Origin of the sequence: Vitreimonas flagellata, from assembly GCF_004634425.1 — a bacterium.
Lineage (GTDB): Bacteria > Pseudomonadota > Alphaproteobacteria > Caulobacterales > Aquidulcibacteraceae > Vitreimonas > Vitreimonas flagellata.
This window is the reverse complement of the sequence record NZ_SBJL01000005.1, coordinates 1-115343: the sequence shown is the minus strand read 5'-3', so window position 1 is coordinate 115343 and position 115343 is coordinate 1. Positions and strand designations below refer to the sequence as shown.

The window sequence follows — 115343 nt, the reverse complement described above, 5'->3', positions numbered from 1 at the left end:
ACGCGCCTGACCGAAACCGCCAAGCGCGCCAGCGCCGAAGCCGTGCTCGCCGCCAATGAGACGGCGACCGCGGTGCGTGAAACGACGCGCAGCGCCGTGTTCGAAGCCAAGCGCGCAGCCCAACTCATCCGCGCCGAAAATCAGGCGATGCAAGACGCCGCCGCCGAAACTCTGGCCAAGCTTGCAGAGGCCGCTGAGTCCGCACGCGCCGCTTCGAACGAAAGCCAAGCCGCGGCTGAACGCTACACGGCGAAGATCGAACAGCGCCTCATGTCGCTGGCCGCCACCGCTGGCGCCAAGCGCGCGCCTGCTACGCCTGCGCCAGCCCCGCGCGTTGAGCGCAGCATCGAGCGCGAGATCGAACGTCCGGTTGAACGCTCGCTCGCACGCACCTTGGACCGCGTCGCCGCGGAAGAGCCGGAATTCTCTACGCTGCACGCCGCCGCGAGCGCCGCTGTCACGCGTTCGTCGCGCCCACGCGTCGAGCCGCGCGATGAACAGCCCACGCAGCCGCGCCGCGTGTTCAAAGGCTTCGGCGGTTGGGGCAATTTCATGCCGCCGCGCGAAGACGCGCCGAAGGCCGCCAACGAAGGGCGCGATGCGTTCGACCTCGCGGATTTCGGCACACTGGCCAACAATCCGGACGCGTCGCTGAAGCACAGCGCGCTTGATCTGGTGGCTGAAGCCGGCGTCGATCTCGACAACGTGCTCGACCCGCGCGACCTCGACATGATCGCGCAACGCTCACGCGATGGCGCTTCGGCCCGTCGCCGCGCGGTCGAGAATGTGGCTCCGGTTGCGGTCAGCCGTATCGCGCGTCAGCTCCAACGCGATCTCGACGCCCGTGCAATGGCCGCGGAATTCCGCGCCCGCCCGGACCTCGCCAAGAGCGACAACAAAGGCGAAGGCTCGGACCTCGTCCGCGCTTACCTGCTGATCGACGCCGCACTCGCCTCGTAATCAGTTCGCCGCTGGCTGCTGCGTCGCCTGATCGGCTGACGCAGCTTCCGCCGCGAACACGCCAATGCGCGCGGCGCCTTCGCGGGCGGCGCGCGCAAGCGCTTGAGTGGCGATGCTGGAGGAGCGATCCGACACTGGCGCTTCCGCTTCGATCACGCGTTGCGCGATGATGCGCCGGCCCGGCGAGGCGACAATGCGCACATCCGCCACGAAGCGCGCCTGCATACTATCTTCGCGCACTTCGAAATCGAGCACGTCCCAGCGCACTTCGTAGTGCGCCCGGCCCTCACCCGCGCGCGTCGCCGCGCTGAAAGCGCCCTGACGCGCCAGGGTATGGATCAGCATGTTCTGCAGCGCGAATTCCGAACGCGCCGACCATTGCGTTTGCGCGACATAGGCCAATTCGTCGCCGGTGCGCCAGATAACGTCCGTACCCATGATGGTGCGCTCGCCCGTCGGCTGCGCCACGGCGATCGTCGCGTCGATACGCTGCGAGAGCGGCGCGACATCAGCGGCCTCCAGCACGAACACGCGCGGCGGCGGCGGCGGCTCAGGCAGCAGCGAAATGCACCCACCCAGCACCAGCGGCAAAAGAAAGATCGACGCGCGCATCATGGACGCAGCTCCACGCTTGGCCGCGGCGATTGCGGCGTAAGGACTGAAGGGTTCTCTTCAAGATTGTTGGCGACGCGCGAGATGCCGGCCGCGGCGCGGCGAATTTCTTCAGCCGCATTGGTGAGTTCCGGCAATGTCTCGCCCGACGCGGTCTGCGCCGCTTCATTCACCGACGTCATGACCTGATCAAGCTCGGCCATATCGCTGCGCAATTGGCGCGACAGCGCCGCGATTTCACGCGCGGCTTCGCCAGATTGCGTCACGACCGAATTGCGATCGGCCAATTGCTCGGACACGGTTTCGAGATTCCGCACAATGCGTGTCACGCGCGCGATGTTCTCATCCGTCAGCAGATCGCGCACGGCCGCCATCGCTTCGCTGGCGCGGAGCGCAATGTCCTCCGATCGCGCGACCAGAATATCAATCTGGCTGCCGCGCCCCTGGATGCGCGGCGGCGGCGCGCCGAAACCTTGTGGGCGTAGCAATTCCGCATCCGCGCTACCGGCCGAGAGTTGGATCAAAGTCACGCCCGTCAAACCAATCGGCTCAAGTTGAGCGGAGGTATCCGTCTTCACTGGCACGTCGGTGGAGACACGCACGCGCGCGATCACGCGGTTCGTGTTATCCGGGTCGATGCGCAGCGAATCCACTTCGCCGACCTTGATGCCGTTGAAGCGCACTTCGCCGCCTTCGGTGAGGCCGCGCACCGGATCATCGAACACGACGTCGAACTCGTTGTAGCCGCGCCTAAACTCGCTCGATGAGATCCACATCGCGAAGAACATGATCAGCAATGCGCCAACAATGGTCGCGGCCCCGATCAGGATGTAATTGGCCTTCGTTTCCATGCCTCTACCCTCCCGCACTGACGCCGGCATGCGCCGCCCGTCCACGCGGTCCAGAGAAATATTCCTTCACCCAACCTTGGGCGTTCGCTGTGATTTCCGGGATCGTGCCGATCGCGGCGACTTTGCCGCCGTAAAGCACCGCCACCCGATCGCAGATCGCGTAGAGCGTATCGAGATCGTGCGTGACCAAGAACACGGTGAGCCCGAGGGAGCGCGCGAGGTCTTGCGTCATGCGATCGAAGTTTTCAGCGGAGATCGGATCGAGCCCCGCCGTCGGCTCATCCAAGAACAGCAATTCCGGATCGAGCGCCAGCGCCCGCGCCACAGCCGCACGCTTGCGCATGCCGCCGGAGATTTGCGCCGGTTTTTTGTGATGCGCGCTGGAATCGAGCCCAGCCATCGAGAGCTTCAGCGCCGCGATTTCGTTGCGCAGCTTCGACGAAATCTTGTGCGCGTGCTCGCGCAAGGGTGCGGCCACGTTCTCCAGCACTGTCAGATTTGAAAACAACGCGCCGTCCTGGAACATCACGCCCAAGCGCGGCTCGATGCCTTGCGCTTCGTGATAGGGAAAGCTGATCTCGCCCTCTGTCGGTCGATCAAGCCCCGTGATCTCACGCAGCAGCACCGACTTGCCGCAACCGGACGGGCCAACGACGCCGAGAATTTCGCCACGGCGCACGTCGAGGTCCAGCCCGTTGTGCACGGTCTGGCGCCCGAAGCGGGTGACGAGTCCCCGTACGCGGATGGCGATGTCCTCGCTCACCAATCCATCTCCAGGAAAAAGAGCGCGAACAACGCATCGAGCAGGATGACCATGAAAATCGCCTGCACTACAGACGTCGTCACGCGCTTGCCAAGCGAACCAACGTCGCCGCCGACGGAGAGCCCCTGCTTGCAGGCGATCACCGCCAACACGATCGCAAACACAGGCGATTTCACCATGCCGACCCAGAAGTGCTGCGACGGCACCACTTCGGAAATGCGCGCAAAAAACATCGCCGGGCTCACGCCGAGCGCGGACCAGCACACAAGCAAGCCGCCAAAAATGCCCGCCATCGTCGCCGCGAACGTCAAGATCGGCGTCATGATCAGCATGGCGATCACCCGCGGCGCGACCAGCGCATCCATGGGATCGAGCGCCATGACGCGCATCGCGTCGATCTCCTGGCGCATCTTCATCGCGCCAATCTCAGCGGTAAACGCGCTATTGGTGCGGCCCGCCAGAATGATCGCGGTGATGACGACGCCGAATTCGCGCATCATCGAGAACGCGACCAACTCAACAGTGAACACCGAGGCGCCGAAATCGCCAAGAATGCGCGCGCCCAAATAGGCGACGACCAGGCCGATAAAGAACGACAGCATCACCACGATCGGCAACGCGTTGAGGCCGGCGACCTCCATGACGTGCACCAGGGATGTCCAGCGAATGCGGCGCGGTTCAACGATCTGGCGACCGAGCACCACGAGCGTTTCGCCGAAGAAGCTCACCGTCTCTATGATCTCCTCGCCAATCGCGGCCATGCCCCGACCGACGATTTCGAGAAAGCCCTTGAGCCCTTCGGGATGCTCGGGTGCGGTGAGTTCGCCGCCGTAAGATTTACGCGCCGTCGCCAAAAGTCTCTGCGCGTTTACGTGTTGGCCGCGAATGGCGATACGTGCGGTGTCGCCAGCGGCGCTCTCGCGGAAGGTGCGATCGATCAGATAGGCGCCAGCGACGTCGAAGCGGCCAAGCGCGCTCACATCAACCACCGCGCCAGATTTTAATCTTTCAGTAAGCGCGCGCAGGTCCGCTTCCGCGCTGGCGATGGTGTCCACCGTCCAATCGCCGCTCAGCGCCAGCACAGGCGCGCGGTCATCCTCGCGGAAATCAAAAGTGGCCGCTGCGGCCATACGAAATGCGTCCCTCGAAAGCTTTCTGCTCGCCGAACGATAAGGGCTAACAGAAAATATAAGGCAAAGAAGCCGAAGGCGCTTTGAGGGCGAGGGTTCCCTCAAGACGCGAAATTAGGCCGCAAACTAGCCTTGTGTGGCGTTTTTGACGCGCGGCGCGGGGTTGAGGAGAAGGAGCGCCAGCGCTCCGCCGGCCAGTACGATGAGCGCCATCGCCCAATAGCCCCGCGCGCCTACCGCATCGTAGAGGACGCCCGAAAGCAGCGTCGAGGCGCCGATCAGGATGCCGCCGGAGAGCGCCGCGTAGAGCGTCTGCGCCATCGCCGCCTGCGCCTCGGGCGTGTCGCGATGGAGCAAGCGCATGACGCCCACATGTGCCGCGGCAAAGCTCAGCGCATGCAACGCTTGCAACGGCCACAGCGCCCAACCGGTCGGCGCAAAGCCCATGGCGATCCAGCGCAACACGCCCCCGCCCGCACCGGCGATGATCATCGTCTCGGGCGAGAAGCGTCGCTCGAAGAAGCCAAGCGTCCAGAGAAACGCGACTTCGACCGCGACGCCAATTGCCCACAAGAAGCCGATCGTTTCCGCTGACACGCCCTGCCCGCGCCAAACGATCACGGAGAAGCCGTAATAGAAAGCGTGGCCGCTCTGAATGAGACCGCAGGCGAAGATGAGGATCAAGAAGCGCCGCGTCCGCAGCAGCTCAATCAACGCCTTGAAGCGATCGGACGAGGCGACGATCTGATGCGACGATGGGTCGGGTAGCAGTGCGGTCCAGGATGACACGACCACGGCCGCGAGGCCCGCGAGCACCCATATGACAATCGCGCCAACGCCAAACTGTGCGACGACAAAACCACCGGCGACGTTCGCAAAGATGAATGCGACCGAACCAATGCCCCGCGCCACGCCATAATTCATCTTGCCGCTCGCCGTCGCGCGCAGCGTCGCCGCTTCAATCAGCGGCACCAAAGCCTGCACGAGCGAGAGCGCCAGAAAACCCAGCGCCAGCAATTGCCAGAAGCCGTCCGCCAACAGAAAGAACGCCGCGTAGGCCGCGATCGCGGCAATCGCCATCAGCCGAAATGGCGTGCGGCGGTCGGCGACACCATCCGCCCAGAACGCAATCGCGGGCCCTGTGAAAATCCGCGCCAGCTGCGCCAGCGACAGCACAGCGCCGATCTCAGCGCCCGAAAGCCCACGCTCCACTTCCAGCCAGCGCGGCAGGAACACCAAAGTCACGCCCGTGGTGGCAAACAGGCACGACATCACCAATGTCACCCGCGCGGCGCGGGAGCTGAAAATGGAGGCGGTCTCGGCGCTCACGCGGGCGGCATCGATTCTTCTGGAGGTGCGCGCAAGCGGTAGCATTGCATGCGCGCGCACTAAAGAGACGAACGCGCAGCCTTATGTCGCTGGCTGCGCTTGCGATCCGGCGCTTTGGCACGTAACCAAACGTCATGTACGGCCAAACGCCCCCGCCGCGGCGCGACCTCTATCCGCCGCTCGAAGCCGCCAAGAGCGAAATGCTCAAGGTCTCGGACATTCACACGATTTACGTAGAAGAGAGCGGCAATCCGAAGGGCTTGCCCGCGATCGCACTGCATGGCGGTCCCGGCGGCGGGCTTTCGCCGGAAATGCGCCGCTTCTTCGACCCCAAGCGCTATCGCATCGTGATGATGGATCAGCGCGGCTGCGGCCGCTCTATGCCGCACGCGGAGCTGCGCGAAAACACGACGTGGGACCTGGTCGCAGACATGGAACGCGTGCGCGAACGCTACGGCATCGACAAATGGCTCGTCTTCGGCGGCTCGTGGGGCTCAACGCTAGCGCTCGCGTATGCGGCCCAGCACCCTGAACGCGTCGCTGGCCTCGTGCTGCGCGGCATCTTTCTGCTGCGCAAAAGCGAGATTGATTGGTTCTACCAGCAAGGCGCCAGCAACATCTTCCCGGACGCGTTCGATCGCTATGTCAGCGTCATTCCAGAAGTCGAGCGCGGCGACCTGCTGCAGGCCTTCCACAAACGCCTCACCTCGCCTGATTGGGAAACGCGTGTCAAAGCCGCGCGCGCCTGGTCGCGCTGGGAGGGCGAGACGATCTCGTTCGCAGGTCCAAGCGCGCTGCCCTCGCGCTTCAACGAAGATCGCTTCGTCGAAGCCTTCGCGCGCATCGAAAACCATTATTTCGTCAATGACGGCTTCTTCGAACGTGATGGCTGGCTGCTTGAGCAGGCGGCGACACGCTTGCGCCACATCCCTTGCCGCATCGCCCACGGCCGCTACGATATGTGCACGCCGGTGAGCAATGCGTGGGATTTGAAGAAGGCCTGGCCCGAAGCCGAACTCGAGATCATCGCCGACGCCGGCCACTCCTCGCTTGAGCCCGGCATCGTGGATTCGCTCATTCGCGCAACGGATTGGATGATTGATAAGGGCAGTTGGCAGTAGGCAATGGGCGATGGGTCGAAAGCGTCCTATTGCCTACCGCCCAATGCCCACTGCCTCAGATCACCAGAGCCAGCCACGCGCGCCGTGCTGATCGCGGTGGAGGTCGACGCTGAGCACAATCGCGAAGCCCGCCAGCAGCGTCATCATCGCCGTGCCGCCGAACGAGAGCAGCGGCAGCGGAATGCCCACGACCGGCACCAAGCCGATCACCATCGCCGTGTTGATAAAGACGTAGCACGCCAATGTCGCCGCCACGCCGCCGGCGGCCAGCTTCCCGAACAGCGAGCGCGCTCGCATGGCGACTTGCATCGTGAGCCCCAGCAACGCAGCAAAAAGCCCGAGCACCAGCATGCCACCCACTAAGCCAAACTCTTCCACGATCATCGTGAAGATGAAGTCGGTGTGCTTTTCCGGCAGGAAGTCCAATTGGCTCTGCGTGCCTTGCAGATAACCGCGTCCGAACAGGCCAGCTGAGCCAATCGCGATTTTCGATTGCAGTACGTGATAGCCGGCGCCGAGCGGGTCGTCCGTGATACCCAAGAACACGTTCACGCGCTCGCGCTGATACTCGTGCAAGATCGAGGTGTAGGCGAAAATAGCGCCGCCCACCGCCACGATGGCGCCGGCCGCAATAATCCGCCAAAGCAAGCCGCCGAGGAACATGATGCACACGCCAGCGAACAGGATCATCAGCGCCGTGCCCAAATCCGGCTGGTGCATCACGAGCGCGACGGGCGCGGCGATCATCAAGAATGGCGGGATCACCCAAAGCACGGTGCCCGTGCGGCGCGCATCGAGCTGGTGATAATAGCGCGCCAAAGCCAGCACGATGCCGATCTTCATCAGCTCCGACGGCTGCAGTGATAGCGGCCCGATATCGAGCCAACGCTGCGCACCCATGCGCGTGGCGCCGAACAATTCCACGCCGATCAGCAACAGCAACGCGCCAGCATAAAGCGGATAGGCAATCGCCAGAAAGAACCGCGTGTCGAGAATGGCGGCGGCGACAATCACCGCTGTCATCATCACGGCGAAGCGAATACCGTGCGACAGCGGCATATCCGTCCATGCGCCAGACGACACTGAGAAGTGCATCAACACGCCGATGAAGGCGAGCGCGCAAAGGATCGTGATGATCCCCCAATTCAGCTTGGCGAAACGATCGAAGATCGTGTTCGGCCCGCCGCCGGACAACACATTCGCGGTCGTCATGCGTTCCTCGACAGGTTTTCTTCGAGCTGCGCCAAGCGCGCCGAGGGCCTGCGCGAAGGATCGCGCAGCAGCGTCGCCCTCATCACCTCCTTCGCGATCGGGCCGGCCACGGCCGAGCCTGCCCCGCCGTGCTCGACCACGACCGCGCACGCGTAACGCGGCTCATGCCAAGGCCCAAAGCAACAGAAGAGCGCGTGATCGCGATACCTCCATTCGATCGTCGAATAATGGCGTCCGCGATTGTTGCCGAGCGCGCGCACCTGCGCGGTGCCAGTCTTGCCTGCAATCTGCACCGGCTGCCATGCGCTGTTCTCCGGCGTCTTCATCACCGCCGCGCCCGTTTCCGGATGGCGCACCAATTCAAGATTGCCGGCGCGCAAGGCCGTGCCGCCCGGCTCGTTACAAACGCCGTACATGCCGTCGCGCACCCGCGCGAGGTATTCCGCCTCAACGCCGCTCATATGCGGCGGTTGCGGCGGCTCGCGCACGCCTGGCGCTTCGCGCACCAGGCGCGGCTCAACGGCCAATCCGTTATTGCCCAAGCGCGCCGCCATCACCGCGAGCTGCAACGGCGTCACGCCCATCGCGCCTTGGCCAATGCCGTAATTGAGCGTCAGACCGCCGGTCCAGCCTTCGTTGCGGTTTTCGCGCCACCACGTCGGATCCGGGATGAGGCCGCTACGAACATTCGGCACGCTCACATCAAAGTGTTGGCCCAAGCCGAACTGGCGCGAAACGGCGGCGATGCGCTCTGGCCCTGCCTGCAAAGCGGCCTGATAGAAGTATACGTCGCACGACCACTTGATCGCGTTGTGCAGATTCACGCGTCCATGCCCGCCGCGCGCCCAGCAATGGAAGGTGCGACCGCCATAGGGATAGGCGCCCGAACAGCTTACCGACCAATCGTCTGAGATGCCTGCTTGCTTGGCTGCAATGCCGACGATCATCTTGAAGGTCGAGCCCGGCGGATAAACCCCGGTCACAACCTTATCAAAGAGTGGCTTCTTCTCATTGAGATTGTAGCCGTCGAAATCGGCTTGGCCGATGCCGTTCACGAATAGGTTCGGATCGAAGCCAGGCGCGGACGCCATCACCAACAGATCGCCGGTATAAATATCCATCACGATCGCGGCGCCGGAATGTTCGCCGAAATTCTGCATCGCCGTGCGCTGCAGCTCGTGATCGATCGTGAGCACCACGCCAGAGCCGCGCACCGGTTCCTTGCGCTCCTCGACGTCCTCGCCCATCTCAACGCCGCGCGCGTTGACGATCACCTTGCGCCAGCCCGCTTCGCCGTGAAGCGTCTGCTCCATCGTCGCCTCGAGCCCAGCTTTGCCGACGCGCACGTGCGGATTGCGCAGATAGGTGGCGCGGCGCTCGCCTTCGGGCGAGCCGTCTTCCAAGACACGATCAATGTCCCGCTGCGTCGGCTTCTGCACGTAACCGATCGGGTGGCCATAAACGATGTCGTACGGATAGGCGCGCACATCAACAGAGTTCGCGATCACGCCGCGCAATTCCGGCAGGCGAACATTGATCGCGTTGAACTGTTCCCAATTGAGCCCTTCGAGGATCGGCACCGGCTCATAACGCTGGCCGCCACGCACCTTGATCACCGCGCGTCGCGCCCATTCGGCGCTTTGGCCGAGGATCTGGCCAACACGGCCAACCACGTCTTCGAGATCTTCCACCTCGGAGCGTAGGATCGCGACTTGGTAATCCTTGCTGGTCTGCGCCAACACGACGCCGAAGCGATCGTAGATCACGCCTCGCGGCGGCGCGATAATGCGCGTGTCGAAGCGATTTTCATCAGCGGCGGCGGAATATTCCCGGCTGATCAGGTTCGTCGCCTGCAGCTGCGCCATGCGGAAAAGGATCGCGCCGAGCACGCCCGCGCCCACGAACGAGAGTAACGCCGCGCGGCGCGAGAAAATCACGTTCACGTCGCGCTTCGGCAACGTCGAGCCGACAGTCTTGCCGCGCTTACTCATCGACGGCCTCCCGGCTGCATACGCGGCGCGCCCGTCGCACTCATGTAGAGCGGGCGCACCAACGGAAACAGGATTGCCGTAATCACGGCGGTTTCGGCGTACATCGCCACCGACACGTTACGCCCCAGCGCGAGCGGCGCAACCAGCCAAGCCACACCAATTGTGAAAAGCGCCGTGGCGATAAAGCCGCCCCACAGCGACACCAAATTCGGCGCCGACATCGCCGCCGACGCGATGCGGCCAATCAGATAGGCCGAGAGATAAATCGCGACGAACAAGCCATACGGGCCACCCGCGAGTTGATCGTGCACGAGGCCGAGCACGGTCAGCGTCAGCGGCGCACGCCACCCGCTCTCGTCTTCCGCAGCCCAACCATAAGCCGCCCACAACACGGCGAGCGGAAACGGTGGCTGCGCAAAGAGTGGCCCGAGCGGCAACGCCGGCAGGATCACGCTCGCCACCGCGAGGACGAAGCCCCAAGCGCGCAACACGCCTCGGCTGGGCGCGCGGAAGAGGCTCACTCCGTCGGCCCCGTTTGTTGCGGCGGCTGTTCAGGCGCCGGCTGCGCAGGCGAAGGCGCTGGCGCGGGTTCGGTGCGTTGCGGCGCGGGCGTTGCAGGGCGTTGCGCCGGCGGTGTTTGCGTGGCTACCGGACGCGGCGCGGCGGGTTGAGGCAACGTGCTGGGCGCAGCAGGCGCGGGCGCCATCGTCTCGCGGCCGATCACGGCGACAGATGACGTCGCATTGAGCGGCGGGCCTTCATCGCCGGGCGCGGGTGTCTCTTCAGGTGCGGCCACGCCAACGAACGGGATCAGACGCACGAAATCGATCGGCTGTTGTGCAGCGGCGAGCGCAACACGCCACGAGCCATCCCCCTGCTGGCGCGCCACGCCAACGGAAATCCCGCGTGGATACAAACCGCCATCGCCAGACGTGATAATCCGCTCACCTTCGCGGAGACTTTGCGCGCCGACGATGAATTCAAGTCGCGGCGCCTGCAGCTGGTAGGGATAGAGCACCAATTCCGGCGGTCGCGTCGCTTGGCCTGCGAGCACGGCCCGCACCCGCGACGCTTCACCCATCACCGGAATGCGCGAATTGTAATCATCAAGCATCAGCACGCGCGACGAGCGCTGGCCGACCGAGACCACACGGCCGATCAAGCCATTCTCGTTCAGCGCGATGTAGCCCGAACGCACGCCGTGGTCAGAGCCGGCGTTCGCGACAAGTGTCCGGGTAAACGGCCCACCGCTATCGAGCACCAATTGCGCGGCGATCGAATTTTCGATGTCCGCGCCCTGGCCGAAGGAATCTTCGGGCATGCGCAGCAAGGCTTCGTAGCGCGCATTGCGTTCGGCCAATCGCTCCGCCAATTCGCGCCAGGCCAGCAGCTCACGGTTTTCGCGTTCGAGTTCTTCAACGCGGTCGTTGGCGCTCCACATGCCGCCGACGCGATCGAAGAAAGTCTCGCCCGCACGCGCAGGGCCCGTCGCCACACGACCAGCGGCGGCTGCGCCATCGTCCACGACTTGCTGCGCGCCGCCCTCGCCAGGCGTAATGCCGCGCTGCACGGCGACCAGGATCACCGCGCCCACGCCGAGCGCAATCGCCAACAAGACGCCCGCGGGGATGCGCCGCCCGCCGCCCGCACGTCGCACACTGCTTCTGCGTCTAGCCACGAATGGACGCCCTTTGCTTCAGCGCGCGAGCTTAGACTTCTTCGGTGAGGAGTCGGCGCGCTTCAGACGAGTTTATGGTTTCCAGCGCGATTCCGCAGCCTTTGACCACACAGCGCAGCGGATCGTCCGCAACCGAAACGCGGATCGAGATACGTTCCTGCAAAACCGTGTCGAGATTGCGGAGCAACGCGCCGCCGCCGGTCAGCATCAGGCCGTGATCGTAGATGTCCGCAGCCAATTCCGGCGGCATTTGCTCGAACGCTTGGCGCACCGCATCGACGATCCGTGTCACGGGTTCCGCAAGCGCATCGGCCACCATCGCTTCAGTGACCGTGATTTCCTTCGGCACGCCCGAGAGGTTGTCGCGCCCCTTGATCGGCATCGACATGCCTTGGCCGTGATCCGGCGCCTTGGCGGTACCGATTTCCTTCTTGATGCGCTCGGCGGTCGAGTCGCCGATCATCAGATTTTCCTGGCGACGCAGATATTGGATGATCGCTTCATCCATCTTGTCGCCCGCTTCGCGCAGCGAGCGCGACCAGACGAGGCCGCCCAACGAAAGCACGGCGATTTCTGTCGTGCCGCCGCCGATATCGACGACCATGCAGCCCGACGGATCGTCGATCTGCAGGCCTGCGCCCAACGCGGCCGCCACAGGCTCTTCAATCAGCTTCACGCGGCGCGCGCCTGAGGCCTGCGCGCTTTCCAGAATGGTGCGGCGCTCAACCGGCGTCGCGCCCGTCGGCACGCAGATCACGATCTGGGGCGAGATCAGCGCCGGACGCGGCAGCACCTTGCGGATGAATTGCTTGATCATTTCTTCGGCCACGTCGAAATCGGCGATAACGCCGTCGCGCAGCGGACGAATGACTTCCATGTTCCGGTGGGTTTTGCCGAGCATGGTTTTGGCTTCGGAGCCAACCGCGTAAACGACCTTACGGCCGCCTTCGTTGACGTACGCCACCACCGACGGCTCGTCCAAAACGATGCCGCGGCCCTTCACGTGGATCAGCGTGTTCGCGGTCCCGAGATCGATCGCCAAATCTGGCGCAACAAGACCGAACATATTGCCGAGCATGCCTATGAAACCCTCGCCGCTGAGTACCCGCCGAATCGGCCCTGAACAGGACTTAATGCGGCAAGCTTAACAATCTTGAGACGGCGGCAACCGTGTGGCTGCAGTGAGGGCGATGGGGCGCAATGCGCGTGGAACATTCGCATGCTCCTGCGTCCTGCCGCCGAACCGCCCCCGTCGCCGACGGATTGCACTTGCCGCGATGTTTAAGTCCGATGCAAGGGGCGCGCCGCGCGTCATCTCTTCGCCATGTTGATTGCGGCAAAGACACACCTGCCCGCCGGACTGGCGCGCGCGCTTGCGGCGACCGTTACGGCGCCAGATTATTTGGCTAAGGGATGTCGAGGCCCGGCGGGGATTTGCTTGATCATCAAGACGTTAAGATTGCTGGCCGCGGCTTTGTTCGTGGCCTTTGCGGTACCGGCGGCGGCGCAAACCAGCGTTGATGAAGCCGAACGCGGCATCGTGCGCGTCGTCGTCATCCTGCAAACCAGCGAAGGCCGGATGCTTTACGGCTCCGGATCGGGCTTCGTGGTCGGGCCAAATCTGGTTGTCACCAATGCGCACGTGGTCGCTCCGGCGCGTCAACGCGCCGAATATGGCGTCGCCATCGTGCCGCCAGAGGGCGACGGGCTCATTCCCGCGACGATTATCCGGTACTCACCGCTTTCTGAATTGGCGCTGCTCGAATTCCGCGGCGGCCCGGATTTGCCCGCGCTGACGATATCCACAGTTGAACCGCATCCTGGCGATGGCGTCGTCGCCCTCGGCTACCCGGATGTGGATTACCAGGGCACGACCGGCTCGGACCTGCTGCGCCCCTCGCCGCCCTCGCGCACCTCCGGTCAAATCGCCTCGCTCCGCGACCGCGCGCCCACTGGCGACGAAATCCCGACCATCAACCACCAGGCCGTCATTTCCTCCGGCTCCTCCGGCGGCCCGCTTTTGGACGATTGCGGTCGCGTCATCGGCGTCAATTCCTGGCACGTCTCAGGACAGGACACGCGCGAGACCCGCGGCGTCTCCACCCGCGCCAACCAATTGCTCCAATTCCTGGACGAAGCCGGCGTCACGCCGACTTTGAGCGATGAACGCTGCCTCTCCTTTACCGAGCGGATCGAGGCCGAGCGCGCGCAGACGATCCAGGCGTTGCAAACCCAGAACGAAGAGCTCGCCTCCAAGCTCGAAACCGCCGACCGGCTGACGCGCATCGCCGTCGTTATCCTGATCGGCGGCACGCTGGCGCTGTTCGTGGCCGTCTGCGTGCTGGGCGCGTTCGTGCTCTCCACCCGCCGCCGCAACGGTCATGCGGCCGCAGCTCACCCGGATCAGCCCCAAATCCACCATGAGCCCGAGCCCTTCGAAGCCCCGCACCGCAAACGTCACGGCGTGCTGGCCATCATGGGCGCGGCGGCTGTCGCGGTGATCTTGATCGTCGCGGTCGGCATCGCGCTTCTGCGCATGGGCGGCGAAGGCCAAAGCGCGCAAGTGGCGATCGCACCTGAATTCACAGGCTCCATCGTCTGCACGCTCGATCGCGCCGCCAGCACCGGCGCGCAGGGCGTGTCGGACATGAGCTTCACCGCTAGCGGCAATCTCTGCGTCAACGAACGCACGCTCTACGCCCCGCTCGATAACGGCGCCCGCTATCGCCGCGCTATCGTGCTCGGCGAAGCGCGCGCGTTGGATGTGCTGACGATCAATCCAAGCAACGGCGAATTCCATCGCGAGCGTTACCCGCTCGATGACGCCGCCTTCGCCGCCGCCAACGAAGCGGTCTCAAGCTCGGTCGTCGGCCGCGGCTGCCAAGGCGATCCCCAAGCTGTCGCCACACGCAACGAAACGCTGATGCAATTCGCCCAAGGCGAACCCAGCCAACGCCTCATCTGGCGCTGCCAAGCGCGGAATTAGGCCCCGCGCCACTCTTATTGTGTCGGCGCGGCCGCTTCCGGATACGCGACGCGCCAGATGATGTTGCCGGCGTCGTCGGCCACCAATAGCGCGCCGGTTTGATCCATCGCGACGCCGACTGGCCGGCCCTGCGCTTGGCCGCGTGCATTAAGGAAGCCCGTCAAGAAATCTTCCGCGTCGCCGTTCGGGCGCCCGTTCGCGAACGGCACGAACGCGACGCGATAGCCCACCGGCTCGCTCCGATTCCACGAACCGTGCTGACCGATAAACGCGCCATTCCAATAGCGCTCCGGGAAGCCGTCGAAATGATAGAAGAACAGACCAAGCGACGCCGTATGTGCGCCCAGCGCATAATCCGGCGCGATCGGCTCGCGCAGGCGCACGTTCGGTGGAATCTCGACGCGCTCGTCGCGGTTCGCGCCCCAATAATAATAGGGCCAACCATAAAACGCGCCGTCCTGCACGCTCGTCATGTAATCCGGCACGAGATTGTCGCCGAGCATGTCGCGTTCATTCACCGCGACCCAAAGCGCGTTCGCATCGCCGCCGCTCCAGCCCATGCCGACCGGATTGCGCAAACCTGACGCAAAGATGCGCGCATCCGACCCATCCGGATTCATCTCCCAAATCGCAGCGCGGCCCTCTTCGATCTCCATGCCTTGATCGGCGATATTGCTGACCGATCCCACTGAGACATAAATCTTCGAGCCGTCTTCGCGCGCGATCAGATTGCGCGTCCAATGGCCGTTGGCGCCTTCATTGTAGGGCAACTCAAGCACCACCTCGCCGGCGCCTTCGACGCGCGTTGCGCCCTCGGCGTATGGAAAGCGCACCACGGCATCGGTGTTACCGACATAGAAATAGCCGCCGACCAGAACCATGCCGAACGGCTGGTTCAAATTCTCCGCGAACACGTGGCGCTCATCGACATCGCCATCCTTGTCGCTGTCGCGCAGCAGCGTAATGCGATCGGCGCTGACATCCGGCGCGCCGCCACGCCGCATCATCATGTTCGCGATCCAGCCTTCAATCCCGCCGCCACGTGACGGCGTCGAAGAGCTCTCCGCCACCAGCACATCGCCATTCGGCAGCGTGTAAATCCAGCGCGGATGCGCAAGGTCTTCGGCGTAACGCGTAACGACGAACCCATCCGGCGCAGTGGGCGAAGCGCCATCCGGCCAGCCCACGGCGCGCGGCACGTTGATCGTCGGCAAGCCCCCGCCCGCCGGCGCCGGCAATTGCGGATCAGGACCATACACCACATCGGCCGGCGGGGCGGGCTGTGCGCAAGCGGCGAGCGTAAAGGCGAGTGCGGCGAGAAGCTTTTTCATGCCGCGCAATCTAGAGCGTTTCCGGACGAGGTCGAGCGCGCACAGAAGGCAGACAGGCGTCTAGTCGCCGTTCTGCGGCCGCAGCCATTTGCGCACAACAACCGCCACAACGATCCAAAGCGCAATCGCCACCGCGCCCGCGATCGCGGCCGAACCCCATTCGCCTTCGAGCGCATCCATGATGCCGTCGCCTGCGAACGCGACGATCGCTGTCTTCGGCAACACACCCAGCGCCAGGCCGCCAATGAACGCCCAGAAGCCCACGCGCGCTGCGCCAAAGGCCATGTTCACCACCACGAACGGCGCGGTGGGCACAAAGCGCACGATCAGGCTGGCGAGAAACCCGTTCTTGCCCATAAAGCGCGTGAAGCGTCCCCCGGTCGCGCCGCCGAAGCGCTTCTGCGTGGCGCGGCTCGCAAAACGCCCCGTGTAATAGGTTGTGGCGCCCGAGATGATCGTCGCGATCCAAGACCACCAGAACCCCTCTTCCGGCCCGAACGCAACGACGCAGGCGCCGATCAACACAATCTGCGGCGCACCGACATAAGCGGTCAGCACAAACACGAGGATCGTAACCGGCAAACCCCAATGCGTGCGCCGCGCTTCGCCCAGCGTTCCGTCGATAAACGCCTCGATCTCGGCCCCGTAATAGAGCCGGCCCACGATCAGCATGATCGCCACCACGACCACCATGCCGATTGACATCGCCACCGCCCGCCAAGCGCGCGCGTCCATGTTGTTCACAAAATCAGAGAACTTGGCGGCCAAACCCTGCGGCGGCGCCTCGGGCTCAATCTGATCTTCTCGACGCTCGGTCATCGGCCCCGCCTCTCGCCTGCCGACGCGGCGGGGTCAAGCGCCCGCGCTCAGGCGGCGCGGCGCTTCAACAAGGCGCCCATGGCGTCGGCACGCACTGCGGCCGCCCGCCGCTTCGGCTTGGCGACCTCGGCTTGCGGAATCTCCACGTCATTCATGCGCGGTTTCAAGGACTTGATCAGGTCCTCTTCGACTCGGCGGCGATCCACTTCATCACGGATCGGGCCGAGCACGTAGCGTTCGGTGGCGCCGTAATACCAATAGGCCCGGCCCCATTTTTCGTGGCCAAGCAGGCGCGAGCGCAGGTCAGCCGCTTTGCCCACGTACAACGCCTCCAAGAAAAACACCCAGCGGCGGCGGACAAAAACATAAATCCCGCCAACGCCCTCCGGCGGCAGGCCCGTCTTGGTCAGCACGCACTTGAAGCGATAGCGTTGGCCGCTTTTGCCACGCCAGGAATGTGCGCCGAACAGAAACATAGGGCCTCTCCTTGAGAAGCCCGGACGCTCGGCCCCGAATCGTAAACGCGCGATTAACCGATTGCGGCCGCCCGGCGCCATTGCGCCGGCGCAAAACCAGGGCCCACGACCTCTGCTAGCGCCGCCAAGCCGCGCTTGAGAGCGCCGGCTTTCGGAGGCAAACACATGCGCATGGCCCTCGACGCGCTCCCCACCCTCAATATGCACGACCGCCGCGCCAACCCGGAGGCGTTCGCCAAGGCCATGGGCGAGAGCTACGCGCAATTCGGCTTCGCCGTGGTGCGTGATCATGGGCTCGATCCCGCCATGATCGAGCGCGCGCTCGCGGCCACCAAAGCCTTCTTCGCGCTGCCCGAGGATGTGAAGCGCCGCTACCAGGTCAAAGGCGGCGGCGGCCAACGCGGTTACGTGCCGTTCGGCACTGAAGCCGCCAAGGGCGCCGACAAAGTCGATCTCAAAGAATTCTGGCACGTCGGTCGCGAACTGCCCGCTGGCCATCGCTATCGCGCCGAGATGCCGGACAATCTCTGGCCCGCGGAAATCGAAAGCTTCGAGCGTGACGTCTACACGCTCTACGCAGCGCTCGACAAACTCGGCCTCGAATTGCTCGGCTCCATCGCAACCTTCCTCAAGCTGCCGGAGAATTTCTTCGAAGGCCCGGTGAAGGACGGCAATTCAATTCTGCGCCTGTTGCACTACCCGCCGACGCCGCCAAACCCCGAAGGCATTCGGGCCGAAGCGCACGAAGACATCAACGTCATCACGCTGCTGCTCGGCGCCGAGGAAGCTGGCCTGCAATTGCTGACGCGCGAAGGCCAATGGCTCGACGTCGCGCCGCCCGAAGGCGCGATCGTGGTCAACATCGGCGACATGCTGCAGCGCCTCACCAATCACGTGCTGCCATCGACGTCGCACCGCGTCCGCAATCCAAGCGCGGAGCGTTCGCATCTGCCGCGCTATTCGATCCCGTTCTTCCTGCACTTCGCACCGGACTATCTGATCGAGACGCTCCCGAGCTGCATCACGCCCGACAATCCGAACCGTTACCCCACGCCCATCACCGCCCAAGGCTTCCTCATGGAACGCTTGCGCGAAATTCGCTTGGCGTAACGTCAGAACTAGCGGCCACGCGGCGCGCATGACACGCTGACCGCAAGCGCTCGCAAAGGGCGCGATGGGGGAATCATGAAACTCGTGCTTCGCATTGTGCTCGGCCTTGCTGGCTTGGTCTTCGTCGTCATGGGCTTGGCGTTCTGGGCCAATCCCGCAACCCCGGCCGCACGTCTCGGCATCGAAGCTGCGGGCGCGCTGGGCACATCGTCGCTACGCGCGGACATGGCGGCGTTCTTCGGCGTCGCGGGCGGGCTGACGCTACTGGCCGCTGTGCGCGCCAACGCGCGCCTGCTCACCGCGCCGCTGCTGATGATCGCCATCGCCCTCACCGGCCGCATCATCACCGTGATCGTCGACGGCTACACGCCCGAGATGATGCAGCCGATGGTGATCGAAGCCGTGCTGCTTGCGTTGTTGGCGGCCGGCCGGCGCTCGATCTGAAGATCACTTCTTCCGGTGCTTACCCTTGGACGCCGGCTTGTTTGAGTTTGGCCGGCGCTCGTCACCGCCTTTGCGGTGCGGCTTAGGCTCTCGCCGTTGCTGCTCGGCGTGCTTTGGCCGATCCGATCGTTGGGGCCGCTCACTGCGCTCAGCGCGTTGTGGGCGTTCCACCCGTTCGGACCGCTCCGCGCGCTTGGGCCGCTCTGTGTACGGCGTCTCGATCTGCGGCGGCGCATCGACGCGACGCGCACTAATGCCCTTCTCGATGTTTCCGGCACGCCCGATGCGCTCGAAGAAGCCATCGATGCTCGCGCCGCTGATCTCAACGAACGTCTCGTTCTGCTGGATGCGGATCGTGCCGAGTTCGCGCTTATTGATGCCGCCGGCTTTGCACAGCATCGGGATCAGCCAACGCGGCTCGGCGCGATGCGCGCGCCCCACCGAAAGCGAAATCCAAGAGCCGCTGACAAAATTGCTGTTCGCTTCTCTGCGCGCCGGACGGCGCTCACCGCGCTCCGCCCCCTCATTCCACGGCGGCGCCGGCGCCAAATCTTCGGGTGCTGCTTGGCCTTTTCGATAGAGCCGCACGAAGGCCGCCGCGATCTGCTCCGGCGCATGACGCGCCACCAATTCGCGCACTATGCTGGCCTCCGCGCCCTGCACCGCCTCTTGCAGCAGCTCATCGCCTAGCAAACGCTCATCATCGCGCTTTTTGATGTCGTCAGCCGACGGCGGTTCACCCCATTTCGCATTAATCTGCGCTTCGCGCAGCAAGCGCTCGGTGCGGCGGCGCGCTGAATACGGCACGATCAGCACGCTCGTGCCTTTGCGGCCCGCGCGCCCGGTACGCCCGCTTCGATGCAGCAAAGCTTCCGTATTCTTCGGCAAATCCGCGTGGATCACCAATTCCAGATCCGGCAGGTCGATGCCACGCGCGGCCACATCCGTGGCGATACACACCTGCGCACGGTGATCGCGCATCGCTTGCAAAGCATGCGTCCGCGCCGATTGGCTGAGTTCGCCCGAGAGCGCCACCATCGAGAAACCGCGATTTGCGAAGCGGCTCTCCAACCGCGTCACCGCCGCGCGGGTGCTGCAGAACACGATCGCGTTCGTAGCGTCGTAATAGCGGAGCACGTTAAAGATCGCGTTTTCGCTCTCGTGGCTCGCGGTCATCAGCGCGCGATATTCGATATCGACGTGCTGCTTCTTTTCGCCGACCGTGTTCACGCGCTCAGCCGCGTGCATGTATTTCTGCGCGAGATTTTCGATCGGACGCGGCATCGTCGCCGAGAACATCAACGTCCGGCGCTGCTCTGGCGCCGCGTCCAAAATGAATTCCAATTCTTCGCGGAAGCCGAGATTGAGCATCTCGTCCGCTTCGTCGAGCACGATGGCGCGGAGGCCAAACATCTCCAGCGAGCCGCGCCGAATGTGATCGACCAAACGACCCGGCGTGCCGACGACAATATGCGCGCCTTGGTTCAGCGCGCGGCGCTCCTCGCGCGTATCCATACCGCCCACGCACGACGCGATGCGCCCGCCCGCTTCAGCGTAAAGCCATTCGAGCTCACGCCGCACCTGCATCGCCAATTCGCGCGTCGGCGCGATGATCAACGCCAGCGGCGAACCGGCCGGTCCAAACTTATCCTGTCCTTGCAGCAAGTCCGCCGCGAGGTTCAACCCGAACGCCACCGTCTTGCCCGAGCCGGTTTGCGCCGAGACGATGAGGTCCGCGGCCTGCAGATGTGGAGCGAGGACGGCGTCCTGCACTGGCGTGAGGGTTTCATAGCCACGCTTGGCTATGGCCCGCGCGAGCGCGGGTGCGACGTTCTGGATAGTAGGCATCGCGAGGCTCTAGGCGATCTCGCCTGATAAAGCGATGCCTCGTGGTGCGGTTTCGCGGTTAATCCGCCCGCTTAAGTCAGCGCGCGAGCAGCGTTCGCAAGAAATCCGCGTCGGACCAGCCATTCCGCTCCCGCCTGCGCTGGCGCAGCGCTTGGAGAATGCCTGTCGCCTGACGCGCGATGACGAGATCGAGCCCTGGCAACAAATAAAGCCGCTGATCGCCCGCGCCTGCCGCCATGACGATGCCGCCTACGCTCTCCGCCATCGCCGTCTCAATGCTGATGCCGCCCGCACGACGCCCCGGCGGCACAAGCCCCTCGCGCAGCAGCCACCACGAAAGGCCATAGCCCGGATTGGCGCGCGAGCCGATGAAGCATTGCGCTAAAGCGTGCGCATCCACACGCCCCTCGCCGTCGCGCAACACGAACCGGCCAAACCGCGCCCAATCGCGCGCGGTGAGCCCTGCGCCCGACGGCAGATGCGGCATGCCATCCGCGCCGCGCCGCCAATGCGTCGGATTGATCCCAAGCGGATCGAACACGCGGCGCTGCAGATAGGCGAGCGGATCGCCATTGGTCTTGCGCCGCATGATCTCGCCGAAGATTTGAAACGGCGTCGGCCCATAGGCGAAGCGCTCACCCGGCGCCGCCACAGCACGCTGCGCGATGGCGTCGGCAAAAGTCGGCGGTCGCGCGATCGGTCCGCCTTCGATGCCGCTGGTGAGCGAAAGCAAATGCCGGATCGTGATCGCACGCCGTTCATCGCCGCGCCATTCGCGCAAAGTGTCCGCCGCGAACTCATCCCAGTCCAGCAACCGGTCCTGCACGGCGGCCGCCGCCATCACGCCAGTGAAACTCTTCGTCCCGCTCGCGAGCTCCCAGCCGCGCGCCGCCCCGCCGCCACTGGGATAATCTTCAAAGACGATGCGCCCGCCCTGCATCACCAGCAGCGAAACGCCGCGCCGCTCGGCTGAATACGCCGCCGCCGCGCCAAAATTGAATGTGGTCTGCGCTAGCGCGGCCGGGGCCACGCACAGCGCGCCGGCGCCAATCAGGAAATGTCTGCGATCCATGCGCCTCTAACGCTGCGCCCGGCACATTCCGTCGCTCAGGCGGCGCGCATTTCCTCGGCGCGCTTCTGCTCGGTGACGTCCTGATACATGCCGACGACGCCCCAGATATGCCCCTCAGCGTCGCGCAGCGGAAATTTGTTCGTCTCAAGCCAACGCACCGCCGAATTGACGTGCGTCAAGCGCTCGATGATGCGGAGCTTGGGTTGGCCGGTGAAGATCACGTCCGCATCGTCGTCGCGGAAAGCTGCGGCCTGTTGCGGCTCGAAGAAATAATAATCCGACTTACCGATGAACTCAGCCGGATCGGCGATGCCCGCATCATCGGCGAACAATTGGTTGCAGCCCAGGAACCGCGACTCGCGATCCTTCCAGAATATCCGGATCGGCAGCGCATCCAGGATTTGGACAAGCACTTCGGGGGGGAGAGCGTTGATCATGCGCGAGAGCGTGCGCCCGACATGGCTTAAATGGCGCTAATGCAACTGCAGTTTGCAGCTCTGCTTCACGGCCTATGCCGTTAGCCCGACACCGCCGCCGCGAGCGCTTCCATGCGCAGGCGCTCATGCAGACGCTTCTGCTCGGTGATGTGCTGATACATGCCGACAAGACCAATCACGGCGCCATTCGCGTCGCGCAGCGGCAGCTTGTGCGTGCGCACCCAACGCACCTGCCCGTCTGGCATGGTAAGTTGCTCTTCGATCGTCTTCGAGACGCCGGTGAGCATCACTTCAGCATCGTTGTAGCGATAGATTTCGGCTTGATCGAACGGGAAGAGATAGAAATCCGTCTTGCCGACAAAACTGCGCGGATCGGGAATACCGGCGTCATCGGCGAAAAGCTGATTACAGCCCAAATAACGCGACTCGCGATCCTTCCAGAAAATCCGGACGGGTAGCGCTTCCAGCATGCGCTGAAGCACATCGAAAGGCAGCGAACTGATCATGTCTAGACTCGCACAGCCTGACTGGACGTCACTTACAATGACCTAACAGCGCTGTACGGAGCCACTCTGCCTTACGGCCTATGCATTCGGATAGAGCCGGTTGAAAGCGTCGATTAAGATTTGCCTATCCCTCGGCTGGCCTTCTACGCGAGTGGCCTGGGGCGTGAACGGATAAAGCGGATCGCACTCGACCCAAATGTGCGACGCCGGCATGAACCAGGACGTGTCATCCAACGTCCCCGCGCAGATAAAAACAAACTGCGGCGCCGACAATCCTTCGTGCCACAGCCGCGTGCCGCACGCCGCGCAGCGCACGATATCGACCTCACGTCCGCTCTTCGCGCATTTGCGCCAGCGCGCGAGTTCGCCCGCTTCGTGCGTGAACGCGGCGCTGTCTGCGATGAGCATCTGAATGTGCGACCCGCCCGAGAGCTTCTTGCAATCACTGCAATGGCACGCGTTCGCAGCTAAAGGCCGCGCATTATAGCTATAACGCGCAGCGCCGCAGAGGCAGCTGCCCTTGTGCGGCGGGTTGGGAAGCGGCGGACGTGTCATGCGGCCTCGAATTTCGCGCCCGTCATGCGCTCACTTAAAGTCCAGAGTTTATCCGCAAGCACGGGATCAATCGCCCAAGGCCGCACGCCGGCAAAGCTTGGATCGTCCGGCGCCACCGCGACCGCGATATCGCAATCTTCGCAATAGACGCCGCCCTTGTCCTCAAGCTGCGCATTCGTCGCGCACCACACGCTCGTGGCGGCACCCTGGCTCGGCGTCTTGAAGCGCTCATTGACATTGCCGTGCTCGTCGATCCAGCCCATCGCGCGCTTCTCTTCTTCCGGCATGAAGCGCTGCAGATCCGTCATGATGCCGCCCGGATGCACCGCAAACGCACGCACGCCATGCGCTGCGCCGCGTTGATCCAGCCCAATCGCAAACAGCGCGTTCGCCGATTTCGCACGGCCATACGACACCCATTTATTATACTCAGTCCGCTCGAAATTCGGATCGTCCATATCGACCGGCGAAATCCGGTGCCCGATCGACGACAGCGACACCACCCGCGCATTGCCCGCCGCTTTGAGCGCCGGCCAGAGCCGCGCCGTCAGCTGAAAATGCCCCAGATGATTGGTCGCGAACTGCGCTTCGTAGCCGCGCGCATCACGCATCAAGGGTGAGGCCATAATCGCGGCGTTGTTGATCAGAATATCGAGCTTCTTGGTGCGCGAGAGAAATCCGCCCGCGAACGCATCGATGCTCGCCGGATCAGCCAGATCGAGCGCGGCTTGTTCGACATTGGCGATGCCAACGAGCGCCTTTTGCGCCTTCTCAGGCGTCCGCGCCGGCACGATCACGATCGCGCCTGCACCGGCGAGCGCTTTCGTCGTCTCCAAGCCGAGCCCCGAATAGCCACCCGTGACGATCGCGACCTTGCCCGTCAGATCACGCCCGCCAATCGCGTCACGCGCCTCCGTGCGCATCCCATAGCCAGACTTGATCGGCTCTTGTTTCGTCATCGCGCGTCTCCCTGCTTCCCAAAACGCTACCGCATGCCACCGCCCCATTCACGCGAAATCGGAACCTCCGCCGCGCCGCCGCGTTACCCGCGAACTGAATTTTGAGGAGGCTTTTATGCGTAAGCTTATTGTGGCCGCGGGCGCCGCACTTCTGATTTCGGCGTGCGGCACGCAATTGGGCGACCGTATGGCGTCGGGCGCGGCGATCGGCGCGGGCACAGGCGCCGTGTTTGGCGGCGTCGGCGCTATTCCGGGCGCGATCGTCGGCGCAGGCGTCGGCGCGGTGACCCCTCCGGACAAGGTCAATCTCGGCGAGCCGGTATGGAACGACGACGGCGCGCGTAAATAAACAAGGCGAATTGGCGCCGGCCTCGCGTTTTTGGCGGGAAAGCTGGCGTTGGAACCCCAACCGAACTAGTCCGAACGGGCGGCGCTTCACGGCGTCGCCCGTTTTCATGTTGAGGAGATGCACATGAATAAGATGGTTTTGGCTGCGGCGGCGACTTTGGCGTTGGCCGGCTGCGGCACGCAAATGGGCGACCGCATCGCCTCCGGCGCCGCCATTGGCGGCGGCGTTGGCGTCGTCGCCGGCGGCGTCGGCGTGGTGCCGGGCGCGATCGTGGGTGCGGCCGTCGGCGCATTTGCACCGCCTGAAAATGTGAACCTCGGCGAGCCGGTTTGGAACGACGATTGATTGCGCGACGCGCGGCGCGGGCCTAAAGGCTCGCGCCCATGGGCGCCCGTCTGTGCTGCGGGAGTGCCTCGAAGGACGAGATATGGCCACGTTGGAATTCACCCGTCGCTACGCGATGGCGCATCGCCTGTTGGCGACCAAGAGCGCGAAATGCGCGATCCCGCACGGGCACAATGAGTTTGTCACTGTGCGGCTCGAACCTGAGCAGCGCTTCCATTTCTCCGATACGAACTCGGTGGCGCCGTTTGAAGCGGTGAAGAAGCGTTGGCATCAATGGATCGATGAGCACGTCGATCACGCTTTGCATCTGGGCGAAGCCGATCCGCTGATCGGCTATTTCCGCGACAATGAACGCGAACGCCTGTCGCAGATTATGACCTTCCAAGGCGATCCCACCACCGAAGCGCTCGCTGCTTGTTTCTGGCTGAAACTCTCCGCCTTCATCGCCGACGACAAATTGCCGTTCGTGCTGCGCCAAGTGCGCATCGAAGAAACCCCGACCAACACCGTGATCATCGATCACCAAAACTTCGACCCGCGCACATGCGGCCTCCGCGCCGGCGCCTGGCCCTGGCGCGCCGACGTGAGCATCAACGATTTTTGAGCTAGGGGCGCCGGCTTCCAGCCGGCAACAACAACAACGCGTCCCCCGACACATAAAACTCTGTCATTCCGGCCGGAGGCGCGTCAGCGCCGTAGAGCCGGAACCCAGGGCAACATGCTCGTCGTTTGCCCTGGGTGCCGGATCGCGCTCCGCACGTCCGGAATGACGGAGGATGTATGATGGCCGCGCATAAATCCGCCGACTCGCACGTGTTTGACGAGACGCGTCAACCACATCCACACAAGCGCGCCCGCGCTCAATCCAACACCCCGCATCCACACGCATACTCCAACACATGGAGTACACACTCACTCGCCCCATCCCTGATATCTGGATCGCCGCGCGCGCTATGTTCGATCGCTTGCGCCGCGCGACCCATTACAAACAATGGCCTTAAGCGCTCGAAGCTTTGGTGCGGAAACTCGTGCTGCTCGAAGCCTTGGCGCTCGCGTCGCCGCTGCCGAAGCCGCGCCCGATCCAGTTGCCGCTGATCTACACGAAAATAAACCTGTCCGAACCGCCGCGCGAACGCAGCACCGAGCGCAGCTACGCCTTCCGTCTAGGGCCGCGTGCGAGGCCACATCCCGCACGCATTCGTCTGCTCGGCAAACCACAATCGCGCCAGGAGCTTGAGCGCGACAGACTCTACCAAGCGCCACTCGAACGCTTGAAACAAGCGCGCGCCAATCGCCTACCGCCGGCGCAACGCGTGATCCGCCGTGTAAATGCACTGAGCCGCGTGCTCGAAAAGCCGTTGCCCTACGCCAAGCGCTTGGCACGCAAACTGCGCAAAGCGCCGAAGAAGTTTCTCGCCACGATCGCCCTCAAGCGCCAACCGCGCTCGCCCTATATCGACCAGCGCATGCAGCGCGACGCGGAAATGCACGTCTGGCCCGCAGCACGCGCGGCGTATGAAGCGCGCTTTCCACAAACTCAAACGGATACGTGCTAACTCCATCGTCATTCCGGGACGGCCGCAGGCTGAACCCGGAACCCAGGGGCAAACCCACTGCCGCGCCCGCTGGGTCCCGGATCACGCTGCGCGTGTCCGGGATGAAGGTGTAAAACCTTAAAACGCGCGTTCGGCTGAACGGCGCGTGCGCACGCTTCGCACCACGCACCACTCGGCTATACGATCCCCCGACTCATCCCGGAGCGCCCATGCCGTCTTTCCTGACATCACCCCAGATCGCACCGATCCTCATGCTGATCGCGTCGAACGTGTTCATGACGTTCGCTTGGTACGGGCACCTCAAGTTCAAATCGACGCCGCTCCTGATCGCCATCGTCGCAGCTTGGGGCATCGCGTTTATCGAATATTGCCTCGCGGTGCCGGCCAACCGCATTGGCAGCGCATTCTATTCAACGGCCGAACTCAAGACCATGCAGGAAGTCATCACGCTCGTGGTCTTCATCGGCTTCTCGACGCTTTTCCTGCGCGAGCAACTCAGCTGGAACCATCTACTCGGCTTCGCGCTCATCGCCGCCGGCGCGGCCGTCGTCTTTCTCGGCAAGGGACCAGCCTAAGACAAAACCCACACCACCCACGGCGCGCCGATCGCGGCGGCTAACAGCACCTCAAACAAGACACTAAAGCGGTTGAACGGCGTGTCCGCGCCATCGCGCCAGATCGCGATCAGCCGACCAAGCGCCGCCCCGCCCCAACCCGCGCTCAACACCGCGACCGCGCCGATCGCAGCGACGCCGATCATCGGCACGCCTTGCCACAGATAGAAAACAACGAACCCTAAGCCGACGAGATGCAGCCCGAGAAACACGCCGCCAAAGGTTGCGCGAAACTCGGCGAAGCCGCCGCCTTGGTCATCGGCCTGCAGGCGCACCAAGCGCGACGCCCATTTCGGATCGATCAGGCCGCGGCCGCCGAGATACACGCCGATCGCCAGCGCCAAAGCGCTGACGATCCACGCGATGTCGATCAACGCATGCCCGGAAGGCTCACGCCTTCGTCCTTCTTACGCTTGCCGGTCCAGCCGTACTTGGCGAGTTCGTTCAGCGCGATGGTGCGCGCGTGCACTTCGTCCGGACCGTCGGCCAGACGCAGCGTACGAATGCCGGCGTACGATTTGGCCAGACCGAAATCTTGGCACACGCCCGCGCCGCCATGCGCCTGGATCGCGTCGTCGATAATCTTCAGCGCCATTCGGGGTGCGGCGACCTTGATCATGGCGATCTCGTTCTTCGCCACTTTGTTGCCGACCGTATCCATCATTTGCGCCGCCTTGAGGCAGAGCAGACGCGTCATCTCGATATCGATGCGCGCGTCAGCAATGCGCTCTTCCCACACCGAGTGCTCGGCGATCGTCTTGCCGAACGCGACGCGCGAGGTGACGCGCTTGCAGAGCGCTTCGAGCGCCGCTTCGGCCGCGCCGATCGTGCGCATGCAATGGTGGATGCGGCCCGGGCCCAGACGGCCTTGCGCGATCTCGAAACCACGGCCTTCACCCAACAGCAAATTCTCTTGCGGGACGCGGACGTCCTTAAGTTCGATTTCCATGTGGCCGTGCGGCGCGTCGTCATAACCGAACACGTGGAGCGGCCGGATGATATTAATCCCCTTCGCGTCGAGCGGCACCAGGATCTGGCTCTGCTGGCTGTGCTTGGGATTTTCCGGATTGGTCTTGCCCATCAGGATCGCGATCTTGCAGCGCGGATCGCCTGCGCCCGACGACCACCATTTGCGGCCGTTGATCACATAATCATTGCCGTCGCGCTTGATCTCGCACTGGATGTTCGTCGCGTCGGACGAGGCCACCGCGGGCTCCGTCATCAAGAAGGCCGAACGGATTTCACCGTTCATGAGCGGGCGCAGATATTGCTCCTTCTGTTCGCGCGTGCCGTAACGCTCGAACACTTCCATGTTGCCGGTATCCGGCGCTGAGCAATTGAACACTTCGGACGCAAAGCCGACGCGGCCCATGATTTCTGCGAGCGGCGCGTATTCGAGATTGGTCAGACGCGGGCCTTCGAACTCGAAGCTGTCATCCACATGCGCATGCCCGCTCGACGGCGGCATGAACATATTCCACAGCCCTTGCGCCTTGGCCTTCGCCTTCAGCTCTTCCAGCACCGGGATGACCTTCCAGCGGCTGCCTTCCTTCTGCTGCGCTTCGTAGATCGGCACGGCCGGATAGACATGGTCGTCCATGAATTTCTCGACCCGGTCGATCCAGGACTTGGTCTTGTCGGAATGTTCGAAATGCATGGGCTTCCTCCGGCGTCTCACTCTGGCGGCGCTATCCCCGCCACGCTAAAGCCGTGCGCTTTGGGGGGCAATCGCGCGATGGACCTTGCCGCTGCGACACTGACACTCGGCCGCGTCCGGCTCGAACCCTTCACCGAGGACCACCGCGCCGGGCTCGCGACCATCGCCGCAGCCGAGCCCGCGCTTTTCCGGCACATGCCGTTCGCGGTCGTGCGCGATGGCTACAGCGCCTGGTTCGACCTCCTTCGCGCCGATCAGGCGGCCGGCCGCTCGATCCCGCACGCCATCTTCCTAGACGATGCTTATGTCGGCCAGTCCTGCTTCCTCAACATCCGCCGCCGCGACGCGGGCGTCGAAATCGGCTCGACCTGGTACGTCGCCGCCGCACATCGCGGCATCGTCAACCCGTCCGCGAAACTGCTTCTCATGAACCATGCCTTCACCAGCGGCGCCGAGCGCATTGAGTTGAAGACGGATGCGTTGAACGAACAATCGCGCGCCGCGATCCTCAAACTCGGCGCCAAGTTCGAAGGCATCCATCGCCGTCACATGCGCCGCGCCGACGGCAGCCTTCGCGATACAGCTTGGTATTCTGTGCTTCGCGACGAATGGCCTGCGGTGAAAACCGGCTTGGAAGCGCGCTTGGCATGAGCGCACTCACGACCGTCGTCCTGCTCGCGGTCGTCCTGATCACCGCCACGATCTCCGGCGTGTTCGGCATGGCGGGCGGGCTCATGCTCATGGGCGCGTTGACGCTAGCGATGCCGGTCGCAGCCGCGATGGTCACGCACGGCGCGGTGCAATTCGTATCCAACAGCTGGCGCGCCGTGCTACAAAGGCGGCACATCGCCTGGCCGATCATCCTCTTCTACGGATTGGGCTCAGCGATTGCGGCGGGCTTGCTCGCGCTGGTGACGTACGAGCCAACAAAAGCGTGGGTGTATCTGTTGCTCGGCCTCGTGCCGGGCTTGGCGTGGCTGCCGAAGGGACGCTTCAATCTCGACGCCGCCAAACCTTCGCATGCGATCGCATGCGGCTTGTCCGTCACCGGGCTCAATGTGCTCGCCGGCGTATCGGGCCCATTGCTCGATGTTTTCTTTGTGCGCACAGCGCTGACGCGTCACGCCATCGTCGCCACCAAGGCCGCAACGCAAGCGTTCAGCCACACCGTGAAGATGATTTTCTACGGCGCGCCGATGTTGGGCGCTTTGCAAACAAGTGGCCTGCCTGCGTGGCACTTCTTCGTTATTGCGGCGCCACTCGCCATGCTCGGCGCTTATCTCGGCGGCAAAGTGTTGGATCGCTTGAGCGACGTGAATTTTCTCAAATACACGCGTTGGATCGTGACCATTCTGGGGCTGATCTATCTCGCGCAAGCGGTTTGCCTGTTCGCGCAATATTGAGCGATCGCGCATACGCCGCTCACATCATCGTGTGGAGTTCCACAATCGCGGAACCGCAGACGCGCTTTGTCATTTGATAATGCAGCTACGGAGAAGACCCATCAAAGGTCGCGCGCGGGGGCGGCGAATTAATGCGCTGGCTCGACCATCGTTCCAGGACGCGCATGACAGATTACAACCGCCTTATTGGACGCCTTGAAACCATTGCTGGATTGAATGACGACGACAAAGCCGCCCTGCGCCGCCTCCCATTGCGCAAGCGTGCATTCGATGAAAACCGTGATTTGGTTTCACAAGGCGACAAGCCAACAGAATGCTGCGTCATTCTGCAAGGACTTGCTGCGCGCTACAAAATGGTGAGCGGCGGCCGGCGCCAAATCATCTCGCTACATTTCGCCGGCGATCTGCCCGACCTGCAGAGCCTCTATCTCGATCGCATGGATCATGGCCTTTACGCGCTGACGCCGGTACGCGCGGCCTTTGTGCCGCACGAAGCTGTGCGCACGCTCATCCGCAACAATGATCGCATCAACGACATCCTGATCCGCTATGCGCTGATCGACGCCGCGATCTTTCGCCAATGGATCGCCAATATTGGCCGCCGCACCGCTTACGAGCGCATCGCCCATGTGTTTTGCGAAGTCTATGTGCGCATGCGCGCTTTGGCGCTCACTGAAGAAGGCAGCCTGCACTTGCCTATGACGCAAGCCGAGCTGGGCGACGCGACGGGTCTCTCCCCCGTTCACGTCAACCGTGTGTTGCAGCGTATGCGCAAGGACGGCCTCATCGTCTCACGCGGCGACATACATGCCGTCGCCAATTGGGAACGATTGCGCCACGCTGCGGATTTCAACGATGATTATCTGCACCTGCGCCACCCACGGACCGCATGATTATTGAATTCCAGCCCGTTGAGCTGCTCCACGAGCATGATGCCGTGGGACGGCTTGTGCTGGTCGATGGCAAGCTGGCGGGCGTGCTGGCGCAACTCTCCGATGCGCACGGCGCAGCCGCGGGAAAATGGTTCCTGGAATGCAGCTTTGGCGCGCCTGGCTGCTGCGATGCGGAGTTCGACGATTTAGACGCGGCGCGGCTTTGGTTTGAAGAATCCCTCGCGGCTAACAAAGGTTAGTGCGCGCCCGTTGGTCTCATTGCACCCTCGTTTCGGCGAGGGCTAATGCCAAGAGAAGATCGACCTCATTGGCTGATTTGGGCCTGCGTCGGCGCCTGCTGGGCGCTGGGCCTTGTGGCCATGCTCAGCCAATGCGCGCCGCCTTATTGATCGTCGCCTGCTTCGATGTCCAAGAGATCGCCCGGTTTGCGTTCTAGCGCGTTGCAAAGCTTCGCCAACGTATCGAAGCGCACGCCCTTCACCTTGCCGGTGCCCAGAAGCGAGAGGTTGGCCTCGGTGATGCCGATACGCTCAGCCAGATCCTTGGCCTTGATCTTCCGCCGCGCGATCATCACATCGAGCGTGACAACGATGCGCATCAGACGATGTGATCGTTTTCGGATTTCAGCGCTGCAGCCGCCGCGTCGAGCGCGGCGCCGATCATCAGCACGAACGACGCAAAAGCCATCATGGCGATGTCGAACATATCGGCGCGCCACGTCAATGCGGGTCGGCCGAGCAGCGCGGCCAGAAGAGGTCCGATAAGCGCCTTCACAAAGAAGGCCGACAAGGCAAGAAGCCCAGCGACTTGGAAGGCTGTGCTGGCCTTCGCCGAAACAAAGCGTGCTTCTTGAAACTCGGCGAACACCGGGCGAAGAGCAATCACCGCAGCCGCCGCCATGATCGCTGGCGCGCAGCTCAAAAGCTTGATCGAAAGCGCCGCGGGCGCGCCGAGCGCCGCCGCCCAGGGCGCAGGCTCAAACGCCGTCAGGTAAAGATCGCCGATCAGCGGCAAACCGATCGCTGCGATGAGCATCGGCGTCAGCATTTCGCTGAGAAAGCGCATCTGCACCGCATGCTTACGTGCCGTCGCCACACGTTGCACCTCATCCGGCATCACAAAACCATCCAAACGCCAGCGTGATCGCCAGGTAGAAAGATATTATTGTTTTACAATAATTTCTTAACAAGACTCCAAAAGACGCATGCACAACCATCCGCGTCCGAAACAAGGTTTTTACAGTGCGCTCTGGCCGCAAACCATTTTCGAACCAATGACTTACGGCTTCCCCACGCCCCGCCGTTAAGACTCGATCAACCACGTTTCCCGTCCCATGCTCACTGAGAGATTCGGGACGGCAAATAATGCCCATCATTACGCACGTGCTGCTCTATGCCGGCTACGCGATGATATCGTTCGCGACCGGCGCGGCGCTGATGCAAATCGGCGGCGAACCACTTGGTTCGTCCTTGCTTGGCGGCATCGCGCTGTTCAGTGCGTGCGCGGTCACGCATGCGGGCATTTCATCGAGTGCTGCGGCCAACCGCATCGGCGGCGCCGAGAAGCGCTTGAAGGCCGACAGCGAGCGCATCCGCTCTGCCCAACGCGAAATCGTCGCCGATATCGACGCGATCCAGACGCGTATGGACAGTCTTGAAGCGCAGATCGCTTTCGCGCCGCCGCCGCAACAGCCACAGCTTGAGACGTCGTATCCGCAGAGCGCCGGCATGCCGCTTGAGCTGAAGCTGATCGACCAGATCGTCGACAAGCTCGGCGCCGCGATGGACGCGCGCCTGCAAGGCATCCAATCCGGCGCCGTCGCCCCACTCAATCCGAACGCGCCGCGCGGGCCCATGGATCTGGTGCGCGAGGCGCTGCTGGAAAACCGTGTCGAATTGCACTTGCAGCCGATCGTGCAGCTGCCACAGCGCAAAACCGCGTTCTACGAAGGCTTCACCCGCCTGAAAGATGCGAACGGCCGCCTCATCCTGCCGCAAGAATTCATCCCCGCCGCCGAGCAAGCGGGCCTGATGACGACGATCGATAACGTGCTGCTCTTCCGCTGCGTGCAGATCGTGCGCAAGCTGATGAAGCAGGATCGCCGCATCGGCATCTTCTGCAATCTGACGCCGAGCGCGCTCGCCGATGAATTGTTCTTCCCGCAATTCCTCGACTTCATGCGCGAGAACCGTGACCTCGCCGGCAGCGTCATCTTCGAAATCCCGCAGGACTCTTACGAGAACCGCACCTCGATCGAAGCACGCGCGATGTCGAAGCTGGTCGATCTCGGCTTCCGCTTCTCGATCGACAAAGTCACCAACGCCGCTCTCGATCTGCCGGACCTTGAGCGCGCGGGCGTGCGCTACGTGAAGATGGCCGGCCGCACGATGGTGGAGCAGATCGTCCGTGGCGGCGTGCGCCCGCGCTCGGCCATCACGCGCGAGATTGCCGCCATCGACATCTCGGCCGTCTTCCAGCGCTACGGCATCGATCTCATCGCCGAGCGGATCGAGAACGAGGACAGCGTTCTTGAAGTGCTCGACCTCGACGTGCCCTACGGCCAAGGCCACCTTTTTGGCGCGCCGCGCGCCATCAAAGAGAGCCTGATGGAAGAAACCGCCCCGCCGCGCGATTTCCTACTGAAGCAAAACGGCCGTGTCGCCTAGAGAACAGCGACTGGTGGGTAGCGATTAGACGCGGCGCTCACGGCTAGCGTCGCTATTCGCTATTCGCTATTCGCTCTCTATGACACGAACCATCGCCATCACCGGCGGTTCCGGCGCCGGCAAGACGACCATCGCCCGCGCGCTGGCTCGCCAATTGGGCGCAGGCGCCGTGGTGATCGCGGAAGACGATTATTACCGCTGCGCCTCGACCATCCCGAACTTCGACGCCGCGACCCACAATTTCGACGCCCCCTCCGCCAAGGAGCACGGCCTCCTGCGTGAACACCTCGAACTCGCCAAAAGCGGCGTCGCGTTCGACAAGCCGATCTACGATCTCGTCACCCATCGCCGCAAACCTGAGGTCGAGCGTATCGTTCACGCCGACACCATCATCGTCGAAGGCATTCTGTTGCTGGCGGCGCCCGAACTGGTGCCGATGTTCGATCTCAAAGTGTTCGTGAACGCTGATGAATCCGTGCGCCTTGCGCGGCGCATGATCCGCGACGTGGAGCAACGCGGGCGCACACCACGCTCGGTCATGTCGCAATTCTTTATGACGGTGCGGCCCATGCACGAGACCTATATCGAGCCGCAGCGCAATCACGCCGACATCATCCTGCAATGCCCCTATGATGCGGGGCCTGAGCACGCAGAGCAGAATGCATCGCGCATCGCCGAGACCTTCATTTGATGCAGATGCTCCAATCGCTCGACGCCGTACTCGACAAGTACGACGCGCTGTTCTGCGACGTGTGGGGCGTGCTGCACAACGGCCGCCGCCTCTACCCCCACGCCGCCGCCGCACTCCAGCGCGCACGCCACGCCGGCAAAATGGTCACGTTGCTGACCAACGTACCGAAGCCGCGCGGGCCAATTCCCGGCCAGCTTGATCGCATGGGCTGCCCGCGCGACGCTTGGGATATGATCGTCACCTCCGGCGACGCGACACGCTTCGAACTCGGCGCCCGCGCGCCAGGCCCCGTGTTCAAGATTGGCCCCGAAGAATTCGATCGCCCGCTGTGGGAAGGCCTTGGCCTGCAAACCACGACGCTCGATCAGGCCCGCTTCGTCGCCATTTCCGGTCTCAATCGCGAAGATGAAACGCCAGCCGATTACGCAGATATTTTGAAGCAGGCCCGCGCGCGCGATCTCGAACTGATCTGCGCCAATCCGGACATCGTCGTGCGCGTCGGCGATCACCTCGTCTGGTGCGCGGGCGCGATCGCGCGCGACTATACCGCGATCGGCGGCCGCGTAATCATGGCCGGCAAGCCGTATGCGCCGATCTACGACCTCGCCATGCGCGAACTCGAAGCGCACGCCGGCCGCGCCATCGACAAGTCCCGCATCCTCTGCATCGGCGACGGCGCACCGACAGATGTCGCCGGCGCAAACGCCCAAGGCCTCGATTGCCTCTTCATCGCATCCGGCATGCACGGCGAAGCGCTCTTCACCGATGGCGCGCTCGATCCCTCGAAAGTGGAAGCCGCACTGGCCCACGAAGGCGTGCGCGCAAATTACGTGATGCCGGAACTGGCTTAGTACGTCCGCACGCCGAGGTCTTCGAATGCGCGCGCGATGTGCGGTTCGAAATCGCGGGCGCGGTTCATGTCGTCGCGGCCTTCATTGTCGCCGCCACGCCGACGCGCCACGCCGCGTCCGAACAATGCGTTCGGATTGCCGGGCTCGACTTCAAGCACGGCGTCATACGAAGCTTGGGCGGCCTCCCATTCACCGGCGCGCAATTGTAGCAGGCCGCGGCAGAGCTGCGCTTCCACGTTACGCGGATCAGCTTCGGCGGCGGCATCAGCGTCCGAGCGCGCGCGCCCAAGATTGCCGTCGCGCATCAGCACGTTGGCCCAGCATCGGCCGGCCATCGCTGTCGTCAGCTGCGGGTTGGCGCTGAGCGCGGCGTTGTAATCCTCGATCGCGCCCGCGTAATCGAGCGCGTTTTGTTTGATCAGCCCACGGCTGGCGAGGGCCGGCGCGTAGCGGCGGTCAGCGGCGATGGCCGCGTCATAAGCGGCGCTCGCCGCATCGGAATCGCCGCGCAAGCGGGCGATCTCGCCCACGAAAAAATGCGCATCGGCGGCGTATTCGCCACTCGTCAGTAGGCGTTGCACAAGCGGCTCGGCGGCGTCCAATTGGCCGGACGCAATCATGATCGACGCGCGGCCCTTGAGCGCCAGCGCGTTGGCTTCATCAATGGCCAGAGCGGCGTTGTAGTCGCGCAGCGCGTCGGTGACGTCGCCCGCCTCTTGCGTCGCCTCTCCACGCCGCGACAGCGCCAAGCCGCGCTCGGCGTCTTCGAGCGAACCGGAATTGATCAGCGCGCCGCACGCCTCGATCCGCGCTTCGGCCTCCGCGCCCGCATCGGCGCACGCCGCGCGCGCTTCGGCCAGCGGATCAGGCGGGGTCCGTTCGCATGCGGTCAGCGCCAGCAACACCAGAGCGCTCGCGCCCCAAACCCAGCTCTTCGCCATGCGGCCTCCTCCAACGTCAGCCTAGACCGGCCGCTCCGCCCGCGCCTAGGATAGCGCCCACATAACAGGGAGTAAGCGCGTGGCCAATTTGTTCGATCTGACCGGCAAGACCGCGATCATTACCGGCTCATCGCGCGGCATCGGCAAAGCCATCGCCCATCGCCTTGCCGAGCATGGCGCCAACGTGGTCGTGTCCTCCCGCAAGCTCGACGCCTGCCAGGAAGCGGCGGACGAAATCAACAAGCTGGTGGGCCGCACCGCCGCCATCGCGGTCGCCGCCAATATCGCCGTGAAAGAGGCGCTGCAGAATCTGGTCGATGAAACCAACAAGGCGTTCGGCAAGGTCGATATCGTTGTCTGCAACGCGGCCACCAACCCCTATTTCGGGCCGATGGCGGGCATCACCGATGAGCAATTCACCAAGGTGCTGCAGAACAACATCATCTCGAACCACTGGCTGATCCAGATGTGCGCGCCGCAAATGCGCAAGCGCAAGGATGGTTCGGTGATCATCATTTCATCGATCGGCGGCCTCAAAGGCTCGCCCATTATCGGCGCCTACGACATCTCGAAGGCCGCAGACATGCAGCTCGCGCGCAATCTCGCGGCCGAGTTCGGCGAGGACAATGTGCGCGTGAACACGATCGCGCCGGGGCTTGTGAAAACCGATTTCGCCAAAGCGCTTTGGGAGAACCCGGACATTCTGGCGAAATGGACAGGCGCCTCAGCGTTGAAGCGCATCGGCGAGCCGGACGACATCGCCGGCATGGCTGTGCTGCTCGCGTCGAAAGCGGGTTCGTTCGCGACAGGTCAGACTTACATTTTGGATGGCGGTCAAACCGCGATTTAGAACGCGCCGAACACCGGCACGAGTTTCGTCTTCAGCGATTGCGCATTGAAGGGCTTCAAGATGTAGCCGTTCGCGGCGCGGCGTTCAGCTTCCGAGCCTTCGCTGGGATCGTTGGCGACCATCACGAACGGCGTTTGCTTGGTGCGGTCGTCGGCGCGCACGCGCTGCAACAGCTCCATGCCCGTCATCGGCGCCATGGTGGAATCGGAGATGACCAGCGCGTAGTTCTTCTGGCTCATCTTGGTGAGGGCGGTACGACCGTCCGACGCTTCGTCGATGTTGGTGAAGCCGAGCTGGCGCAACAAATTGCGCATGATGCGGATCATGGTGTTGTAATCATCCACGATCAGGATCGGCGCTGTCATCGACACGGACATAATCATACCCCTCAGAGGGCGCTTGTGTTTTGTCCGGGGGTCGCGCCCGCCGCCGGCTCAGGGTGCGATGACCCGGCGGCGGAGCGTCCCGGCGTTTTTTGCGCCGTAGTGAAATGATAGATAGCAAAGAGCCAAAAATTTTCGGTAAAACAGCGCTTAAGTATGAATGAACGCGCGCGCTTTTCGCGCCGAAGGAAGCAACACTTTGGAAACGCACGCCGCTGCATCTGGTCGCGAACGCAAGACTTTGTGAACTAAATGCGCCGCCACGCCCCTTTGGACTCTCTCCCCGACGACGCGCGCGGCGCAGCGATCGCGCTCGGCAATTTCGACGGCGTGCATCGTGGCCACCAAGCCGTGATCGCCTCCGCGCGTGCGCACAGCGCGCATTTGGGTGTCGCACTCTTCTGCCCGCACCCGCGCCGCTTCTTCCAACCCGACGCGCCGCCATTTCGTTTACAAAGTGATGCACAACGCGCCCGCGCACTCGCGACGCTCGGCGTAAAGGATTTGTTTGAGATTGGCTTCGACGCGGATCTGGCCAAGCGCAGCGACGAGGACTTCGCGCGCGAGATCCTGCATCAGCGCCTCTGCGTCCGTCATGTCAGCGTTGGCGCGGACTACCGCTTCGGCCGCGGCCGCATGGGCGATGCAGCGCGGCTGCGTGAGCTTGGCGCGCGCTATGGCTTTAGCGTCGATGCCGTTGAAGCCGTGAAGGGCGACGGAGAGCGCTATTCCTCGACAGCCGCACGCGCTGCGCTTGCGGCTGGTGATATGGATAAGGCCGCCGGGATCCTTTCGCGTCCCTGGGCGATCGAAGGCGTCGTGCAACGCGGCTTCCAGCGTGGTCGCGGCTTTGGCTTTGCGACCGCCAATGTGCCGCTGGGCGATTACGCGCGGCCGCGTCTGGGCATTTATGCGGTGCGTATCATTATCGATGGCGTATCACTACCGGGCGTCGCGAGTATTGGCGTGAACCCCACGGTCGGCGCGTTGCCCGAGCCCTTGCTTGAAGCGCACGTCTTCGATTTCGATGCGGAGCTTTACGGCAAGACGATCGAAGTCGAGATGATCGCCTTCCTGCGCGATGAGGCGCACTTCGCCGACGTCGAAGCGCTCAAAACACAAATGGCGGATGACGCCGCAAAAGCGCGCGCGCTCTTGGCTTAAGCGCTGATTTGTTCGGCCGCAGGACGCGCCGGGATCTTCACTTCGGCTTCGCCTTCAAGCACCACGGTATCGCCCACGCGGCACTCGCAGCGCAGCTTGGCGCGGCGGCCCTTCTCGACCAATTCCACGACTTCGACGCTCGCGACCACCGTGTCGCCGATCTTCACCGGCGCCAGGAAACGCAGCGTCTGCGAAATATAGATCGCGCCCGGCCCCGGCATACGCGTGCCGATCACAGCTGAGATCAGGCTCGCCGTATAAAGGCCATGCGCGATGCGGCCGCCGAACGGCGTCTTGGCGGCGAAATGCTCGCTCAAATGGATCGGATTGCGATCGCCTGACAGCTCGGCAAAGCCGACCACGTCCGAAGCGCGGACATGCTTGGAATAATCCTCGCGCATGCCGACGCTGAGGTCTTCGAAATAGAGCGATTGAGTCGAGGCCAGGGTCATGGGGCCGGGAGCTTATGCTGCAACGCACAAAGCACAATCCCCCTCGCCCTAAAGCAACGGACTTCAAATTCGCCTCAGCCGGATGGCGAACTCGGAGGGAATTTAAAGTCCATAAGTTGCTTTAGAACTTTTGATTCAAAAGCGTCTTTGGAGACTTAAATGCGACACGGCGGTCGATCCAAAATATGGGTCGCATTTAAGTGTCGACGCCTTTGCGGCGGACTTTGAAGAAGTCCTTCAGGAGCTTGGCCCCGGCTTCGGCTTCCACCCCGGCCGTGACGGCCGGCTTCCAATGGCAGGTCGGCTGGTCGAACACGCGCGCCCCGTGCGCCACGCCGCCGCCCTTGGGGTCGGAGGCCCCATAAACCAGTCGATTGATCCGGGCGTTGGAGATGGCCCCCGCGCACATCGCGCAGGGCTCCAGGGTCACATAGAGGGTCAGGCCGGGCTTGAGCCGGTAATTCTGAAGTGCCGCCGCCGCCTGGCGGAGCGCGATGATCTCGGCATGTGCGGTGGGGTCGTGCGTGGCGATCGGCGCATTCGCACCCTCGGCGATCACTTCCCCCGCACCATCGACAATCACGCAGCCGATCGGCGCCTCGTCCGCCTCAGCGGCCGCGGCCGCCAGCGCCAAGGCCCGCGCCATATGCGCCTCGTCGCTCATGCGCGGCGCAGATCCAGCAGATCGGCCACCACCGGCCCGGAGGCCAGCGTCTCGAACGTGCCCTCCACGATCGCCTCGCGATACATGCGCCGCGCCTCGTCGTCGGAATGGTCCATGCGCGTTTCCATCGCCTTCTTCCAACTCGCCTCGTCGGGCCATTGGGCGTAGGCGATATACACGCCTTCGCCTGCCGCGTGCAGGCGCGAGCCCCAGCCGCCGAACTCGGCTGCAATGCGCTCCGTCCCGCGTCGCCAACCGGCCTCGAATTGCGCCTCCAGCCCTGGTACGACGCGCCAACGATAGATCACAGCGAACATGGCGACCTCCTCAGAACGATTTAGCGACGGCGAACGCATAGCCAAGTTCTTGGCGCGTGCTGGCGTGTGCTCGCGCCGCGATGCCGAACGGCTGATCGCGGACGGGCGCGTCAAGGTAAACGGCAAGGTGCTGGATACCCCCGCCTTCAAGGTGAGCGAGAAGGACAAGGTCCAGGTCGATGGCCGGCCCATTGGCGCGGCCGCGCCAACGCGGGTGTGGCGCTATCACAAGCCCACCGGCCTTGTGACCACGCACCGCGATCCCGCTGGCCGGCCGACGGTGTTCGAGCACCTACCGCCTGAGCTGCCGCGCGTGATCTCGGTCGGCCGGCTCGACCTCACGTCCGAAGGCTTGCTGCTACTGACCAATGACGGCGAACTCGCGCGTAAGCTGGAGCTGCCCTCAAACGGCTGGGTGCGCCGCTATCGCGCGCGCGCCTATGGACGCGTGACGCAGGAAGAGCTGGACTATCTGAGAGACGGCGTCACTGTTGAAGGCGTGCGCTACGGCGCGATTGACGCGAAGCTTGAGCGCGGCGCTGGCGCGAACGCTTGGATCAGCGTGGCCATTACCGAAGGCAAGAACCGCGAAGTCCGCCGCGTGCTCGACGCCATCGGCCTCAAAGTGAACCGACTTATCCGCGTGAGCTACGGGCCGTTCCAATTGGGCACGATGGAACCCGGCGCGGTCGAAGAAATTCCCGCCAAAGTCCTGCGCGAACAGCTGGGGCAAAAGCGCGGCGAATAATTTCGGAGCAATGTCGGGATCGCGGCCCATCATTCGTCCTCTGGGCAAAGCAGCGGAGAAAGCCATGCGTGTCGTCGTATTCGTCAAAGCCACCGCCGATAGTGAGGCGGGCGCCATGCCGTCGCTCGAACTCGTCGAGGCGATGGGCCGCTACAATGAATTGCTCATTGAAGCCGGCATCATGAAGGGTGGCGACGGGTTGCAGCCCTCTTCATTCGGCAAACGCGTTCTGTTCGATGGCGACAGCCGCACCGTCACCGACGGGCCGTTCGCTGAGACCAAGGAAATCGTCGCCGGCTATTGGCTTTGGGAAGTCAAAGACATGGACGAGGCGCTCGCTTGGGTGAAGCGCTGCCCAAATCCGATGCCGACCAAAAGCGAGATCGAAATCCGCCCCGTGATCGATTTCGAAGAGACGTTCGCGCCTGTGCTCACGCCGGAAACCCGCGCGCTGCACGAAAGCAATCGCGAAAAACTTGGCGATCAGTGACCGCCGCCGAGGAAGCTCGGGATCGCGGGGATGAACGCGGGGAAGAAATTATGCCCGTCTTCCCAAACCATGCGCGTGCCGGCGAAGACGATGATCACGATGCCGAGCACGGCGATCCAGCGATGCTTGTTGATGATGCGCGCGATCACTGAAGCCGCAACACCCATCAGCACGACGGAGAGGATCAAGCCGAACGCCATCACGTAAGGGCTGTGCTTCGAGACAGCAGCGACCGCGAGCACGTTGTCGAGCGACATCGAAACGTCGGCGATGATGATCGTGAGCAGCGCGCTGCCGAACGTTTTCGGCGCCTTGCCGCCTGACGCCACCGCTTCGGCGACATGCTCACCGGCCACCGGATCGCCGACCATAACGGGCTCGTGCGCCTTCAGGTCCGACCACATGCGCCAAGCCACCCAGAACAGCAGCAAGCCGCCGACGAAGAGCAGGCCCGGGATGGCCAAGAGCTGAATCGTAATGCCAGCGAAGATGATGCGCAGCACCAGCGCCAGAACGACACCCCAAAAGATCGCGCGGCGCTGTTGTTCGTGTGGGAGCGCGGCGGCCGCGAGGCCAACGGCCACGGCGTTGTCGCCTGCCAGGGCCAGATCGATCAGGATGACTTGAAACAGCGCCGCGAGATCGGATGCGTCGAAAACCACGGCAGCTTTACTCCAGTCCCAGGCCCCGGATCAGGGGTGGCCCTTGTTCACGAAGCCTGCCGCGTGCGTCAAGCGCTTGGCGACAGCCGTCAAGCGCGACATATGGCGTTCGCCGCCGGCTTTGGTAGGGAAACGCATGCGCATCGTCGGGGGACAATTCAAAGGCCGCGCCATCGAAGCGCCCGGCGGCCGCGACACACGGCCGACCGGCGACCGTGCGCGGGAGGCTGTTTTCAACATCTTGGCCCATGCGGACTGGTCGCCCGGCGTCGACGGCCGGCGGGTGCTTGATCTATTTGCCGGCTCCGGTGCGCTTGGCCTTGAAGCGATGTCGCGCGGGGCTGCGTTTGCGCTCTTCGTGGAAAACGAAGCTGGCGCCCGCGGCGCGATCCGCGACAACATCGAAGCCCTCGGCCTCTTCGGCGCGACGCGCATCCATCGCCGCGACGCCACCGATCTGGGCGCCAAGCCCGCAGGCCTCGGCGATCCGTTCGATCTCGTCTTCCTGGATCCGCCCTACCACAAGGGTTTAGGTGAACGGACGTTGGCGAAACTCGGCGAAGGCGGCTGGATCAGCGCCGATGCGCTGATCGTGTTTGAGTGCGCGTCGGACGAGGCGCCAGTGTTGCCGGGCTACGAGATTCTGGACGAGCGCGAGTATGGCGCGGCGAAGGTGCTGTTTTTAAAGCGCGCTTAAACTGCTCACCCGCCACCGGCCGCCGCGCGGCCGGCATCTTTGGTTGGCCGAAATCGCTTTGCGATTTCGGTGGGGGAGCTGTCACGCGCAGCGTGACTGAGGGGGCGACACCGCGCAACGTCTGACGGACTTTCCCCCTTCGGCTCGCTTCGCTCGCCACTTCCCGCGCATGCGGGGAAGATTTACGGCGTCGGCGCGGGCGTTGGCGTGACCACACGTTGGCGCTGGATCACCTCCGGGCGCACGCGCAGTGTCGGCGCCAGTTGCACGTCCGACCGCAGCTGCGTGCGGAATTCCGCCTGGCAACGATCGAGGATTTCCTGATCGGGTGCGGCCACATCGTGCTCCTGCTGCGCTTGGCGCAAGCGTTCGCATGCTTCACGCGTCCGGCCAGAGCGATCGAGCGCGATAACGAGCTGTTGCGCGTCCGCCTGGATTACTTGCTGCGCCGGCGCATTCTCGGGCGCGGCGTCGGCCACTTGTTCACGCAGCGTGTAAGCTTGCGCGAAGCGCGCGCTGGCAGACGTCCAATCACCGCGTTCGCTCGCGATCGCGCCAAGTTCTGAGACGACCTGCGCACGCACGGCCGGCGCTTCGAGATTTTGCGCCGCCGTTTGCAATTGTTGCTCGGCCTCCGCCGTGCGGCCCTCGTTCGCGGCGACCACAGCTTCCGACACTTGCACCGCAGCCGCGGCTTCCGCGCCGCGATTCAAGCGGCTGTAGGAACGCGACAGCATGCGCCAGACATCCGTGTTGCGCGGATTGAGGTTGGTGGCAATCTCCAGCGCGCGCTGGCCGAGCGGGTTGTCGTTGGCCTCGCCGACCGAACCGCACAGCAGGAAGATTTCGTCACGCAGCGGATCGTCCGGATTGTTCTGCGCGTAATTCCATAGCGTTTGCATCGCCGCGGCTTGCGTTTGCGGTTGCGACATTTGCGCGGCGGCCAGACGCACTTGCGCGTCGGGGTGGCGCGCGACGGCAAGGAACGCTTGGCGATAGGTCTCGCGTGCGGTGGCGTCGAACTCGGCTTCAGACACGGAGGCGAGTTCCACTCCACCATCCGCCGTGCGCGTTTCCGCGCCGGCTGACGGCGCCGACGCCGGGGATTCCTCGCTTAGCGCAGCGCTTTGCGTTTCGCCAAGCGCGCCGGATTCCAGAATTTGCGCGAGTTGGATCGCCTGCTCCGGCGTGAGTTGACCTTCGGCCAACAAGCGCAGCAATTCGGCGCGTAGATCGGCTTGGGTCACTTCAGGTTCGGGCGGGCTGATAAGGTAGCGGCCGCCGACGGCGATACCGATCACCAGCGCAATCACGGTGAGCACGGAAACAAGCCGAATGCGCGCGCCGAGTTTGCGGCGGCGACGTTCGATGGCGCTGCCGTCGACATCGCGGCCCGACAGCTTCGCCTTCAGCACCTCCTCCAATAGCTGCATCTGCGGTGCGTTGGCGCCGCCATTCCAGCGCGTGAAATCTTCCGCTTGAAACGCGCCGAAGCCGAGCGGCAATTGCACTGGATCGAGAAGCACGGGAACGAGGCGGCCTTCATCCCGCGCGCGGCCGGCTTCATCGCGCACGAAGGTCGAAGCCGAAGACGATTGCGTCCAGACGACGATGACGGCCTTTGCGCTCTTCAATTCCTTTTCGATAACGGCGGTGTAGTCCTGGCCCGCCGCGAGCGAGCGATCCCACCACACATTGAAGCCGCGCGATTGCAGCGCTTCCGCCAGCGGGCGGACCCGATTGCGGTCTTCGCTCGCGTAGGAAATGAAGACATCCGCCATCGCCCGCGCCCCTTAAGCCTTCTGCACAAAGTCGTCCCTGTGCACCCTATTAGGCGCAGAACGACGCGACGTGAAGATGACGCCGGTCACGTGAATGGGGAATGAGGGAAGATTCACAGGAAAAACAAGCGGTTGTGCGCAGGCGCTCAATTCGAAGCGGTCAGCATGTCGCGAAGCTCGGGCGCCATCACGCGATCGAGCGCGAGCGAATTGATGACACGGCTCTGGCGCAATCGTCCTGCGCTTAGGAACACCACAAATTCTGCTCCGACAGCGCCATCGACCGCATCGCCGCCGCCAAAAGGCCCGCAACTGGTTAGACCAACGTGGCGCACGCTGAAGCTTGGGCGCCCGCGCGCTTGGCCCTTCAGCCAGCGCTCCACGCGCAAGTGCGCGCGCGGTGATTGCCCATACACTTCGCCATATTCGTTGCGCAGCGGCACAGCCTCTTCCCTGCGCACTACGCGGGCGATAACGACCGATGAAGCCTCTTCCCAGGTCTGACGTTGAAACGCGATCAGCCGTGCTTGGCGGTCCGCTTCCTCCTGCGCACGACGCGCTTCGACCCGCTGCTGGAACACCTCCGCAGTCTCACCGACGAACGGCGCGTCCTGCACCGGCGGAAGGATCGAACACGCTTCGGCTTCACCACAGAACAGAGTGGCGGCGGCAATCACCACAATCGAATAGCGCAACATCAAAGGGCCCCTCCCAGTGAAGGAAGGAGCGCACAGCTTGCAGATGTGCGCAAGCCTTAGCGCTCGATGAACAGCGCCGCAGGGTGCTCCAGCAGGCCCTTTACGCGTTGGATGAAGGCGGCGGCGTCATAGCCGTCGACCACGCGGTGATCGAAGGACGAGCTCAAATTCATCATCTTGCGGACGACGATCTGGCCGTTCTTCACCACCGGACGCTCCACCAGCTTGTTCACGCCGATGATCGCGACTTCCGGGTGATTGATCACCGGCGTCGTGACGATGCCGCCCAGCGCGCCGAGCGAGGTGATGGTGATGGTCGAACCGGAGAGTTCGTCCTTGCCGGCGCTGTTGTTGCGCACGGCCGCCGCGAGACGCGAAACCTCTGTCGCAGAATCCCAGACGTCGCGCGCTTCCGCGTGACGCACGACCGGCACGATCAGGCCGTTATCGGTCTGCGTGGCGATGCCGATGTCGACATTGTCGTGGCGATAGACCACGCCCTGCTCGTCATCGTAACGCGCGTTGATCTGCGGGAAATCCGGCAATGCCAGCACAAGCGCGCGCATCAGGAACGGCAGCATGGTCAGCTTCGGCTGATCGTTGCGCTTGGTCGCGTTCAAATGCGCGCGAAGCTCTTCGAGCTCGGTGAGGTCGGCTTCTTCGACGTAGGCAAAGTGCGGAATGCGGCGCTTGGCGTCCTGCATCTTCTCTGCGATCTTGCGGCGAAGGCCGATGACCTTCACAGGCTCAACGCCATTCTTCACGGCAAGCGCCGACGATGCGCCGCCGCGCGCGCCAGTCGCCGGCACAAGCACCGCGTCCAGATCTTCATGCGTCACGCGACCATCCGGACCCGTGCCGCGAATTTGGCCGAGATCGACGCCAAGCTTCTGCGCGCGCGCACGCACCGCTGGCGACGCCAGCACGTTGCCCCACTCGCGCACCGACGGCTCGCGCGGCTCTGGCCGCGCGACGGCTTGCGCGGGCTTCGGCGCTGGTTGCGGCGATTTGCCGACCGGCGTGGACGCCGTCGGCGCCGAGGGCTTCGCGCCCATCGCCGCTTGCACCGCTTCTTCACTCCACACAGCGCCCGCCGGCGCCTTGATGCGCGGCTTGGGTTCGCTCGCCGCAGCTTGGGGCGCTGCGTTGCTAACTGCTCCCCCGTTTACGGGGGAGCTGTCGCGAAGCGACTGAGGGGGCGCTGCGCTGACGGCAGGCGGACTTGCCCTCTCCGCTTCGCTTCGCTCAGCTCCTCCCCCGCTCGCGGGGGAGGAGTTTGCAGCATCCGTTTCGAACACCACGATCGCCGAACCAACAGCGGCCATGTCACCCGGCTCGCCATTGATCTCGACGATTTTGCCGCTCACAGGCGCGGTCATCTCCACCGTCGCCTTGTCCGTCATCACATCTACGAGCGGCGCGTCTTCCTTGACCATGTCGCCCACGCGCACGTGCCACGCGACGATCTCGGCCTCAGCCGTGCCTTCGCCCACGTCCGGCAGCTTGAATACGTACTGGCCCATAACCCTTACGCCTCCATCGCGCGGCGCATGGCTTTGATGATGCGCGGCGGGGTTGGGAAATACTCCCATTCGAGCGCGTGCGGATAGGGCGTGTCAAAGCCCGTGACGCGTTCGATGGGCGCTTCGAGGTGATAGAAGCAATGTTCCTGCACGAGCGCTGCGAGTTCCGCGCCGTAGCCCGAGGTGCGTGTGGCTTCGTGCAAGATCACGCAGCGGCCAGTCTTTGCGACCGACGCCTTGATCGTCTCGATATCGACCGGCAGCAGCGTGCGCAGATCGATCACTTCGGCGTCGATGCCGCTATCCTCGGTGGCGGCGAGCGCGACGTGCACCATCGTGCCGTACGCGAGGATCGTCATCTCCGCGCCTTCGCGCACAATGTTCGCCTTGCCGAGCGGAATTTTATAATAGCCTTCCGGCACTTCAGACGCCGGGTGCTTCGACCACGGGATCACCGGGCGATCGCGGCGACCGTCGAACGGGCCGTTATAGACACGCTTCGGTTCAAGGAAGATCACCGGATCATCGTCCTCGATCGCCGAAATCAACAAGCCCTTCGCATCATACGGCGTCGCCGGGATCACCGTCTTCAAGCCAGCGACGTGCGTGAACAAAGCTTCCGGGCTTTGGCTATGCGTTTGGCCGCCATAAATGCCGCCGCCATAGGGCATGCGCACCGTCATGGGCACGGTGAAATCATTGGCCGAGCGATAGCGAATACGCGCCGCTTCCGACACGAGCTGGTCGTAGGCGGGATACATATAGTCCGCGAACTGGATCTCGATCACCGGGCGCAGGCCGTACACCGCCATGCCGATCGCCGTGCCGGCGATGCCGCATTCGTTGATCGGCGCATCGAAGCAGCGCTTGGGCCCGTACTTCTGTTGCAGATGTTCGGTGACTTTGAACACGCCGCCAAAATAGCCGACGTCTTCGCCGAAGGTGAGCACGCGCGAATCGCGCGCCATCATGGTGTCGAGCGCTGAATTGAGCGCCTGGATCATGGTCATCGTGGCCATCGGATCAGACCTCCAATTGCTTGCGCTGTTCTTGGAGGTGCCAAGGCATCTCTTTGTAAACGTCCTCGAACATGGATTGCGCCGGGTGTGCGCCCTCCGTGCCGAGCACGCCTTCCTTCTCGGCTTCGCGACCAGCTTCGCGCACCTGCTCGACCGCGGCTTCTTGCGCTGCGCGATGCTGCTCGTCGCTCCATTCACCGATCGAGATCAGGTGTTGCTTCAAGCGCTCCAGCGGATCGCCCAACGGCCACGAGCGGCCTTCATCAGCCGGGCGATAGCGGGAGGGATCATCCGACGTCGAATGTGGGCCGCCGCGATAGGTGAAATGCTCGATCAGTGTCGGCCCGAGATTGGCGCGCGCCCGTTCGGCCGCCCATTGCGTCACCGCGTACACCGCAAGGAAGTCGTTTCCATCCACGCGCAACGGCGCCATGCCGTAGCCGACGCCACGCGCGGCAAAGGTTGTGTTCTCACCGCCGGCGATGCCTTGGAAGGACGAAATGGCATATTGGTTGTTGACGACATTGATGATCACCGGCGCGCGATACACGGCCGCGAATGTCATCGCCGCGTGGAAATCGCCTTCCGCCGTTGAGCCGTCGCCCAACCAAGTCGCGGCAATGCGCACGTCGCCCGAATAGGCCGACGCCATCGCCCAGCCCACAGCTTGCGGAACTTGCGTCGCGAGATTGCCCGAGATCGTGAAGAAGCCATCCTTCTTCGATGAGTACATCACCGGCAATTGCCGCCCGCGCATCGGATCGCGCTTGTTCGAGTAGATCTGATTCATCATCTCGACGATTGGATAATCGCGCGCGATGAGCAGGCCCTGCTGACGATAGGACGGGAAGCACATATCTTCCGGCGACAGCACCATCGATTGCGCCACCGAGATCGCTTCTTCGCCGAAGCTCTGCATGTAGAAGCTGGTCTTGCCCTGACGCTGCGCGCGATACATGCGATCGTCGAACGCGCGCGTGAGGATCATGTATTTGAGGCCACGGCGCAGCGTTTCCGCATCGAGATGCGGCGCCCACGCGCCCAGTGCATTGCCTTCCATGTCGAGCACGCGAATGAGCCCGTACGCATAATCGCGCAATTCACTCGGAGAGACATCGATATCAGGCCGCGGCGTGTCGCCGGGTTCGGGGAAGGTCCAGCCGCTGAAGTCCGGCTTGTCGCCCGGACGCGCATTCGGCGCCGGGATGTGCAGATCAAGAGCGTTCTTGCGGCTCATGGGCTCCCTCAAGCTCTTTGCGCAGCGGCGAGCCGCTCGCGTACGATACGGTCAGCGGCTTGGTGCGGCGTCAGCCCTTCGGCCTTCGCGGTCTCCAACACCTTCATCAGACGCGGCGCGATGGCGCGCACGCGCGCATCGACGGCGGCTTCCGTCTCGCCGATATATTCGGCGCTGACGCTGATGATGCCGCCTGCGTTCACGACGTAATCCGGCGCATAGACGATGCCGCGCGCTTGCAAACGTGCGCCATCCTCTTCCGTGGCGAGCTGATTGTTTGCCGCGCCGCAAATGATCGGCGCGCCCAGTCCCGGGATCGTCGTGGTGTTAAGCCCAGCGCCCAATGCGCACGGCGCGAACAGATCAGCCTTCGCTGCATGGATGCGATCCACGGCGACGACTTCCGCGCCAAGCGCTTTCGCGCGATCAAGATTCGTCGCGTTCACGTCCGCCACAAGCAGCTTCGCGCCTTCGTCCGCAAGCAGCTTGCAAAGCCCGAGGCCCACAGCGCCCGTACCCTGCACAGCAATCGTGCGGCCCTGCACCGCTCCGCCCAACAGCGTCTTAATCGACAAGAACACGCCGAGCGACGTCCATGGGCTGGGATCGCCGCCGGCTTGGCCGCCTTCCTTCGGAATACCCGAGACGTACGAAGTCTTGCGCGCGATCGCGCGCATATCGCTCACCGTGGCGCCGACATCTTCCGCGGCCACATAGCGCCCGCCGATCGCCTGCACTTGCTCGCCAAACTTCTCGAAGCAGGCCCCACGATCCGGACCCATTTTGTAGATCACGGTTTTGCCGCCGCCCATCGGCAGCTCGGCCATCGCGTTCTTGTAGGTCATGCCGCGCGAGAGGCGGAGCGCGTCGGTCAGCGCATCTTCTTCGCGCGGATAGGTCCACACGCGCACGCCCCCGCCTGACGGGCCAAGCACGGTTGAATGGATCGCGACAATGCCGGCGAAGCCCAAGCCTTCGTCACCTACGAACACGACGTCTTCATGCCCATCGTAAGACGGGTGCGATTTCCAGTTCATCATTGGATCGGTTCATCCAGCAGCAATTGCCGTGCGAAGCGGCATGGGGGTGAGCCGAACGACAGCACCCCATCATGGTAACGCTTCAGATTGAATTGATCGCCCCACGCGACACGCGCGGCGGCGCGGGTTTCCAGGTGCTCCTGGAAGCCGACGAAATACGTCGAGAGTTGCGTGACCGAGAGTTGCGCGCGTCGCCATTTTCCGGCCGCCTCACGCTCTTCCTGGAACGCGGTGTGCGTCAAGAAATGCATCATCTCGTCTTGGCTCATGCCATCGACATGGATGGCTTGATCGATGATGGCGTTTGCAATCGAGCGCAATTGCATCTTCAATTGCGACAGGCGGAACAGCGGGTCGTCGCGGCGGAATCCTTCTTCCACCATGAGCTCTTCCGCATACACCGCCCAGCCTTCGACGAACGAACCCGAACCCAGCACCGCACGCAACGTCGAGGGATAGCGGTTCGAGTGCCAGATCTGCGTGTAATGCCCCGGCATCGCTTCGTGTACGGACACATCGAGCAATTGGCGCGTGTTATATTCACGCAGGAACGACGTCGACTGCTCTTCGGTCCAATCGTCCGGGATCGGCGAGACAGCGTAGAAGGTGTCGAGATGCTGTTCGAGCGGGCCGGGCGAGTCGCAATACGCAACCGCGACGCCGCGCTGGAATTCCGGCATGTCGATCACGCGCACCGGTTCTGCCGGCACGGTGATAAGATCGCGCTCCACCACGAAGCGCCGCGCTTCTTCCACGCCCTCGGTGGCGATCGGAACGACGCGATCACGCGCGGGGCGATCGGCAGCGGCGAGATCGAGCGCCGCACGGATCGCGGCCTGTTGTTGCTCCGGCGTCGGCGCATCGGGCGTTGCAGGCGCATCGGCACGGCCAGCCAGCGCCAGCTTCGAAACGCGGTACATTTCCTCGCGCACGCTGATCACGGCGGCGTCAGCGCGGCGGCGGATTTCGGCGCGCGTGAGATCCGATTGCAACGTGAAGCGCAATTGCGTGTCGAAAATCTCCGCGCCTGCGCGGAATTCCGCCTGCGCGGCCGGCACGAGCGTGCCGACGATCCAAGCTTGATGCTCGTCGACCGCCGCGTTGAACGTCGCAATCGCCGCCTCAAGCCGTGCACGCTTGCGCGCGTTGAGCACGCCTTTGTGCGGCTCGATCATGCCGCTGACGATGCTCTTCAGACCGGGGTTCTGCGCGGCGTACGTCGCAGCATGCGGCGCGGGCACGCGCGCGGGCTGCAGCGCATTGCGCGCTTGCGCCAGCAAATCCGGCAAACGCTCCATACGCGCGGTGGCGGATTCCAAACGCTGCGGCAACGGCGCAAACTCGCGCGCCATCAAGCCATAGAGCGCGCCACCCGCGAGCCCCTGATAGCCCAGCGGATTCCACGCCCAATTCTGCCAGGTCTCAGTTTGCCAAATCTGCGCACGCAGCGAATTGCCGAGGATCAGCGCATCGACTTGGTTCGCACGCGAAAGCTGGCTCGCATCGATCGCTTCGAGCGCCGTCAACGTCTCGCGCGCAAAGCGCAGGCTCGCCGCGCGACCCGCTGCGCTCACATCGTCAACCAGGTGATCGAAGCGGTGATCGCCGGTCGTCGTCGCATTGATCGGCGAAAGTCGGAGCGAACGATCGAGCCAGCGACGGCCCAAGGCTTCGAAAGCGCGGTCAGCGCGGCCACGCGATTGCGCCCAAGCGGGCGCGGCCGCCAGAGGCGCGAGCATGGTGGCGCCGAGTGCTGTGATGACCCGGCGACGATTTGAGATCATGGCGGACGTTCGCTCCCAACGGCTGCCGTGGGCGGCAGCCGCCATTTCTATTGCCCCGGCCAAAAGCACAAAGGCGCGATTTGTGCAATAAGCTTCCAATCGGAGGGATAATATTGCCGCCAAGAAACCAACTTCGGCAATTTACAACCCACCAAAGCTCGAATTTCGATCAATCACCACACACCCGCCACCGGCGAATGGCGTTTCCAGCCCACGCCTGAAAACACCGCCTTGCAAATCCAACCGGCGCCAGCTATGCCCCCGCTCCTTCGCGCCCGTAGCTCAGCTGGATAGAGCACCAGACTACGAATCTGGGGGTCAGGAGTTCGAATCTCTTCGGGCGCGCCACTCCATTTTTCTTCGAAAAAACATCCTCTAACGCCTTGAATGGCAAGGATATTTTTGGAGTTCTAAAGCCCTCGTTTTTTACATAAACGAGGCGCTCAGTGAAGGCGAGTTTCAGCACAGTTCGCCGCTCGGCCGCGCCACCAGATTCCCAAAGTTTCCAAAGACTTGTGATGAAGTTGAGCGAAGTTCTAAGACCCTGATCGCAATCGGGCTCAGGACGCGCTTCGGCAGCCTTTTCAAGCGCCAGAACCTTCCCGCGTTCGAGTTCGGAAACTCGGTCTTCGAGCCGCCTGCGCACTGCCGCGACGTCGGTATCCACGATGCGGTCAACAAGCTTCTTAATCTCCGCTTCGAGATCGGAGACGTGCGCCTTGACCGCCTCGTGATCGCGGTCCGACACCGCCGAGCGGCGCTTCCAAAGGTCCATAAACATCGCTGTCGCGACCTTTATGAAGCGCGGGTCGAGTTCCAATGCGCGAATGAGTTCGCCAAATTCTCCCTCGATCCGCGACCGCGCTATCGATTTGCCGTAGCTCGCACAGCCCTTCTTTGGGCAAAAATAATAGGGGTACTTTTGGTACTTGCCCTTCACCCAGCACCCGGTGAGCGGCGTTCCGCAGTGCCCGCACTCGACGAAGGTCCGCAGCGGGAAATCATCGCCGATGTTCTTGCGCAAGGGCGCAACCACTTTGCCGTCCAGCCGCTCTAGGATTCGTTCGTGCGTCTCGACGCTTATGAGCCCCTCGTGATTGCCCTTTCGAAGCGGCACGCCCCGCTCCTTCGAAAAGACAAACCCTGCATAGACGGGATTGCGCAGCATTCTTGAGATCTGCTCATTGGCTACGCGGCCGCGCGGCTGGCGCGGGAAGTCGGGATGCGCTTCAAGATCTCGCATGACCTCTGCCTGCGTTTGCAGATCGCCGAAAGCGTATCGCTCGAACGCGCTAGCTATGTAGGTCGCGTTCGGTTCGTCCCTGACGAGCAACTTGCCTTGATGGCCGGCAACGACCTCGTGCCTGTAACCCACAGGCGCATGAAACGGCCAATATCCATTCATAACGCGTGCGGTCTGCCGTTCCTTGGTTCGCGCCGAGACCACATCGGACCAATGCTCGTTCATGACCATAATGATGTTTTCTTGGAGCTTCTCGTGCGTTGCCTCCCCAAGCGGTTGGGCGGGGCATTCGAGAATTGCGCCCGCTGCCTTGATGGCTCTCCTTAGCTCTCTGTGCGTGTCGATCTCACGCGCCAGACGACTGAGTTCGTCAATAATGACGACAGTCCCCGCCGCCTTCTTTGATTGGAGATACCGAAGCAAATCTCGCATTGCAGGACGCTCAGCAATGCGGCCAGAGCGACTATCGCCGAAAACGTGCGTGACGTTGTAGCCCTTCCACGTCGCGTAGTGGCGGCACATGGTCTCCTGCGAGCACAGACCGTCGCCCATCTGCTCCTGCTTCTTGGTCGACACACGGCAGTAAATTACGGCGTCATTCGCGGCCATTGGCGCTTCCCACGCGAGACTATTCCTCGCCTTTGTCTTCCACCATACACGCATTTGCGGCGGGCTCTGAGACATCACAGAAAAGCTCCGCAAAAATATTGCGGACTGACGGAAGTGAGAATTGCGCCTCCACGCATTTCAGCATGAAACACCATATTTCGAGGAGAATTGCGTCGGCTTGCTCATCGGTAAGTTCGACCGTGTCGAGAAGTCCGCGATATTTGACAAGGTCGGGAGACAATGGCTCGTCTAACTCGGCCTTCGCGTACTGGTGTTCTAAGAAAATTTGTTTGGCGTTCATCGGCGACCTCTCTCGCGCAATGAAAACCCGGACCAAGCCTCGAACGAAGTGCTTAATCCTGCGGCGCGCAAGCCAAGTGTCGGACACGATACGCCACCCGCTTGATCGACTCACACCCTCCCAATTCGCCATCGCGCGCCGGTGTTTCCGGGCGTTGCACCACGTAGCATCGGTGTTGATGGACGACGTGGCGCCGTGTTGGCGCCATGCAATTTCATCAAACCCTTGATGCGGGAGTTTCCACTTAGCGCTCAAGCCCGAGAGACGGCGAAGCCTTGGCCTTTCCGTTGGTCACGGAAACTGAATATGCCTTGCCAGGCATGAGCCGCTGGCGACGCTGAAGCAGCAAGACGGCCACAGAGTCATTACGCTCCAAGAGAGCTACTCTGCCTTGGTGTAAGAACTGAAGGCCGCGCACGACCGAGGTCCGCTCCATGCCGTCATTGAGGTCTATGGCGCGCTTTCCCGTGGCTTGCGCGAGTTCGAGTTGTGCGGTGGAGAACTCCTCCTTTCGCAAAGATGCGAGCGCGCCCGGCCTGAATGCGAAGAACCCGGTGAGATCGCGTTGCCCCGTCCCCTCGCGCTCATGCCATTTGATGCGTGCTTCAAACGCCTGGCGCTTCTGCGGATTGACCGAGGACGCATGTGAGATTTCGTGCATGGCGTGCGCTAACTGGCGATCCAATTCGGTCACCGCACGGGCCTCGATCTGCGATTGAAGCGACTTCGCATACACAATGCGCAAGCGCGCTCGGGCGCCGCGCCCAGAATGAGCAAGGGGCTGAACCTCGACCATGCCCCCAATCTCCAGCCCCTCGAGGTCGCGCGAGTGGACATTCACGAAAATGGGGCGACGCGCTTCATCACGTACGATCGCGTACGCCTTGGTCTCCCGATCGCCACGCCGACCAATCTCAAGCACTTCGCCGAAGAGCTCACCCATACGCGGCGCATAAAGCTGAATGCGTCGCCCCTCCACCGATCGGGCCAAGCGGCGCGTGATATGCACGCTTTGCCCCCGCTCGGTCAGCCGTTCCACCCAATCATGTGCGAATACAAATCGGCCCCGCCCCTCTTCTCGCGTCAGCCCGCTCAGGGACAACCGCCGCACGCGTTCACGCAACGCGGCTCTCAGCACGGGATCGTGTCGGCGACCGATCGCCTGAATGCGCACGGCTTCGCCGGGGATGATTTCGGCTTCGAGCAATTGATCGAGCCTCGTGCGACCGAGCGCCCTCGCCTCGCGCTCAAGCGCCAGACGCTCGTCCTCACGACCCCGTTTTCCCAGCATCTCGGTGGCGACGTCGCGCGCCGCATGGCGCAGACCGCGCCCGACATAGTCGCGTGGCAGAATGACCTCGCGTCCATAAGAGGTGCGTCCGCGCAGGATGACATGGACATGCGGATTGTCGGTGTTGTGATGGTTCACCGCCACCCATTGCAACGGCATGCCCAGGTCCCGCTCCATGCGCGCCATGGTCGCCCGCGTGAAGTCCTTCAGGTCTTCGATCCGCGCGCCGCTCTCGGGCGCCAGCATCAGCCGGAAATGACGCGGGTCGCTCTCGCCCCATACATTGAGGCGCGGATAAGCGTCGACCTTGTCTTCGCTACGATCGTAGAACTGCCCCTTCTCGCCATCCGGCCCCGCGCCATCGCGCTCAAGATATTTCCCGTGCGCGAGGAGCCGGCCGGCGGCCCCGCCGCCGCCGCCATGCCCCTTGTACGAGATGACAACGACGACACGCTGCCGCGTATCGGCCGCGAATTTCGCCGGCTGGGTCTTAGTGCGAACGCTACCGCCACCGCGCTCCACGCTCAGCTTCGACAATCGGCTGCCAAGAGTACCCGACCTCATGCGCGTCGCATTCGCGCCTCTTTCGGTGCGACCTTTCAGTTTGTCCTCATCGCGAAACACCATTCGTTCTCGCGCGGCATTGGGTGATTGATCGCGCGACGCTGGGCGCATCAATGGCGACGAGGCTAGCAATTCTCCGATCGACGCTTTCGGCATATGCGGCAGCCTTCGTCGTTGAAATCGTGCGCTTGCCGCACGCTTCGCCGCATCAACATCAATCGTGCCGCAAGAAATCTCTAGCGGTTGCAAGCCTCGGAAGAAAACCTGCGGCGTCCTTTATCTTGCTCTCCACACAAACCCGCATCGCACCACTGATCGCCTGACTTCGTTGCGCCTCATCCAACGTTGGCGGCTGTGTCCGCATGTAGCACGGTGTTAGCGGTTTGACTGATGCGCACACGAGAGAAGCGACGCGCGGAAATTGCGACCTTCTCCTCTATTGGGAAAAGCCGCATCGAGCGACAAAGTCACTCGTGGCGAAGTTTACGCAGGTCCCAAGAATGTAGGCAGCCAGAAGCGCCAGATGGCGTGTTCGGGTTCGCGAAACCGAACACATCTTTGCACGGAAGTTCAGCGATATTGGTAGGCGCGCCTCAGGGCCTAGGACTGCCTGGGACCGAGATGGCATCCATAATCTTCGGCAGCATCTTTATTCGGTTCAGCGTATAAACTAATTATATACGACCTACCGTATAGAGTTGATTTATACGATCTTTCGTATAAGATAATTTTATACGCCACGACGTATGCGAGGAGGCACGCTATGGATCAAATCGCCCGCTCCCCCAAGCAGATAGGCGCAGCTCTCCGCCGCCGCCGCCGCGCCCTCGGCCTAACTCAAGCGCAGGTGGCTAAGGACACGTCGATCCGACAGGCAACGGTCTCATCTGCGGAGGCCGGCGAACCTATGCAGCTCACCACTTTATTTGACCTGCTGACCGCGCTTGATCTTGAGATCGTCCTCAGGCCGCGCAGCAAAGGCGCGACAAATGTCAGTGACGTATTCTAATGGCGAAGCGCAAAACCCGCCCCCCGCTCCGCGTGTTGTTGAACGGTCGGGCCGTCGGAACGCTGCAACGCGAAAGCTCCGGCGCGATCGAGTTTCAATACGATAAGGATTGGATTGATTGGGAGCATGCGATCCCCGTGTCGCTTTCCTTGCCGATGCGCGAGGACCGCTACGCGGGCGCGCCAGTCGTAGCGGTATTCGACAATCTGCTCCCCGACAATGCGAGCATCCGTCGACAGATCGCCAGTCGCGTCCGCGCCGACGGCGATGACGCCTATTCGCTGCTGTCCGCACTCGGTCGCGATTGCGTCGGCGCCCTTCAGTTCACGCTTGAAGGCGAAGAACCGAAGACCCGCGCGGGCGAGATTGCCGGCGAAGCGATCAGCGATGCGGATATTGCGCGCATCCTAAAAAATCTCGCGCAAGCGCCGCTCGGCGTGAGTGGCGATGCAGAGTTTCGCATTTCGATTGCGGGCGCGCAGGAGAAGACGGCGCTTCTTCGCCACAACGGCCAGTGGATGAGGCCGCATGGCGCAACAGCCACGACGCACATCCTGAAGCCACAGATCGGCATGGCGGCGAACGGCATGGATCTTCGGCAAAGCGTGGAGAACGAGCATTTTTGCATGGAGGTCATGCGTGCGCTCGGCGTGACGACCGCTGAGAGCGCCATTCTCGATTTCGATGACGTGCGCGCGCTCTCGGTAACGCGGTTTGACCGAGAATGGGGAAAGGACGGCCGCCTCCTCCGCGTGCCGCAAGAGGATATGTGCCAAGCGCTCGGCGTTCACCCGACGAAAAAATACGAGAACGAGGGCGGCCCCGGCATGCCCAAGATATTGGATGTGCTAAAGGCCAGCGACGAGCCGCGGGCCGATCAAGACCGCTTCCTGGAGGCTCAATTCGCATTCTGGCTCTTGGGCGCCACCGACGGGCACGCCAAGAACTTCAGCATCTTTTTGAGCCAAGGCGGTCGTTTCAAGATGACGCCGCTCTACGATATCCTTTCGGTCCAGCCCTGCGTCGACGCAAACCAAATCCCGTGGAATAAATACAAGATGGCGATGGCAGCCGGAAACAGCCGCCACTACGGCGTCAACGCGCTGCAACCACGACACTTTGTGGAGACTGCGCAAAAATCGGGCGTGGCGCAGGATCGCGCCGTCTTGCTTTTCGAGGGGGTACGCGCGCGCCTGCCTGCCGCGATCGACAAGGTGCGGGGGGCGCTGCCAGCGGAATTTCCTGATGCACTCGCGGACTCGATAAGCAACGGCGCCCTGAAGCGCGCACACATGGATATCGCGCCCAACGCGCCGAGCGCCGACGACTGAGCAATTTGGCGGTCGCCTCCCGGCGACCGCCGTCATCGGCTAAGCTGCGACGTCGTCGAGTGCTGCTTCCGCCATGCCCTTGGACCGCACCGTGCCTTCGCTTGGCTCGATTGCGACATAGATCTTGCCGCGATATTCCTTCGTCTCAAGATCGCGCCACCGATCATGGCGAAGTGAACCGGTGACTTCAACGAGCGCCCCTTCAGGGATGGCTTTGGCGATCTGTTGTTGGCGCGGACAGAAAATATCGACCTTGAAGCGGTCACGCCGGCCATGTCCTTGCACCTCCATCCAGAGGCTGACGACTTCGACTTTGCCTTTGCGCGCCTCAAAGCTGCGCACGCTTGGTTCGCTCAAGAGCTTGCCGCCAAGGGTGATCGTGTTGGTCATCTGAATTCTCTCTGCTTCATGTTTCCGGTTGATCCCGGAGCCGCGGGGACGTTGCCCGCGGCGGCGCAAAAAGAGCCCGGTCATGAGGCGGCGCGGGCCAGGCGAAAATGGTGGGTCCCGCGTCCGCGATAGCGGACCGCAGCCCGCGTCAGCGGGGCGGGGAAACGATTTTCTCCTTGCTGGCGGCGACGGCCGGGCGGACATGGCGACGACGCGCGTAACGTCCCCGCGGCTCCGCGCCCGGCAAACGCAGTGAGAGTGTGCGACTAAACATTATACGTGACGGCTCGGCGCTCAAAAGCGCGCAGCATCGCTCCAATCGCTCCAATCGTTGAAGCTGGACGGCGGAGGTTGAGGCACAATGGCCATGCGCGGCGACAAGCGCCGAGAAAGTCGCTCCAGCGCATGCAGACCCGCATCATCATTGTCGTGTGCGATGATCAGCGTCTCGACTTCCTCTGGCGGATCAAAGCGGGCCAGGTTCTCAGCACTGAGAAGCGCCCATACAGGCGCTGCGAGATAGGCCCTTGCCGCAAGCATGGTCTCCACGCCTTCGCCAACCGCCAAGGTGCTTGCGACTTGATCGATGCGCACGGCCCCGCCCATCAATTGTCCGATCACACGGCGCGGCGTAGCCAAATTCGCTTTGCCTGCGCCATGCGTGGACAACAGGGTTACCTGCACGCCGCAAAGCTCTCGATCATTTCCTTGGATGGCGGCCAACAGCGCCGGCCGACGCTGCGTGTCCTCAAGCGAGGACATCGACGCATGATAGCGAAAGACTGCTCGGTCGCCGCCGCCATCGTCGACACCGCGGGTGCGAAGGTATCTCTCAGCAACGGTGCCGGCGATGGGTCTTGCTTCGCGCCACCATCGCGCCGCTCTCGCGCGCTTATCCTCGCGGACGGGCTGCAGCGCAACAAGTCTCGACGGCCTCGTCTCGAGCTTGGCGCGAGGTTCAGCCTCCAACAAGCCCTCCGCGACGAGCGCGTCACGCACTTCTCGCCAGTCGTCACGCGGACTGAAGCAGTGAATAAGGATGCGTCCATCCTCGGTCTCGCGCAACGAAACCGAACGATCCTTAGCGCTGTGTCCTGGACCTGGGATAAGCGCGCTCGCGCCGCCGTCCAGAACGACGCCGCCAAAGCGTGCAACGATTGCGCGCAACCGGCTCATGCCGCGATCGGGCTCTTGTTTAATAGCCAGTCAACAGCGACTTGCGCCTTAGCCGCCGCATCAAGGAAAGCGCGTCTATCGTGCTTCAAGAGCTTTACCCAATGATCGATGTAGGCGCTGTGATCGTGCAGATGCCCTGGCGAAAGGCCAAGATGGGCGCTCAGATAGGCCGCGCCAAGTTCGGCGCAAATCTCTTCGACGTAATAGTGATGCTCAGGATAGCGTTTGGCGAAATCGCGATCGAGACGATGCGGCGCTTTGGTGGCGTGGACACATTCGTGATTGAGTGTCTGCGCATAATGCTCAGCGGAATCGAACGCAGCAATTGGCGGCATGCCAATGACATCGCGGCTGGGTATGTAGCATGCCAAGTCCGCAGTCTGGATACGAGCAATGTCCAGCTTGGAAAACCAAGCCTCATGCGTCGCCAGAGGACATGCATCCCCGGCCCCGGGCACAGTATAGAAGTCGCCGTCCAACCCGTCGATCTGTTCGGCGTTGAACACCACGTATGATTTCAAGAACCGAAGAGTTTCCTCCACGCTGTCACCCGCATCATCGGTGCGCGTGCGCGTGGAGCTTCCGTAATAGACGATCGCTTGCCCCTTCTCACCTTTGCGTACGGCGCCGCCAAGTTGCAGCGCCTGATTGAACGTGAGCCACGTGCGCGCTTGGTAATTGGCTTCGCACGCCGCATTCCACAGGATGATGACGTTTATACCGCGGTAGGGTTCACCGCTGGCGCGCAGGGGCAATCCGGGTGGACCGCCCACACGTGCGCCATCCCACGGCTTACGCCAAGGCAAAACGCCGCTTTCCAAATCGGCTAAAATCTTTGCGTTGATATCGGCGGCGATGTCGCGCCGCGGCGACCGATGGCGGTCAGTGTTTTGTTTTGACAAGGGAGCCTCTTTGGCTTCCCGGCGGCGAGATGCTGTTCACCGGGGTCGCGTGCGCGACCACCTCCCTGCGCCTGCGTGCAAGCTGGCGGTGTCGAGGGCTTTAGAGCGAAGCGTCCCTCGACACGGGCAGCGACGCGGGCACGCATTCGGGCGCGCATGCGTGGGCCGCGTGTAACGAGCGACGCGGGGCTCAAGTGTCGTCGAAATTACGGTAGCGCTCGCGCAACGAGCGAATCCGCGTGCGCGATTTCCCAATCGATCTCAACTCCGGGGCGAGTAACCGATAGGGGGGCCTCATGTTGGTTCGTATGATCTTTGCTAGCGTCGCCTTGGCGGCGCTCGGTGCGTGCGCTTCGGTGAATTCACACACGGTCGGTGACGCACAAGCACGCGGCGTGGCCTACTCGCTTCCTACGGTCACGTTCAATCTCAAGCTCATTGGTGTGACGGACGCCGAGCAATTCGACACCAACGTGATGCTGGGCGTGGAGCCTGAATACGCCGTGGACACGCGCGCTGGCGCGTTGGCGTTGGACTATTCGCCGGGCTTGCTCAGCCAAGACACCGTCAACATTGAAGTCGACAATCACGGTTTGCTGCGAACCTTCTCAGGTCAGTACAACAGTCGTGCGGTGCAAACCTTCACGGCGTTGGGTCGCGTGATTGGGCTTGCCCCAGAAGCTGGCGCTGGCGAGCCCTATGACATTTCATCAGAAGTGGTGGATCCATCGGACCCCGCCGATCTCAGCAATGGCGCCGCGGTGTTGACGCGCGCTATGCAAGATTGGGCTGCACGTCGATACGCAAATTTAGGCAGCGCCCCCGCGCCGCAGCGACGTCGACTCTATCGTGCGGCTTTTATGACGAGCTTCGGTTTGGAATGGCGTTGGCTCGGCGACGCGGCGCCAGCACTTCCAGCCGCGCCCGTCGCGCGTTTGCCGGCGGCATGCGGCGCTGGTGTGTGCGCGCGGCCGCTACGCCAAGGACGTCTCATCGTGTGGCGGTGTGGACCGGTGACACCGCCCCGTGGGCTCGATCCAGCGACTGCAACGCCGCGTCCGCAGGACTGCAATCACACCAATGGCGTACAAATTAGCGCGACCGCGCTCTCGATCCCCAATAACGCTCCCAGCGTACGATTGCCCGTCAATGGCGGATTGTTCGCCGATCGCACGCGCAATGTGGGGTTGGTGAACGGCATGGTCGTCGACTTCGACGCCACGGGCGGCTCCGAGGCTGAAGGCGTGCTCACCTCGATCGGGTCGGCGTTGGTCGCCATCCCCGCGGGTGCGGTGGAGCGTGTACGCGGCGAGGCGAATGTGTTAAAGGAGCAGACAGCTCTTGTGAACGCGCAGACCGGATTGGTGCGCGCCCAACAAAGCTATCGCGCCGCGCTGGCGACGCCCACGACAACAAACGATTCCGAACAAACCGAAGAGCCCCAGACGCCGACAACGGAGGAGCCCACCGAAGCCGGCTCGGCCGAGAACGGCGCCGTTGGAGAAGTCGAGACGCCCAACGAGACGGCGAGCGAAGGCGAAGAGCGCGAGGACAACGCCGACGATGCTCCCGTCAATGCGCCCGAGGACGTCGCCCTCGATTCCTGGTCGGTGCTCTTGTTCGGCCCTCCACAATCCATTCCGGTGAGGAACTAACGATGCCAAAGGCGCGCGTCGACAAAGCCTTTGACGGATTTCAACTCAATGAGGACGACGCGCCCAGCGTGCGTGAACCCAAGCGCTTTAGTCCAAGCTTTATGGTTGAGACCAATGGCGGGGGTTCGCTTGAACGCGTGAAGGGCTTCAACGCCTATCGCGCGCGCAACGAAGGCCTTCCCTTCTTTCCAAGTGGCGGCGATCGCGACATGACGCCGCCACATGAAAGTGAAGAATTCGAGACCGAATTGCGCGACGCGGATGAGGACGGTTTTCGCCAGGAGAACGTGATTGCGTCCGACAACCGCGTGCCGATCGGCGATACGACCGAGATCCCGTGGCGTTCAATCGCGCTCTTGAACATCACCTATAAGAGCGGCAAGCGCGCGATAGGCACAGCCTGGTTCATCGGCCCCAAGACGATGGCGACCGCGGCGCACAATCTGCACGATCCCAAACATGGGCGCGCCACGGCGCTAGGGGTGTTCCCTGCTTTTGACGGCCGCGCAGCACCCTTTGGTTCTGTCGGGGTTGAAAGCGTGTTCTTCCCGCAAGCATGGACGACCAAGTGGCGGCCCGCCGACGATTACGGCGTGCTTGTTTTGAAATCTTCGATCGGCAATCAACTCGGGTGGTTTGGCCTCGCCGACTTTGACCCGCCGCCCAAAATCGTACTCGCGAACGTTTGCGGCTATGTCAGCAACCGCAGGCCGCGCACGCAATACTTCAATGGCGGCCGCATCCATGCTTGGACGGCGAACTTTGTCGAATATCCTTTCGACACAAGCGCCGGCATGAGCGGCGCGCCTGTGTTCTACAAAAACGATCGTGAAGAACGTCTCGCCATTGGCATCCACACTTATGGCGGCGCGACGGCCAATCGTGCGCGCCGCATCACCGGCGCGGCGTACGAAAGTCTATTGGAATACAGCCAATTGGGCCGTTGAGTTGATTGGTCGCTTTGCGCGAGCGCCGATCGCTAAGTCTCTGCGTCCATGGCGCGAACCAGTTGGAGCACTTGGCGCTTCACCTTGCGGCTTTTGATCTGGGCGAACATACGCACCAAAGCAATTGTATCAGGGTCAGTCATGGCCTCTGAGATTGTGTCGCCGCCGCTCGCCTTGCTGGACGCGCCCTTGCTTAAACCCTCGAAGAAATACGCAACCGCAACGTCGAGCGCTTGACAGATATCGTGAAGCCGTCCCGCCGTGATGCGGTTGACGCCTTTCTCGTATTTTTGAACCTGCTGAAAGGTGACACCCAGCAAATCAGCCAAACGCTCTTGGCTCATCCCGATTTCCAGACGACGGGTGCGAACACGTCCACCGACGAGTTTATCGACTTTGTTTGGCGCACGCTCGTCGCTCAAAATCCGCCCTTCCGCCGACCTCCCGCAGGGTTTGCCATCTGCATCGCGCGTGTCAACCGCTTCAATTCCCCCGGGTAAGCGCGCCCACTACGCGATCAGGGCTCGGGCGGCCGCCACACGAAACGCCGCTCCCAGCGCAGGATCCGCCGAGTTCGTTTCATGGCGCAATCGAAAACCCGCGCCTTCCGGCCGTGTCCGTCTCGCACGCGGACGGAACTATCATGGGCGCCCTTTAAACCATTGAGCACGCGGCGCTTGACCCGCGCGAGTCAACGCGCTCGTCGCGCCAGAAACGACCGCACATGGGCTTCGGTGACGTCGGACGGATAGCAGATCGGGCTTGCCCCTCCGGGGCGCGAATAGGCCGAATTGTTTCCACAACGACGACCATTGCGCATGACGTTATAGGGGCACGGACACCGTCCCGAATAATGTGCGATGCTCTCTTGCACGATGAGACGCCGGATGCTGTCGAGATTTTCGCCGTCGCCGATGCGCCCAGCACGTCTTACCGGCTCGGATGCTGAGAGAAAATCTGCCGACACCCAGGCGTCGGCGCCATTGTAATTGATCCGCGCCCATCCATCCCGTCGTTCCAAAATTTCTAGGCGCGCTCCATAGTCCACGCGTCCAAGCCCCACACTGGACGCTGCAGGCCCCGCGCGCACATTGAGAGCGCTCGCCGTCACATAGGCGGTCTCGCGGGACGTAGGCTGCAGCGCTGACATCGTCGCTGCAGGCGTCGGCGGTTCAACTGCGGCGGTTTCATAGTCGCGATTGCTCCAGACATCGCTTGGACATTCCATGCCCCAAATGCCCAGCCGATCGCGTCTGGCAGCCGCTTCCGCCTGCGCGTACGCCCCATTGCTGTAGCGTGGCCAATCACGCGCCCAACCGAGCGAGACCATGTAATCGCCGAGATCTCTCTGGCCGACACGGCACACAGCGACAGCGCGACCATGAGCATCCTCGCCGGTTTGCGTGCAACTGACGAGACGCTGCGCAATAGCCTCTGCGAGCGCCAGCGAGGCGCGCTGATAGACGTTGGTGCGACCGCAATATTTGCCGCGTTCTGGCGCGTCGAAGCCGGAGAGTCTGATGGGGCGATTATGAATCTCGATTGTGTCGCCATCGATGACGGAAGCTGTGCCGGAAAAGCTCATCTGCTGCGCGGTCGCCGCCATCGCCAGACACACAACGATGAGCGCGACGATCCCCGCCAAGGACTTTCGCATTGGGCGCCCCTCCTCGGCTCTCTTCGGAGCCGCACATTCTCAGCTTGAATGATATATCGAGCGCACAGCTGAATTGCACGCTACAATTGAGTCGATCAAGGCTCTTTCGAGCGCAAGTCGCGGGCGTCGTTGCGTTGATGTTTCGATCTCGGCTCTCCTATCTCGACGCGCTGGACCGGCGCATCCTTCAATGCGTGGAGCGCGACGCCCGCTTATCAAACAAGCAGCTCGCCAAGGCCGTCGGGATTTCAGAGAGTGCTTGCTCCCATCGCCTGCGACGCCTGGAGCGCAACGGCGTCATCAAACAATACGTGGCCGACATTGACGCGCTCGAGCTCGGCGGCGTTGTGCTCTATGGGGAAATCACATTGACGGCGCATGGCCGAGCATCACGGGTCATGTTCGAGAAGGCGCTCCATGACGAGCGCGCGATCCCTTACGCCGCACAGATTGCGGGGCGTGCGGATTACATGCTTCTTGTCAGCGGCCACGAGGTCGACATCTGGTCATCGTTGCTTCAACGCCTCGACCCGGAGGGCGTCTTGATCGCGAGTTCAAGTGTTCAGACCCAAGTGCGGGTCAGCAAACGGTTCAGCGGCTGGCCCCAACTCTTGGCGCCGACATGAGTCCCGAAGCGCGCGGGATGCGGATTCGCGCGGCGAGGACGCGAGCTACATTTTACTTTGACGCATCTGCATCACCAATCCGCTGGGTGTGACAGAGAATTTTGTTTGCGCCATGCTTAGCGGCATGAGCGACGAGCGCGCCTCGATCGAGCCCCCTCGTGGAGTGACACCCGCGACCATCGCCCCCGAACATCGCCGGGTGCTGGCGACCCTTTATGTGCGCCATTGGAAGGAGATTGTCGCCTATGTGGCGCGGGCTTTCGGACAAGGTCCGCCGGATCCCGAGGATGCGGCTCAAAGCGCCTTTGCCCAATATGCTGCGTTGAGCGAACCCGAACGTATCCTTAATCCGCGCGCTTTCCTTTATCGCTCGGCCAGCAATTTCGTCCTGGACTTCAAACGACGCGCCCGCACGCGGGCCAAATTCGAGGTCGGACCGGAAGCCGCTCTCATCATGGGCGGCGCCAATGAGTTTACGCCAGAGCGGGTCCTAAGCGGCAAAGAGCGCGCGGACATTCTTGAGCGCGCCGTCATGATGCTCAAGCCGCGTCAACGCGAAGTGCTCATCCTCAACCGCATTCACGCAATGTCTTACGCCGAGATCTCGCGCGCCAAGGGGATTTCCGAAACCGAAGTCCGCCGCCTCGTCGCCGTGGCCGTCAGAGCTTGCGACCGGGCGCTCTCGGCGGCGGACGCCGAGCGCACATCAACGGCCCTGAAGGGCAAAAAACCATGACGCAGGATCATTCGCACCGCATGGACAGGCAAGACAGGCGCATTGCCGCGGAGGCGTCAGATTGGTTGACGCGCCAAAGCGGCGCCAACGACGCGCAGGCCATTGAGGATTTCGAACGATGGATCGAAGCCGATCCCAGACATTTGGAAGCTTATGAGCGCTTGGCGCGCACATGGGATGATCTGGGTGCGCTCCAGCATCTGCGCCCCCTGGTTTCCGCGCATACGCCGTTCGCGAGCCCCGTGCGCGCTCTGAGGATTGTCGCGACGGCGCTCGCGCGTCCGTCGGTGATGGTTGGCGGCGCCGTCTTTGCGGCGATTGCATTCCTAGCCTTCTACTTTGCGCCGGGCGCCCCGCGCCTTGAACCTCAGTTTGCGACTGCTTTCGCCGAAATTGAGCCCATAGAACTTTCTGACGGCACCCGCGTGACCTTAGGCGCGCGCTCGGGCTTTGATGTCGCCTACACCCAAACCGATCGCGAGGTCGTACTAAGGTCCGGACAAGCCTTCTTCGAGGTCGCGCATAACACGGCCCGTCCTTTCATTGTGCACGCCGGCGACGTCGCCGTGCGCGTTGTCGGCACGAAATTCGAGGTCAGTCGTTCTCAGACGCAAACCATCATCAGCGTGCAGGAAGGCGTCGTTGTGACGGCCTTGTCAGGGCGTTCACAGACGCTGCACGCCGGCGACAGACTCGTTATCGATCACACCGGTCAGCGCTTTCTTTCGCCACCTGCGATGTTGCCGGTGGCGTCAATCCAACCAGCGCATGTCGCAGCGTGGCGACAGGGTCGGCTTGCCTATGACGATACGCCCTTGCGCGAAGTCGTGGCCGATCTCAATCGCTATTACGCGCCGGGTATTGAACTTGCCGACCGCGCGACCGGCGACATCCGCATCACAGCCTCGTTCGGCAGCGACGACGTCGATGGATTTTTGGGCGATTTGAGTTCCGCCTTCCCTGTCCACGTGAGCGAAGACGCGCGCGGGCGCTATTATCTCGCAGGCCGCCTTTAGCGCGATGCACGCGCCGTCACAAATTCTTTGCCCAAGACCCAGCGGATCATGGGGCGGTCTCCGTCATAGGCGCACGGGAGACGCAACGCCTCAATCAGAAGCGGCGAGCCTCCTGCAATGACGGGGGTAATCATGTTCAGTCTTTTGGGGCGTCCGCGCGCCGTCTCCATGCTCGCCACGGCTTCAGTGGCGGCGTTGGTCGCTTCGGTGCAACCGGCCGCTGCGCAGCAACAAACGCGGGCTTTCAATATTGAGCCGCAAGCGCTTTCGAGCGCGCTCATCGAGTTTTCCGCGCAATCGGACGTGCGCGTGATTGCAGATCCCGCGCTCATCAACGGGCGACGCAGCCCAGGCGTCATTGGCTCGTTCTCGCCCGACGACGCCTTGTCGCAATTGCTGGCCGGGACAGGCTTGCGTCTGTCGCGCAATACTGGCGGCGGCCTCACTGTCATTGCTGACACCACTTCCCCTACGCAGCTCGGCGCCAACAACCGGACGGCGCCGAGTGAAGACGGGGAAGACTTGGTCGTCACCGGCACGCGGTTGAATCGCGCTGTGAGCGGTTTTCCCGTCAATTCTTATACGCAAGACACGTTGGACCGGAGCGGCCAGCCCGATCTCGGTAGATTTCTCTCCACGCTGAACGAAGTCTCGATCACCTCGCCGGCCAGTGGACCCGCGGCCGTCGCCAACCGCAACGCGACGGTTCAATTGCGCGGACTCCCGATCGGTACAACGCTTTCGCTCGTCAATGGCCGGCGCGTTCAGGCGTCGAGTTCAGCGTCCGGCGCCCTCGTCTTTGATCTCAATTCCATTCCCTTCAGCGCCATAGAGCGGGTTGATGTCGTGCCCGTGGGGTCATCGGCGATCTATGGCGGCGACGCGCTCGCGGGCGTGGTCAACGTGGTCTTGCGTCATTCCTTCGACGGCGTGGCGCTCAACGCCAATCTGGGCCTGCTCGATGGCGCGGAAACACGAGGTCTTTCATTCGCGGCCGGACGCTCGTTTGAACGCGGATCGCTCATGGCGATCGGCGCCTGGAGCTACAATTCTCCGCTCCGCACGACCGATCGGGATTTCTTCCTGGACGCCGATTACACGCGCTATGGCGGACCCGACGGGCGCGTGCGCCAATGCACGCCGGGCACGGTGACGAACGCTGGCGCAGGCAACCTCCCTGGCTTGAGTTCCAATCTCGCGGGCATTCCCGATCTCGCTTCGGGGGTCACGCCCACCATCGGAGATTTCACAGCCAGCGCTGGATCGCCGAACCTTTGCGGTCCTTATAGTGAAGGCTACGGCGCGGCCTTGGTGCACGAAAGCGAGACACTCTCATTTCATGTCGCGGGCGATTATCGCTTGGCGGCCGGACTGACCGCTTTTGGTGAGATCAGCTACAGCCGAGACGACACCTTCGCGCCAGCCAATGCGATTTTGCTCAACAACGTGCTTGTGCCCGCGTCCAACGCCTTCAACCCTTTTGGCGTGGATGTTCGGGTAACGACGATGCTCGACCTGGAAAATGGCGCCACCGGCCCCTCGCGCGACACCGAGTTCACGCGCGTGCTCGCTGGGCTTCGCGGCGATCTGGGCTCTGATTGGGACTTTGAAGCCACGATCATGCGCGCGCGTGATGAGAGCGAGAGCATCACGCTCAACACGCTTGTCAGCTCAGCGGCGCGCACGGCAGCGCTCGCGAGCGCTGATCCGGCGACCGCGCTCAACCCGTTCACAAACGGCCGCGCCGCCAGCGAGACCGTGCTGCGCGGCATTTGGGCCGACGCGATTGGTCGTATTGGCGAGTCCCAGCACGATCAATTCAGCATCTTCGCGCGCGGCGATGTCGCCAATCTTTGGGCTGGGCCTCTCAGCATGGTGGTTGGCGGCGAAGCCGGCCGAGATATTTGGATCACAAGCGGGCCTGGCTTTTCCACCGACGGCGATCGGCGCACGGAAGCGTTGTTCGCCGAGACCAATTTGCCGCTGCTCAGATCCTCGAGCGCTGACGGATCAGGACGCGAGCTTGCGACGCTTTCGCTTGCTGGACGTTGGGACTCTTTCAGTGATTTTGGCGAGGCCACGACCTATCAAGCGGGACTTGAACTGCATCCGCTCGAAAATTTGCACGTGCGCTTGGCGACGGCGACGTCGTTTAAGCCGCCCTCTTTGCTGCAGCTCAATGGAAGCGAGACCATCTTCCCTTCCGAATTGCTGGGTTTGCGCGATCCGGCACGCGGCAACGAAGCCATCGTCGGCGCGGACGTGGTGTTCGGCGGCGCCGCCAATTTGGAGGCCGAGACTGGCGAAGCGACGACGTTTGGCGTGACTTGGGAGCCTGAATTCATCTCCGGGCTTCGCCTCAGCGCAACCTCGTGGAATGTCGACATCGAGGGCTTGATCTCGCAATTGCCAGCTCAAACCGCGCTCGATTTCGAAAGTCTGTTTCCGTATCTGGTCACACGCGAACCCAGTGTTGGCGGCGTGCCAGGTCAAGTCACGCGGGTTGGATATCAATTCGTCAATTTCGGCAGCGTCAGCGTGTCGGGCGTTGACATGGATCTTGCCTACGGGCGGTCCACCTCACTTGGCCAAGTCAGTTTCACCGCGAGTGCGAGCCACACGAATGAGTATGAATCGTTGCTGACGCCGGGCGTGCCCGTCCAGGATCGCTTGGGACGGCGCTATCTCGATTTTTGGGCGCCTGAATGGAAGGGGCGCGTGAGCCTGTCGCTCGACGCCGGCGATTGGCGCGTCGGCGGCGCGGGCCGATATGTGGGGCCTTATCTCGACGAGGGCGTCTCTACCCGAGAGCTTGGCGACATTTGGACCTATGATGTTTGGGGCGGGATCAATCTCTTCTCCGAGCGCACGCAGCTCTTGGTGACCATCGCCAACGTCACCGACGAATTGCCGAGCTTTGCGGGAACGGCGGGCCTCTATTTCGACCACACGCAGGGCGATTGGCGCGGTCGCTACACGAGCGTCAGACTCTCAACCACCTGGTAACGCCGAGATCACGCCGCCGGCGTTCGCGCGGCATGCCTTGCTCCCGTCGGGCAAGGCATGTCGCGCCGGGGCTTTCATCGCCATCCCAGCCGACCATTCCAATCGGAGACAAATTGTGACGACCGCACGCTCCCTTGGGTCCCACGCCTCACGCCGACCTGCACGCTCTCTCTTGAAGGCCGCGCGACGCGCGCTGGCCGCGTTCGTGTGTGCATGCATGTTCGCGAGTGAAGTCGAAGCTCAGGACTTGGCGCCACGAGCAGCGCGCTTGGATCGCGTCATTGACGCCTTTGTCTCCATCCAAGACTTTGGCCTCGTGCGCGCCTCCCCCGATGGCGCTTATGTCGTGGTTGAAGTCACGCGTCCGCGCACGTCGCTGGCCCGTACTGGCGAAGCGCCATGGATGACGCTCTCAGATCTTTGGCTGGTCGACCTGGCAAGTGGTGAGACACGTCAACTCACATCCGGCGCACGCACCGGCGACGCCGCCTGGGAACCAATCTGGTCGCCCGATTCCAGGAGGATTGCTTATCTCACCAATGCCGGCGACGGCGCGCCGCGCGCGGCTTGGATGGATGTCCGCACGCGCCGGGGCGGACTTCTTTCCGAGCGTGGCGTCGACATCGAGGTCAATTTCGGATCGCGATCCCCGTTTGGCGCCGAGCGGCGCGTCTGGGGCGCTTGGATGGGCGACCATCGCTTCATGTTGGCCGCGAGCGCGCCCGGCGAGGTGGTCGCGCTGGCGCGCACCATGGCGCCTGACCTCCTCGCCGCCCCGCGTTGGGCCCAAAGACGCGCCGGTCAGGCGGCGATCACTGTTTGGGACAGCGCCAGCAACAGCCAATGCAGCGCCAACACGAGCCTATTGTCGTTAGAGGTTGGCGCCCGTTCGCGCACGCGCGAATTGTTCGTCGGCGCGGTCCGCGCGGTAAGCCTCGCGCCGGATCAAACCCAAGCCGCTCTCGTGCTCGCCACCGGCGCGTTGGCGCCGCCGGCCGTGAGCGTGCTCGATCCAGAGATGATTTATCACAACCTCGATCCACGCGTGCACACAAGGCTTGACGTGTTGCGCCTTGATGGCCGCGCGACAAGCGCCATCTCCACCGACGTCATGGAGGCGCGCTTTCAGTCAAGCGATGACGCGCCGCGCTGGTCGCGTGATTCAAGCGCCATCTTCGCGCCAACGCGCCCAGCCATGCCGGAGCCAAGACGATCCTATTGCGTTGACGCGATCCAGTCCGATGGCCAGCGCCCCGAGGCGTGGCGTATTGAGTGCGCCCGCGTCCAATCGCGCGCTCATGCGCGCTTGCTGGCGTTCAGCTTGAGTTCGGCGCCGCCTCTATCATCGGAGGATTTGGATGCGCGTATTGACCAAACCGCGCGCGTCTTGCGCGTGGGCGAGATGACGCTGGGTGACGAAGCGTCCGTGTTTTCACTGGGCGGCGATCTCGTCGGCGTCGTCGGCGCCAACACGATCAGACTAGTTGAACTTCGCACCGGACAAGTGATCGATGAAATGGCGCGCGAGGCACTGAGCGTGCTCGTGTCCGGCGCGCCGATGTCGGGCGCACGCATCGCGGTGCTGAGCGCCGCGGGCGCGCCGCACCTATTGCGGGTCATGCAAGGGCGACTTGACCTGCAAGCGGTGGATGCGCCTGCGGCGTCGATCGCGCCCGCCGGCATTGTCGCGCAGGGCGATGCCGTGATTTGGACCGCGGAAGATGCGCAGGGCAAATCGCTTTTCGTTTCGGATGGCAGTGGAGGAAATTGGCGACTTTTGATGCGACTGGAGCGGCCCTTCCCGGCCGATCTCGCGCTCGAGCGCCGCGCCATCCATTACACGGCGCCAGACGGAAGTGATGCGGTGGCGATCCTCTTGTTGCCGCCGAATTATGATGCGCAGCGAGCCTATCCGTTGATCCTAAACCCCTATCCGGGACAGATTTTCACCGACGAAAGCATCGCCACGCAATTTGATCCCATCAGCGTCTATAATGTTGATGCTTATGCATTGGCGCACATGGGCTACGTCGTGGCGCGGCCGAGCATGCCCTACTTCCAGGGCAATCACGTCGATTATGAAGCCCTCTCTTATTTCAGCGGGCTCATTGAGAACTTCGCCGAAGAGACCGTCAGACGCGGTTTGACCGAGCCTGGGCGTATTGGGCTGTGGGGCCATTCGAACGGCGGCTATTTGGGACTCGGCGTGGCGGGTCGCACGCACCTCATCGACGCCATCGTGTCATCCTCTCCGTTTCCGGATGTTATTCAGGTCGCCGAATTGCCTGCGCCAATGTTCGACGTCGACGCTTGCGCGCCAAACAGGCTTTATGGCGCTTCGGCCGCCTTCGCGGAGGACCCCGACGGACCTCTGTGGCGTATGGGTGGGCCGACACATGCAGCGCTCGATCGCTTCCTGCGGAACTCGCCCCTTTATCACCTAGGACCACAGACACCGCCGGTTCTGATCATGCAGGGCCAGTTCGACAGCCGCGGCACAGCCGATTCCGAACGTGTGTACACGCGGCTCAATCGCCAGAACGTGCCCGTTCAATTGGCGCGCTATTGGGGTGAAGGCCACAATTTCCTCATCGCCGAGAGCATTCGCGATCGCGTCCATCGCGCCGTCGATTGGTATGGCGTCCATCTCGTCAACGCACCCCACGACGACCGAGACTCTCAATGACGACTGCGGCTTCGAGCGCCTCCAAGCGCACCTTTGTCGCGCAAGAAACCTCGCACGTGCGCCGGCGGCTTACCAAACCCGCGCATCGCCTCTGCGGCATCACCCAAATGGAGCATGCACATTCCAAGGCCTCCGTTACACGCTTTCGCCGGATGCGATGTCTCCAATGATTTGAGGGTGCGAGATCACAAGCGGTTCCAATTGCTCAGACCTACGCGCACTCTGGCGATCATTTGAAAGAGATCAACTGATCCAGGGCGCGCCGTTTGATCCAGAGCTTGCGGCGCGCGTGGTCTATCCCGCCAAAGAGATTTGTTTCCTCCGGGTGCAGCGGCTCTGTTCCCGCAGCCTGCCTCATCCGACGCTGGTTGAGGGTGGAAAGACGATGTCACAGCACACTGCACTTCGCGCGGATGAAGAGACCATCATCGAACTGGACGCACGGCCAACGCATGAGTCGTTCGGCGATGTCGACGCGCTGATGCCGTCAGCTCCCGAGCCAAAAGATATCTATATTCAGGCCCCGCTGGGGTTTCGATTAGAGAACGGCGACCTCCTCAACGACAGACATATCCGGTTGCGTCGCCATGGCCGTCGCACGGCGCCGCCCGTTCTCGTCATGGGCGGCATCGCTCATGACCGGCGTCTCGCGGGCGCGGACGGATGGTGGAGCCAGATTGTCGGCTGGGGCGGCGCTATCGATCTTAATCGCAATTGCGCGCTGGGTTTGGATTTCGCGCCGCTCGCGGACGAGGAGGTCGTGCTTTCGCCGAAGGCGCAAGCACGTCTCATCGCCCACGCGCTGGATCGCCTCGACATTGAATGCCTCCCAGCGATCGTGGCGGCGTCTTATGGCGCGATGGTCGCCTTGACGTTCGCCGCGCAATATCCTTCGCGCGTTCAACGGCTCTGCATCATTCAGGGGGCGCACCGACCCTCGACGATGGCGCTTGCATGGCGGGGCGTGCAGCGGCGGGTCGTGCAATTCGGGCTTGCGCACAATGATGGCGAGCGTGCTCTCGAGCTCGCGCGACAGCTTGGCCACGCCAACCACCGCGGCGCGGCTGAGTTTTGCGAGCGTTTCAATTGTATTGTCGGCCAAGACGGCGCGAGCGATCTTGATCGCCATCTCATCGCCCAAGCGCGCCATACTGAAGAGACGATGGGCCCCCGGCGTTGGCTTTCGCTTAGCGCTTCGTTGGACCGCGCGATGGTGGCGCCGGAACTCATCAAAGCGCGTACGACGATCATCGCGTGTCCGACGGACCAGGTCGTCGCCTTTAGCGACATCCAGGAACTCATCACCCGGCTCCGTCACTTCACCGCGCTTCACATGCTGGCGTCAATTCACGGCCATGACGCGTTCCTAGAGGAGCCTGATCGGCTTGGACCGATCATCGAAGCCTTCATGGCCGGCGCACGCGATGTCTGATGTGCTCGCCATCCCGCGCCGTCAAATTTGGGCCCCCACGCGGCGCTTCGTCTTGCTCCTCATGTTTGGGCTAGGCGCTTGCAGTAACGCGCAAGGCCCAGAGCCCCACGCGGGCGTCAATGTCGCATGCGCGCATCCCCGCCCCTTCGGACGCATCGGCGAACACTACACACCCGCGCCAAGCCAGCGTCTTTGTGGCGAGCACCAAGCCCGGGCCCCACACCCGTGGTGATATGAGACTGCGAAGGGCGCCTGCTCGCTTTCCCTCAACATTGAGCGAGCTGTCACCCACCTGCCCCTTCGCATAGCGCGGCCGTCCGCTCTCCCGGTTTGGACGGCCGCGCGCCTTCGGGCGCACCAAACGACTTGTGCGCTCCAATGCACGCGAGTCGGTTCGCAAGGACGCGACAAGTCTCATTGGAACATTCTCTGAATCTGTGCGCCCTACTCCACATGGGGGTCGCGCGCGATCAATGCTCTCGCCATCAAGGCGTCGCTGAAACACCTGCCTGTTTCGGCGTTCGCCCTGAACCTCCATATGCGAGCGCCGCAAGCGGCCCGTCCCCCAGGGCGGGCCGCCCTTTTTTGATGAGAGTGTGGGCCGAGGCGACGATGAGAGCGAAGATTAGATCTCGCGCGCGCGTGACACTGCCGCACGACGTGCGCGATGTGCTTCAGGTCACGGAAGGCGATTATCTCCGCTTCATCCAAACCGAAGACGGCGCCTTTATCATGCGAGCCGAGAAGAGCGCCCTGCTTGGCTTGAGACTGCAGACAAAGCCGACATTGGATCGGGACTAGCAGCCAAGCTCGCGCCAGACCAAGGCCGACAACGCGGCCTGTCGGCCGGTTTGCGTCTTGCAATAGATCTTGCGCAATTGGGTGCGCACGGTTTCAAAGGCGACCTGGCGGGCATCGGCGATATCTTCCAACGCGTCGCCCTTGGCCACCTCGACCGCCAGACTTGCCTCCGCTGGCGTCAGCCCAAAGCGCTCGCGCAATCTGGCCGTTGCATCGGGCGCGATGCCTCGCCTTTGTCCAAGGACGAGCGCGAGCGCGCGGGCGCCGCGCAAGGCGGGATCGGGCGCAGAGGCCGGGTACACTTCCAAATCAAGACGACCTTGCGCATCCATGCAGACGATTGTCTCGCAAGCTGCGGCGCCCGGCGCCCTCGACGTCGCCAATTTGATTTGGCGCACCAAGCCGTCCTGTGCGCTCGGGTCAGCCAGGCCGAGGCGATCGTCCTTTGCGGCGATGACGGACGCTGCTCGCATGAGCTCAACCGCAGCGGTGTTCGCCCAAACAACCCGGCAATCACAAGCAACGAGCCAAACGGGCCGCGTCGCGCACGCAAACGTGGACATTAAGCTCTGCGCGCTTCGGTGCTCCCCATGCGACGCTAGCAATGACGCCGCACGGCGCACGTGCGGTGCGAAGGCTTCAATCAGCGCGCGCGCTTTTTCATCGAATGCGCACTGATCGGCCCCGCGATTGAAGACGAGGGAAACATCGAAGCGCGGATCGCATTCCGAAACGAGCCCCGCCAGCCAACGCTCGCCGATCGCGAAATAGAAATCCTGCACGTAGGCGCTGCGCGCAAGCTCGCTCTCGCTCATGTGCTCGTGGCAAAGGAATACGCCCTTGCTGCGCCGCATTGCGGAGCGATAGGGATTGAGATGTCGCCAGTGCGTGAAATAATTGTCGATCGCGGGTTGGGTATATCTTTCACCCACCGGCAGGAAGAGAAGCGTGGAAAGATTGCGCCGATCGACGACATGGACGTTGCCCCCGCCTGCGCCCAGGCGGCGGGTTAGCGCGCTGAGGGCGGGACCAAAGCGCTCTGCGCTGCTCGCTCCTAGATAGATTTGTTCGATCAGATCGTGATCTGCGATCTCAGACATACGCTACACCATCCCTCCTGCGCCTAGTAAGACGTTTGAGGACGGTCGTTCACGGATTCATTCGTCGTGTTTTTCCGCCCTTTGATTGCATAGCTGCACCGCGCGGACGGATTTGGATGTGAAGCTCGTGGAACGCGATCCAGCAGAGCCTATTCGCCAGCGCCCAAAGCCGCCTCGCCCCCGCTTGCGGCGCCAAAATGGAGCGCCGTCAAACGCGGCGCATCGATCGTCGACACCGCCTGGTCGACCGCCTGTTGGACGCATGCACGGGTCGCCGCGCGTTCGGAGAGCGGCCGCCGGCCTTGATTGGCCCCGCACGCGCGCGCCGCAGCGCGCTCGATGCGGTTGAGCAACACTTCAGCGCCAGCATCCGCTTCAACATTGAGATCGCCATATTCAACGCGCACCGAGCGCGCCTCTCGATCACGCGCATCCACGTCGGAAGCAGGCATAAAGCACGCCGCGACAATCGCACCGCCCAATAGAAGATTCGCGCCACGCATCCTTGCCTCCGAATTCAAAAGCGATGGCATGGGCGCTATGGGGATACGGGGGCTTCCTCATGCTCCATGTGGGTGAGACTTCGGCAAATCCGACGCGCCGAGGCCCCCCTCCCCTTAAAGCTTCGATGTAGCACGCGTTACGTGCGATATTTTGAGCCTTCGCGGTCGCCGCGTTCAGGGCGCGCGACAAATCTTGCGGTGCAAGCATCGGTTGCGTCATATTCTCCCAGGGCGGAGGGACAATGGGCGGCAAGTCGAACAGCCACGGATCCTGGGCGCCCGCTTATTTCATAAGCCACGCCTCCGACGATCTGCGATCCAAGGAGCCCGACGACGCCGAGCGGGTGCGGCTCTTCCACAGCATCGTCCATTGCCTTGAGCTTCATCTGGCTGCGCACGATCCGCCAATTGGAATATGGGTGGACCGTGGCTACGAAATCTCCTCGCGCCTTCGAGAGAGTCATAAGCGGTTGAACTTCGCACAAGCGTGGCGCCGCCAAGTGAGGGAGGCGATCGCGGAGACCGCCGTCATTCTGTTTTGGAGCGCCCAGGTCGCGCGTCGATTTAAGTCACAGCTCGACGCTTCGCTTTGGACCATGGACTCCATCCGTGCGGCGCGCGCGAAAGGCTCCTCGTCTCTACCCAAGGAATGCTCAGTGCCTTGGGAGGCCATGCATGGGGTCCTCGGCGCGGGCCTTTTCGTTATTCGCATCGACGCCACGCCCGAGAGCGAAGGGCCACAATGGCTGTGGGAGGGCCACAGCATAAATCTCAGCGATTTCGACGCCAACCAACCGATGAATGCTCGGTTTGAGACGCTGCTCACGGATCTTCAGCGTCCCCATAAGCGCGACGCAATCGATGATAGCGTCGACGAGCCGCTCGCCATCACCTATCGCGTCGATCGGCACGAACAGCGCGAAATTTGCACCAATGGCATGCGCGCGGATGAGACGCCGATACTCATGGTCTCGGGCGCTGACAGCGACCATACGGGCTTTCTTTCCCATGTTGTACGCGCTGAATTAGCCCCTGCGATCTATGCGGGCGCGCTTGCCTCGCAGAGCAAATGGATCACGCTGCCGACGCCCGCTAAGCGCGTGACCTGGCTGCCCGACGCGGGCGAGAGCGAGCACCGCTTCACTGCCTTCTCTCAACGCCTCGATGATCAAATGCTGCGCGCTATACCGGGCGAAGGCGCCACATGGCCCGAGCGCTTGGCAGTTCGCGGCCCCCCGCTCATTGTGCGCGCCGCATTGTCTGCGCGGCAATTCCTAGACTTCGCTGAGCGCGACGGCGTCGCATTCACGCAACGTTACTACTCGACCTATCACGGCGTGTTCGCTCAACCGATCATCATGGCGATTGAGCTCAACCTGCCTGATGATCGTAGCCAATGGGGTCCAGCCGAACGACGCGCGCTGGCGCTCGTGGAGACGTTGCGCCGCCGCAGACGCACGCCTTCGGCGGGGGCGCGTATTCTCGTGCTGCCGCCCTTCGCCGACATCGATGTTGAAGACGCGCGCCAATGGGCGTTGGACGGCGCAGTCTTGGCCGGGCTTTCCGAACACAATGGCGTGCTCTGTCGGGAGCGCATTAGCCAATTGTTTGCGGCCCGCAAATCGGTGGCGATGCGGCAATGGTCGCACGAGGCCACGCGCATGCTACGCGCGCTGCAATACGTGGAGGACGCCGTATGAATTTTCGATTCTATATCGGTGATGGCGAACGGCGCGAGGATGTTCGCATCGAAAACACGCTGATCACGCCTGAGATGCAGGAGGCGTTTCAGAGTCCGCGCTCTTACGTTCCCTCCGAACGCGCCATCGCTGCGGTCAACGTTGCACTTTCGACGCGCCTGCCACTCTTGATCGGCGGGGAGCCTGGCACGGGCAAGACCGAATTGGGCGCGGCAGTCGCGCACGAAATGGGCAAAGTCGGCCCCATCAAATATATCGTCAAATCCACCAGCCAATCGAGCGATCTCTTTTACAATTACGACGCCATCCAGCACTTTCACGCAAGCCAGACCGGCGCCTCCGATCCATTGCCGTTCATCACCTATCATGGCTTGGGGCTTGCCATCTTGCTGGCATTGCCGCTTGAGGCGCGCGCGCCGTTTCTGCCCTCGGTCGCCAGCGACGATCCCTTGTTGTCTATGCTCTGGCGCCCGGAGAGACGCCAATCGGTGGTCATCATTGACGAGATCGACAAGGCGCCGCGCGATTTCCCTAACGATCTGCTGGATGAATTGGCCAATCTTCGCTTCCGCGTGGCGCCCTTGAATGGGCGCATCACCCCGCCAATCGAGGACGAGACACTAAAGCCCATCGTCTTTCTCACCACCAATTCGGAACGCCAATTGCCCAACGCGTTTCTTCGTCGCTGCGCCTATCTCCACATGCCTGTACCCGACGGCGCGGCGCTGCAGCGCATTCTTCAATCGCGCTTCGAGGCCGGTGTCCGCACCACCAGCAAATTATTGGAGACGCTCGTCAAGTTCATTGAAACGACGCGCGAACACGTGCGGTTGGAGAGAAAACCCTCCACCGCTGAACTCCTAGATTATGCGCAATATCTTCGCGCAAATGGCGCAGCGCTCGATCAGCCCTTCTGGACGGCGCGGGGCGCGCGTGAGGGTCTGTCGCTGCTGGGCAAGACCCCTGCCGAACTCGCTGAGATTGAGTGGCTTTTTGATCGCGCGGGGGCGTAAGTGCCCTCCGCTTCGCAGATCGAGCACCTTTTCATTCTGCTTCGCCAGAACGGCATGGAGGCGTCGATCGCGACGCGTGTTCGGATCATGACGGTGTGGTCGAGCCACGCGCTCTCCGAGCACGTGCTCACGATCGATGAGGCAGTCCATTTATTGACGCCGCTCATTGGCAAGGACGAGCGAAGTCATTCGATCGCGGAGCAATGTGTCAGGACTTGGTGGGCGAGCGCCGCCGCCAAGGCCACATCAGCACCCGACGTCGCGGCGACAGCCATGCAGATGTCTCAAGACTGGGCCGACTATGTGGATGAGGTTTCTTGGTTTGAGAAGTGGCGCTCCCGGTTTCAACGTGTCACGCCCCTTATCCTGGTGTCGTTGGTTGCGGCCGCAGGGCTCTTCGCCACGCTCGACAATTACCAAACACTCCGGCGCTTGCTGGCTCTCAGCAACTGGACACTCACCCCTATAGCCGCGATCTCGCTCGGGCTCGCTCTTGCCGCCCTTCCTCAAGTGCGTTCATTGTTCACGCGCGCGCTCGCCATGTTACGACAACTCGCGCAGCCGATGCGCGCTAAGCCCTTTGATGTCGGGGTGGCGCGTGCAGAGCCCGCGCCGACGGGATTAATCGATCAGGCCGACCTCAATGCTTGGTCGGCGTGGTCTTCTGAAATTACACCGAGATTGGACGCTGTCGCCACAGCCCTGCGTACGGCTCAATCGGGCGGCCATTTCACGCCGCGCTACCAGACCAAGCGACATGCGCCAGCTTATTTGGTCGTGGCTGAGAGATTGAGTTCCACCGATCATTTTCCAGAACGGATCCGGCGTTGGTTTGACGCGTTGCGGCAACGGGGCGTCAGTGTTGATTTCTTGGAGGGAGATCCGAGCAACGCCACATCCGTGCAACGCATCGCCCGTGACATCACGCGGCTCGCACAAGATTCAACACGTCTCTTGATCGCGGGCAGCGAGGAGGCGTTCATCCATCCAGCATCGCGGGCGCTCACGCACTTTGGCGCCATGATCGCTGCAGCGCGACCACAAGCGATCTTCTTGGCCAACCCAGCGCCGCCGCCAAGACGTAGGCAGGTCCTGCGCCAGGCTCTACATGCCGAGAGCGCACCCGCTACTCCGCAAGGTCTTGCCCGTTATTGGCGGAGCGGCGATCTCAGCGGATCACGGTCTGATAGATTTCTACACGACGAACGTTGGATGTCGGCCCAGCCGCCGAGCGCCAAGGACTGGACAAGCCTTTATGGCGCATTGGTGCGTCACCTCCAATATAGCGGATTTCGCTGGCTTTGCGCGATCGCCATTTACCCAGTGACCGACCCTGCGCTCACGCGACGACTTGGTCGTCATATTCACCAAGGGGACCGGCGCGCCTTCGAGCGTGATTTCGCGCGCCTCAGCGAACTGCCATGGCTGCGCCACGGCTACATGCCGGAATGGCTGCGATCCAATCTGGTTGCCCTCCTACCCCCAGATGAAAAGGCTATGCGCGCGCGCCAGCTCCGCGCAGCGCTCACGGGCGCTGGGCGTGACGACGCCCTCCAAACCACCCGCGTGGCCGTGCCATCGGACGGCGGGGGCCGGATCGATCAGATCGTCGCGGTGCTGCTTCGCGACCATCCCAAGCAGCGCAATGATTTTGCGATCAGCGACGACCTTGCTGACGCGATCGTTGACCAAGCGCCGAGCGAGACTGCCTTCTCGACGCCGTCTCGCCGCCCAAACCGCCAGGCCGTTGAGCCATACGAACGCTCTTCGGGCGCCTCGCATCGCCGGCACGTCATCTATTTTGATCAAGAGAGCGAACTCAATTCCTCTTCTATGTCGAACATCGCGATCCTCGCCCACAGCGTGGCGTCCACCGCGTCGAGCGACACTGCGAGTATTGAGCAATTCTGCGCCTACCAATCATCGCAAGCTCGATCGACTGTGCGCGGCGCCATTTGCAATGCGTATGCGGACTTGGCGTTTCAGTATGATGTTGGCGACGAAATCTTTATCTTTGGCGCAGGCCGAGGCGCCTATTGCGCCAACGAACTCGCCCGGATGATCAATGCGTGCGGCATCCTTAGTCGACGGCATCTTTCAAAACTGAGCGACGCCTATGCGCTCTACCAAGCCGCGGCCAAGGCGCAATCTGAGGACATGACACGCACCTTGGCGCAGTTTCGCTTGCTCTACGGCAAGACGCCGCGCAACGCCGATGGCACCAGGCGCTCCAGCTCCGCCATTCCAAAGATTCAATATTTGGGTCTGTTCGATGCAACATTGCCGAACTCATTCACCGCGCGTCGCCGGGGCTTCGTCCTCCCAGACAATGTTTTGGCCGCTCGGCACGCGGTGGCGATCGACGAGACGCGTGTGATCTATCCCCCAGCGCTTTGGTCAGACTTGGAGCGCGCGAACGAAGCGCGGGGTGCAAAAGCCAAGGATGGGCGCGCGCCGCTGCAGCAGAGATGGTTCGTGGGCGCGCATGAGGATGTCGCGGGCGGGGTAGGTTCTCCCCTCTCGAGTATGGCTTTGGCTTGGATCGCCGACGGCGCCACTGAAGCCGGCTTGCAATTTGATCGTTCAAGCGAAGAACGCTCGCCTCTGCTAGAAGTCTTGGACCAAGCGGGACGACAGGGCGTTCACGGCCCCATAACGCGCCGCTCTCTTCCCGCCATGTTGGCGCCCGAGCAATGGAGCCTGCGTCCGCGCATGATCTGGAGCGAGCCTACGCCGCCGCAGATGTCGGACGCACAATACCTGCTTCACCCAAGTGTGCTTGAACGCACGGCTCGGTCCAAGCGCGTGTCGCCCGCGCTAAGGCCATTCCGGAGCGTGCTGCGGCGCAAAGATCCGTGATGTCGTGATCGAGTTCGGACCTTTCGTCGGATTTCGGTGAGCCCAAGCGATGAGGCATTTTTTGCGTCGACATTGAACGCTCCCTGTTTGCGTAGGCCCACGCTTGCAACGCCGATGCTGCGGCGAAGCGCTACGCTGTGGGGACCTCGGAGCGATGAGGCTCCCATAGGCGCCAGTCCGCGCACGCCTCATTGACCACGCGCTGGATGGGGAAGCGTCGCGCCCAATGCTCGCAGGCTTCATTGAGCGACCAGTAGGCGGTCGGGAAATATTTCTGGAACTCAACGCTTGGTTGATATAGAGAATTGATCCGCTGCGGGGTGCGTCATGCCGCCTAGTGCGAACGCCAAAGGGGTCGATCTCATCACAATCCAGCGCTACGGCGCTGTCGGGCTTTTCGTGATCTGCACCGCGCCCGTTTTCGCCTTGCTCATCTACGCGTTTCTGGGTCTTCCCGACGAAGGCCCTCTACGCGCCGCTCTGCGCGCACTCGCTGAGCCGCAGGCGCCCACGCTTTACGGCGCTTACATCGCAACAACAGTGTCAGCGCTATGGGGATCTGTGCTACTCCCCTCGCTCAAGGTCGAGGAATCCAACCACGTTCGCATCCTCCCCGCAGGCATCGCGGTGCTGGTGTATACAGGGCTGGTCGCTGGCGCGGGCATGCTCTTCCTCCTCCTTGTCGCGAGCGACGAGGCCTATCGAACACTCGCCGGTGAAATGCCAGCGCCCGGCGGCGGCGCGCAGATCAAGGCCTATGCCTCATGGGCCGTCGGCGCTTCTCTCACGGCCTTTGCCGCGCTCTTTGGCGTACCTCCACCCGCCGGCGCGAGGCCGCCTCAACCTGAGGAAAACTGACATGCGTGTCCGGCTCGCCCTATGCGCCTTCGCTTCGGTGCTCGTTCTCTCCTCGGTCGCAACGGCCGAGACGCGGATCCGCGTGACGCCGCAGCCTATCGCGGAGGCAGCAGGCGCCGATGGCGACGGGGTGACGACCAATTGTAGCGCCCAGGTGAGCAGCGGCGCCACGCGCACGAGCCAAGCGTTGGAGACCTGCGACGTCGACATCTTCAGCCCGCACATGCCCGCCGACAATTTCCAACTGAGCTTTGGACTTCAACTTCGCTATCCGGATCTGGGCGCTGCCGATCCTACATTGGGCCTGCTCATTCGACGCGCCCATTTCTCGCCCGATCAATTCAGCTCGTTCGACATCGACCTTCCTCAACAGATCGAGATCGACAATCTGACCGAACTCCGTCGCGAGCGACTGCGTGAATTGTGTACGCGACAATTATCGACCGAGCGGCTCTGGGAAAGGGCGATCTGGTCCTACACGCTCTACGAAAACGCCACCGGCGTTGTGCCTAACCGCCATCACGACGATCTGGCGCGCATTCTCTATCTGAGTTGCCGCTATCTCATGCGCAATCCGATCACCAAGGCGACCGTGGCGGCCAGCATCCGCAGCAACGGGCTTGAGGTATGTCCCCCGGACCTTGCGGTTTCGCTCTCGTCCGCACACGGAGACAATTGTCGTCCCGACGGCATCCGAGAACGCTCACTCGGCCAATTGGCGGCCGAAACCCGCATCGAACTCTATCAGGCGGCGGCGCAGCACACTCAAGACAGAATGTTCCAGGACGCCAACGTCACATTGGAAGAAACCCAGCAATGGCGCGTATTTGGTGAGGCCATCGCTGAAGAACGCGCAGCAGGTGTGTTGCCAGCCGAGCGTTATGCCGAACTCGACTTCAATTATATGTCGGGCTTTCTCCGTATGGCCCAAGCACGCTTCGCGGCAGCGCAATCCTTGCCTGAAGGCGCGGCACTTTCGGAAGCTGACGTGATGCAGACACGCATCATCAGCGATGGCGCCATCATCTATCGACGCGACAGCACGCTGCGCGTCGGTCAACTCCAATCCATCGACCAAGCCATTGCGCGCATGTATGACGAAAGCGCGCGCGTCCAGGCGGACGCCATTGCCGCGAGCCCGAACGCTGACATACGCGGCCAGGCCTTCGTCATCCGCGATGCTTATGTCCAATTCGCCGACGACACCGTGCTGCGCGAGAACGCCCTCGCTAGCGCCGCCAACAGCGTATCGGTCATGGAAGCGGCCGCGCGCGGTGACCGCTTTTGAGCCTGCGATTGGCTTGGCGGGCATGCACGCTTGATATCGTTTGATTCCCCGCCGTCAACGCGCGACGCGCACCTACCTTTGGCGGGCTTGCGCGGCTTGCATTGCCACTCATCTCTTCTTGCACGTTAAGGTCCCATGCTCGCAAAACCATTCGAAGACGTCCAACTCACCGACATCGAGCAGCTGGTTTTCAACCGCGTCGCCGAGGGGCGCGATCTCGAATTTAAGCGTGAGCTGCCGGGCGAAAACGACAAAGGCAGGAAGGAATTCCTCGCTGACGTCACGTCGTTTGCAAATGCCCAAGGCGGCGATCTCATCTATGGCATTGCCGAGGCAAACGACGACGGGATCGCCGGCGCACTCCTTGGCATCGACGTGGCAGAGCCAGAGAAACAATTGCGGGCGCTCGACGACCGCATCAGGGACGGCGTCGAGCCGCGCATCCCGGGTGTCAGGCTCAAGTGGATTGCTCTGGCCGACGGGAAGTATCTGCTCCATGCGCGAATCCCTGCAAGCGTGATTGCGCCCCATCGCGTCATCGTGGCTGGCGGCGCCAAATTCTGGAGCCGCAAATCGAACGGCAAATACGAAATGGACACCCAAGAACTTCGAGATGCGTTTAGCGCCTCAGACGCGCTGCCCGCACGCCTGCGTACGCTTCATGAAGAGGCCGTAGAGGCCGAGCGGCGCGAACTCATTCCTCGTGGGCTCGTGGAGGATCCCAAAGCGTTGGTGTCCGTCATTCCGATGCAATTTTTCCGCGTTCATCGCGATCTCGACTTCACCCGTGAAAATGCACTGATGCCCGTGACGCCGGAAGGCCGAGTGGACTTCACCTACATGATGGAGGGAGTGCTGCTCAGCTCGTTGGGTGGATCGATAAGCAATTGGGGGTCCTACGCGCTGACGCACTTCCGGGGGCGTATCGATGTCGCCTGGTCGATGGGCCTTGTCCGCAATGAAGGCCGCCGCGACGAGCAGCGTTTTATTCCCTACCAGCGCTTCAAGGATGGGCTCATGGATGCGGCGCTCTCTTCGATTGGGCGGCTACGCCAGAACGGCATTGAGGGACCGTGGGTGGTGCTGACAAGTGTATTGGGCATTCGCCACCACACGCTGGTGGTCGACAACGATCATTATTCGCAACCAGCTTGGCGTGACCGCGCCGTACTTCAGGAAGTCGTACTTGCTCAAGACCACACGCCCAGCCCCAAAGATCTAGCGCCCGTACTCAAGAGCTTTCGTCTGTTGTTTGGGATGCCGCCGCTCAAGGACCCTGAAGCCTATTTGTGATTTCATATTTTGAGCGGCCAACACATTTGTCTGAAACGCGATCACACAAAGCTTGGAAAGATGTCGAACGCGCCGCCACTCGCCCTCTCCGACCTCATGGCCAAGACGGGATTTTTTCTCTCCTATTGGAGCTTGTTTGAGATCGAGTTGTGTACAGCGATTACCGCAGCGCGTGAGCAGCTCGGCGATCATCGCCGCAAGATGCCCGATGGGCTTAACACCCGGCTCGATCTTTGGCTGAAATTGGTGCGACGCTTGCCCGACGCAGCAACCCTCGACCCAATTGTGCGCGCCATGCGCGATGACGCCAGGCGCCTGCGCAACGTCCGCAACATTATTGTGCATGGACTCGCGTTGGGCAACGCGCAGCCCGAGGATGGAGGGCCCGGTTACATAAAGTGCCTTGAAGGCGGCTATCAGAAGCCAACCGGCAAGGACGTACGCTACACGATGGCCGATCTTGAACACTTCGTACAAAGCGCCGACGCCTTGCGCCGCGGGTGCAAGATGGGACCAAGTTTCTTCAATTACCGACTTCCAGCGAAATACCCAAAATAGATCGCGCGTGCGCCCAACCACGACAGCCGCGCTTGCCATCGTTCCCAATGTCCCATTACGCTCGCCCTACGGGGATTGGGCAATGACGGACGTCTTCATTTCGTACAAGAGCGAAGATCGGGCGGCGGTCGACAAATTGGTTTCAGCGCTCGAGGCCGATGGATTGCGTGTTTGGTGGGATCAACACATCCCTGCCAACGCCACTTGGGAAACCAGCATTGAGCGTGCGCTTGAAAATGCCAAAGCAGTCGTTGTGTGCTGGTCGCGCGCATCCGTGGCGAGTGAAAACGTCAAGGCCGAAGCCCGCAGGGCGCGCCAACAGGGACGGCTTCTGCAAGCGTTCTTAGATGATTGCGAGCCGCCCCTCTTCTTCGGCGAACGACAAGGTGTGAATCTTAGGAATTGGGACGGCGCGCGCGACCGCGATTATACGACGTTAGTCGAAGGCTTGCGGGACGTGATATCCGGCAAGAAGCCAAGCGCCGAAGTGGGGTACATTCCAAGGCGGTCGGCCCTGGGGCCGCTCTTTGCAGTTGCCGGCGTGACGGCCGCGCTTGTGATCGCCGGATTTGTCGCCTTTGGCGGGACGCGTGCGCCGACGATCGATGCCCCCAGCGCCCCTAACGCCCAAGAAGTTTTCGCAAGGATCTTCGATCCAAATCCTACGAATGGAAGCGCCGTTCTCGGCGGCGACATTAGGTACCTAGAGAGCCTCACGGGGCCGCCGTCTCATTCGTATGAAGATCCCTCTGGGACCACGACCTACGCGTACATGGTCGGTGCTTGCGAGGTGACAGCAGTGGTTGCGGGAGCAAGCAGCGACTTTCAAGGAACTTCGGCCACATCGGTGGTCTCGATTGGCGCGCGCATTCCCAGCCTCGTTGACGGCGCCTACCAAGGGCCAGACTGCGATTTCGACCTCGGTCGCTTCTTCCGATTGGATCATCCATTGCCAGCAACATCAACAATCGCGGAGATCGAGGCCGCATTGCCTCTTGACGCCTACTTCACAACCGATTGTCCGCATCTAACGGGATGCGGAAACGCGTTCGATCCATCGACGTACTTCATCGGCTCCGCGCCGCACGCATGGCAATATCTGTCCGTTGAGATCGCTTTTTACCCAAGCGACACCAGCGCGTGGCTTGGCGAGATAGCTTCCGAGAAGGGAGAGGCTTATCTCGATGGACAATTCGTTTGCGATCCGGCGAATAACAACAGCTACGAACTGGCCTCGAGGATCTTCGGCGCTGAACGACCCTTCAGCGTGTCGATTGGCTATCAATTCCCCTATCCAGGCCCGTTGCGCTCTCGAAGCGCATGCGAGGCGCAGACGCCCTCATCAACCGAAGCCAATCCAACGACCGAATGATGCGCTTCGACGTCATTCCTTCCCAAGGCGATCTCAGCGCATGCGCAACGTGCGTCCACAATGCAGATGTGACCACCGTTCTCTCGCTTCTCTCCTTTTGGGGAGGTAGCACCATAGATCCTGTTCAACGTCGTCCGGCGGCGTTCACGTCAGCAGAAATCGCCCTCGCCGCTTCATCGCCGTACTCAGTACCATCCCAGCACTTGCCACGGCAGTCGTCCGCTCTGGCATTCGCGACCGAAATAATTTGGTGTCCGCCGTGACCCACACCATCTTCATTGGCTATCGTCGCGACGATAGCGGCGACATGGCCGGTCGCATCCATGATCGTCTGAGTTCTGCCTTTGGCGAGGCAGCTGTCTTCAAGGATGTCGATGACATTCCTGTCGGTCAGGATTTTGGCGAGCACATCCGCACCGTTTTGCAGCAGTGCCAGATCTTCCTTGCGTTGATCGGACCTCAATGGATCGATTTCCGCAACAAAGCGGGTGCGCGTTGTCTCGACGATGAAAACGATTGGGTGAGACTGGAAATCGAGATTGCATTGAGCCTCGGTTTGCAGGTCATTCCGGTGCTGATTAACGCAACGCCAATGCCTAAGCAGGCTGAATTGCCCGGGGTGCTCGCGGGCTTGCCGGCGCTTAACGCGGCCAGAGTGCGACGCGACCCGGACTTTCATAAAGACGTGAGCATGTTGGTGGACGCGCTCAAGAGCGCCATCGAGACGCGAAGCCGCGTGCAAACCGAGAAACTCGATGCTGAAAATGCCTGGGTGAGCCTCGGTGAAAGCCCAACCCCGCGAGCGCTGGCCGACTTTATCCGCAAATATCCCACAAGCGAGCGCGCCGACGAAGCGCAGGCCAAGATTGGTGAGATCGAGGCCGTGCTGGAGGCCTATGAGCGATTGCGCGACCGGGCGCCGTTGCAAAGCAGTTCGCATGACCAAACACCTGCATCCGCCTCCGATGTCGATGAGGGAGCGGTGCATGACGTGCGAATTGCGAGCGCCGAACCAGCGACGGGCACAACGGAAGGCGCCGCCGCATTGACCGCCGATCTACGCGTGCGCGCCGCGATGGATGTCTTCTCGGGTCCCTTTGCGCTCTGGGATAAGGCAAGCCGGCTTGTGATGTGGAACGCAGCCTATGCTGACCTCTTCAAACTTGATGGGACGGTCCTACAAACTGGGGCAAATTACGATACCATCCAAAGGGCGGCGGCCCTGGCAAACATTCGCCAAGAGCGGCTCGACCCCGCTCACCCCGACGTGCGGGTCATCGAGCTTAACACGGGTCAGTGGGTGCAGTTGATTGAACGCCGCGCGCCGGACGGCGGCGTTATCTCCATTGGCGTCGACATCACCGCCTTGAAACGCAATGAAGAAGAACTTGCGCGCAATGAGCGTCGCTTAAGCGATGCGCTCACACGAGCTGAATCGCAGGAATACAGGATCAAGGCGCTCGCGCGTGAATCGCACGAAGAACGTCAACGCGCCGAAGACGCCAGTCGCGCCAAAACAACGTTTCTCGCCAATATGAGCAGCGAACTCCGCAGCCCGCTCAACGCCATTATCGGCTTTTCAGAAATTATGGCCAAGGAATTGTTCGGCCCCTTAGGCAATGAACAATACAAACAATACAGCCAAGACATCTTCGATTCCGGCAACCATCTAATGGTGCTCATCAATGACATTCTAGATCTCTCGAAGATTGAAGCCGGGAAGCTCAATCTCTCCTTCAAGCCGCTCGATCCAATGGAGGTGATCGAGCAGGTCGTGCGGATGATGCGGCGGCGCGCTGAAGAAAAAGGACTTTCGGTGCTCATCGACGCTGAGGCCTTGCCCCAGATCGAGGCGGACCATCGCGCCATCAAACAAATTCTGCTGAACCTTCTTTCAAACGCGGTGAAATTCACCGACACGGGCGCGATCATGGTGCACGCGCGCGCCACGCCGACACATCTTGTGATCCGCGTTGTCGACACCGGCTGCGGCATCGCTGCTGAGGATTTGCCGAAGCTGGCGCGTCCGTTCGAGACGGTCGCGGGCCCGTCCGCGCGCCCAGCGCGAGGCGCAGGCATCGGCTTGGGGCTTGCGCTCGCCAAGTCACTGACGGAGATGCACGGCGGCAAGCTCGCGATTCAAAGCGAAATCGGGCGCGGCACCATCGTAAGTGTGTCGTTTCCCCATGGGTCCCCCAACGCGCCAGAACCCGCAATCGCCGCTGTCGCATAGGCACAGCGGAGCCGGCGATGGTGACGACCAATGGCGTCACCGTCCCAAATCATGCCAGCACGTTAGGTCCAACGCCCAGACTGTCTGCACCCGTAAAACAATTGCACGAAGTGTCGTGACAATTACCAGTTGCACCCGTGCCTCGCTCGTTATTCTATTCGGAGCTTGGGCAGGGAGAGTGGAAAATGCCGCTCATCTACATTCACGGCGTCAAAGTCCGATCCCCGAAACATGGGCTTGGACTTGAGCCTTCCTTTAAACGCTGGATGGGCAACGCAATCGCCGGCGACCCAGACGCACTCACCTATCTTCCTGTATTTTGGGGCGATCTTGCATCTCGGTTTCGTTGGGAGTTGGCGTCGCGACCGCGGACGCAGATCGCCCAACAAGGCGGTGCGGCGGCCTCACAGAGCGGGCGGACACGCACCGCGCCTTTCGCTCTCGACAAATACATCACGGCCCAAGCGCCTGCGGCCAGCGGCGGCCCCGTCATCGGCGGCGGCGGTGGGGGCCCATCTCCCAGCATCGCGCTCGCGGGCATAAAGCCAGAAGACCGCGCAGATCTTTTAGCCGACCTCTATCTTGCAGCACGCCAGGCGGAGATCAGTGCATCATCCGGCGCCATCCAAGAGATTCCACCTGAGCAATTGGCGCAACTTCCCTTCTTGGCGGCCGAGATCGCAGACAACGAATGGGACAGCGCACCAGCCAACGACAAGCAACGTCTGTCGCACCTCCTCCAAGCGCTTGATCTGCGCATCGGCGGCGTCGCAACCGCCGGCGCCTCCACTTGGTTTTCGCGCATTGGCGAGATCGCCGCGCGCGCAGCCAGCACGCCAGGCGATCTTTTGTCGACCGCGTTGGCCGAACTCCGTCCTGCGGCGCATGAGTTTGTCGCCAATTTCATCGGCGACGTGTTGGTGTACATCAATGAGCGAGGCTCGGGCGCAAATCCTGGCCCCATACCGCTCCGTGCGCTTGAGGCGCTGCGAAGGGCCAAACGCCAAGCCAACGGCAAGCCCATCATTGTCGTGACGCATTCGATGGGTGGGCAAGTCTTTTACGACGCGATCACTCATTTTTCCGATCACGATGCTGAGCTAAAGGACCTCGTCATCGATCATTGGATCACGTGCGGATCACAAGTCTCCTTCTTCGCTGAACTCACGCAATTCTTGACGCAGGATCGCACGATTAGCGGCCCTGCCAAACTCGACAAACCCAAGCGGGTGCGCAAATGGACCAATTTTTACGACGAGAATGATTTCGTGGGCTTCATCATGAAGCCCGTGTTCAATGATGTGCGCGATGCGAAATATGACACCGGCTACGGCTTTGTGTTTGCACACACAGGCTTTCTGGAGCGGCCGAGCTTCTACAGGGAAATGGCCAAAGCCATCTCAGCGCCATGACGAAGCTGGTTGAGGATCCAAGCGAGCTTGGTCTCTGGCGCGCAGCGCCGATTGCGACGCCAGGCGTGCACGCGATTATCATAGGCGTCAGTGATTATCCGCATCTTATTGGCGGCGCCCGGCACAACGAGACGCCCGAAGCTTACGGCATGGGCCAGCTCTTCGTCTCCGCGAAGACGGCAGCCAGTGTGTTCGACTGGCTGCGCAGCCAGGGAAAGTTTGCAGGTCAAGAGATAGCCTCCTGCCGGCTTTTGCTGGCGCCCAGTCCGGGCGAGCAAAGCTTCGTCGATGGCCTGGTTGGACGCAATTACGCGCGACCAGAGTTTGCGACCTTGCGCGGGGCGATTGAAAATTGGTCCAAGGAATTCCTACGTGCTCCAACAGCAGAGGCTAAGCGCAACGTCAGCGTCTTCTTCTTTTCTGGTCACGGCCTCGAACATGCGGCCTCGCCCAGCCTCTTGGCCCGGGATTTCCTTGAGCCCATTGGTGAAGCTGGGGTGCATCACGCCATCGCCTTTGTGCCGATGCGGGATGCGCTGAAGACCTACAACGTCAATCATTGCTTCTATTTTCTTGACGCGTGTCGGAATGTGCCAGCGGGGTTGATGGGTAAAGACCCAGTTGGCGCCTCATTTCTCAGACCGCAAACAACGTACGCGATTGCGCCGACCTCGGTCATGTGGCTGACAGCGACGAGCACTGGGCGTTTTGCCTACCAGCCCAATTCCTCAGCTGCACCGGCCACCTATTTTGGTCAGTCGCTGTTGGAAGGGCTGGCCGGCGTGCCGCCGGAACTCAAACCGTACGATGTTGCAAAGTCGCCTTTCGAATTGAGCTTCGAAGCGCTTGAAGATTACGCAAAAGAGCGCACGCGCGAACTCGTGCGCGACATCGATCCGGGCCTTGATCAACCGGTCAAAGCAAGCGGCGATCCCCACGAAGACGATACTATCTTGGCGACATTGCCGGGACACGGAGCAGGCCCACCCCCACCCCCACCGCCAAATCTGCCGCCGACGCCTCCCTTTGATCTGCCGCCCTTCACGCCGGGCGGCGTTAGCGTAACGGATTTGGCAAGAGTGGCGGCCCGGGCGACTCGTTTTCGCGAGAACCTTTCAGCGCCCGTCGATATCGGACGGCAATTAAAGGACATCGATTTCAACAGCCCGCGCATGCACGAAGGCTTCGGTCACGAATGGATCAGCGACCTCTGGGCTAGGACCGCATCGTTCGCGATTGTCGGACCGCATCATTGGGGCCCCGTATCGCCGATGCTCGGGCGCATTCAGACCACGGACGCAGAGCACGTGGTGTCTTCGATCGTTGATCTGCTTATTCCCGAGCGAGGCCCGGATGCGGCGGTTTGGATCGGCTTAGGCGACGGCCAAACAAACCGTCCTCGCATGGGCGTGCTGATCCCTGGCGATCTGGGACCAACGCCCATTCGCCTTGCCCTCACCTTCACCCGCCAGGATGGCTATGGCGCACTCACATCCGTGAGCGCGCGTGTAGGCCCGCCAACACTTCTGGACGGCGCTGACGAGGAATTGGTGCGCATCTGGACGGGCATTTGGGAGACGCAGCGACGCGAGACCTTTGCGAGTTTAGGCAAAGCGCTCTCGACCATTGATCTGCTCGGCAAATCTGAGTTTGCCTTGTTTGAAAAATCACGTTCACCGGCCGCGGCCGCCATTGGGGCGGCAACACTTCTGCGCGCCGGCCAATTCGATCGTCTGCGCGATTGGCCACGCAATCTCGCCAATTGGTTTAACTCACCAGATGGCGCGGTAATCTGGGCTGAAACACGCTTCCGCAGCGACGATAAAACGAGCCGCGCCGAAGCACTCCATTATTTCAATAAAATCGAAGATTACGGCCCGCCGCGTATCAAATCCGTGTTGGACGTGGCGGTGCAGCGTCTCTCCAACCTTGAAGCGGGCGTCAGTCCCGCGACACGGACTATTCTGGAATATGCCGCGTCATCCTCACGCCCAGAGGGTTTGTTCGCTTCGTTCGGTCCTCTAGATCCGCAATTCCACGTGGAATTTCTATTCGGAGGAGCCGCGTTCACAGAACCGTACATGCAAGAAGCGGCGTCGGACGCATTTGACGACCACGGAGAGTGAAGTCATGCGCCGCTTGATTGCCGTGTTGTTGCTCATCTTTGTCGGTCTCGCCACACCCGACATCGCAGGAGCAGACGAAGTGACGCCGTCGGAGCGCGTGGCCAGCGTGTTGCGCGTGCGCGAAGCGCCTGGGGCGGACGCAGACATCATTGCCCAACTCGGTCCGGGCGAACGCGTTGAACTCGTGGGCGAGAGACCAGGCTGGTTTCAGGTCCGCCTCCCCGATGGTCGGACGGGCTTCGTCAGTAAGGGTTGGGCTGTTGTCATCTCGACTCCCCCCATTGCTCCGATATCGGCGCCAACCGAGCAACGCGGCGATATTGTCATCCATGTCGTAGATGTCGCCACCGGCCTTGCTGTGATCGTGCGAGGACCGGACTTCACCCTACTCTATGACGGGGGCAGCAATGACGATCTGCAGCGCGGTGAAATAGAAGGTCCAGACGGCGCCCTCGTCACCGGCAATCGGTTGTGGGCCTATATGCGCGCCGTGCTGCCGGACCTCACCCGCATTGACGCGGTCATTCTTTCACACCCCCATCGCGACCATGTCGAGCTCATGGACGACATCTTTGCCCATTATGAGATTGGCGAAGTTTTTGATTCAGGGCGCATGAACGCGATCTGCGGCTATCGCCGCTTCATTGAGGCCATCGAAGTTGAGCCCGACATTGTCTACCACGACGCAATCGGCGGGCCTGGGCGTCGTCGCGTGAGCTTCCCTGCGGGCTGCCGCGAAGACGCACGCGTTTATGTCCTCAATCGCGGCGACCAGGTCGTCAGCGGCCAGGCATGGCCGCTGGGCGCCTTTGCATCCATGACCTTCCTCCATGCCGATGGCGCCGATCATCCCAGCGAGAATGAAAATTCCCTGGTGATGCGTCTCGATTTGGGCGAGGGCGATGACGCGACCAGAATTCTGTTCATGGGCGACGCCGAGGCCGGCGCACGCGTCAATTGGCCTGATGAGACACCCGAGGCCGGCTCTGTGGAAGCGGCCCTGCTTCAGTCGCCGGAGGCGCTCGCGTCAGACATTTTGATCGTCGGACACCATGGCAGCCGCACCTCGTCCAGAAGGGATTTTCTCGACGCCGTGGGCGCTGACCTTTTTGTCGTCTCCTCCGGCCCCAAGCGCTATTCTGGGATCACTCTTCCAGACGGTATCGTCATTCAAGAATTGGAAGAGCGCGGTGCTGTCTGGCGCACCGATATTACAGACAGCCGGTGCAGACGGGAGGCCAACAAAATCGGCCCCGACGCCGACAATCGCGCAGGCGGTTGCGATAACATCCAGATCTTTGTCGATGAAGACGGCCATTATCGCGCCGCGTATTTTCGACCTGCCGATTGACGCCGGTGGAGTACAAAAGCACGCGTGAAGACAATTGTGATCATTGATTGTCGTCACACACTAAACGCTGCACACTCCAATCATGGCGTTCGACGACATCAATGCAGCCGCGATTTTGGCCGCGATCAAAGAATTTGACGACCTTGGTCGCGAGCAATTTTTGGCCAAATATCGATTTGGCCCTGCGCGCTCCTACTTCTTGGTTCACAATGGCCGTCGTTACGACTCGAAGGCCATTGTCGGCGCGGCTCACGGCTATCTGCCTGAAGAACGCCCGTTGACGGCGGATGGATTCAGCGGCGGAGACGCGACTGTGCGGCGTCTTCTTGAGCGTAACGGATTTGCCGTCGAGATCATCGAGCCCACAAGACTGAGCGATCTGCATCGCGCTGGCCTCGCCTGGTTTAGCGATCGGCAGGGTGCGATCTTGCCGCCGCCCGGTGTGCTCGAAGGGACTGATCTCTTTTTGACGACGCAGGCCAAGGCAATTCACGTCCCGCGCCAGTTTAGCTACGCACTCAGCGTCAAGATTGTCCCGGGCGGTCCCTATCCAGACGGCGATGTCGAGCAGGACGAAGACGGCCGATGGCGTGTGCTCTATCATCGCGAGGAGCCCAAGAACCGCGACGCGGAAATTCATTCTCGCAATCTCGCGCTCAAGCGCTGCTTAGAGCATCATGTTCCAGTTGCCGTGCTGCGTCGTGTTCGCGGCAAGCCAGGGACGCTCTATGAGATTATCGGCTTAGGCCATGTCACGGCCTACAACGCCCCCTACTTCACTATCGAAGGACCAGCGAGCATCGATGACCGCTCTCACACTGGCATGAGCGAGTTCGACCCCGAGGGTTTAGAAGACCAAGAGCGGATTCTTGCCTCCGTGCGTCGCCGATTAGGTCAGCCTGCGTTTCGCGCTGCGCTCATGGAAGCTTACGACGGCAAATGCGCGATATCGGGATGCGCCGTCACGCAAGTGCTCGAAGCAGCCCACATTGTCGGCTACCAGGGACAAGCGTCCAATCATGTGCAAAACGGCCTCCTCTTGCGCGCGGATCTCCATACTTTGTTTGATCTTCACTTGATCCGGATTGATCCCCATTCCCGCCTGGTGTGCATCGACGCCAGCCTGAAGGGCACGCCCTATTGGGATCTGAACGGCGCCACACTCTACCAACCGCCAGAAGCCGCAAGACCCAGCACGATGGCGCTTCAGCGGCGTTACGCACGCACGAGGTGAAGATGCGCTAAGCCGGACGCCCGTCGCGCAGACGCGTCAAGACAATGGCGGTCCAAGGCACACGTTGCGCGGAAACGAAAACGTCATCGGGCGCCAGGCTGACGATGAAATCAAACTCCGCCGCGTCAAGGCCCTTGCTGGCGATCACGCCGAGGGCGCGATCGTGACGACGCCATCCAGGCGCACATGCTCGTAACATTGCGCCGGCGGTCTCCAGATCAAACCGATCGGAGACGGGAAGACCGCCTAGATCCTCATAGACTTCCAAGATTTCACGCGGGCCTGGAAGCATGGAAGCCTGCAGTCCGTCGATGTCCAAAATGACAAAATCGGCGGCTGCGTCCATCGTGCGGGGCGACCAGAGCACCCCTTGTGTGTCCACGATCGCGCCAACGGCGATGGGAGAGGCGCCGGGCGTGTTGATCCAATTGCGCGTCGCTTCGACATCGAGGGGGCTGATCACGCCCGAGACGGCGAGCCTCGCCCTTGCGTCCTTGGTCTCAATCGCACGTCGGACCGCCGCCAGCTGCACCTGGCAAAATTCTGGATTTGTCACCACGAGGCGCGGCCCAAAGCACCCCGCAAGACGTCGCTCAATGGTGCGCGCGTCAATGCCGCGAAGGTCCCGGCGCGCGCCTAGGGATGCGGCGTTCGCGCGAGCCTGCCAATATTCCCAGGTCGGTTCTGGCCGATCGATCGACAGAATGATTTCCGCAGCGCCACCCAAACCCAGCAAGCTTACGATGCAGTGCTCCAGCGCCTCGCCAAGCCGCTCGAAGGCGCGCCGACGTTCAATGGGTGTTTCCGCGCACACCACGTCCAGCGCATCGCCGATATTGTCATCGGCGAAAAAGAGCGCCGTGGCGTCGATGCGCACCAGAGCGCGCGGTGTCTGCAGCTCGGCGCAAATACGGGCGCCTTCGAGATCGCGCAGGGTCGGATGCAGACGGATGGCGTGGCGCCCTTCGGCGAGTCTCAACACGTACCGCGCGTCCTCGCTAAATCTCGCACCCGACAATTCGCCTTTGCCGGCAAACACAAGTCCCCGATCACCATCGATTGTCAGGGTATCTCCCCGTTTGATCTCGCCATGACGTGATCGCAACACATCGCCCCTAAGGATCAAATCGCCTGCGCCCGTGACACAGGGACGTCCCATGCCGCGCGCCACCACCGCGGCGTGACTGGTCATGCCGCCCCGCAATGTGACGATGCCGGCCGAGGCGTGCATGTGTGGAATGTCATCGGGACAGACCTCATCGCGAATGAAAATGAAGGGCCTGCGGTCTCGCGCGTACTCGAGCGCAGCACTTTCGTCCCACACCGCCGCTCCTGTCGCTACGCCGCGCGAGCCCGGCAAACCATGCGCCAGGGCTTTCAAATCACCTTCATTCAGCAGGTAGTCTTGGAGCAATGTCTGGTAGGCGTCCGGATCGATGCGCTCGAGTACGATTTGGGCGTCAATCAATCCGGCATCGTGAAAGTCACGCGCGATTTTGACGGCGGCCTGGGCGGTGCGTTTGCCGGGCCCTGCATCGAGAAACCACAACCTTCCGCGCTCCACCGTGAATTCCACATCGACCATGTCGCGAGAGAGCGACTCCAGGGTCACCAGGCTGGCGCAGATCTCTTCGTATGTCTTGGGCGAGATTTCTTCCAACGAAGGCGCCGTCTCCCCCAACGCCTCACGCGCTGCGCGCGACAGCGCAGCGGGCGTACGAATACCGCTTATCACGTCATCGCCCTGTCCGTTTGGGAGGAATTCTCCGTAGACGAGCGGCGCACCGTTGTGCGGATCCCGCGAAAACAGAACGCCCGTGCCCGAGGTGGCGCCTAGATTTCCAAACACCATCGCTTGGACCTGAACGCGCATATCGAATGCATCAGCGATATTATTGTGACGGCGGTAGAGCTTGGGATGGTCACCGTTCCAGCTCCGCGCCACTGTGGCGGCGAGACACCTGAGTTGCGCAAGTAGGTCGTCGGGGGGAAGCCGCGCCGGGGTCAGGTGAGCACGAAACGCCGATATGATCGCTTCTAAGTCGTCGGCATCCAGGTCAAAATCACTCGTGATATCACGCGCGTCCTTACGTTCGCCAATGATGTCCTGAAGCACGTCGTGGTCAATCTCGTGCACCGCGTCCGCGTAGGCGGCGATGAAGCGCCGGTGGCAATCCAGCGCAAAACGGCGATCGCCCGTCAAAGCGGCGAACCTTTCCATCACCGCGTCATTGGCGCCAACATTGAGTACACTGGGCATGAGGCCAACAATGCGACGAGGACCATCCACGCGCACCGAGAAAAGCGTTGGCCAGTCTTGGCCCCGCAACGCCTTCATGCGCGCATCCACAACGGCAAGAGCTTTTGCGATATCGGTCAAAATGTGTGGCGACCACGTTGAGGCTGGTTCGCTTAGGACCTCGAGCGCTGGGCGCAACAGGGTGAAACCCGGCGGAACCGGCACGCCCGCGGCCGCCATGCGTGCGAGCCGTGCGCCGCGCAAGCCCAATGCCTCCTCATCGCCCTTCGGCTCGCTTTCGCCAACGCCGAACACGCGCACCCATTTCGACATCATCGATCCCCGCTTCGCCGGCGCGATCTCCATGGTATAGCGTCTTGGCCTCGACGTCGCGAGGCGCCGCCGTTCATGTGATCCTCGTGCCGCACGTATTATGGATAGACGACGACCCTTTCGTGGTGCGCACACACGCTGATCGTCTGGAAGATCAGGGCTTCACAGTTTTGCACGCCCTCAACGCCAGCGCTGGCCTGGCGCTTTACGAGCAGCACCGCGACGACGTGGTCGCCGTGATCGTCGACATGGCCATGGAGCCTGGCGACCGATTTTCGTCTCTGCAGACGCGCGGCGGTTTCAGCGCGGGCCTCGCGGTCGCGCGCAACATTTTCCATCGCAACGCGCACGTCCGATTGATGGCGCTCTCAAGCTTCGACGATCCCCAGGCTCGCGCGTGGTTCAAAGAGCATGGTTTCCACTATCTGCTGAAGGGGCGCACGACCGGGGTCCAGATTGATCGGATCGTGCGTGGGGAAACCGACGCCGCCGCTATGCGCGACATCCCCTCGTTCATCGTGCATGGACATGATGATGAGGCGGTGCGCGATTTGCGCGCCTTTTTGGAGAGCACTTGGGGCATCAGCGCGCCGGTCGTCCTGCGCGACATGCCTCATCAGGGTCTCACGATCTTAGAAAAGCTCGAACACCATTTGGATCACGCCTTCGTGGCCTTCGTGCTCTTGACGCCCGACGACGAGGCTCGCGCGTTGGCGGGGGGAGCCACGCGCACGCGGGCGCGCCAGAATGTCATTTTCGAACTCGGCTATTTCTTTGGTCGGGTCGGACGTCGCGAGGGCCGCGTGGTCATTTTGACTAAGGGCGCGGTCGAGTTGCCCTCTGATCTCCATGGCATTGGCACGATCGACATTTCAGCCGGTTTTGCCGTCGCGGGACCGGCGATTATCCGAGAGCTGCAGGACATTTTCGGCGCATCAACCACCAACGCCTGATCACCCGCGAAATCGGCACTCACTGAAAATCGCACGCGGCAGTTCAGTCGTAGAAATCAACGTCTTCTCCCGACAAGTTCAGGAACCGTCTATCGGGCACGTCGCGCGTGAGCTGCTCCTGCACGTCCTGGGAAATGCTTCGACCGACAAATATCACTTGCCGTCCACCGACCCAACTCGCCAGCCGATCACCTAGCAACATGGATCTACTGAAAGACATGTAGTCTGGCACTGCGACGAACAACGTCGAGCAATCACGGGCACGTTCAGCAACATGCGGATGAAGCAATCCTCTATCCGTGTCCCACGTGAAGTCGATCGCACATGGTGAGTGTTGCGTGAGGTCTGATCGCGTCCGCAAAAACTGGAGTTTGTATTCATTTCCATCTTTTGCATGCGTGAAGAGCATGGTCAGGCGATCCCCGCCGCGCCGCACAAGCGCTTGGAACGCCAGCCCGCCGCCACGCGTATTCGGCATTGTAGGCAAGGCCGACGGGTCGAACGCAGCACCGTCGTCCCGGACGGTGATGCTCTTCGGCTTGAATGTGACAGTGGCTCGACTTGCGCCGCCGTGTGTCAGCGCGTTTTGAACAACTTCGAACACGAAATCGCGCACGGCGTCGCTGAGTGGCCCCCAGAAAACCGGCGCGCCGGCATCGATAAAGCCCTGCCCTACGGTTGTCTCTTGAAGGTTGCTATGGGTGACGGTGATCTCGTGCTCGAAGAGATCGAATTCTGCGTTGGAGACCGAACCACTCGCTTGGCGAATAGCCGCTCGGCGCACGGCGGCATCTCTCCATTGGCAAAGCAGCGGGGCCGAAAATCTCACTTCGTCACGATCTATGAGTGTGCCGTGGGTGTTACAGAGCCAAATGCCGTTCTCGTAGGCCGCGCGTTCTTGCGGCGTGAGATTAGCGTTGACGCGCCGCGCTCCAGGTCCGCCTGAAGCGGAGAAGATATGGCAAGCCATTCCCGTCTTCGCGACGCCTTGCGGTTCTTTGCTCGGTCCCGACGTCTCCGCATCACATCCGGGAAAAGAACACCTGTGGCCCGCACGCTGCTCGAGAAGGCGCCTTACCTGCGGCGAGAATTCATCACGCATTCTGATCCCCCCGCCCGGCTATTAACCATATTGCAGACTGACGCAAAAGTTGTAACGGTAAAGGCGGAGGTTGGGTGATGGGGTCGGTTTTTATCTCGTACGCACACGAGGACGAAGAAAAAGCGCGTAAGATCAAAGAACGTCTAGAAGACCTCGGCTTCGCTACTTGGTTCGATCGAACAGCGCCTGCCTCCCGCGATGACATCAGCACGGTGATCGACGGCGAGCTGGGAAGCGTTGATTGCGTCCTGGTGCTGTGGTCGGCCCGCTCCAAGGCGTCCGTGTGGGTTCGCGGCGAGGCCCTGAAGGGGCTGGAATGCAATAAGTATTTCGGCGTGTTGCTGGAGGACTTCGTGCCGCCGGTGCCGTTCAATGCATTGGCTGCGCCTGATCTCTCGGAATGGACTGGACTGAGCGAACACCTCGGATGGGATGCGCTCATCCGCGGGCTCGCCGATCTAAGTTCGAACAAGACCAATATTCTCAGTCGGCTTTCAGCGCTTCAGGCTAACGAACGGGAGACGTCCAACAAACTGCAAGAGGCGCAAGCTCAACTGCCGCTGGAGCCCACGACCGAGCCCGAAGAAGTTCGCGTCGAGCTAGACCAGGTACCCCAGCAAGACGACGTAGATGCTGTCGTTCACGCGGCACGTTCACTTATCGCTCGATCTGCCAAGCTGGATTTGAGCGGCGCGATGACCCAAGCCGTACTCGATTTCGAGATGCTCCGCGATGCAGCTTTTGTCGTAGCCAAGACTGCGGACGTTCCCCGCCCCGCCGGCTCCAATTACACGCTTGTCGCGACCCTCGGCGAAGCGATCGCTGCGGCGTCCCCCGGCGCGCTGGTCGTTATGCACGCCGGGCGCTACGAGGAGTGCGTCGAAATCAAAAAGAACATTCGGATAGTTGGCTTAGGCATGGGCGCGGATCGTCCGGTCATCGCCGCGAACTCTCCCGCAGCCGCCATTGCGCTCGATAGCGCAGCACGACTTGAGAACCTCTCCATTGAGACACGCTATGCGCACCACGCCGTGCAATGTGATGGTGGCCAGCCCTCCATTCTTCGGTGCGATATCCGTCGCTTTGCCGACTCGCAGGCAACAGATGACGCGGCCTTCTATGTCGCCATGCGCGCCAATCCGATCGTCATCTCATCAAGCATTGCATCCACCGGCTGCCGAGCGCTCCTGTTCGTCTCGAACTCCGGCGGCCTGTTCTTAGGCGTGAACGTCGTCGCATCGCGGGGCGACGGAATGACGTGCCGTGGACGGCCCCAGTTTCAAGCCTGCACAATTGAAGCGATTGGCGCACCTGCGGTCAGAGTTTTGGGTCAAGGCTCACCAAGCCTGGAAACGTGTGAAGTCACTGGCCGTGGCGATGCGGTGATCTACGCGCGCAATCGCGCCTATCCACGCATCGCAGGAAGTCGCGTCAATGCGATCCGACAACTCGCTTTTGATTTTGATGACAATGCCGCTGGCCGGTATGAGGGCAATATCGTCTCGGTCGAGACTGGCGGCGATGCTGGCACCAAGCGCGTTGCCAATGACGGCTTCTTCGCGCGCTTCAAATCTAAACAAGACGCATTCGTTCGTCGCGCGGAGACCACGCAAGAATTTGCGCGCCTGCGAGGCAACAGTCGCCCCCTCTTCATAGCGAACACCGCGCCAGACGGTCGCGCACTCGCGGAGCCAATCAGTTTTCACGCATTTTGATGAAACGAACTAGCATCTCGCAGCGAGGCTGATACCACGAACCGTACGCAGCGCTGGCTTTCGACGCATGCGCAAGTCGCCGATTAGTGAGCCTGTCTTGTCGCGCCTCTTTATCAGCCATTCCCATAAGAACAATAGACAAGCGCGAGCGCTGTTGGGCTGGCTCGTGCACCAAGGCTGGGGCGCGCCCGAGGACATCTTCCTAGATATTGATCCATCAAGAGGCATCTCGGCGGGTGAGCGCTGGCTGCATTGCTTGGAAGACGCAGCCACCCGATGCGAAGCGGTGCTCTTCTTGGTGTCGGAAGCCTGGTTGCAATCAAAATGGTGCTTCGATGAATACCAATTGGCGAACAAACTCAATAAACGCCTGTTTGCGTGCTTACTCGAAGACATCGCATTTGACCGATTGCCAGGTGGACTCGGCAACGAATGGCAGATCGTGAAGCTTTATGGAGAGCCCTCACAACGATTCGTGCCGACGACCACGGAGAACAAGCCAGATGCACCCGTCTACTTCAACGAGGCAGGTCTGGTTCGACTGAGCCAGGGCCTTCGCAAGGCCGGCATTGGCGCGAGCACTTTTGAGCTGAAGCCGGACGCCGCCAGTGCGTTCGGTTGGCGCCACCCCTATCGTGGACTAGAGGCGCTCGACATTGATGATGCGGCCGTGCTTTTCGGCCGTGACGCCGATTTGGTGCGTGGCATCGACAAATTGCGTGGCCTGCGCGCACGTGGCCAATCTCGAATTCTCTCGATCGTCGGAGCCTCGGGTGCTGGAAAATCATCGTTCCTGCGCGCCGGTCTATGGCCGCGCCTCAATCGGGATGACGCTTCATGGCTGCCCTTGCTGCCCATTCGCGCGGGACGAAACGGCGCCATCGAAGGCGAAGAGGGATTGCTCTCGCGACTCGAAGAGGCTTTCGCCAGAGTGGGTCAACGAGCGAGCCGCGCAGCCTTACGCAAACGCCTGGCATCGCGTGAGGACTTCGCATCCGCGCTCGAGGAGCTTGCATCCCTAGGCGCCAAGCGCGCGCTTACAAATCTTGCCCCGCTCATCGTTCTGCCCTTTGACCAGGCCGAGGAAGTCACGTCGGTCGACAATCTCGATCAGACCAAGCTATTTTTGCAGCTTGTCCGATCGGGCCTTGAAAGCGATCTCTTATTCCTGCTGACGTCAATCCGGTCTGACGCCTTCGGCGCGCTCCAATCGTTGCCCGCGCTCGGGGGATTCCATCAAGAAACATTGAGCCTGCTGCCGGTCCCTCCCGGCGAAATGGGCCCAATCATTCGTGAACCTGCGCTCGTGTTGCGGCGCAAGGTAGGAACTCGAGCGCCTGTGCTGAGCGTTCAAGCTGTCGAAATCCTGCAGCGAGAGGTCGACGGCGAAGCCGACGCCCTGCCTCTCCTGGCATTCGCGCTCGAGCGCCTGATGCGTGAGCATCTGGGCAATGAGACCATCGACCTTCCCGAACTCTCACAAACCGGCGGCGTCGCCTCCGCAATCGGCGCTGCGGCGGAGCTTGCGATCAGCGATTCTGGGATGCGTGACCTCGCCTCGCGCGTTGAAATTCTTCGCACCATCTTTATCCCGACGCTCGCTCGTGTGGACCCGGCGACACTGAACGCGCATCGACGCCCTGCCAGCCGCAGCGAATTTCCTAGCGATTTGTTGCATGTTGTGGATGCCTTCATCGCGCGCCGCCTGCTCGTCGCAAAAGGAAGCGGGGCCGAGGCGACGATTGAAATCGCGCACGAGGCATTGCTCCGGCTCTGGCCAGATCTGGTCAAGCTTCTCGACGAGGAACGGGAAGCGCTGGTGGCGCTTGAGAACATACTCCACGCGGCGCGTGCTTGGGACGCAGCGGACACGACCCAGAAGGATGAATTCTTAGTGCACCGTGGCACAAGACTAGCTTTCACCGAAGCCCTCTCCGCGCGAAGCCCATCATGGCAGAGCAAGTTTGATCCAGCGGCAGTTTATATGGGCGCTTGCCGTGCGCGCGAAGTAGCCGAGCGAGAGACGCTGCAGCACGTCGGTGAGGGAATCGCCGTTTTCTCTAAGGACGAAGCTCTTGTAGAGTACAACCGCGCCTTCACAATCATGTGGTCACTTGAACCCGCGTTTCTTGACGGGGGTCCAAGTTTCGGAGAATGGCTGGATCATCTCAAAGAGCAGCGTCGTCTGCCGGCGGTTGCCAATTATGGGCACTGGCGTAGGCATGAACGCGCACATTTTAACAAATCTGGAGAGCTTCCTCAGGATTTGTGGGTGCTTCCCGACGGGCGAACACTGCGTCTCGCGCGCCAACGCCATTCTGGCGGCGGCCTATTGATCGTATTCTCCGATATCACAAACGAAGTTGCGCTGAGGGGCTCGTATGATGCTCTGCTTCAGACTCAAAAGGCCACTCTTGATAAGCTGCACGAAGCAGTTGTCGTATTCGGTCTCGACGGTCGGTTGAAACTCTTCAACGCCGCGTTCCAATCTCTGTGGCGACTGGAAGCCGATCAACTCGAACCGGAAATGCCGTTTGATCGCTTGGTCGAACTTTTCCAGCCGCTCTTTCACGACAAAGCAACGTGGGCCCAGGTTCGCACGCGCATCACTGACGCATCACCGGAAGCGCGCACCGAATATCGCGCCGAAATGCGACGCAACGACGAGACGGTGTTGAAGTTCCTGACACGGCCATTGCCGGACGGCGCAACGCTCGTGGCGTTTCAAGACATCACTGCAGATCGTCGCGTTGAAGAGGCGTTGCGCGAGCGCGCGGAAGCATTCGAGCAAGCCGATAAGCTCAAGGGTACGTTCGTGGAGAATGTATCCTACCAATTGCGCAGTCCGCTTCAGGCCATTTTCGGTAACGCCGAACTCTTGCGCCATCGCGTGTTCGGTCCACTTAACGATCGCCAATTGGAGCAGATGGATTCGGTCCTCGACGCGGCGGCCAATCTCTCCCGGCTGATCGACAACATCCTTGATGCGGCGATGGTCGAGGCCGGCAGCGTACAGCTCGATCTAAGTCCGGTGAACATTTACGAAACGATTCGAGATTCCGTGCAGATGGCGGCTTCTAAGGCGCGCGACGTTGAAGTGCCGATCAACGTGGAGTGTGATCCAGCGATTGGCGACATCGAAGCCGACCAAAAACGCATCATCCAGGTGATTGTGAACCTGCTTTCGAACGCGCTGCGCCACACCGAGCGCGGCGACACGATCACAGTGTCGGCCGAGCGTCTCGACGGCATCGTGCGCGTCGTCGTGGCGGACACAGGCAAGGGCATGGGCTTAGATCAACAAGCGCGCGCATTCGAAAGCTTCGAATCCGGCGATCGCCGCGGCGCGGGGCTTGGCCTGGCGCTCGTACGTTCGTTCGTAGAGATGCACGGCGGTTGGGTCTTACTGCAAAGCGAGCCAGGGCGCGGCGTCACCGTCACCTGCAATTTTCCAGCCCACCATCCAAAACGCGAATCTTAGATCAAGCTCAGAACACGCCGCAGCTCAGGCCGCCCCGCCTCCCGGCTGGACGCCGACTAACGCAAAATTCTGACTGGCACGAGCCGTTGCAGATATCGTCTCCCCACAGCGATTGGACTCTAGCGCCATAGTTACATTTTTGCCTCCACCGCGAGGGCTGTGGTGGCGATCGTCGCTACACTGCCCCTTGCTTGTCTAGTGCGGTGACGACATCGCGAACCCGGTCCTTTAGTTCCCGCAAACGTCCATATCGAACAATACTTTGGGCGCGGACATCGAACGGCGCCTCAACGCCGTCCTTGAGCATCAAGATCGTCGGCTTTCCAACGCCCCAAGCGTAGCCGACTTCGAGGAAGACGTTGGCGTTGAACTCATCCAACAGAGCGAGGACCGCTCGCGATTTTTGAATTCGATTTTTTATCTCCGCCACGATGTCGCCAGTGAAGATCTCGTGATCCAAACGCTCGCAAATATAGCCGCACTCATGGGAAGCAGGCTGGATCGCAAGATCCCAATGATCTCGGAAGTCATCTTTGAATGGCAGCGCGGCAAACAATCGCTTGGTGTAAGTGCGCCCCTGAGAGATTTCAGCGGCAACGGAGCCGTTGAACTGGTCGAACGACGCCGGAATGCTCGAAGCGTTTCCACCGAACTGGCGGACAAACTCCCGAAGGCGCTCGGCGCGCGCATTGTCACGTTCAACGATTACGACACTCAAGACCGGTGTTCGCGCGAGGCCTGCGGCAATTCCACGGACAAGCGCATCTACCGAAGCGAGTTCATCAAGCCCATACCCGGGTCCGTGCAGGGTGAACGCGATGGTGCGAGCATCAGGTCGCTCACGCCCGATGATTTCAAGCGCGCGCACCGCAAAAGCTTCAATCTGCGAATACTCAAACTCACGCAAACGGCCCACCCCAAGAGAGAGCACTTCTCGCGCCTTGATCTTTCCCTTCGATTGGGCAAACGCATGGGCGCCGGCTGCCAAGTCAAAGCTGGCGCCAATCCTCGTCGCGACGGCGCCGTCAGCTCCATGGGGCCCGTTGGCATATTTGAGCACCAATATGTCCGCCGGAACGTCCAGCACATCTCCGGTCAAAACAGCGACTGGCACCGCCATCCCCTTCCAATCGAATTCGTTTTCGCCCCCGCGAAGCGAGCGTCTTTGGCCGGCAGTGCGCCGTAAGGTTGCGATACTACCTTTCTAGTGGCAGCACGCAACCGGCCCGAGCCCGCGTGCGAAACCGCGCCCGTAGTCCGAATTGTTTTGAGCTTTACCGAGTAACTCTATCGCACGCGACAGCGTGACGAACCCGTCACGGACGCCGCGGCAGCATTAGTCGCTGCGCATTAGCCACGACAAGCGCCGCACCCAGAACGAGGTAGACGGCGCCAATTCGCTCGGGCGCCAAATCTGAACCGCCGGCGTTGACGCTATCGGCCGTCAAATAAAGGACGCTCCCCGGACCGACACAAAACATTGGCATGAGCAGCCGCGCAGCACCCGGGGATCCCTCATCGACTGCGCCGATGAGCATCACCGCCAACAACCCGCTGGCGAACACCGTCGCCGCCCAACCGGCCGCGTATTGCACGAAGCGTTCGAAATGGTCGCTCACGACGGCGCTCAGCGGCAGTGAGACCATCATGACAACGATGCTGAAGCAAAACGCCAGGCCGACGAAACGAACGGGATCAATCGCCCAATCGTCCAATATGTCTTTCATGTCGCTTAGCCAGCCCAGCATCGCGTCACCTCAACCCATCCCGCACATCGCCAGTAAGGGGCAAAACCTTTGCGCCGGACGCGGTCGCTAACATAATTGCCCACATGACTTTGCCCGAGTCGGCGATCGGCGCCGAGACCGCCTTCGCCTGGAAGACCTACGGCGTGAGTCGGAGGGATAAAGAGCCGCTACTCAAATTCGTGGTGGATGCGCTCAGCATGCGCGGCTGCAAAGTGCTCGCCGCCACCGATCCAACGAGCGCCATTCTACATCGTTTTTGAAACGCCAAAGACGCGCTTGGAAGTAAGCCCCCACCGCCAATCGCTCCAGAGCCTAGAATCGGATTCTTGACCAATCACCGGATTCAAAGATCGGCATCCCCGCTCGCAACGCAGCTGCTTCTTGCGGCGCGGCGTGGGAAAGATCCTCTTCGGCGAGCCGTACGGCCACAAGCGCCTCTTCCTGGCGTTTGCCCAGGCCAAGTATGACAGCAAGGCCGAGACGCGCGCGACCACGTTCGGTGATGTTTGGGCTTTCGTTCGCTGTTAGACGGAACATGTCTTCGGCGCGGCGCAACGCACCACGTTTAAGGATGCGCCGACGCGCAATATCGAACCAAGCGGAGGCAAGCGCGATGTGGAGATTATGCCATTCGCGATGATCTGGCGTCATTGCCCTCAGCGCGCGTGTAAGCCGCGCCCGGGCCGCCAAAGGCTTTCCCGACAGTCTGAGCGCCCGCGACGCGCCAGACACAGCAAGCGCGCGACCGCCCGCCTCATTTAGAGCGCTAAACTCACGCTCACACCAAGCGTAGGCTTTGATTGCTTGGTTGAAATGGCGGTTGCGCAAACACCAATGCGCAAACGTGTCTCCGAGCGCTGTCCGTTCGATGGACCTTTTTGGCATCTCCCTCAGAATCGACCGCCAAGCCTTGCGCGCAGCGCCAAGATCTTCCGCCTCCACAATTGTTGATCTGCGGATAGCTTGGTCTGAACGAGGCCTCGCCGTGCTGGTCTCTGCCGGCGGGCTTGATTTGTTGCGGTCGATGAGAGCGTAGGCCGCGAAATAGGCAGCCATGTCATCGGCCTCTTCATTGAAGATGTTGGCCGCCGCCAAATCCCCATTCCAGAGGGCTCCAAATCTCTCGATACGTGCGCGCGCCATTTGCGTCATAGGCTCGCGATCCAGCCAGAAGAGCCAGCGGCCGTTCTTGTATGATTGAGGCGCCTCCTGAGGGTCGCGGCTCGGATCGATAATATCGCCCCAGATGCGCAAGGTTTGTACGGCCCCGATCGCCGAGTAGGCGTTGAGCGACAGCAAGCGAAAGAGAATAAGGTTGATTTGCCGCTCACGCTCCTCGAGTTCGGTCTCGAACTGCATTACCGCCTGTGCATATGAGACTAAGCCCTGCACTTCGACGTCTCGGTACGACGGATCGTCCTTCGCCACCTCGATGATCTTGCCAAACGCTGCGCGCGCGGCTTGATAGTCGCCGCCCATCGCCGCGCGGCGAATATCAGCGAGCCATCCCTGCAATGAGCGGCCCCGTTCGCGGTCGCCCTTGTCATAGGCGCTCCTAGTGCGCCCAAGATCGGGATCCAGCGCCGCAACGTTGACGTCCAACACGTCATACCAATGCGCGGGCGCTGCGGCCTCCAACCCTCGAAGGGGCTCGACCATCGCTAGCGCCGCAGACGCCGCTTCCGATCGCGCTTGCGAGGTCTCTTGTCCAAGCCATTCGGACAAGGGCGCAACGTTCCTATGCGGCGCACCCGTCACCCTCGCCAAGTCAACGAAGGCGCGAGCAGCCGCTTCGGCTAGACTCGTCCAGCCTACCCGCACCGCGAGATAGAGAAAAATCGACGCCGCGAAGCTCGCGCCGGGATGGCCCGGATCAAAATGCGCCAGGCCTTCTGCGATCAAATGCTTGGCCTCGGGCAAGCGGCATGTTTCGGCGGCGCCCGCCGCAGCAAACGCAAACCAAGCGCTGTGCTGCACAATAGATGTCCGGCGCGCACGCAGAATCATCTCCATCGCCGAGCGATAGACCGCCTCGTGCGCTCCCACCGATCTCAGCCACGCGCATTGATTTTCGCGCATCTCGTAGTAGAGCGCGTCATCATCCCAGAATTCAACCACCGCCAGCTTCCACAAGAGGCTCATTTCGAGTGGGTGCGCACACGCGCTATCGCGCACCCCAATCAGTCCATGGTCGGGGTACGGCAGTGGCAGCTTCGATGTGGGCTCGATCGCCGCTGTCTCTCGCGACGGCTTTTCAGGAGCCGGCGCGCGCGCCTTTGCAAGATCGAGGATCTCCGTCACGTCTTGCACCCCGAACACCGGCATGAATTCTCTAGCGACCTGTATAGATTGTTGCGTGTAGGTGAAGGTCGAAGATTCGGTCCAAATCGCCGCGCTGAAAGTCGACCATGCTTTGGCAATGTCGCCGCGACGCAGCCACACATAGCTTCGCAGTATGTGAGCGCTGGCGACCGGCCCCTTGTGGACTGTGGCTTCGATGTCGCCCTTCTCGATCGCGAACATGTGGTCGACGAGCTCCATGGCCTGCTCGGTCTCACCGCGTTCCGCGCGAAAGAACGCTTCGAGCGCGGTCAGTTCGAGATAGACCTGAAGCAGACCCAGCCTGCGCGCCGCGGCGCGTGCGGCAGGAATTTCCCAGAGCGCAGGCCAAATGTGGGTGATGCCGCTGTGAAATTGGAATATGTTCGCAAGGGCGCCGAAGAACCCTTCCGGCACGTCGCCTTCCATGGCGCGCTCCAGCGCGCGTTGTGTAAACTTCAGCCCCTCGGCGGGGTTGCCCGCCATGGTGTGACCGACCCCCAGATTGATCAATGTGTTGGCTGAGTTGGCATAGTATTCACGCCGCGCCCCGGGCCCTTGGCCGCCGTGCTGAACAAACGCGTGCTGAAAACTCTCCTGGATTGTGAGCGACGTGCGCAGATAGTCGTTCGCTATGTCATAGTGCATTTGCGAGATATGAGCGCTAGCAAGGGCGCCCAGAACGCTTGGGAGGCCGATGTCTTCGTGATCTAGACGGGCGCCATCGGCTAACTTCTCGGCGCCTTTTTTGACCCGCTCTTCAATCGCCCCAATCAGTGCGTGCTTGGGCGGCAAGATTCGCACGACAATTGCCGCGATCACCCAACGGTTCATCGGAATGGAATTTGCCCAAGCCTCGGCTGCCTTGGCGAGTTCTTCGCGCGGATCCAAAGGCGATGTATCGGGCGCCATCGGAGACTGAGCTGCGCCGAGGCCGTCAGCTAGCGCGGTCAAGACCGATACTACGTCGGCCTGAACCCGTCGCGCGCCTGCCTCCAGCAGCGGCAATGCCTCTTCGGCAAGGTCGCGCCCCGGCGGAGAAAGCCACAGCATGCTCGCGGGCGCTGCATACTTTTGCAGGAGCGCAATTACATTTGGATCTGCGCCGCTATATCCGACGATCAGAATGTACGCGTTCTTCGTCGCCTCAGCGCACGCCGCATCAATGTGCGGCGCAATAGGGCGCAGCTTCTGCCCCGCGGTTTCTATGAGGCTTTCCGGCTGAACGAGCGAACCATGCAGTTTGACGATCGGGATCTCGGCCGCTTGCCGATGGCGGCCCACATCATGGGGTGTGTAGGCAATATAGGCGACGTTGTTGCGCGAGAGGGTCGTTTCCAAAAGCAGGTCGAAATTAGTCGTAAGCAGCGCCTTGAGCCCGCCGGCGCCGGCTATGCGCGCAATCGCTCGATGCGCGTCGTTGAGGGGGGCGCCACGAATGGCGCTGAATAAAGGAAAGATCGCCGCCGGCGAACAATTGCCGATCAGCACTTGGCTGATGTTGTCGAGCGAGGATTGCGAAAGCAAGATTTCGCTGGTCAGCGTCTCGGGCGATAGCTCCAACGCCCTCACTCCGACTTTGCACATCGCATCCAAGAGCGCGTCATAAAGCTCCGTCCAACGCGGCACATTGCTGGGCGACAGGGCCGACAGGCCTGCGCCCGCAAGGATGACGAGACGTCCCTCGCGCGCCGCCGCAATCGCAGGCGCCAACACACCCTCGGGCAGGTCTTTCATGGCGCTCTCCGTACCCTCCCCGGCTCTGCCCACACTATGGTGCATTCTGAAAGAGGCAAAAGCCCTGCGCTCAACTGCCTATGGAAGCGCGCCCAGTGGGCGACGCGTCGTCAGCGGTGAAATCCCAGGGGCGGATCGCAGCGCTTGCCTGCCTGCCGCAAAACCGACGTTGAGACTCAAAATCAGAGGCGCGTTTTTCCCCGGGCTTGGTCGTTCCCGCGGCCGCTTTGCTGGGCGACGAAGACTCCTACCTGCGCAGACTGATAGCCGCAGCATTACACGCGCCATCCACCGACACGACGCGAGCACACCCAGATCGCTCCAATCGAGACCCGACTCAGAAGATCGAGCTGAACCCAGGCACGACATTGTCGATGGCCCGGACGATGTCGTTGTTGGGGCCTGGCCCGTTGGCAATATCGTTGCTGATCGTTGTGATCACCTGCACAGCCGTGTTGTTGGGACCAGGACCGTGCTGGATGTCGTTCACGGCGTTATTCCAGGTTCGTACGACGTCGTTGTTGGGGCCAAATGCGTCATTCAAGTTGACGCCGACATTGCGAAGCGCCCGGACAATCTCGTTGTTGGGGCCGAAGCAGCCTGATCCGCCAACACCGTGCGTAAAGCATTTGTTCAACTCGCGGGCGGTCAGCTGCCCGCCCGCGCAGCCAGCGAACACCATGGGGTCACCGCCGCTGGTCGCCGCGCATTCAATAGCGATCTGCTGCTCCGGTGTCAGCTGAATCTGGCTCGCCCCGTAGCAGATCGCGGTGCCGAAGAACGTCACCTGCCCTTGTTGCGCTTGCTGACGCACACACGACAAAAGCCGTGCGCTGTCATTGCTCATGTTCTGCTCAGCCATGCAGAGTGGATAGGCGTCCCAATTCTCGCCGTACGTCTCATAACACGCGGCCAATTGTGTCGCCGCGCGCCGTTCGTTGGCGCCTCCAACGACATTCATGATGCAAAGCGAGAGTTCGGCATTGTCCTCGCTATTGCGCCCGCATTCATAGATGCGCTCCTCGCGAGCGCCCAACATGCTGCGCAACATGCAATCACCGAAAGCCTCGCGCGACGACGATTGATTCATGCATTGGGCCGCGACCTGCTCAGAAGTCAGCAACGGGCGCACGTAACGTTGATTGGATTGTGCAAAATTCTGCGGGACGGCCTGAACCCCATTCGCCGTGCGTACGCCCCAATTGGCCATTTGCGGCGGCTGATATTGGAAGGCGTAGGGATTGGGTGGAATGAATTGCTGCGCGAATTGGCAATAGCCAATGGGAAACATCCCATTAAGGTTGATCTCCACGACCTGACCGGTCCAATCGACAAAAAAGGCTTGATACATTGGGTTGGTCGACGGGATACGCATGAAGGTCACGCCCGACGGATCACGCATCGCCTGAGCCTGATTCATTGGATTGCCCACCTGCACCATCCAAAGGTTTGGGAAGACGTCGTACGCCTGCCCTCGCACGTTGTCGAAACAGCGCCCGACCTGAGCATGCGCAGGTGCTGAAAACATCATCATGATCGCGACAATGATTGCGCCCGAGAAGATCGTTATACGTTTCATGATTGCCCCCTATTGTGCGTTCGCCGCGCGCAGTCGCTGAATGTAGTCAAGCGGCAGATCGGTGCTCTGGCGTGCAGGCACGCGCAGCCCCGACGCACGCAATGTCGAGGCCACTTCAATGATGAACGTCAGACAATCATTGTCGCCGAGTGCATAGCTCTCGAGACGCTGCGTTGTTGCGTCGTCCAACCCAAGTTGAATGAGACGCGGCCGCGCGGCGGCCCGCGCGCGTGCATAATCGGCAGGCGACACAAGCAGCGTCAGGCAATCCTGGCGGATATGTGAATAGCGTTCTTCAGCGATGAGACCCGTCGTGGGCGCACCGAAGTAAGAACGAAGAGCTGGTGCTGCGCCCGCATTGGTGCTGCGCCCCAATGCAGTGAACGCGCGCCCTGCACCTTCGGTATGACTGAACCCGACAAAGGCATGCCCGGGAAAACCGAAAGCGTTTGGGCTCGGGCGTGCGCAAAAGCTGATCTCTTCTGCGCGATTGGCTTCTGATTGTCTGCGAAGATCAATGGTCTCCGCGCGCGCCGACGCACACGCCGCCAACGCAAAGACAAACACAAACGCGCGCAACATGGCCGTCCTCCCGCGCGGGAGATCATACAAGCCTTGGTTGCGTTCACAACAATCGTTCGATCTTAGGTGTAGTGCACCTTACAGGCGCAAACCGCTTGCGAAACGCCCAGCTCTCTTGCACTCGCCACTTCCGTGCGACGCACATTACTGGCGGCGCAATTGGTCGATCGCCGTGCTAGCAAGCCATGCGGAAGCACTTCGCGCAGCCAAGCATATCTAACCGCTCACACGATCAAGTGGCCCAGTCGACAGGCGATCCTCTTCATTCTGAAAATTCCCATGTTCGGTTTTGGCTCGACGAACCAATAGCTATCGGGCTGGCGCGTCGCTCGATCCCAAGAAGAGACATCAACCGCCAGACACCCATAGCGGACATCTATAGGCCGCCAAGATCTACGCGCGGTCGAACAATTCTCTCATTTTCACCCAGGGCGTCCCGAACGACACCAGGCGGACATCGAGATCGCTCCCTTGCGCCAGATCCAGCGCACGTCTCATTGCGTTCAGAATCCAAAGTGGCTTGTTGCCGAATGCCCCGCCGCCGAGCTGCGTCAGGTACACCACATTCGTTCCCCCCGCGGCGGTGTTCAGAATTGCCGCACGGAGTGTCGCCTCGTAGGCCGCTTCTAATGTGAGAGACGCGAATGCCTCCCAGAGCTCGTCGTCCAGATATGTGTACGATACCGGCATCGCGGAGCAGAAAGCTTGAGACACAAATGGGCGATTGTCGCCAGGCGCTTCGGTCACCTCAACATCGGCGTGAATTCCGATCCTGAGCCGTGAGCGAAGCAAGTCCTTCTCGCCCTCGTCTGCTTGAGCAAGATAGGCGGCGATGCGCTCAAGACCGCTGAGGCTAGGCATAGCGTACCCATTCCGCATCGTCCAAAGCGCCCGCTGGGGCGTTTCCAAAATCTCGCTCAGGGTGCGCCCCACATCGGCGAGCCCGTCAAGTTGCGCGTCAGGAGTCTGCGCAAAGTAGTTTCGATAAATTGTAGCGGCGCCAGCCGCGATCGCGCATGCGGGGCCTTGTGTGAGATCCAGCGCGTATCGAGAGACACCGTCTGCGGGCGACACCTCCGGCGAAACCATCTCAAGAAGATTGAATTGTGAAGCGACCTGAAACAGCGCCCCGTTGTTGGATGTGTCGTGGAGAAGGTCACGAACATTGCCTACAACGATGCGTGTCTTGATGCGTCTCTCGCCTTGCCCAAATGGCGCACGCTCGCGCAATTCTTCAAGCGACGGAATAGACAGACCGCCAATGCCAAAGCAGGCGCCATTCACCAGCGACCGGAGCTGTCTTCCCTCCACGGCCAAATTAGAACGCGTTTCATCGAAACTCGTCTCCGAGAACCCGGTGAGCGTTTCAAACCAATCCATCCGCCAAGGCTAGCCCGTTGTGGGCATTCCGATCAATGCACGCAAAATCCCAATAGCGGTCATCTGCCCTCACCTCCCTCAAAACGGAAGGCGCGCGTCTGTTATTCGTAGAGTCGGGATGTGGCGCGGTGGTGTTAGGCCGGGCGTAGCTGTTGCCGCCTCTTTCGTTTGGCGGTGCCTGAGGAGCCTGACCATACTCCGTTTCCACATCCCTCTCATCGAACCGGACATG

At 61.9% G+C, this 115343-nt stretch carries 103 protein-coding genes, 1 tRNA gene and 1 pseudogene (1 of these 105 running past the window's edge); 51 read left to right on the top strand and 54 right to left on the bottom strand.

Features of this window, described 5'->3' with window-relative positions:
- Positions 1–960 carry the 3' portion of a coiled-coil domain-containing protein gene (locus EPJ54_RS18530; protein ID WP_135213262.1) on the top strand. Its footprint begins 897 nt before the window's first position, so 960 of the gene's 1857 nt are visible here — the last part of the coding sequence; its start codon lies beyond the left edge, outside the window; its stop codon occupies positions 958–960.
- On the opposite strand, the gene EPJ54_RS18525 is transcribed toward EPJ54_RS18530, so the two are convergent.
- The 5 genes from EPJ54_RS18525 to EPJ54_RS18505 all read right to left on the bottom strand — a co-directional run bounded on the left by EPJ54_RS18525 (position 961) and on the right by EPJ54_RS18505 (position 5645).
- A complete protein-coding gene (locus EPJ54_RS18525; protein WP_135213261.1) occupies positions 961–1575 on the bottom strand; it encodes an ABC-type transport auxiliary lipoprotein family protein in 615 nt (204 codons plus the stop codon).
- Positions 1572–2423, bottom strand: coding sequence for an MlaD family protein (locus tag EPJ54_RS18520; RefSeq protein WP_167755838.1), 852 nt, complete (start codon positions 2421–2423; stop codon positions 1572–1574). The genes EPJ54_RS18525 and EPJ54_RS18520 overlap by 4 nt, the downstream gene beginning before the upstream one ends.
- Positions 2424–2427: 4 nt before the next feature.
- A complete protein-coding gene (locus tag EPJ54_RS18515; RefSeq protein WP_135213259.1) occupies positions 2428–3189 on the bottom strand; it encodes an ABC transporter ATP-binding protein in 762 nt (253 codons plus the stop codon).
- The gene (locus EPJ54_RS18510; protein WP_135213258.1) at positions 3183–4316 is read right to left on the bottom strand and encodes an ABC transporter permease; all 1134 of its coding nucleotides are present in this window, start codon (positions 4314–4316) and stop codon (positions 3183–3185) included. Before EPJ54_RS18510 ends, EPJ54_RS18515 begins: the two co-directional genes overlap by 7 nt.
- A 126-nt stretch (positions 4317–4442) precedes the next feature.
- On the bottom strand, positions 4443–5645 hold the full coding sequence (locus EPJ54_RS18505) for an MFS transporter (RefSeq protein ID WP_167755837.1): 1203 nt from the start codon (positions 5643–5645) through the stop codon (positions 4443–4445).
- Between the two features lie 134 nt (positions 5646–5779).
- On the opposite strand from EPJ54_RS18505, the gene pip reads away from it, so the two are divergent.
- A complete protein-coding gene (gene pip / locus EPJ54_RS18500) occupies positions 5780–6766 on the top strand; it encodes a prolyl aminopeptidase (protein ID WP_135213256.1) in 987 nt (328 codons plus the stop codon).
- 60 nt (positions 6767–6826) lie between these two features.
- Here the strand turns inward: pip and rodA are convergent, their stop codons facing one another.
- The 5 genes from rodA to EPJ54_RS18475 are packed head-to-tail and all read right to left on the bottom strand — an operon-like array spanning position 6827 to position 12725.
- Positions 6827–7978 carry a rod shape-determining protein RodA gene (gene rodA, locus EPJ54_RS18495; RefSeq protein WP_135213255.1) on the bottom strand — a complete coding sequence of 384 codons (1152 nt, stop codon included), beginning with the start codon at positions 7976–7978 and terminating at the stop codon, positions 6827–6829.
- Positions 7975–9969, bottom strand: a complete 1995-nt coding sequence (gene mrdA, locus EPJ54_RS18490) for a penicillin-binding protein 2 (RefSeq protein WP_135213254.1) — start codon at positions 9967–9969, stop codon at positions 7975–7977. The genes rodA and mrdA overlap by 4 nt, the downstream gene beginning before the upstream one ends.
- Positions 9966–10490: a hypothetical protein gene (locus tag EPJ54_RS18485; RefSeq protein WP_135213253.1), complete on the bottom strand. Its 525-nt coding sequence runs from the start codon at positions 10488–10490 to the stop codon at positions 9966–9968. Before EPJ54_RS18485 ends, mrdA begins: the two co-directional genes overlap by 4 nt.
- A complete protein-coding gene (locus tag EPJ54_RS18480; RefSeq protein ID WP_135213252.1) occupies positions 10487–11647 on the bottom strand; it encodes a rod shape-determining protein MreC in 1161 nt (386 codons plus the stop codon). The genes EPJ54_RS18485 and EPJ54_RS18480 overlap by 4 nt, the downstream gene beginning before the upstream one ends.
- 31 nt (positions 11648–11678) lie before the next feature.
- Entirely contained in the window at positions 11679–12725 is a 1047-nt protein-coding gene (locus EPJ54_RS18475; RefSeq protein ID WP_135213251.1) for a rod shape-determining protein, read from the bottom strand.
- A gap of 360 nt (positions 12726–13085) precedes the next feature.
- On the opposite strand from EPJ54_RS18475, the gene EPJ54_RS18470 reads away from it, so the two are divergent.
- The gene (locus EPJ54_RS18470) at positions 13086–14633 is read left to right on the top strand and encodes a S1 family peptidase (RefSeq protein ID WP_167755836.1); all 1548 of its coding nucleotides are present in this window, start codon (positions 13086–13088) and stop codon (positions 14631–14633) included.
- A gap of 14 nt (positions 14634–14647) precedes the next feature.
- Here the strand turns inward: EPJ54_RS18470 and EPJ54_RS18465 are convergent, their stop codons facing one another.
- The 3 genes from EPJ54_RS18465 to EPJ54_RS18455 are packed head-to-tail and all read right to left on the bottom strand — an operon-like array spanning position 14648 to position 17259.
- Positions 14648–15964 carry a PQQ-dependent sugar dehydrogenase gene (locus tag EPJ54_RS18465; protein WP_135213249.1) on the bottom strand — a complete coding sequence of 439 codons (1317 nt, stop codon included), beginning with the start codon at positions 15962–15964 and terminating at the stop codon, positions 14648–14650.
- A 60-nt stretch (positions 15965–16024) separates the two neighbouring features.
- Complete coding sequence (locus EPJ54_RS18460) at positions 16025–16783, bottom strand: TVP38/TMEM64 family protein (protein WP_135213248.1); 759 nt, start codon at positions 16781–16783, stop codon at positions 16025–16027.
- A 47-nt stretch (positions 16784–16830) separates the two neighbouring features.
- Positions 16831–17259 (bottom strand): GIY-YIG nuclease family protein, encoded by a 429-nt coding sequence (locus EPJ54_RS18455; RefSeq protein ID WP_135213247.1) that lies wholly within the window; start codon positions 17257–17259, stop codon positions 16831–16833.
- Positions 17260–17430: 171 nt separating this feature from the next.
- Between EPJ54_RS18455 and EPJ54_RS18450 the strand changes: the two genes are divergently transcribed.
- Both EPJ54_RS18450 and EPJ54_RS18445 read left to right on the top strand, forming a co-directional pair.
- A complete protein-coding gene (locus EPJ54_RS18450) occupies positions 17431–18369 on the top strand; it encodes an isopenicillin N synthase family dioxygenase (RefSeq protein ID WP_420823050.1) in 939 nt (312 codons plus the stop codon).
- A 75-nt stretch (positions 18370–18444) separates the two neighbouring features.
- Positions 18445–18813: a DUF4345 family protein gene (locus tag EPJ54_RS18445; RefSeq protein ID WP_135213245.1), complete on the top strand. Its 369-nt coding sequence runs from the start codon at positions 18445–18447 to the stop codon at positions 18811–18813.
- 3 nt (positions 18814–18816) lie between these two features.
- Here the strand turns inward: EPJ54_RS18445 and EPJ54_RS18440 are convergent, their stop codons facing one another.
- The 6 genes from EPJ54_RS18440 to EPJ54_RS18415 all read right to left on the bottom strand — a co-directional run bounded on the left by EPJ54_RS18440 (position 18817) and on the right by EPJ54_RS18415 (position 24190).
- Positions 18817–20661, bottom strand: coding sequence for a DEAD/DEAH box helicase (locus EPJ54_RS18440; protein WP_135213244.1), 1845 nt, complete (start codon positions 20659–20661; stop codon positions 18817–18819).
- Between the two features lie 76 nt (positions 20662–20737).
- Entirely contained in the window at positions 20738–21733 is a 996-nt protein-coding gene (locus tag EPJ54_RS18435; RefSeq protein ID WP_135213243.1) for a serine hydrolase domain-containing protein, read from the bottom strand.
- Between the two features lie 35 nt (positions 21734–21768).
- The gene (locus EPJ54_RS18430) at positions 21769–22170 is read right to left on the bottom strand and encodes a PAS domain-containing protein (RefSeq protein WP_135213242.1); all 402 of its coding nucleotides are present in this window, start codon (positions 22168–22170) and stop codon (positions 21769–21771) included.
- An 80-nt stretch (positions 22171–22250) separates the two neighbouring features.
- On the bottom strand, positions 22251–22676 hold the full coding sequence (locus EPJ54_RS18425; protein WP_135213241.1) for a PAS domain-containing protein: 426 nt from the start codon (positions 22674–22676) through the stop codon (positions 22251–22253).
- A 78-nt stretch (positions 22677–22754) separates the two neighbouring features.
- Positions 22755–23231, bottom strand: a complete 477-nt coding sequence (locus tag EPJ54_RS18420) for a GFA family protein (protein WP_135213240.1) — start codon at positions 23229–23231, stop codon at positions 22755–22757.
- Complete coding sequence (locus tag EPJ54_RS18415) at positions 23228–24190, bottom strand: oxidoreductase (protein WP_135213239.1); 963 nt, start codon at positions 24188–24190, stop codon at positions 23228–23230. The genes EPJ54_RS18420 and EPJ54_RS18415 overlap by 4 nt, the downstream gene beginning before the upstream one ends.
- A gap of 115 nt (positions 24191–24305) precedes the next feature.
- Here EPJ54_RS18415 and EPJ54_RS18410 point away from each other — a divergent pair, with 115 nt between their 5' ends.
- From EPJ54_RS18410 to EPJ54_RS18390, 5 genes are all read left to right on the top strand, one after another.
- Positions 24306–24539 (top strand): hypothetical protein, encoded by a 234-nt coding sequence (locus EPJ54_RS18410; protein WP_135213238.1) that lies wholly within the window; start codon positions 24306–24308, stop codon positions 24537–24539.
- Positions 24540–24662: 123 nt separating this feature from the next.
- Positions 24663–24884, top strand: a complete 222-nt coding sequence (locus tag EPJ54_RS18405; protein ID WP_239591023.1) for a hypothetical protein — start codon at positions 24663–24665, stop codon at positions 24882–24884.
- A gap of 82 nt (positions 24885–24966) precedes the next feature.
- Complete coding sequence (locus EPJ54_RS18400; protein WP_135213237.1) at positions 24967–25488, top strand: 6-pyruvoyl trahydropterin synthase family protein; 522 nt, start codon at positions 24967–24969, stop codon at positions 25486–25488.
- A gap of 412 nt (positions 25489–25900) precedes the next feature.
- Positions 25901–26440: a hypothetical protein gene (locus EPJ54_RS18395; RefSeq protein ID WP_135213236.1), complete on the top strand. Its 540-nt coding sequence runs from the start codon at positions 25901–25903 to the stop codon at positions 26438–26440.
- Positions 26441–26649: 209 nt separating this feature from the next.
- Positions 26650–27015 (top strand): DMT family protein, encoded by a 366-nt coding sequence (locus tag EPJ54_RS18390; RefSeq protein WP_135213235.1) that lies wholly within the window; start codon positions 26650–26652, stop codon positions 27013–27015.
- Here EPJ54_RS18390 and EPJ54_RS18385 read toward each other — a convergent pair.
- Both EPJ54_RS18385 and EPJ54_RS18380 read right to left on the bottom strand, forming a co-directional pair.
- Positions 27012–27428, bottom strand: a complete 417-nt coding sequence (locus tag EPJ54_RS18385; RefSeq protein ID WP_135213234.1) for a hypothetical protein — start codon at positions 27426–27428, stop codon at positions 27012–27014. The two genes, EPJ54_RS18390 and EPJ54_RS18385, sit on opposite strands and share 4 nt — an antisense overlap.
- Positions 27425–28711, bottom strand: a complete 1287-nt coding sequence (locus EPJ54_RS18380) for an acyl-CoA dehydrogenase family protein (RefSeq protein ID WP_135213233.1) — start codon at positions 28709–28711, stop codon at positions 27425–27427. The genes EPJ54_RS18385 and EPJ54_RS18380 overlap by 4 nt, the downstream gene beginning before the upstream one ends.
- 78 nt (positions 28712–28789) lie before the next feature.
- On the opposite strand from EPJ54_RS18380, the gene EPJ54_RS18375 reads away from it, so the two are divergent.
- From EPJ54_RS18375 to EPJ54_RS18360, 4 genes are all read left to right on the top strand, one after another.
- Positions 28790–29362 carry a GNAT family N-acetyltransferase gene (locus EPJ54_RS18375; RefSeq protein WP_167755835.1) on the top strand — a complete coding sequence of 191 codons (573 nt, stop codon included), beginning with the start codon at positions 28790–28792 and terminating at the stop codon, positions 29360–29362.
- On the top strand, positions 29359–30114 hold the full coding sequence (locus tag EPJ54_RS18370) for a sulfite exporter TauE/SafE family protein (protein WP_135213231.1): 756 nt from the start codon (positions 29359–29361) through the stop codon (positions 30112–30114). Before EPJ54_RS18375 ends, EPJ54_RS18370 begins: the two co-directional genes overlap by 4 nt.
- Positions 30115–30278: 164 nt before the next feature.
- Entirely contained in the window at positions 30279–31007 is a 729-nt protein-coding gene (locus EPJ54_RS18365) for a Crp/Fnr family transcriptional regulator (RefSeq protein ID WP_167755834.1), read from the top strand.
- Complete coding sequence (locus tag EPJ54_RS18360) at positions 31004–31246, top strand: hypothetical protein (RefSeq protein ID WP_135213229.1); 243 nt, start codon at positions 31004–31006, stop codon at positions 31244–31246. Before EPJ54_RS18365 ends, EPJ54_RS18360 begins: the two co-directional genes overlap by 4 nt.
- A gap of 143 nt (positions 31247–31389) precedes the next feature.
- Here the strand turns inward: EPJ54_RS18360 and EPJ54_RS18355 are convergent, their stop codons facing one another.
- On the bottom strand, positions 31390–31605 hold the full coding sequence (locus EPJ54_RS18355) for a helix-turn-helix domain-containing protein (RefSeq protein WP_135213228.1): 216 nt from the start codon (positions 31603–31605) through the stop codon (positions 31390–31392).
- Positions 31605–32123, bottom strand: coding sequence for a hypothetical protein (locus tag EPJ54_RS18350; protein WP_135213227.1), 519 nt, complete (start codon positions 32121–32123; stop codon positions 31605–31607). Before EPJ54_RS18350 ends, EPJ54_RS18355 begins: the two co-directional genes overlap by 1 nt.
- Before the next feature lie 248 nt (positions 32124–32371).
- Between EPJ54_RS18350 and EPJ54_RS18345 the strand changes: the two genes are divergently transcribed.
- The 3 genes from EPJ54_RS18345 to EPJ54_RS18335 all read left to right on the top strand — a co-directional run bounded on the left by EPJ54_RS18345 (position 32372) and on the right by EPJ54_RS18335 (position 35215).
- Positions 32372–33673 carry an EAL domain-containing protein gene (locus EPJ54_RS18345; RefSeq protein ID WP_135213226.1) on the top strand — a complete coding sequence of 434 codons (1302 nt, stop codon included), beginning with the start codon at positions 32372–32374 and terminating at the stop codon, positions 33671–33673.
- A gap of 61 nt (positions 33674–33734) precedes the next feature.
- Positions 33735–34364 (top strand): uridine kinase, encoded by a 630-nt coding sequence (gene udk / locus EPJ54_RS18340; protein WP_420823049.1) that lies wholly within the window; start codon positions 33735–33737, stop codon positions 34362–34364.
- A complete protein-coding gene (locus EPJ54_RS18335) occupies positions 34364–35215 on the top strand; it encodes a TIGR01459 family HAD-type hydrolase (RefSeq protein WP_135213224.1) in 852 nt (283 codons plus the stop codon). The genes udk and EPJ54_RS18335 overlap by 1 nt, the downstream gene beginning before the upstream one ends.
- On the opposite strand, the gene EPJ54_RS18330 is transcribed toward EPJ54_RS18335, so the two are convergent.
- On the bottom strand, positions 35212–36156 hold the full coding sequence (locus tag EPJ54_RS18330; protein ID WP_135213223.1) for a tetratricopeptide repeat protein: 945 nt from the start codon (positions 36154–36156) through the stop codon (positions 35212–35214). The genes EPJ54_RS18335 and EPJ54_RS18330 overlap by 4 nt on opposite strands.
- A gap of 79 nt (positions 36157–36235) precedes the next feature.
- Here EPJ54_RS18330 and EPJ54_RS18325 point away from each other — a divergent pair, with 79 nt between their 5' ends.
- Positions 36236–37006: an SDR family NAD(P)-dependent oxidoreductase gene (locus tag EPJ54_RS18325; RefSeq protein ID WP_135213222.1), complete on the top strand. Its 771-nt coding sequence runs from the start codon at positions 36236–36238 to the stop codon at positions 37004–37006.
- Here EPJ54_RS18325 and EPJ54_RS18320 read toward each other — a convergent pair.
- A complete protein-coding gene (locus tag EPJ54_RS18320; RefSeq protein ID WP_135213221.1) occupies positions 37003–37383 on the bottom strand; it encodes a response regulator in 381 nt (126 codons plus the stop codon). The two genes, EPJ54_RS18325 and EPJ54_RS18320, sit on opposite strands and share 4 nt — an antisense overlap.
- 258 nt (positions 37384–37641) lie before the next feature.
- On the opposite strand from EPJ54_RS18320, the gene EPJ54_RS18315 reads away from it, so the two are divergent.
- Positions 37642–38553 carry a bifunctional riboflavin kinase/FAD synthetase gene (locus tag EPJ54_RS18315; RefSeq protein ID WP_135213220.1) on the top strand — a complete coding sequence of 304 codons (912 nt, stop codon included), beginning with the start codon at positions 37642–37644 and terminating at the stop codon, positions 38551–38553.
- On the opposite strand, the gene EPJ54_RS18310 is transcribed toward EPJ54_RS18315, so the two are convergent.
- The 3 genes from EPJ54_RS18310 to EPJ54_RS18300 form a co-directional block, all read right to left on the bottom strand.
- Positions 38550–39005 (bottom strand): MaoC family dehydratase, encoded by a 456-nt coding sequence (locus tag EPJ54_RS18310; protein WP_135213219.1) that lies wholly within the window; start codon positions 39003–39005, stop codon positions 38550–38552. The two genes, EPJ54_RS18315 and EPJ54_RS18310, sit on opposite strands and share 4 nt — an antisense overlap.
- 196 nt (positions 39006–39201) lie before the next feature.
- A complete protein-coding gene (gene tadA / locus EPJ54_RS18305; protein WP_239591022.1) occupies positions 39202–39669 on the bottom strand; it encodes a tRNA adenosine(34) deaminase TadA in 468 nt (155 codons plus the stop codon).
- Positions 39666–39986, bottom strand: a complete 321-nt coding sequence (locus EPJ54_RS18300; RefSeq protein ID WP_167755833.1) for an antibiotic biosynthesis monooxygenase family protein — start codon at positions 39984–39986, stop codon at positions 39666–39668. Before EPJ54_RS18300 ends, tadA begins: the two co-directional genes overlap by 4 nt.
- On the opposite strand from EPJ54_RS18300, the gene EPJ54_RS18295 reads away from it, so the two are divergent.
- Both EPJ54_RS18295 and EPJ54_RS18290 read left to right on the top strand, forming a co-directional pair.
- The gene (locus EPJ54_RS18295) at positions 39985–40734 is read left to right on the top strand and encodes a pseudouridine synthase (RefSeq protein WP_135213217.1); all 750 of its coding nucleotides are present in this window, start codon (positions 39985–39987) and stop codon (positions 40732–40734) included. The two genes, EPJ54_RS18300 and EPJ54_RS18295, sit on opposite strands and share 2 nt — an antisense overlap.
- A gap of 64 nt (positions 40735–40798) precedes the next feature.
- Positions 40799–41224, top strand: a complete 426-nt coding sequence (locus EPJ54_RS18290; RefSeq protein ID WP_135213216.1) for a YciI family protein — start codon at positions 40799–40801, stop codon at positions 41222–41224.
- Here the strand turns inward: EPJ54_RS18290 and EPJ54_RS18285 are convergent.
- Positions 41218–41886 carry a YjbE family putative metal transport protein gene (locus EPJ54_RS18285; protein ID WP_135213215.1) on the bottom strand — a complete coding sequence of 223 codons (669 nt, stop codon included), beginning with the start codon at positions 41884–41886 and terminating at the stop codon, positions 41218–41220. The genes EPJ54_RS18290 and EPJ54_RS18285 overlap by 7 nt on opposite strands.
- Before the next feature lie 136 nt (positions 41887–42022).
- Here EPJ54_RS18285 and rsmD point away from each other — a divergent pair, with 136 nt between their 5' ends.
- A complete protein-coding gene (gene rsmD, locus EPJ54_RS18280) occupies positions 42023–42583 on the top strand; it encodes a 16S rRNA (guanine(966)-N(2))-methyltransferase RsmD (protein ID WP_135213214.1) in 561 nt (186 codons plus the stop codon).
- Between the two features lie 182 nt (positions 42584–42765).
- Here rsmD and EPJ54_RS18275 read toward each other — a convergent pair whose 3' ends face one another.
- From EPJ54_RS18275 to EPJ54_RS18245, 7 genes are all read right to left on the bottom strand, one after another.
- Positions 42766–44364: a toll/interleukin-1 receptor domain-containing protein gene (locus EPJ54_RS18275; RefSeq protein ID WP_135213213.1), complete on the bottom strand. Its 1599-nt coding sequence runs from the start codon at positions 44362–44364 to the stop codon at positions 42766–42768.
- Positions 44365–44510: 146 nt separating this feature from the next.
- Positions 44511–45062: a hypothetical protein gene (locus tag EPJ54_RS18270; protein WP_135213212.1), complete on the bottom strand. Its 552-nt coding sequence runs from the start codon at positions 45060–45062 to the stop codon at positions 44511–44513.
- 56 nt (positions 45063–45118) lie between these two features.
- The gene (locus EPJ54_RS18265; RefSeq protein ID WP_135213211.1) at positions 45119–46585 is read right to left on the bottom strand and encodes a dihydrolipoamide acetyltransferase family protein; all 1467 of its coding nucleotides are present in this window, start codon (positions 46583–46585) and stop codon (positions 45119–45121) included.
- A gap of 5 nt (positions 46586–46590) precedes the next feature.
- On the bottom strand, positions 46591–47604 hold the full coding sequence (locus EPJ54_RS18260; RefSeq protein WP_135213210.1) for an alpha-ketoacid dehydrogenase subunit beta: 1014 nt from the start codon (positions 47602–47604) through the stop codon (positions 46591–46593).
- A 4-nt stretch (positions 47605–47608) separates the two neighbouring features.
- The gene (locus EPJ54_RS18255) at positions 47609–48841 is read right to left on the bottom strand and encodes a thiamine pyrophosphate-dependent enzyme (protein ID WP_135213209.1); all 1233 of its coding nucleotides are present in this window, start codon (positions 48839–48841) and stop codon (positions 47609–47611) included.
- 8 nt (positions 48842–48849) lie between these two features.
- A complete protein-coding gene (locus EPJ54_RS18250; protein ID WP_135213208.1) occupies positions 48850–49881 on the bottom strand; it encodes a Glu/Leu/Phe/Val dehydrogenase family protein in 1032 nt (343 codons plus the stop codon).
- Complete coding sequence (locus EPJ54_RS18245; protein WP_135213207.1) at positions 49878–51665, bottom strand: DUF885 domain-containing protein; 1788 nt, start codon at positions 51663–51665, stop codon at positions 49878–49880. The genes EPJ54_RS18250 and EPJ54_RS18245 overlap by 4 nt, the downstream gene beginning before the upstream one ends.
- 271 nt (positions 51666–51936) lie before the next feature.
- On the opposite strand from EPJ54_RS18245, the gene EPJ54_RS18240 reads away from it, so the two are divergent.
- Positions 51937–52013, top strand: a tRNA-Arg gene (locus tag EPJ54_RS18240).
- A 502-nt stretch (positions 52014–52515) separates the two neighbouring features.
- On the opposite strand, the pseudogene EPJ54_RS20485 reads toward EPJ54_RS18240, so the two are convergent.
- From EPJ54_RS20485 to EPJ54_RS18225, 3 genes and pseudogenes are all read right to left on the bottom strand, one after another.
- Positions 52516–53517, bottom strand: a pseudogene (locus EPJ54_RS20485) (recombinase family protein); the annotation flags it as partial.
- Positions 53518–53536: 19 nt separating this feature from the next.
- A complete protein-coding gene (locus EPJ54_RS18230) occupies positions 53537–53818 on the bottom strand; it encodes a hypothetical protein (RefSeq protein WP_135213206.1) in 282 nt (93 codons plus the stop codon).
- Between the two features lie 244 nt (positions 53819–54062).
- Positions 54063–55673, bottom strand: a complete 1611-nt coding sequence (locus EPJ54_RS18225) for a DUF3363 domain-containing protein (RefSeq protein WP_167755832.1) — start codon at positions 55671–55673, stop codon at positions 54063–54065.
- Positions 55674–56436: 763 nt separating this feature from the next.
- Here EPJ54_RS18225 and EPJ54_RS18220 point away from each other — a divergent pair.
- Positions 56437–56682 (top strand): helix-turn-helix domain-containing protein, encoded by a 246-nt coding sequence (locus tag EPJ54_RS18220; RefSeq protein WP_135213204.1) that lies wholly within the window; start codon positions 56437–56439, stop codon positions 56680–56682.
- On the top strand, positions 56682–58013 hold the full coding sequence (locus EPJ54_RS18215) for a type II toxin-antitoxin system HipA family toxin (protein ID WP_135213203.1): 1332 nt from the start codon (positions 56682–56684) through the stop codon (positions 58011–58013). The genes EPJ54_RS18220 and EPJ54_RS18215 overlap by 1 nt, the downstream gene beginning before the upstream one ends.
- 39 nt (positions 58014–58052) lie before the next feature.
- On the opposite strand, the gene EPJ54_RS18210 is transcribed toward EPJ54_RS18215, so the two are convergent.
- The 3 genes from EPJ54_RS18210 to EPJ54_RS18200 form a co-directional block, all read right to left on the bottom strand.
- Positions 58053–58403, bottom strand: coding sequence for a single stranded DNA-binding domain-containing protein (locus tag EPJ54_RS18210; RefSeq protein WP_135213202.1), 351 nt, complete (start codon positions 58401–58403; stop codon positions 58053–58055).
- Positions 58404–58697: 294 nt separating this feature from the next.
- Entirely contained in the window at positions 58698–59579 is an 882-nt protein-coding gene (locus tag EPJ54_RS18205) for a DUF7146 domain-containing protein (RefSeq protein WP_135213201.1), read from the bottom strand.
- Positions 59576–60481, bottom strand: coding sequence for an ArdC family protein (locus EPJ54_RS18200; RefSeq protein ID WP_135213200.1), 906 nt, complete (start codon positions 60479–60481; stop codon positions 59576–59578). Before EPJ54_RS18200 ends, EPJ54_RS18205 begins: the two co-directional genes overlap by 4 nt.
- A gap of 296 nt (positions 60482–60777) precedes the next feature.
- Between EPJ54_RS18200 and EPJ54_RS18195 the strand changes: the two genes are divergently transcribed.
- Positions 60778–62136, top strand: a complete 1359-nt coding sequence (locus EPJ54_RS18195; RefSeq protein WP_135213199.1) for a hypothetical protein — start codon at positions 60778–60780, stop codon at positions 62134–62136.
- A gap of 2 nt (positions 62137–62138) precedes the next feature.
- A complete protein-coding gene (locus EPJ54_RS18190; RefSeq protein ID WP_135213198.1) occupies positions 62139–63083 on the top strand; it encodes a trypsin-like serine peptidase in 945 nt (314 codons plus the stop codon).
- Between the two features lie 32 nt (positions 63084–63115).
- Here EPJ54_RS18190 and EPJ54_RS18185 read toward each other — a convergent pair whose 3' ends face one another.
- Both EPJ54_RS18185 and EPJ54_RS18180 read right to left on the bottom strand, forming a co-directional pair.
- Positions 63116–63505, bottom strand: coding sequence for a helix-turn-helix domain-containing protein (locus EPJ54_RS18185; protein ID WP_135213197.1), 390 nt, complete (start codon positions 63503–63505; stop codon positions 63116–63118).
- 269 nt (positions 63506–63774) lie between these two features.
- Positions 63775–64740, bottom strand: coding sequence for an SH3 domain-containing protein (locus EPJ54_RS18180; protein ID WP_135213196.1), 966 nt, complete (start codon positions 64738–64740; stop codon positions 63775–63777).
- Between the two features lie 137 nt (positions 64741–64877).
- Here EPJ54_RS18180 and EPJ54_RS18175 point away from each other — a divergent pair, with 137 nt between their 5' ends.
- From EPJ54_RS18175 to EPJ54_RS18145, 7 genes are all read left to right on the top strand, one after another.
- Complete coding sequence (locus EPJ54_RS18175) at positions 64878–65366, top strand: Lrp/AsnC family transcriptional regulator (protein ID WP_135213195.1); 489 nt, start codon at positions 64878–64880, stop codon at positions 65364–65366.
- A 124-nt stretch (positions 65367–65490) separates the two neighbouring features.
- Positions 65491–66102, top strand: coding sequence for an RNA polymerase sigma factor (locus tag EPJ54_RS18170; protein ID WP_167755831.1), 612 nt, complete (start codon positions 65491–65493; stop codon positions 66100–66102).
- A complete protein-coding gene (locus EPJ54_RS18165; protein ID WP_135213193.1) occupies positions 66099–67118 on the top strand; it encodes a FecR family protein in 1020 nt (339 codons plus the stop codon). The genes EPJ54_RS18170 and EPJ54_RS18165 overlap by 4 nt, the downstream gene beginning before the upstream one ends.
- A gap of 132 nt (positions 67119–67250) precedes the next feature.
- A complete protein-coding gene (locus tag EPJ54_RS18160; RefSeq protein ID WP_167755830.1) occupies positions 67251–70124 on the top strand; it encodes a TonB-dependent receptor in 2874 nt (957 codons plus the stop codon).
- Positions 70125–70392: 268 nt separating this feature from the next.
- Complete coding sequence (locus tag EPJ54_RS18155; protein ID WP_167755829.1) at positions 70393–72810, top strand: S9 family peptidase; 2418 nt, start codon at positions 70393–70395, stop codon at positions 72808–72810.
- A gap of 385 nt (positions 72811–73195) precedes the next feature.
- Positions 73196–74242 carry an alpha/beta hydrolase family protein gene (locus tag EPJ54_RS18150; RefSeq protein ID WP_135213190.1) on the top strand — a complete coding sequence of 349 codons (1047 nt, stop codon included), beginning with the start codon at positions 73196–73198 and terminating at the stop codon, positions 74240–74242.
- Between the two features lie 612 nt (positions 74243–74854).
- Positions 74855–75043, top strand: a complete 189-nt coding sequence (locus EPJ54_RS18145; protein WP_135213189.1) for an AbrB/MazE/SpoVT family DNA-binding domain-containing protein — start codon at positions 74855–74857, stop codon at positions 75041–75043.
- Here EPJ54_RS18145 and EPJ54_RS18140 read toward each other — a convergent pair.
- Together EPJ54_RS18140 and EPJ54_RS18135 are read right to left on the bottom strand one after the other, a co-directional pair.
- The gene (locus tag EPJ54_RS18140; protein WP_135213188.1) at positions 75040–76143 is read right to left on the bottom strand and encodes a helix-turn-helix transcriptional regulator; all 1104 of its coding nucleotides are present in this window, start codon (positions 76141–76143) and stop codon (positions 75040–75042) included. The two genes, EPJ54_RS18145 and EPJ54_RS18140, sit on opposite strands and share 4 nt — an antisense overlap.
- Positions 76144–76292: 149 nt before the next feature.
- A complete protein-coding gene (locus tag EPJ54_RS18135) occupies positions 76293–76646 on the bottom strand; it encodes a UrcA family protein (RefSeq protein WP_167755828.1) in 354 nt (117 codons plus the stop codon).
- 671 nt (positions 76647–77317) lie between these two features.
- Between EPJ54_RS18135 and EPJ54_RS18130 the strand changes: the two genes are divergently transcribed.
- From EPJ54_RS18130 to EPJ54_RS20165, 13 genes are all read left to right on the top strand, one after another.
- Positions 77318–78346 carry a hypothetical protein gene (locus tag EPJ54_RS18130; protein WP_135213186.1) on the top strand — a complete coding sequence of 343 codons (1029 nt, stop codon included), beginning with the start codon at positions 77318–77320 and terminating at the stop codon, positions 78344–78346.
- Positions 78343–79359, top strand: coding sequence for an AAA family ATPase (locus EPJ54_RS18125; protein WP_167755827.1), 1017 nt, complete (start codon positions 78343–78345; stop codon positions 79357–79359). The genes EPJ54_RS18130 and EPJ54_RS18125 overlap by 4 nt, the downstream gene beginning before the upstream one ends.
- Entirely contained in the window at positions 79360–82218 is a 2859-nt protein-coding gene (locus tag EPJ54_RS18120; protein ID WP_135213184.1) for a phospholipase effector Tle1 domain-containing protein, read from the top strand.
- Positions 82219–82545: 327 nt separating this feature from the next.
- On the top strand, positions 82546–83076 hold the full coding sequence (locus EPJ54_RS18115) for a hypothetical protein (RefSeq protein ID WP_135213183.1): 531 nt from the start codon (positions 82546–82548) through the stop codon (positions 83074–83076).
- A 1-nt stretch (position 83077) separates the two neighbouring features.
- Positions 83078–84364: a hypothetical protein gene (locus EPJ54_RS18110; protein ID WP_135213182.1), complete on the top strand. Its 1287-nt coding sequence runs from the start codon at positions 83078–83080 to the stop codon at positions 84362–84364.
- A gap of 135 nt (positions 84365–84499) precedes the next feature.
- Positions 84500–85657, top strand: coding sequence for an AlbA family DNA-binding domain-containing protein (locus tag EPJ54_RS18105; RefSeq protein WP_135213181.1), 1158 nt, complete (start codon positions 84500–84502; stop codon positions 85655–85657).
- A gap of 60 nt (positions 85658–85717) precedes the next feature.
- A complete protein-coding gene (locus EPJ54_RS18100) occupies positions 85718–86215 on the top strand; it encodes a hypothetical protein (RefSeq protein WP_135213180.1) in 498 nt (165 codons plus the stop codon).
- Positions 86118–87587, top strand: coding sequence for a toll/interleukin-1 receptor domain-containing protein (locus EPJ54_RS18095; RefSeq protein ID WP_167755826.1), 1470 nt, complete (start codon positions 86118–86120; stop codon positions 87585–87587). The genes EPJ54_RS18100 and EPJ54_RS18095 overlap by 98 nt, the downstream gene beginning before the upstream one ends.
- A 259-nt stretch (positions 87588–87846) precedes the next feature.
- Entirely contained in the window at positions 87847–89820 is a 1974-nt protein-coding gene (locus tag EPJ54_RS18090; RefSeq protein WP_135213178.1) for an ATP-binding protein, read from the top strand.
- A 185-nt stretch (positions 89821–90005) separates the two neighbouring features.
- Positions 90006–91232: a lipase family protein gene (locus tag EPJ54_RS18085; RefSeq protein WP_135213177.1), complete on the top strand. Its 1227-nt coding sequence runs from the start codon at positions 90006–90008 to the stop codon at positions 91230–91232.
- Complete coding sequence (locus EPJ54_RS19960; RefSeq protein WP_167755825.1) at positions 91229–93358, top strand: caspase family protein; 2130 nt, start codon at positions 91229–91231, stop codon at positions 93356–93358. The genes EPJ54_RS18085 and EPJ54_RS19960 overlap by 4 nt, the downstream gene beginning before the upstream one ends.
- A gap of 4 nt (positions 93359–93362) precedes the next feature.
- On the top strand, positions 93363–94709 hold the full coding sequence (locus tag EPJ54_RS18065; RefSeq protein ID WP_135213173.1) for an SH3 domain-containing protein: 1347 nt from the start codon (positions 93363–93365) through the stop codon (positions 94707–94709).
- Between the two features lie 82 nt (positions 94710–94791).
- Complete coding sequence (locus EPJ54_RS20165; protein ID WP_239591021.1) at positions 94792–95943, top strand: HNH endonuclease; 1152 nt, start codon at positions 94792–94794, stop codon at positions 95941–95943.
- A 7-nt stretch (positions 95944–95950) separates the two neighbouring features.
- Here EPJ54_RS20165 and EPJ54_RS18055 read toward each other — a convergent pair whose 3' ends face one another.
- Positions 95951–98548, bottom strand: coding sequence for a PEP-utilizing enzyme (locus EPJ54_RS18055; RefSeq protein ID WP_135213172.1), 2598 nt, complete (start codon positions 98546–98548; stop codon positions 95951–95953).
- A gap of 53 nt (positions 98549–98601) precedes the next feature.
- On the opposite strand from EPJ54_RS18055, the gene EPJ54_RS18050 reads away from it, so the two are divergent.
- Positions 98602–99468 (top strand): TIR domain-containing protein, encoded by an 867-nt coding sequence (locus EPJ54_RS18050; protein ID WP_167755824.1) that lies wholly within the window; start codon positions 98602–98604, stop codon positions 99466–99468.
- 43 nt (positions 99469–99511) lie between these two features.
- Here the strand turns inward: EPJ54_RS18050 and EPJ54_RS18045 are convergent, their stop codons facing one another.
- A complete protein-coding gene (locus EPJ54_RS18045) occupies positions 99512–100570 on the bottom strand; it encodes a sensor histidine kinase (RefSeq protein WP_135213170.1) in 1059 nt (352 codons plus the stop codon).
- A gap of 77 nt (positions 100571–100647) precedes the next feature.
- Here EPJ54_RS18045 and EPJ54_RS18040 point away from each other — a divergent pair, with 77 nt between their 5' ends.
- Together EPJ54_RS18040 and EPJ54_RS18035 are read left to right on the top strand one after the other, a co-directional pair.
- A complete protein-coding gene (locus EPJ54_RS18040; protein WP_135213169.1) occupies positions 100648–102285 on the top strand; it encodes a TIR domain-containing protein in 1638 nt (545 codons plus the stop codon).
- Between the two features lie 67 nt (positions 102286–102352).
- A complete protein-coding gene (locus EPJ54_RS18035; RefSeq protein ID WP_135213168.1) occupies positions 102353–105766 on the top strand; it encodes an nSTAND1 domain-containing NTPase in 3414 nt (1137 codons plus the stop codon).
- 175 nt (positions 105767–105941) lie between these two features.
- On the opposite strand, the gene EPJ54_RS18030 is transcribed toward EPJ54_RS18035, so the two are convergent.
- Both EPJ54_RS18030 and EPJ54_RS18025 read right to left on the bottom strand, forming a co-directional pair.
- On the bottom strand, positions 105942–106886 hold the full coding sequence (locus EPJ54_RS18030; RefSeq protein WP_135213167.1) for a hypothetical protein: 945 nt from the start codon (positions 106884–106886) through the stop codon (positions 105942–105944).
- Positions 106887–107082: 196 nt separating this feature from the next.
- Positions 107083–107493, bottom strand: coding sequence for a hypothetical protein (locus EPJ54_RS18025; RefSeq protein ID WP_135213166.1), 411 nt, complete (start codon positions 107491–107493; stop codon positions 107083–107085).
- A gap of 104 nt (positions 107494–107597) precedes the next feature.
- On the opposite strand from EPJ54_RS18025, the gene EPJ54_RS19955 reads away from it, so the two are divergent.
- Positions 107598–107774 (top strand): hypothetical protein, encoded by a 177-nt coding sequence (locus EPJ54_RS19955; protein WP_167755823.1) that lies wholly within the window; start codon positions 107598–107600, stop codon positions 107772–107774.
- Positions 107775–107826: 52 nt separating this feature from the next.
- Here the strand turns inward: EPJ54_RS19955 and EPJ54_RS18020 are convergent, their stop codons facing one another.
- From EPJ54_RS18020 to EPJ54_RS18005, 4 genes are all read right to left on the bottom strand, one after another.
- Positions 107827–111570 carry an SIR2 family NAD-dependent protein deacylase gene (locus tag EPJ54_RS18020; RefSeq protein ID WP_167755822.1) on the bottom strand — a complete coding sequence of 1248 codons (3744 nt, stop codon included), beginning with the start codon at positions 111568–111570 and terminating at the stop codon, positions 107827–107829.
- Between the two features lie 337 nt (positions 111571–111907).
- Positions 111908–113149, bottom strand: a complete 1242-nt coding sequence (locus EPJ54_RS18015; RefSeq protein ID WP_135213164.1) for a hypothetical protein — start codon at positions 113147–113149, stop codon at positions 111908–111910.
- 9 nt (positions 113150–113158) lie between these two features.
- The gene (locus EPJ54_RS18010; protein WP_135213163.1) at positions 113159–113731 is read right to left on the bottom strand and encodes a hypothetical protein; all 573 of its coding nucleotides are present in this window, start codon (positions 113729–113731) and stop codon (positions 113159–113161) included.
- A 393-nt stretch (positions 113732–114124) separates the two neighbouring features.
- Complete coding sequence (locus EPJ54_RS18005) at positions 114125–115111, bottom strand: hypothetical protein (RefSeq protein WP_135213162.1); 987 nt, start codon at positions 115109–115111, stop codon at positions 114125–114127.
- Positions 115112–115343: the final 232 nt, after the last annotated feature.

Bases quoted from the DNA above. Each gene is read 5' to 3' on its own strand.
- EPJ54_RS18525 (WP_135213261.1), bottom strand. From the start codon at position 1,575: ATGATGCGCGCGTCGATCTTTCTTTTGCCGCTGGTGCTGGGTGGGTGC.
- EPJ54_RS18520 (WP_167755838.1), bottom strand. From the start codon at position 2,423: ATGGAAACGAAGGCCAATTACATCCTGATCGGGGCCGCGACCATTGTT.
- EPJ54_RS18510 (WP_135213258.1), bottom strand. From the start codon at position 4,316: ATGGCCGCAGCGGCCACTTTTGATTTCCGCGAGGATGACCGCGCGCCT.
- pip (WP_135213256.1), top strand. From the start codon at position 5,780: ATGTACGGCCAAACGCCCCCGCCGCGGCGCGACCTCTATCCGCCGCTC.
- rodA (WP_135213255.1), bottom strand. From the start codon at position 7,978: ATGACGACCGCGAATGTGTTGTCCGGCGGCGGGCCGAACACGATCTTC.
- mrdA (WP_135213254.1), bottom strand. From the start codon at position 9,969: ATGAGTAAGCGCGGCAAGACTGTCGGCTCGACGTTGCCGAAGCGCGAC.
- EPJ54_RS18475 (WP_135213251.1), bottom strand. From the start codon at position 12,725: ATGCTCGGCAATATGTTCGGTCTTGTTGCGCCAGATTTGGCGATCGAT.
- EPJ54_RS18465 (WP_135213249.1), bottom strand. From the start codon at position 15,964: ATGAAAAAGCTTCTCGCCGCACTCGCCTTTACGCTCGCCGCTTGCGCA.
- EPJ54_RS18460 (WP_135213248.1), bottom strand. From the start codon at position 16,783: ATGACCGAGCGTCGAGAAGATCAGATTGAGCCCGAGGCGCCGCCGCAG.
- EPJ54_RS18455 (WP_135213247.1), bottom strand. From the start codon at position 17,259: ATGTTTCTGTTCGGCGCACATTCCTGGCGTGGCAAAAGCGGCCAACGC.
- EPJ54_RS18450 (WP_420823050.1), top strand. From the start codon at position 17,431: ATGGCCCTCGACGCGCTCCCCACCCTCAATATGCACGACCGCCGCGCC.
- EPJ54_RS18445 (WP_135213245.1), top strand. From the start codon at position 18,445: ATGAAACTCGTGCTTCGCATTGTGCTCGGCCTTGCTGGCTTGGTCTTC.
- EPJ54_RS18440 (WP_135213244.1), bottom strand. From the start codon at position 20,661: ATGCCTACTATCCAGAACGTCGCACCCGCGCTCGCGCGGGCCATAGCC.
- EPJ54_RS18435 (WP_135213243.1), bottom strand. From the start codon at position 21,733: ATGGATCGCAGACATTTCCTGATTGGCGCCGGCGCGCTGTGCGTGGCC.
- EPJ54_RS18430 (WP_135213242.1), bottom strand. From the start codon at position 22,170: ATGATCAACGCTCTCCCCCCCGAAGTGCTTGTCCAAATCCTGGATGCG.
- EPJ54_RS18425 (WP_135213241.1), bottom strand. From the start codon at position 22,676: ATGATCAGTTCGCTGCCTTTCGATGTGCTTCAGCGCATGCTGGAAGCG.
- EPJ54_RS18420 (WP_135213240.1), bottom strand. From the start codon at position 23,231: ATGACACGTCCGCCGCTTCCCAACCCGCCGCACAAGGGCAGCTGCCTC.
- EPJ54_RS18415 (WP_135213239.1), bottom strand. From the start codon at position 24,190: ATGACGAAACAAGAGCCGATCAAGTCTGGCTATGGGATGCGCACGGAG.
- EPJ54_RS18410 (WP_135213238.1), top strand. From the start codon at position 24,306: ATGCGTAAGCTTATTGTGGCCGCGGGCGCCGCACTTCTGATTTCGGCG.
- EPJ54_RS18405 (WP_239591023.1), top strand. From the start codon at position 24,663: ATGAATAAGATGGTTTTGGCTGCGGCGGCGACTTTGGCGTTGGCCGGC.
- EPJ54_RS18400 (WP_135213237.1), top strand. From the start codon at position 24,967: ATGGCCACGTTGGAATTCACCCGTCGCTACGCGATGGCGCATCGCCTG.
- EPJ54_RS18390 (WP_135213235.1), top strand. From the start codon at position 26,650: ATGCCGTCTTTCCTGACATCACCCCAGATCGCACCGATCCTCATGCTG.
- EPJ54_RS18380 (WP_135213233.1), bottom strand. From the start codon at position 28,711: ATGCATTTCGAACATTCCGACAAGACCAAGTCCTGGATCGACCGGGTC.
- EPJ54_RS18375 (WP_167755835.1), top strand. From the start codon at position 28,790: ATGGACCTTGCCGCTGCGACACTGACACTCGGCCGCGTCCGGCTCGAA.
- EPJ54_RS18370 (WP_135213231.1), top strand. From the start codon at position 29,359: ATGAGCGCACTCACGACCGTCGTCCTGCTCGCGGTCGTCCTGATCACC.
- EPJ54_RS18365 (WP_167755834.1), top strand. From the start codon at position 30,279: ATGACAGATTACAACCGCCTTATTGGACGCCTTGAAACCATTGCTGGA.
- EPJ54_RS18360 (WP_135213229.1), top strand. From the start codon at position 31,004: ATGATTATTGAATTCCAGCCCGTTGAGCTGCTCCACGAGCATGATGCC.
- EPJ54_RS18355 (WP_135213228.1), bottom strand. From the start codon at position 31,605: ATGCGCATCGTTGTCACGCTCGATGTGATGATCGCGCGGCGGAAGATC.
- EPJ54_RS18350 (WP_135213227.1), bottom strand. From the start codon at position 32,123: ATGCCGGATGAGGTGCAACGTGTGGCGACGGCACGTAAGCATGCGGTG.
- EPJ54_RS18345 (WP_135213226.1), top strand. From the start codon at position 32,372: ATGCCCATCATTACGCACGTGCTGCTCTATGCCGGCTACGCGATGATA.
- EPJ54_RS18335 (WP_135213224.1), top strand. From the start codon at position 34,364: ATGCAGATGCTCCAATCGCTCGACGCCGTACTCGACAAGTACGACGCG.
- EPJ54_RS18330 (WP_135213223.1), bottom strand. From the start codon at position 36,156: ATGGCGAAGAGCTGGGTTTGGGGCGCGAGCGCTCTGGTGTTGCTGGCG.
- EPJ54_RS18320 (WP_135213221.1), bottom strand. From the start codon at position 37,383: ATGTCCGTGTCGATGACAGCGCCGATCCTGATCGTGGATGATTACAAC.
- EPJ54_RS18315 (WP_135213220.1), top strand. From the start codon at position 37,642: ATGCGCCGCCACGCCCCTTTGGACTCTCTCCCCGACGACGCGCGCGGC.
- EPJ54_RS18310 (WP_135213219.1), bottom strand. From the start codon at position 39,005: ATGACCCTGGCCTCGACTCAATCGCTCTATTTCGAAGACCTCAGCGTC.
- tadA (WP_239591022.1), bottom strand. From the start codon at position 39,669: ATGAGCGACGAGGCGCATATGGCGCGGGCCTTGGCGCTGGCGGCCGCG.
- EPJ54_RS18295 (WP_135213217.1), top strand. From the start codon at position 39,985: ATGGCGACCTCCTCAGAACGATTTAGCGACGGCGAACGCATAGCCAAG.
- EPJ54_RS18300 (WP_167755833.1), bottom strand. From the start codon at position 39,986: ATGTTCGCTGTGATCTATCGTTGGCGCGTCGTACCAGGGCTGGAGGCG.
- EPJ54_RS18290 (WP_135213216.1), top strand. From the start codon at position 40,799: ATGCGTGTCGTCGTATTCGTCAAAGCCACCGCCGATAGTGAGGCGGGC.
- rsmD (WP_135213214.1), top strand. From the start codon at position 42,023: ATGCGCATCGTCGGGGGACAATTCAAAGGCCGCGCCATCGAAGCGCCC.
- EPJ54_RS18275 (WP_135213213.1), bottom strand. From the start codon at position 44,364: ATGGCGGATGTCTTCATTTCCTACGCGAGCGAAGACCGCAATCGGGTC.
- EPJ54_RS18270 (WP_135213212.1), bottom strand. From the start codon at position 45,062: ATGTTGCGCTATTCGATTGTGGTGATTGCCGCCGCCACTCTGTTCTGT.
- EPJ54_RS18265 (WP_135213211.1), bottom strand. From the start codon at position 46,585: ATGGGCCAGTACGTATTCAAGCTGCCGGACGTGGGCGAAGGCACGGCT.
- EPJ54_RS18260 (WP_135213210.1), bottom strand. From the start codon at position 47,604: ATGGCCACGATGACCATGATCCAGGCGCTCAATTCAGCGCTCGACACC.
- EPJ54_RS18255 (WP_135213209.1), bottom strand. From the start codon at position 48,841: ATGAGCCGCAAGAACGCTCTTGATCTGCACATCCCGGCGCCGAATGCG.
- EPJ54_RS18250 (WP_135213208.1), bottom strand. From the start codon at position 49,881: ATGATGAACTGGAAATCGCACCCGTCTTACGATGGGCATGAAGACGTC.
- EPJ54_RS18245 (WP_135213207.1), bottom strand. From the start codon at position 51,665: ATGATCTCAAATCGTCGCCGGGTCATCACAGCACTCGGCGCCACCATG.
- EPJ54_RS18230 (WP_135213206.1), bottom strand. From the start codon at position 53,818: ATGAACGCCAAACAAATTTTCTTAGAACACCAGTACGCGAAGGCCGAG.
- EPJ54_RS18225 (WP_167755832.1), bottom strand. From the start codon at position 55,673: ATGAGGTCGGGTACTCTTGGCAGCCGATTGTCGAAGCTGAGCGTGGAG.
- EPJ54_RS18220 (WP_135213204.1), top strand. From the start codon at position 56,437: ATGGATCAAATCGCCCGCTCCCCCAAGCAGATAGGCGCAGCTCTCCGC.
- EPJ54_RS18215 (WP_135213203.1), top strand. From the start codon at position 56,682: ATGGCGAAGCGCAAAACCCGCCCCCCGCTCCGCGTGTTGTTGAACGGT.
- EPJ54_RS18210 (WP_135213202.1), bottom strand. From the start codon at position 58,403: ATGACCAACACGATCACCCTTGGCGGCAAGCTCTTGAGCGAACCAAGC.
- EPJ54_RS18205 (WP_135213201.1), bottom strand. From the start codon at position 59,579: ATGAGCCGGTTGCGCGCAATCGTTGCACGCTTTGGCGGCGTCGTTCTG.
- EPJ54_RS18195 (WP_135213199.1), top strand. From the start codon at position 60,778: ATGTTGGTTCGTATGATCTTTGCTAGCGTCGCCTTGGCGGCGCTCGGT.
- EPJ54_RS18190 (WP_135213198.1), top strand. From the start codon at position 62,139: ATGCCAAAGGCGCGCGTCGACAAAGCCTTTGACGGATTTCAACTCAAT.
- EPJ54_RS18180 (WP_135213196.1), bottom strand. From the start codon at position 64,740: ATGCGAAAGTCCTTGGCGGGGATCGTCGCGCTCATCGTTGTGTGTCTG.
- EPJ54_RS18175 (WP_135213195.1), top strand. From the start codon at position 64,878: ATGTTTCGATCTCGGCTCTCCTATCTCGACGCGCTGGACCGGCGCATC.
- EPJ54_RS18170 (WP_167755831.1), top strand. From the start codon at position 65,491: ATGAGCGACGAGCGCGCCTCGATCGAGCCCCCTCGTGGAGTGACACCC.
- EPJ54_RS18165 (WP_135213193.1), top strand. From the start codon at position 66,099: ATGACGCAGGATCATTCGCACCGCATGGACAGGCAAGACAGGCGCATT.
- EPJ54_RS18160 (WP_167755830.1), top strand. From the start codon at position 67,251: ATGTTCAGTCTTTTGGGGCGTCCGCGCGCCGTCTCCATGCTCGCCACG.
- EPJ54_RS18150 (WP_135213190.1), top strand. From the start codon at position 73,196: ATGTCACAGCACACTGCACTTCGCGCGGATGAAGAGACCATCATCGAA.
- EPJ54_RS18145 (WP_135213189.1), top strand. From the start codon at position 74,855: ATGAGAGCGAAGATTAGATCTCGCGCGCGCGTGACACTGCCGCACGAC.
- EPJ54_RS18140 (WP_135213188.1), bottom strand. From the start codon at position 76,143: ATGTCTGAGATCGCAGATCACGATCTGATCGAACAAATCTATCTAGGA.
- EPJ54_RS18135 (WP_167755828.1), bottom strand. From the start codon at position 76,646: ATGCGTGGCGCGAATCTTCTATTGGGCGGTGCGATTGTCGCGGCGTGC.
- EPJ54_RS18130 (WP_135213186.1), top strand. From the start codon at position 77,318: ATGCATGGGGTCCTCGGCGCGGGCCTTTTCGTTATTCGCATCGACGCC.
- EPJ54_RS18125 (WP_167755827.1), top strand. From the start codon at position 78,343: ATGAATTTTCGATTCTATATCGGTGATGGCGAACGGCGCGAGGATGTT.
- EPJ54_RS18115 (WP_135213183.1), top strand. From the start codon at position 82,546: ATGCCGCCTAGTGCGAACGCCAAAGGGGTCGATCTCATCACAATCCAG.
- EPJ54_RS18110 (WP_135213182.1), top strand. From the start codon at position 83,078: ATGCGTGTCCGGCTCGCCCTATGCGCCTTCGCTTCGGTGCTCGTTCTC.
- EPJ54_RS18105 (WP_135213181.1), top strand. From the start codon at position 84,500: ATGCTCGCAAAACCATTCGAAGACGTCCAACTCACCGACATCGAGCAG.
- EPJ54_RS18100 (WP_135213180.1), top strand. From the start codon at position 85,718: ATGTCGAACGCGCCGCCACTCGCCCTCTCCGACCTCATGGCCAAGACG.
- EPJ54_RS18085 (WP_135213177.1), top strand. From the start codon at position 90,006: ATGCCGCTCATCTACATTCACGGCGTCAAAGTCCGATCCCCGAAACAT.
- EPJ54_RS19960 (WP_167755825.1), top strand. From the start codon at position 91,229: ATGACGAAGCTGGTTGAGGATCCAAGCGAGCTTGGTCTCTGGCGCGCA.
- EPJ54_RS18065 (WP_135213173.1), top strand. From the start codon at position 93,363: ATGCGCCGCTTGATTGCCGTGTTGTTGCTCATCTTTGTCGGTCTCGCC.
- EPJ54_RS20165 (WP_239591021.1), top strand. From the start codon at position 94,792: ATGGCGTTCGACGACATCAATGCAGCCGCGATTTTGGCCGCGATCAAA.
- EPJ54_RS18055 (WP_135213172.1), bottom strand. From the start codon at position 98,548: ATGGAGATCGCGCCGGCGAAGCGGGGATCGATGATGTCGAAATGGGTG.
- EPJ54_RS18045 (WP_135213170.1), bottom strand. From the start codon at position 100,570: ATGCGTGATGAATTCTCGCCGCAGGTAAGGCGCCTTCTCGAGCAGCGT.
- EPJ54_RS18040 (WP_135213169.1), top strand. From the start codon at position 100,648: ATGGGGTCGGTTTTTATCTCGTACGCACACGAGGACGAAGAAAAAGCG.
- EPJ54_RS18035 (WP_135213168.1), top strand. From the start codon at position 102,353: ATGCGCAAGTCGCCGATTAGTGAGCCTGTCTTGTCGCGCCTCTTTATC.
- EPJ54_RS18030 (WP_135213167.1), bottom strand. From the start codon at position 106,886: ATGGCGGTGCCAGTCGCTGTTTTGACCGGAGATGTGCTGGACGTTCCG.
- EPJ54_RS18025 (WP_135213166.1), bottom strand. From the start codon at position 107,493: ATGAAAGACATATTGGACGATTGGGCGATTGATCCCGTTCGTTTCGTC.
- EPJ54_RS19955 (WP_167755823.1), top strand. From the start codon at position 107,598: ATGACTTTGCCCGAGTCGGCGATCGGCGCCGAGACCGCCTTCGCCTGG.
- EPJ54_RS18020 (WP_167755822.1), bottom strand. From the start codon at position 111,570: ATGAAAGACCTGCCCGAGGGTGTGTTGGCGCCTGCGATTGCGGCGGCG.
- EPJ54_RS18015 (WP_135213164.1), bottom strand. From the start codon at position 113,149: ATGAAACGTATAACGATCTTCTCGGGCGCAATCATTGTCGCGATCATG.
- EPJ54_RS18010 (WP_135213163.1), bottom strand. From the start codon at position 113,731: ATGTTGCGCGCGTTTGTGTTTGTCTTTGCGTTGGCGGCGTGTGCGTCG.
- EPJ54_RS18005 (WP_135213162.1), bottom strand. From the start codon at position 115,111: ATGGATTGGTTTGAAACGCTCACCGGGTTCTCGGAGACGAGTTTCGAT.